We start from the raw sequence: 110,729 nt of genomic DNA, 5'->3' as shown, positions 1-110,729 counted from the left end.
AGGCTGTATGTCGGGGCTGCGGCCTCAAGCTGCGTGGCTCGCCTTCGTGGAAAGGCGGGCTGGCCTATCACCCCGACCCGAAAGGCGAAGTGCATAGCTGCCACTACGGTGGCTGGGTCTGCTCGCGGCGCTGCGACATCAAGGCCTGCGTTGAGCTGGAAGGAACCATGCCCGGGTGTGGCGGCGTGAACAGCTTCGAGCGCCTTTCGCCCTACGCCAAAGAGAGCATCAACCGCCATTGGCCGGAGGCGGCATGAGCGGCTGGATCAAGTGCAGCGACAGGCTGCCGGAAATCAAAGACGACTCTGTCCTGGCCTATGCCGATGGCACATCACCGCACGCCGGTCGTCACGCCTGGCCCGCAGGAGGCATGGACATGGTCCACATCGAAGATTACTTCGGCGATGTCACCGCCGGGCTGGATGAGGCTGGCAACCAGCTCTACACGAAGATGTACCTGAGCAATGGCGTCACCCACTGGCAGCCCCTCCCTTCCCCACCCACCGAGTAACCCACCACCTGGAGGCGACCATGGGCAGGGAGCACGAGCTTTACGCGGATAGCGCCCAGGCCCGCGAAATGGATCGCCGATTCACGGGCGACTCCTCCTGGGTGGATGTCGACTCAAGGCAGGCCAAGGCCAACAACCGCGCCTGGCTACAGATGATCCGCGAGCAGGAAGAACACCACCGCAACCAGATGCGCGGGAAGATCGCCGCGGCGGTTGATCAGATCGGAAACCGACGGGGCTACATGGGCCCAAGGAGGCCGCAGTGAACAAAAAGACCAGGCAGGACGTTGTCGACATCATCGAATCACGGTTCACGGCGATCTGCGCGTCGTTTAGCGACACCCTGCGCGGCGAACTGGAAATGGCGATCGACTTGGCCGGGCTAACTGACGCCATCGGCATGGATCAGCAGCGAAACTACAAGGAGCGCCTGATCAGGATCATTGATCGCAACAGCCAGCAGCTGCTTGAGGCGCTCGGGAGGATTGCATGAACGGTTATCGAAAGCCCGATATCTACACCGACGCCGACTGGGACATGGTTCAGGGATACATGCGCGGTAGTAGCGGCCTGTCGATGGAGCGCGCCACCGCAGCATACAAACACGGCTGGATGAATGGCCGCGATGATCGCGACGGAATGCCGCGCGAGCGTGCGAATGTTCTGATCCGCAGGGCAAACATGATTCCTGGCATCACTCCGATGAGTGAAATCGGTGCAGCGCCATGACCGCCTACCAGCGCGCACGCCGGTTCGCCTTATGGCGCGGCAGCCTGATAACCCTTTCTCTCTGCACCGCCTGGATGCTTGCCAGCGCCTACGCCGACCGCATCACCTCCTGAGGCAACCATGAGCACAACACCCCGCCTGGCCGTCCAGCTTGACTGGATGACGGTCGGCTCGTTCTCACCTGAGCTGTACCAGGGCGACGAGCGCAAAGAGTACGAAGACGAAGCAGCGCGCATTCAGCGCCAGTGGGACAACCAACCGAATTGAGGTAGCCATGAGCGTCTATAAGAAGCTCCAGGAGGCGCGTTGCGAAATGCAGCGCATGACTCTCACCAAGTCTGGCGAGAACAAATTCGCCAAGTACTTCTACTTTGAGTTGGGCGATTTTCTGCCCGCTATCAACGACCTGTTTCGTGAAAAAGGGCTGTGCGGGGTGATCTCGTTCACTGCCGACCTGGCCACGCTTAAGGTTGTCGATGTCGAGGACGGAGCTTTCATCGAATTCACCAGCCCGATGGGGCGAGCCGATCTGAAAGGCTGTCATGAGGTGCAGAACATTGGCGCCGTTGAGACGTACCAGCGCCGATATCTGTACGTAACGGCGCTTGAGATCGTTGAGCACGACGCGCTTGAGCCTGTCACTGGTAGCCAGCCGACTAACGACGTCAGAGCAATTGGTCAACCAGACTGGACTGGATTGATGGCTGACATTGCCCAAGCAAGAACTATGGAAGATCTCAAGCCTGCGTTCGACAAGGCTATCTCTGCCGCCAAGGCCGCAGGAAACAAGAACATGGCCACCAGCTTCACCAAGGCCAAGGACAAGCGAAAAGCTCAACTTTCCCCTCAGGAGCAATCGGCATGAATGCCTTAATTTTCGACGGTGAAACCACTGGCTTCAACGAGCCTCACTTGGTTGAGGCCGCCTGGCTGCAACTTGCAGCTATCCCAGGGCTGCCAGTGGCCGGCGAATTCCTGCAGCGCTATAAGCCGGGCAAGCCGATCGAGCTCGGCGCCCTGGCCACTAGCCACATCCTTGATGAGGAACTGGCAGATTGCCCGGATCACAGCGAGTTCCAGCTGCCTAACGAGATCGAGTACCTGGTCGGACACAACGTCGATTACGACTGGGGTGTCATTGGTCGGCCAGAGATCAAGCGGATCTGCACCGCAGCCCTGAGCCGTCGATTGTGGCCAGACGCCGACTCCCACTCGCAGTCGGCGATGATCTACCTGCACTACCGCAGCGAAGCGCCAGGCCTGTTGCGCAATGCCCACGCCGCCCTGGACGACGTGAAGAACTGCCGCCTTCTGCTGATCAAGATCCTCGACGTCCTGGCTGCCGAGTTGGGCCGCCCGGTGGCCGACTGGGAAGAACTCTGGGCCATCTCCGAAGACGCCCGCATCCCAACCGTAATCGGCTTCGGCAAGCACCGCGGCGCCAAGTTCAGCGACCTGCCAGCCGACTACCGCCGCTGACTGCTCAACCAACCTGACCTTGACCCGTTCGTTCGCAAAGCACTGCAGCGCTAGGAGACACCATGGCCCGCGGAGTAAACAAAGTCATCCTGGTCGGCACCTGCGGCCAGGACCCGGAGGTCCGCTACCTACCCAACGGCAATGCGGTCACCAATCTGAGCCTGGCCACCAGCGAGGCCTGGACCGATAAACAGACCGGCCAGAAGGTCGAAAAGACTGAATGGCACCGCGTTGTGCTGTTCGGGAAGATCGCGGAGATCGCCGGCGAGTACGCCCGCAAGGGCTCGCAGATCTACATCGAAGGCAAGCTGCAGACCCGTGAGTGGGAGAAGGAAGGCATCAAGCGCTACACCACTGAGGTGCACGTCGACATGCGCGGCACGATGCAGCTGCTCGGCAGTAAGCCGCCGGGACAGCAGGCCGGACAGATGCCTGATCGGCAGCCTCGACAACAGCGCCCTGCGCCCCAGCAGAGCCAGCAGCCGGCGCCGCCAGACTTCGACGGCGACATCCCATTCGCCCCTCTTCACCACCTCGCGGGGGCATAGCCATGCACTGCCGCGAATCGATGGACCCTCTGACCGTCATCAAGTACGCCGCGATGATGGCCGCTTGCAGCAGACAGCCATGGGCCGTCTACATGCAGCAGGGCAAGAGGCTGGTGGCCAATCCGTACCGGGGCAAGCAAACAGACCTGGTGGAGGTGTGCCGACCATGAACCGCATCACCGCACGCGTCCGGCACGGCCGGCGCCAGCAACACATCAATCTGCCGCCCAGCGGGATGCATCGTCATTGCAATGGCAAGCGATTAATGATGTCTGCGCCTTTTGTCGCGATATTTATGAGCTTCTCCATGATCGAAGCGGCTTTATCGGCATGCCCAACGTACCCCCAAAGCCGCGATTTTTTCACTACCTGTTCAGCGGAGACGCTAGGGTTTCCTTGCTGCCGGTTCAACTCAAGCAGCAGGTGCAGCACATCTTCTTTAGGTGTATCCACTGGAAGCCCGATGTGCTCATAAAGCGTTACCGGATCTCGCTCGTTGAAGAACTTTTGCACATCAATGAATTGCCCACCATTGACTTCTATATCAATGGTGGAGCCGTGTGAAACTTCAATTGCCGTACCAACATTGATCATCTTTGGATTGTTAATTCTTATTGCCATAGCTTTGCACTCCCATGTGCACTCCGCCGGTCACCCGTAATACCCCATCCCACCCCAAATTGCCACCATGCCGCCACCAGCACGGAGGGCGGCGCATGCATGGAGAAAGCCATGAGCGATACCGAAGCCAGCCCGAGTCTGGCAACCGGCCACCCGATGAGCGCAGACACCTGGACGGACTTCGTTGCCCGCCTCCGCCACCACTGCAACGGCCAGGGCGTGAAGTGGCACCACACGGCCTGCGCGCTGTTCACCGTGCAGCAGAAGCGAATCGACTACGGCTATGAGACCGACTACGCCGAGGGCCTGGTCGTCTGCTTGGAGGACAGGCGCTGGTTCAATCCAGTGGATTACTGGAATGACCTCGACGAGGAAGAACAGCAGGAAATCAATCAGGTCGTTCAGGGTAACCACGAGTGTGATTTCCTCGACCTGGATACGGATGACCAGTGGGAGTTCCTGGCCGAACTCGACGACCATACCGTCGCCGGCTGGAACAAACACTGGGAAATCGTGAACAGCCACTTCACCAAGGAAGCGGCCGAAGCGTTCATTCGCCGCAAACAGCACGACTACCCAGAGCTGCGGGTTTACGTCGAGTCGCAGTACTACGCCTGGGAGTTCGAAGCCATCAAGGCCGCGATCCTCGACGGCACGCTGGTCTACCAGCCAAAGCCAGCAACTGATGACGCTACCGCCGCCTGACCATCCCGCGCTGCCCGCCATCTGCTCAACCCTGGCCTGAAGACTCAGGCCTACGGCAGTACTTCTCATGCTCCTGCTGGGAATAGCAACCCTGGTCGCAGTTTAGATAGTTATCCCAGCTCGTGCCCCAAATTCGGACTCCAGCAACCGCAGTAAGCACAAAGCCCCAAGCCCAGGGCTGAGGGGTCCAGGCAGCCATAACCATGCTTGCAGCGACAATGGCGATACCACCCCACCATCGTTGCCTCTTCGAGAATTTCGAAACCACTGCCCGCTCTCCCTGCAAATAAGCGGCGAAGCATACCACTCGCTTAACTGAGCCACATACGGCGCTGCCCGCCAGCGCCTTCCCCTATTCAACGATAACGCCGACCCGGCGAGGGCGGCGCCTGCCTGCAAGGACCACAACATGACCTGTATGACCTCCCTCGCCCTGCCCTTCGAAAAGGAGCTGGTTGTCGATCTCTTCGCCGGCGGCGGCGGCGCCAGCAGCGGCATCGCTGAGGCGTACCGCGAACCGGATGTGGCGGTAAACCACAACCCAATCGCCCTCGCCGTGCATCGCGCCAACCACCCGCAGACCGAGCACTACGTGGCGGACGTTTTCGAAGTTGACCCTGTGTTGGCTACCAAGGGGCAGCCGGTCGGTATCCTGTGGGCTTCTCCAGACTGCCGCCACCACAGCAAGGCCAAGGGCGGAAAGCCTCGCAACCGCAAGATTCGGGGCCTGGCTTGGGTGATCATTCGCTGGGCGTTCCAGACCAGCCCGCGCCTGATCTTCCTCGAAAACGTGGAGGAGTTCGCCGACTGGGGGCCGCTCGACGGCGAAGGACGGCCGATCAAGGCCGAGAAAGGCAGGACGTTCCAGGCCTTCGTGAACGTGCTAGGCAACGGGATACCCGAGGATCACCCGGACCTGCCGGAGATCTTGGCCGAGATCGGCGACCACGTGCCAAAGGAAGCCCTGGTGCGAGGCTTGCGCTACAACTTCGAGCACCAGGTGCGCGTCGCGGCAGACCAGGGCACGCCAACGATCCGCAAACGGCTGTACGGCATCGCCCGGCGCGATGGCAAGCCCATCGTGTGGCCGGCGCCGACGCATCACAAGAATCCCGGCAAGGGCCAGAAGGCCTGGCGGTCCGCCGCCGAGTGCATTGACTGGGAGTTGCAGGGCCGCACGATCTTCCGCGAAGACGCTCTGGTGGAAAACACCATGAACCGCATCGCCAAGGGCCTGTGGCGACATACCCTAGCCTGCAACGACCCGTTCATTGTCCCGCTGCGCGGCACCTCGAAGTCGCACACCAGCACGCACAGCGTCGCAGATCCGGTTTCCACCATCAGCGGCGGAGGCACCCACCACGCCCTGGTTCAGCCAACAATGGCCGTGGCCGGCTGCCTCACAGAGCACGCCAACGGATCGACGCAGCGAACCTTCGACGCCGAAGAGCCGCTCCGGACACAGGTAGCCCAGGTCAAGGGCGGCCACTTCGCGTTGATCACCGCCAACTTGGTCACGCTGCGCAGCGGCTGCGTAGGTGCGCCAATGGACAATCCGGTCGGCTGCATCACCCAGAGCGGCGGGCACCACGCCATTGCTTCAGCCCACCTCGAGCAGGCAAACGGAGGGTTCTACAAGGGCGATGGCCGCAGCGCGGTCGATCCGTTCTCGACGATCCTGGGCAAGGGCTCCAATCAGCGTCTGGTCACGGCCTACATGGTCAAGTACTACGGCGCGGAGAAGGACGGCATCTCTATGCGAGATCCGGTGCACACCATCCCGTCGAAAGACCGCATGGCCGTAGTAGAGGTGGTGCAACTGCATAGCCACACGCTGACCGACGAGCAGCTGGTCGGCGCCCGAAAGTGCGCAGCCTTCCTCCGCAAGTATCTGCCCCAGCACTTCACCGCAGACGCCGATGTGGTGATGGTTGGCGGCTATGTGATGGCAGACATCACGCTGCGCATGCTCAAGCCGCACGAGCTGAAGCGCGCTCAGGGCTTCCGGGCCGACTACATCATCGACCGCGGGCTGTTCCTCGACGAGGAAACCGGCCAGACATACTGGAAAGCAATTTCAGGCGTCGACCAGGTGAAGCTGCTGGGCAATAGTGTCTGCAAGGACGAAGCCCGGGCGCTGGTGGAAGCCAACGCTTCAGACCTCATCAAGCTCTACCAGCGCCTGGCAGCATGATTACACGCCTTCATGTTGCCTGAGAGAGTTTCACAGGCTCTTCGACATCGGGATGCCAACACCCACTTTATATGCGAGTTTCGATGCGTAAGAACCATCTAAATCGAATCCATACTTCTGGAATAGCGGAACAAGATCTCTATGCGCAGCTGTCAAAAGGATGTTTTCACACTCAAGATCCTGCGCCTTTTCCTCTAAAGCAAGCATGAAGCTATCCATCAGGCCCAAGCCCTTATGCGTCTGATGCTCATAGCGCCGTTTGCGTTCTGGGATAGGCTTGTACGGGTCTTGAAAGTTGACATCAAGCAAGACCAAATCATTTGGATGAGTCCACGCGACAATGACCTCTGCGCACGTAGTGTCCTCGACATCATCAGCGACATCAACCAAAACTGCCAGAATGTCCCGTAGAAATGGCTGCTTAAATTTCTTCTCGATCACCCTATAGAGCAGAGGATTCCCCATATGGCTCCCCATTTGCTGAGGATCAACCTTGTACAGCTGCCTAGTCACGATCTGATGCCAGATTGTCATTCCTAACTGCGATATATCGTCTGGTTTCCGCTCAATCAATCTATCTATTTCCTCAAGACCATATTCATCAACTGAGGCATTAGGAAACCTTCGCTGAACAACGTCAAAATCGAAGAAACCAGCAAGAGACATGAGCACTCCCCATCGTCGAAGTAAAAGTACATCCGCTGCCCTCTCAAGGTAGCACATACCTCCGCCGTATTAGCCAGCCACTCTCCGCAAGAGCACATCTGTACTCCACCCCGCTGTAACCCCTCTCCCCTCTATTCACTGCCGCGAGTGCGGCCGGTTCGTCGATAAGAGCCGCTGGCTGCTCAAGACCTCCGCATGGGCACAGCGCGGCCAACGCCCACTGTGCGCGCCCTGCTTCGACGAATACGATTTCGACTACTAACCCCTCCCCCAACTGCTCAAGCCCGCCGGCGAAATCCTGCAGCTAGTAGTACAAGGCCTGGCACCAACAAGCCAATCGCGGTGTAACCGAAAGCAGCCTGCCCAGATGCTCCGATAGCGGCGAATGCAGCGCCGATCGAAATCAGTGGCGCAGCAACGAAGTAGAACGGTTTGGCTGTCTTGCCCATATCGATCCTCCTGTTTGATCAACCCTTTTAACACATGAGCCCGCCGACATGCGCGGGCATGGAGAGCTATTGCCATGACGAAAGAAGAACTGGCCAGTTTGCCCGAGAAGATCCGGATCGCCACCGAAGCCGGCACGTCTGCCGCAAATGAATGCCAGGACGACGGCGGCAGCGCCAACCTGGACCGGGTTGTCATACCGCTGCGCGGCATGCGCGCCAGCCTGATCAAGGACCTGCCAGGTGATGTTTACCCGGCCAGCACCTACCACCCACGCGGCCTGCACCTATCGGCGCCGTTCGCCGGCATCGGCAACCGTCGGTACGCCGGCGTCCAGGCCATGTACCAGTCACTCAAAGACCAGGGCGTCGACTGCTACGTCTACTACCAGCTCGATTGACCACAAACCTGCCGCCACCGGCGGCGTGGAGAGAACTATGCCCTACGCACTACTCAGAGACTTATCGATCAAGGAGATCGACATCACACATCAGGACTTCGGATGGTGCATCGACAGTGCCGGAGTTCGACATGCTGCACCACGAGTTCACAGCTCACGGGAGGCGGCCATGGCTCAGGGCCGCGCGCTTCTGTGGCACCAGGAACAAGTATTCGCCCAGTCACTGATATTGCACGAACGCAGAAAAGCGAACGTCGCAGATTACTGAGCCGCAACCGGCGGCGTGGAGGCCATCCCATGGAACATGCAAGCGAGTTCCTCGACGAGGAAGAGGTGGTGCGGGTGACCGGCTACCAGCTCCCGAGCAAACAGATCGCGTGGCTGGCCAACAATGGCTGGCAGTACACGCTCACCCGGGCCAGGCGGCCCATTGTCGGCCGGGTATACGCCAGGCTCAAGATGGCAGGCGTCAAGCCAACGGCAACGAATGCCACGGCTGAAACATGGACATTGGACTTATCGCGCGTGGGGTAGAAGGTGCGCCATAGAAAAAAGGAAAACCGTGACCTGCCGGAGCGCATGCTTCGGCGGGCCCGGAAAAGGAAAGGCGGGAAAATTTGGGTTGCGTACTACTACTGCGGTAGGGACGCGGACGGAAGGAGGGTCGAAATCCCTTTGGGGCAGGACCTGGCAGAAGCCAAGCTGGAGTGGGCGCGCCTGGAGCAGAAGGCAAGGCCTAAGGTTATGGCAACGATGGGCGAGCTGTTCGATCGGTATGAGCGGGACATCATCCCGACGAAAGCGCCGCGCACTCAGAAAGACAACAAGTACGAGCTGGAGCGCCTGCGCAATGCGTTCGGTGACGCGCCGATCGAGGCCGTCAGCCCGCCGGTCGTCGCCCAGTACCGCGACGCCCGCACCGCGAAGACTCGGGCAAATCGGGAGATCGCCCTGTTATCGCACGTTTTTACCATGGCCATGGAGTGGGGCTTCGCCGAGCGAAACCCCTGCCTGGCGGTTCGCCGCAACAAAGAGAAGGTCCGCGACTTCTACGCGGCCGACGAGATCTGGGATGCGGTGTACGCCGAAGGCGACCAGGGCCTTAAGGACGCCATGGACCTGGCCTACCTGGCCGGCCAGCGCCCTGCCGACACGCTGAAGTTCAGCACGGTCGACCTCGACGAGGACTACTTGTGGGTCGACCAGAACAAGACCGATAAGAAGTTGCGAATTCGCCGGCACGTGAATGGCGTACTGACCGGCCTGGGCCTGTTCATCGAGGCGCTGCTTGAACGGCGCAAACTGCAGGGCGTGCGCAATTCACGCCTGATCACCAATGACGCGGGCCTGCGCATGAGCTGGGAAATGCTGCGCAACCGCTTCGCAGAAGCGCGGGACAAGGCAGCGAGGAAGCTCGCTACCGATGGCAACGCTGACCTGGCCGCCAAGGTTCGTCAGTTTCAGTTCCGCGACATCCGCCCGAAGGCTGCCTCGGAGATCGAGGATATCAGCCACGCCAGCCGATTGCTGGGGCACTCGAAAGAAGAGATCACCAAGCGGGTTTATCGCCGCGTGGGCGAGGTTGTGAGCCCAACGAAATAGGCAGGGGTTGCGGAACACATACCAAAAGTTGCGGAACACTTTGCATTTCCTGCCCGCAAAGAAAAACCCCGCAGACCTAGATCTGCGGGGTTTCGAATAGTGGAGGCCGAGGTCGGAATCGAACCGGCGTAGACGGATTTGCAATCCGGAGCATAACCACTTTGCTACTCGGCCTCAAAGTCGGAGTCAGCTTTCGCTATCTCCTTGAAACCGCTGAACTTTTTCAAGTCAGCTGCGTTTCGATGGAGGCCATTATGTCGGCATTCGAATCACCTTGCAACCCCCTTGAAGAAAAAAATCTTCAAGGGCTTCAAGGTGTTAGCGCAAGCGACCAAGCTTGCTCCACAGCCCCACCACGGTATTCTCCACCGCGCCGCTGGCCGCCATGCCGATTCGCTCCTGCAGGCTCTTGCGTTCAGCAAAGCGCAGGTGGAACACATTGGCCTCGCGAGCACTGCGGCTCAGGTATTCGTCGCTGGTGCCCAGCTCGTCGACCAACTGGCGGTTCAGCGCGGCGATACCCAGCCACACTTCACCGGTGGCCACTTCGTCGATGTGCAACTGCGGGCGGTAGCGGGCGACGAAGTCCTTGAACAGCTTGTGGGTGATGTCGAGGTCTTCCTGGAACTTCTCCCGGCCCTTGTCGGTGTTCTCGCCGAACACGGTCAGGGTGCGCTTGTACTCGCCCGCGGTGAGCACCTCGAAATCGATGTCGTGCTTTTTCAGCAGGCGGTTGACGTTGGGCATCTGCGCTACCACGCCGATGGAACCGAGCACGGCGAACGGCGCGCTGACGATCTTCTCGCCGATGCAGGCCATCATGTAACCGCCACTGGCGGCGACCTTGTCAATGCAAATGGTCAGCGGGATGCCGGCTTCGCGGATGCGCGCCAGTTGCGAGGCGGCCAGGCCGTAGCTGTGCACCAGGCCACCGCCGCTCTCCAGGCGCAGCACCACCTCGTCACGCGGGGTGGCCAGGGTCAGCAGCGCGGTGATCTCGTTGCGCAGGCTCTCGGTGGCCGAGGCCTTGATGTCGCCGTCGAAATCGAGGACGAACACCCGGCGCTTGTCCTCGGGCTTTTTCTTCTGCTGTTTTTCCGCCTTGGCCTGCTGCTTGCGCACAGCCTTGAGCTGGGCCTTGTCGAGCAGGCCCGACTCCAGGCGCTCGCGCAGTTCCTTGTAGAACTCGTTGAGGCGGGTGACCTGCAGTTGCCCGCCCGGCTTGCGCCGCCCTTTGCCACGCAGGCCGGCGATGGCCGACAGCACCACCAGGATGGCAATCACCAGGGTGGCGGTTTTGGCGAGAAAGCTTGCGTATTCGGCAAGAAACTCCACATTGACTCCTTGATAAACCAGCGCCGCAAGGACGCGAACTGGATGCAAGCATACCGGGGCGCCAGAGCCGCTGCCAGCGGGTGAAAATGCTGGCAACACAGTTCAAACGACCTTTTCAAACGCTTGTATGTTTTTTCGTTGACAGCCTGCCTGGGGCAACCTAACCTCGCAGCAACCTCCAACCGGGCCGGACTTCAACGTGGGCAATCTCTACCTGATCCGACATGGCCAAGCCTCCTTTGGTGCCGCCGACTACGACGTGCTGTCGCCTGTAGGCAAACGTCAGAGCCAGGCGCTGGGTGAACACCTCGCCCAACTGGGCCTGCGCCTGGACCGCTGTGTGGCCGGCACCTTGCGTCGCCAGCAGGACACCGCCCGCCTGGCCCTGGATGCGCTGCATGGCCATGGCAACCCGATCCCGGCCATTGAGACCGATGCGGCTTTCAACGAGTTCGACGCCGATGGCGTGATCCGCGCCCTGCTCCCGCGCCTGCTGCCTGAAGAGCCTGAAGCCCTGCATGTACTGCGCAACGGCGCCCAGCACCGCAGCGAGTTCCAGCGCCTGTTCGCCCTGATGGTGCAGCGCTGGCACGACGGCGACCATGACCACGACGACCGCCTGGAAACCTGGCAGTCCTTCACTGGCCGGGTAGGCGCTGGCCTGGAGCGCCTGCTCGCCAGCGCCGCCAGCGGCGACAACATTGCCCTGTTCACCTCCGGCGGCACCATCGCCGCCCTGCTCCACCTGATTACCGGAATCACGCCGGCTCAGGCGTTCAGCCTGAACTGGCAGATCATCAATACGTCGCTCAGCCACCTGAAGTTCCGTGGCCGCGACGTGACACTGGCTTCCTTCAACAGCCAGGCCCATGTGCAGCTGTTGCGGTTGCCGGAGCTCATCACCTACCGATGAGCCCGGTCTGTTGTGTCCTTGCGGACGCGAAAATCACTTAACAAGGAATACACCATGAGCGATGTAGCTAAAGCCGTCGAGGCGATGAAAGCAAAATTCAACCCGGCAGCGGCCGCCGGCCTGGACCTGGTGTTCGGCTTCAACATCACCGACGAAGACAAGCACTACGCCCTGCTGGTCAAGGACGGCACCTGCGAGATCCAGGAAGGCGAGAACGCCGACGCCAACTGCACCCTGGTAATGGACAGCGAAACCCTCAAGGGCATCGTCAGCGGTGACACCGACGGCATGCAGGCCTTCATGGGCGGCAAGCTGCGCGTCGAAGGCGACATGATGCTGTCGATGAAGCTCAGCGAGCTGTTCCCGGCCTGATTGGCGCGGTAGATCGCCAATGAAAAAGACCGAAGCCTGATGCGCTTCGGTTTTTTTTCGCCCGCGCAAAGCCCGTCCATCAGGGCCATTGATCGGCCGGCAACACCCAGGCCAATAAGCGTCTGGCACGCTTGTACCAGCTTCGACAGGAAATTAGATTAGCCAATAGTCCTTGCTATCGATCATAAGGAAATCGCATGACGCTCACCGACCAGTCCACCCAGGTACGCCCCGGCGAAGAACTCGACGCGGCCGTCATCGATCCTTACCTCAAGGGTCATGTACCTGGCCTGCAGGGCAGCCCGACCATCAGCCAGTTTCCGGGTGGCGCCTCGAACCTGACCTACCTGGTGGCCTACCCGGGCAAGGAACTCGTCCTGCGCCGCCCGCCCTTCGGCCACAAGGCCAAGTCGGCCCACGACATGGGCCGCGAATTCCGTATTCTCAACCAGCTCAATGCCGGTTTCCCCTATTGCCCCAAGGCCTACGTGCACTGCACCGATGAAGCGCTGATCGGCGGCGAGTTCTACGTGATGGAGCGGGTCAACGGCATCATCCTGCGCTCGGACATCCCTGCCGAACTCGATCTGGACGCCGGTCGCACCGAGGCGCTGTGCAAAAGCTTCATCGATCGCCTGGTCGAGCTGCACCAGGTGGACTACCAGGCATGCGGCCTGGCCGACCTGGGCAAACCGGAAGGTTATGTGCAGCGCCAGATCGAAGGCTGGGCCAGCCGCTATGAAAAAGCCCTGACCCCCGACGCGCCGCGCTGGGAACAGGTTATCGCCTGGCTACGCGAGAAGATGCCCACCGACCACCCGCGCCCGGGCATCGTGCATAACGACTACCGCTTCGACAATGTCATCCTCGACAGCACCAACCCGATGCGCATCATCGGTGTATTGGACTGGGAAATGGCCACCATCGGCGACCCGCTGATGGACCTGGGCAACAGCCTGGCCTACTGGATCGAGGCCGGCGACCCGGCGCCGGTGCAACTGATGCGCCGCCAGCCGAGCAACGCCCCCGGCATGCTCACCCGCCAGCAATTCGTCGACTACTACGCCGAGCGGGCGGGCATCCGTATCGACAACTTCGACTTCTATTACTGCTACGGCCTGTTCCGCCTGGCCGGCATCGTCCAGCAGATCTACTACCGCTTCTTCCACGGCCAGACCCAGGACAAGCGCTTCGCCCAGTTCATCCACATGAACAAGCTGCTGGAGCACATGAGCCTGCAACTGATCGGCAAATCCAGCCTGTAACTTCGGCAGACAACAAGGAATACGCGCATGTCCAAGACCCACCTGTTCGACCTCGACGGCAAGATCGCCTTCGTTTCCGGTGCCAGCCGCGGCATCGGCGAAGCCATTGCCCACCTGCTGGCCCAACAGGGCGCCCATGTGATCGTCTCCAGCCGCAAGCTCGACGGCTGCCAGCAGGTGGCCGAGGCCATCATCGCGGCAGGTGGCAAGGCCACTGCGGTGGCCTGCCACATCGGCGAGATGGAGCAGATCCAGCAGGTGTTCGCCGGCATCCGCGAACAGTTCGGGCGCCTGGATATCCTGGTCAACAACGCCGCGACCAACCCGCAGTTCTGCAACGTGCTGGACACCGACCTGGGCGCGTTCCAGAAGACCGTGGATGTGAATATCCGCGGTTACTTCTTCATGTCGGTGGAGGCCGGCAAGCTGATGCGCGAGCACGGCGGCGGCAGCATCATCAACGTGGCCTCGATCAACGGCGTGTCGCCAGGGCTGTTCCAGGGCATCTACTCGGTGACCAAGGCGGCGGTGATCAACATGACCAAGGTCTTCGCCAAGGAGTGCGCGCAGTTCGGTATCCGCTGCAACGCCCTGCTGCCGGGCCTGACCGACACCAAGTTCGCCTCCGCGCTGGTGAAGAACGACAGTATCCGCAACGCCGCCCTGCAGCAGATCCCGCTCAAGCGCGTCGCCGACCCGAGCGAGATGGCCGGCGCGGTGCTGTACCTGGCCAGCGCGGCGTCCAGCTATACCACGGGCACCGCGCTCAATGTCGACGGTGGCTTCCTGTCCTGATTAGCGCCGACCGGGGCTGCTGCGCAGCCCTTTCGCCGGCGAGCCGGCTCCTACAGGGCAGCGTGCGCCTTCGGGAGCGCGCCCTACCCCTTGACCGCCTGCAGCGTATAGCTCAGCGGTAACCGCCAGGGCGCCTCGTTCAGGCGCCACTCGCCGTCATCGCCCAGCGTCATCTGCCCCGGCAATGCCTCCCACGGGATGGACTGGTGCTCCTCCAGGCCAGTGATGCGCATACCCTGCTTGAGCAACGCGGTAATCACCTCGCCCAGGCCGTGGTTCCACTCATGGGTCTCGGTATGGGCCAGGGCCTGGTCGGTGTCGACGTAGGTCTGGTCGCTGACCCACACGGTGGGCGCTTCGCGTTCGAAGTATGGGTATTCCAGCTGCAAACGGTCCTCGTGGTCCTCATTGACCGCCATCAGCATCGGGTGGCCATCGCGCAGGAACAAGCGCCCACCCGGCTTGAGCAAGGCCGCCACGGTACGCGCCCAACGCTCGATGCTGGGCAGCCAGCACAAGGCACCGATACCGGTGTAGACCAGGTCGAAAGAAGCGGCCGGCAGTACCTGCGCCGCCAGGTAGACATCCGCCTCGACATACCCGATGTAGGCACCGCAACGTTGGGCAAGGGTTCGCGCCTGGGCCAGCGACGCCGAGGAGAAGTCCAGGCCGCAGACCTCAGCGCCCAGGCGTGCCAACGACAAGGTGTCGGTGCCGATATGGCACTGCAGATGCACCGCGCGCTGGCCGCGGATATCGCCCAGGCGCGGCAGGTCGAAGCGCACCACTTCGGAAAGGTGCCCAGGGTTGGCCACGAAGCATTCGACTTCATAGTCCTTCGACGCCGCGTGCAGCGGCGCGCGCTCATCCCAACTGGCGCGGTTGAGCTCCTGTGATCGGCTCATGCGATGCTTTCCTTGTCGTGATCAGGTCAGGCGCAACGGTAACCGCCCTTGACGTATACGGCAACCAGCCGCGCGCCCATTACAAGCAGGTAGCCGCCGCTGCCCGACGCTGCAGCGCCACACCGTCGTCGTGCTGCGCGTAGTAGTCCACTCGCGTCCCGGCGGCCTGGGCATAGACATCGACGAACGACTCCGCTTCCCGGGTATACACGGTGAAGCCACCTTGCTTGCGCGCTTCAAGGTAGCCGCTGGCATCGACGCCAAAGGTCTTCTCTTCCTGCCAGCTGAACTGGATGCATTGGGCGACCACATCCGGGGTCTTGTGCGAAGCCAGCTGTGCAGTTGGCGCCCCATTGCGCGCCGCTTCCATGGTCGACGACGCACAGCCCAGCAACAACAGCGCCGCAGTCATCGGCAAAATCGCTCGCATGTTCGATCCTCGAAAAAAAGAAAGCGACTCTAGCACTGGCGCCCATGCTGCGCGCGGCATTTTGCAGCAACGACCACTCATCAGCAGCGCGGCAATTTTTTGCGTGCCAGAGAACCAAATCGATCGAATCCGGTCCTATCAGTTACCCCGTAAACCTTTGCGGATCAAGGACCTATAACCTGATGAAGCGCCTTGCAAGCCTTTCGCTGATCACTGCCGTGCTGCTACTGGGCGGTTGCTACAGCCACCACTACCACGATGACGACGATGGCTGGCGCGACCGTGATCGCGGCCACCGTCATCACCATCGCCACGACCGCGGCGACGATGACGACAACCGTCAATACCGTGACCGTTACTGGCGCTGAAGCGTCTTTGCCCCCTGACTGGCCGCCTACCTGCGGCACCCTACCCTGATGATTCCCCTGAGGTTCCTGAACATGCGTCTGACTTTGCCTTCCCTCGCCCTCGGCCTTCTGCTGTGCCAGGGCGCCTTTGCCGGTGACGGCACTGCTGCCATCGGTGGCGGCCTGGGCGGCGCCCTGGGCAACGTCGTCGGCAAACAGATCGGCGGCAGCACCGGCGCGGCCATCGGCGCCGGCCTGGGTGGCGCGGCCGGTAGCGCCGTCGGCGCACGCAAGGGCAACCGCACCGAAGCCGCGATTGGCGGCGGCCTGGGTTCGGCGGGCGGCTCGCTGATCGGCGGCAAGCTCGGCGGCTCCAACGGCTCGACCATCGGTGCCGGCCTGGGCGGCGCGGCCGGCGGCGCGATCGGCAACCACATGGGCGACAACAACCGCAAGCACAAGCGTCACCGTCACTGAGCAGCAGCGTAACGGCCGTGCCGCGCTCCAAGCAGGAGCCGGCCCTGCCGGCGGCCACCGACGCAGCCGGTGCCATGCTCCGCGGAGCCGGGTTCGCCAGCAAGGCTGGCTCCTACTAGCTCCCCACCTGCAATCAACGGGCAAAACACTGCAGCACGTCAACGACGCATTCGCGTCAAGCTGCCACACTTGGGCCATAACCTTACGTGCCCCGTGTGAAGGAACACCCCCTCCCCATGAACCATGAGCTGCTCTGGGTCCTCGGTCTGCTGGCCGTTGTCGTCTGCCTGTTCATCATCAACCGCCCGCGCATGGATGTGGTCGCCCTGATGGTGATCCTCGCCCTGCCGCTGTCGGGCATCCTCACCGTGGAACAGGCCCTGGCCGGTTTCAGCGACCCCAACGTGGTGCTGATCGCCGCGCTGTTCGTGATCGGCGAAGGGTTGGTGCGCACCGGTATCGCCTACCGCATCGGCGAGTGGATGAGCGAGCGCGCCGGCAACAGCGAGGCACGCCTGCTGGTGCTGCTGATGGTCGCGGTGGCTGGGCTCGGTTCGGTGATGAGCTCCACCGGCGTAGTGGCGATCTTCATCCCGGTGGTGCTGAGCATCGCCGCGCGCCTGCAACTGTCGCCCAGCCGGCTGATGATGCCGCTGAGCTTCGCCGGCCTGATCAGCGGCATGCTCAGCCTGGTGGCCACGCCCCCGAACGTGGTGGTGCACAGCGAGCTGATGCGCCACGGCGAGGCCGGCTTCGGCTTCTTCAGCTTCACCCCCTTCGGCCTGGTGGTGCTGGTGCTTGGCATCGGCTACATGCTGCTGACCCGCCACTGGCTCAACGGCGAGGTGCGCAAGGACGGCCGAGTGGAAAGCCGGCGCACCCTGCTCGACCTGGTCCTGGACTACAAGCTCAATGGCCGCGAACGGCGCCTGCGCATCCGCCCGCATTCACCCTTGATCGGCCATACCCTGGGCGAACTGGAACTGCGCACCCGCCATGGCGCCAATGTGATCGGCATCGAACGCCAGCACAAATTCACCACCCGGGTGATCGCCGCCGATTCCGGCACCCTGCTGCAACAAGGCGACGTGCTGCTGCTCGACCTGTTCGCCAATCGCGACGACCTGCGCAGCCTGTGCCAGGCCATGCTGCTCGAGCCCCTGCACTTCAAGGCGGCCTATTTCATCGACCAGTCCCAGGAACTGGGCATGGCCGAGATTTCCCTGCCACCAGGCTCGCAGTTGATCGGCAGAAGCATCCTGGAGCTGACCTTCCGCACCCGCTACGACCTCAACGTGGTAGGCCTGCGCCGCGACCAAGTGGCCATCGAGGGCCCCTTGGTTGAAGAAAAACTGCGCCTGGGCGACACCTTGCTGGTGGTCGGCCCGTGGAAGGCGGTGCGGCAACTGCAAGGCAAGCCGCGCGACTTCCTGGTGTTGAGCCTGCCGGCGGAGATCGACCAGGTGGCCCCGGCACGTACCCGCGCGCCGTTCGCGCTGCTGAGCCTGGCGGTGATGGTCGGTTTGATGGTCAGCGGCCTGGTGCCCAACGTCATCGCCGCGCTGATCGGTTGCCTGCTGATGGGCGCCGGGCGCTGCATCGACATGAACAGCGCCTACCGCGCCATCCACTGGCAAAGCCTGGTGCTGATCGTCGGCATGCTGCCCTTTGCTTTGGCCCTGCAAAAAACCGGGGGCATCGATATGGCGGTCGGTGCGCTGGTCGGCCTGCTTGGTGGCGCCGGCCCGGGGGTGATTCTCGCCTGCCTGTTTGCCGTCACGGCTGTGATCGGCCTGTTCATCTCCAACACTGCCACCGCCGTGCTGATGGCACCGGTGGCGGTGAGCACCGCGCAACAGTTGGGCATGTCGCCCTACCCGTTCGCCATGACCGTGGCCCTGGCGGCTTCGGCGGCGTTCATGACGCCGGTGTCCTCGCCCGTGAATACCCTGGTGCTGGGGCCGGGGCAGTACCGCTTCGCCGACTTCGTCAAGATCGGCGTGCCTTTCACCGTGCTGGTGATGCTGGTCACGGTGCTGATGGTGCCCTGGGTGTTCGGGTTGTAAACCGGCGCCAAATCTTCGCCGTTCGCGGCGAATTGACATCAAATGCCGACTTGAAACACACTGACATCACATATCCCAGGGGCCTACAAACCAATTCCTGGATTCTGTCTTCGCTTGCCGGTCGAGCCTATGGTGTCTCCAGCCCCGTCGCGCCTGTTGCCTCTGCTGATTCTGTTTGGCTTGACCCTGGGCCTGACCCTGGCCGGCATTCTCGCTCGGCCAATCGAATCGCTCTCGCTGTTCTGGCCGGTCAACGCGGTACTGGCCGGCGTGCTGCTGCGCAACCCGCGCCAGGCCAGCCCCGTCGGTTTCGCCCTGGTGTACCTGGCCATGGTCCTGGCCGACCTGGCCTGTGGCAGCGCCTGGCAGCCGGCCTTGTGGCTCAACCTGTGCAACCTTGGCGCCATCGCCACCATCTGGTACCTGATGGCGCGCCTGCCACGCCTGCACCGCCGCCTGCGCACGCCCCACGGCACCCTGTGCCTGTTCGGCGCCTGCGCCGCCGGCGCCATGGTCGCCGCCACCCTGGCCTGCGTCATGGCCACGCCCTGGTTCGAACAATCCTTGCGCGCCACCTGGCTTGCCTGGTTCAGCGAGCAGTTCTCCACCAGCGTGCTGGTGCTGCCGGTGTTGCTCACCGCGCCCTCGCCTCGCGCCTTGACCCACAGCAGCAGCGATAGCCAGCCGATTCGCCTGGCACCGCTGCTGGTGCTGCTCGGTTCATTGTCGCTGAGCATCGTCTTTGGCGGCCCCGGCGCCATCGCCTTCCCGATTGCCGCATTACTCTGGTGCGCGCTGAGCTACTCGGCGTTCCTGGTCTCGCTGCTGACACTCACCGCCGGCAGCACCCTGATCGTCGCCGTGGCACAGAACCTCATGCATTTCAGCGTGCCACAGAGTGAACCCGGGGTTACCACGCTGATGTCGGCGCGCCTGGGCATCGCCATGCTGGTGCTAGGGCCGCTGGTGCTGGCTTGCGTGAGCAGCGCCAACCGCAGCCTGATGGCGCGCCTGGCGCATCAGGCGACCATCGACCACCTGACCGGCGCCCTCAGCCGCAGTGCCTTCACCCGCCGCGCCAATGCGCTGCTTGACGACCGCCAGCAGCACACCCCGGGCCTACCGCTGACCCTGATGATGCTCGATATCGATCACTTCAAGGCCATCAACGACCGCCATGGCCATGCCGTGGGCGACCAGGTGCTGCGCCAATTCGCCAATACCGTGCAGGACCACTTGCATGAAGGCGAACTGTTCGCCCGCCTGGGGGGCGAGGAGTTCGTCATCGTCGTGCCGGGCCTGGCGCCGGAACAGGCCACGTTCACCGCCGAGCGCCTGCGCCGGGCGATTCAGGACCTGCACGCGACCCATGCCGAACAGCACCTGCCGATCACCGTCAGCATCGGCCTGGCCGGTTGCGCCGCCAATGCCCCGGCGCCCAGCCTGGATCTACTGCTGGCCAGCGCCGACCAGGCGCTGTACCGGGCCAAGGCCCAAGGCCGCAACCGCATCGAGCAGGCCGAGACGCAACGCCAGGTAGTTTGACTCAGCCAGCCAGCAAGTCCCAGCTGAGCTTGGCGATCAGCAAGCACAGCAGGATCAGGAACAACCCCCGCACGAACCCTGCCCCCTTGCGCACCGCCAGCCAGGTGCCGGTCAAGGCGCCGAGGATATTGAACAGCGCCATCGGCAGGGCAATGGCCCAGAGCACGTTGCCAGTCGGAATGAAGAACACCAGCGCGGCCAGGTTGGTGGCGATGTTGACCAGCTTCGCCGACGCCGAGGCGTGCAGGAAGTCCAGGGCGAAGAAGCGGATGAACAGGAAGATCAGGAAGCTGCCGGTACCAGGCCCGAACAAGCCGTCGTAGAAGCCGATGGCGCCACCGATCAGCACCGCCAGGCATTGCTCCTTGCGGCCGATCGCGGTCGGCGCGTGCAAGGTGCCGAAGTCCTTCTTGCAGAAGGTATAGATAGCCATCAGCACGATCAGCACCAGTACCATCGGCCGCATCACGCTGGCCGGCACCAGTGACACCGTGGCCGCGCCGAAGAACGACATGACGAAGGCGCTGAGCGCCGCCGGCACGATCAGCCCCCAGTCCAGCTTGACCTTGCGGATGAACGACCGCGCCGCGAATGTCGTGCCGCATACCGAGGCCAGCTTGTTGCTGCCCAGCAGGGCGGCCGGCTGCGCCGTGGGCAGCACATTGAACAACGCCGGGATCTGGATCAGCCCGCCACCACCCACGGCAGCATCGATCAGGCCAGCGGCGAAGGCGAACAGCGAAAGCAGGGCGATATCCATCATTTCGAACGTCCAAGCGGCAGCAAACAGGCCGTCAGACTAATCAAAGCCGCGCGCTTGTGTTGAAATACCACGTTGCGAAAACTGCAATGAGGATTGACCACCATGGCCCTGGACATGCTGCGCGAAATACAAGCCTTCGTCAGCGTTGCGCACAAGCGCAGCTTCGTCAGCGCAGCCCGCGCCCTGGGCCGCTCGCCCAGCGCGGTAACGCGCGCCGTGCAGGCGCTGGAAGATAACAGCGGGGCCAAGCTGTTCAACCGCAATGCCAGCGCCGTGACCCTGACCGAGGCCGGGGAGCGCCTGCTACCCCATGCCGAGCGCTTGCTGGATGTGCAACGGGACGCCGCCGACGAGCTGGCCGCGCTGACTGGCAGCGCGCAAGGCTGGATCCGCCTGGCGGCCCCCGAGGTGTTGGCCCAGCAGGTACTGCCCGCGGTGCTCGCGGAATTTTCCCGACGCCACCCGCAGGTGACCCTCGACGCGCAGTTCAGCGACCAGACCCTGGACCCATTGCAGGGCAAGTTCGACTTCGTCATCCGTGGGGCATTTCCGCAGTCCAGCGAACTGATTGGCTATCCGCTGTGGCGCTATCGTCGGCACTTGTATGCCAGCCCGCAGTACCTCGAGCATGCCGGCACGCCCCAGGGCCTGGACGAACTGGAGCAGCATGCGCTGATCCTGCACACCGCCCCGCGCATCCTCAAGGCCTGGCATTTCTGCCGCGCGCAACGCATCGTCAGCCTGCGTCCGCAACCTCGCCTGCGCCTGGGCTCGGGCGTGGCCGTGCTGCAAGCCACCCTGGCCGGCGCCGGGATCGCCCGCCTGGCGGACTGGCTAGGAGAGCCCGAAGTAAGCGCCGGACGCCTGGTGCGGGTGTGCCCCGACTACCACCTGACCTCCAGTACCGGCCAGGATCCGCAGATGCATGCCGTGTACCCGGCAGGCGATGTGCCGGCACGGGTGCGCGAGCTGCTACAGGCCCTGCGCGAGGCCCGTCCGTGCTCAGGCTGAAGACCGGCACAGGCCTGCTCACTTTCTGCTCAATCTAACAGAGGCCTTGATAAATCTGGCCTCCAGCGCTTTATCCACAGACCTACCCACGTTTTTTGTGGACAGTTTCTACAAGCCTTGCAGGACTTTTTACAAGCGCAGTAACGCCGCATTGGCCAGCTTCACCAGCTCGATCCATTCGCTTGCGCTGATCACCCCGGAACGCTCCAACTCTTCGGCACGGCGCAATGCCTGGTCATAGTCCTCTTCGTGGAGAATACCCTCGCCGAGAAAACGACCGCGCCACTCCAGCATCGCTGCAGTGCCTTTCTTGCATTCCATAGTGTGTATCAACTCCAAGGCAGGTAATCGGCCCGTGTCTGCGGGCCCTAAAGGGGGGCGGCAGATTACACGAGCGCCTTGCACTTGAGAACGACTTGCAGATACCGCTTGTCTAGACGAGCGCGGCAGAGGCGCGCCGAGGGCGCAGGGAAAGGGTCTAGCCCGCCTTGAGGCCAGACGGGCTGAAGCAGGAAAAAAGGCGGTTCAGCTTGGCGGAATGGTACCCAGCAGGCCGATCATGATTGTCAGCAGCAGAAAACCACCCAGAAACAGCGCGAGCTTGCCCATCGGAACCTCTACAGTGTGATGACGGAACGGCTGCGGGCATAGGCGGCGCAACCGGCCCAGCGCACACCGGTGTGGAAGGCTGGGCCTGGAGCTATTGTCCGCGCCTGGCTGATACGGTTACAGATTCAGATTCTTGCAAAAAAAGCGTATCAGATACGCGACAGGCACTGCTTGCCTCCTCGTTGTGGAGACAGGCTTCGTCTCCCCAAGGCGCTCAGCGTTCAACTCACCCGCTGATACCCGCCCACCACTCCGCGCCGCGACAATACCCACTGCCACAACTGGATATCCCGGGCACGAAACGCCCCCGCGCTCGACAGCAGGTAATAGCGCCACATGCGCCGAAAGCGCTCCCCCAGCTCGGCGGCGAAATACTGCCAATGGCGCTCGAAGTTGTCATGCCAGGCCATCAGCGTGCGGTCATAGTCGGCGCCGAAATTGTGTAGGTCCTCGACCACCAGCAGGCCATCGGCGGCATCGCCGATCTGGCCAATGGAAGGCAAGTCACCATTGGGAAAAATGTACTTGTCGATCCAGCGATCTGGCACGTCGCGCCGACGGTTCTTGCCAATGGTGTGCAGCAGCATCAGCCCATCGTCGTCCAGGCAGCGCGCCGCCACTTCCATGAAGGTGCGGTGGTTCTTGCGCCCGACATGCTCGAACATGCCAACACTGACGATGCGCTCGAAGCGCTCGTCGAGTTCGCGGTAATCCTGCAGGCGAAACGTCAGCGGCAAGCCCTTGTAGCGCTGCTCCGCCCACTGGCACTGCTCGCGGGAGATGGTCACGCCGACGCACTCCACGCCGTAACGTTCGGCGGCAAAACCCATGAAGCTGCCCCAGCCACAGCCGATGTCGAGCACGCGCATGCCCGGGCGCAGGTCGAGCTTGCGGCAGATCAGGTCGAGTTTGTCCTCCTGGGCCTGGGCCAGGGTGTCGGCGTCCTTCCAGTAGCCACAGGTGTAGGCCATGCGCGGATCGAGCATGGCCGCGTAGAAGTCGTTGCCCAGGTCGTAGTGCTGTTCACCCACGGCCCAGGCACGCCGGGCTGTCTGGCGGTTGAGCAGGCGCGCCTGCAGGGCATGGCGCAGCAGCGCCAGCGGGCTGACCTGGTCGGCCACCCCGGCACGCAGCAGGCGAGCGAAGAACGCGTCCAGTTGCTCGCACTCCCAGTCACCGTCCATGTAGGCCTCACCCAACCCCAGGTTGCCCTGGGCCAAGGCGCGCCGGGGAACATCGTCGCTGTGCAGCTGCATGTCCCAGGGTTGCTCGCCGTTGAAATCCAGGCCGGCCTGGGCCAGCAGGGAACGGGCAAAACGGGAACTACGATCAGCCGGCGCGGCCAGCGGCAGGTCGGAAGAAAATTCGGAAGGCATGAGGGATCCTTGATTCTTATAGGGTCGGGCGAGTCAGGCGTCAGGGCTGGCCTGGTGCAGGTGCAGCACCACGGTCAATTCATCGCGCAGCCAGGCAGGCTCCAGCGCGGGCAAGCGCTCCTGGACCTGGCGGGCGACCCAGCGCTGGCCGCGGGCGATGAACTGCATGCGTGCCTGCAGGTCGGGGATGGCCATGGCCTTGGCATGGAATTCACCCATGCCCTGCCCCGGTTCGACGCCAAGGCGCTCCAGACAATGGCGCAGGCGTCGACAACTTTCCGCCTCGCCATGGTGCAGTTGGGCGAAACGTCGAAGCAGCCCAGGGTCGTCGGTCTGACCGGCGCTGTCGAGCATCAGTCGCGCACCGGCGCGCTCGGCGCGCAGCAGCATGCGCAGCCAGTCGATCAGTTCAAGGGAAGGGTTGAAGGTGGACGAGGTGACAGGCGTATCAGGCAACATCGAAAGGCTCCTGAAGCCGCTCTACGGCGCGGCGACAGCAGGAGCTTAGAGCGATGGAGCAATGAAAATAATTGAAATTAAATGGGCGTTGAATGCAACAAAATGAATAGACACCCAGGTTTACGGCAGCCCGATTGCCCACCAACATCCATCCGCTGCGAAGTTACCAGGCCCTACCGCCAAGCCCGCTACACAGTTTTGAATTCAATTTTTTTGAAGTATCCGACGCTGTGCTAGTGTCCGTTGCAAGCCTCTGGGAGAACCGCCGGACATGACCGCTTTCGCCAGCAACACCGCCTTGCTGATCATCGACATGCAAAACGGCATCAACCACCCCCGACTGGGGCCGCGCAACAACCCCGAGGCGGAACTGCGCATGGGCGAATTGCTCACTGCCTGGCGTCACAGCGAGCGCCCGGTGATCCATGTACGGCACATCTCCCGCGATCCCCAGTCGGTGTTCTGGCCCGGCCAATCCGGTTGCGAGTTCCAGCACGCCTTCACGCCGCAGGCCAGCGAAGCGCTGTTCGAAAAGCATGTGCCCGATGCCTTTTGCGACAGCGGCCTTGCGCACTGGCTGCATCAGCGGGCGATCCGCCAACTGGTGATCGTCGGGGTGATCACCAACAACTCGGTGGAATCGACCGCGCGCTCGGCGGGCAACCTGGGGTTCGACACGACGGTGGTGGCGGACGCCTGCTACACCTTCGACCAACGCGACCTGCAAGGGCGGTCATGGCCGGCACAGGATGTCCATGCGCTGGCCTTGAGCAACCTGGCCATGGACTACGCGCGCATCCTCGATAGCGCCGAGGTGCTAACTGGGCTTTGAGTACGCCCAATAACCTGCCCGCCTAAAGCGTCATGACCATCTCATGCCAGGCCATGCCGCCATGCTCGGAGGCCGACGGACGTACATAGGCGTAGCCCATCTTCTCGTACAAGCCGACATGCCTGTCCTTGCACATCAGGTGGATGGTCGCCTTGCCCGCCGCGCGCATCTGTTCGACGAAGCGCGCCATCAGCCGGCTGGCATGGCCGCGCCCCTGAAAGGCCGGGTCCAGCACCACCGACATGATCACCACGTTCGGCGCCAGCGGGTCATGCCCGACCAGTTCCTTGAAGGCTTCGTCCGACATCACCACTTCATGGGCACAGCCACTGTTGATGAAGCCGATCGCCTGGCCCTCGGCCTGCAGGATCAGGAAACCTTGCGGGTATTGGCCGATACGCGTGGCGATCTTCTCCCGGGTGGCGGCCTCGTCACCTTCGTAGGCGCAGGTTTCGATGGCAAAGCAACGGCCCACGTCGTCAAACGTGGCCTGGCGGAACATCAGGGAACTCATGGGGGTACATCCGCATCAGGTGAACAAGGGGCGACATGCTAACGGAAGTCGCGCCTCGCCGTATGCGTGCCGAGTCATTCACGCAACCGTCGTAGGAGCCGGCTTGCCGGCGAACAGCAGCTTGGCCGGCGCCTATGCTGCAGGCCATACCCTGGCCCCTCAGACCGAACGGGTGATGCCGCCATCGACCCGCAGGTTCTGGCCGGTGATGTAGCCGGCGCCCTCGGAGGCCAGGAAGCTGACCGTGGCCGCGATCTCTTCAGCCCTGCCGTAGCGTTCCATGGGAATCCGGCTACGCAACTCGTCTTTCTCCGGCAGGCTGTCGATAAAGCCCGGCAGCACGTTGTTCATACGGATGTTCTCGGCGGCATAGCGATCGGCGAACAGCTTGGTGAACGCCGCCAGCCCGGCACGGAACACCCCCGAGGTCGGGAAGGCCGGATCCGGCTCGAAGGCGGCGAAGGTCGATATATTGATGATCACGCCGCATTTCTGCTGTTGCATGATCGGCGTCACCAGCCGTGTTGGACGCACCACATTGAGGAAATAAACCTCCATGCCGCGATGCCAGTCGTTGTCGCTGAGGTCGAGGATCGGCGCGCGCGGGCCATGCCCCGCGCTGTTGACCAGTACATCCACCCGCCCCCAACGCTGCATCACGCTATCGACCAGACGCTGCAAGTCTTCTACCGACTGGTTGGAACCGGTGATACCGATGCCGCCCAGCTCGGCGGCCAGCGCCTCGCCCTTGCCCGACGAAGACAAAATCGCCACCTTGAAGCCATCCGCGGCCAACCGCCGGGCAGCTTCGGCGCCCATGCCACTGCCACCTGCGGTGATGATTGCCACTTTTTGCGAAGCCATGCGCTGTTCCTTCCAAACGTTGAACAAGTGCCCCCATGAAGCTAGAATCCATCGCGCCGCACCAATCACAAATACTGCCATGAGCCTGCAGGAAAACTACCGGATGAGCGCCCCCAAGCGACGCACCGCCCCCGCTATCGTCAACCACCTGGTGGCCTTCGAGGCCGCCGCCCGCCTGGGCAGCTTTCGCGCGGCCGCCGAAGAGCTGCACGTCACCTCCGGCGCCGTGGCCCAGCAGGTCCGCACCCTCGAAGACAAGCTTGGGCGCCCGCTGTTCGAGCGCCTGCCACGGGGCCTGCGGCCCAACGCGGACGGCGCCGACTACCTCGCGCGCGTGCGCCTGGCGCTGGATATCATCGAGGATGCGACCCGCGAACTGCTGGAGCGCGATACCCCGCGCGACCCGCAGCATATTCTGCTCAGCACCACGCCGGCCTTCGCCAGCCGTTGGTTGATTCCCCGCCTCGAGCAATTGACCCAGGCCCATCCACAGATCGCCCTGATGATCGATGCCTCCGACAGCACCCGCCCGCTCAGCGGCAAGCATGCCGTCGACCTTGCCGTGCGCTGGGGCAGCGCGCCGTTCGAGGCAGGCTACGCCCTGCCCCTGCTGCCGGGCGTGGTGGTGCCGGTATGCACGGCGGCCCTGCGTGCCCGGCAGCCTTGGCGACAACCGGCGCAGCTGGCCGGCCAGCCGTTGATTTCCGACAGCCATAACAACTGGCAGCGCTGGTTCGACCACCACGGGCTGCCCGGCACCCGTGTCAACGGCCCGGTGTTCAGCCAGACCATCCTGGCCTTAGAAGCCGCCGAACGCGGCATGGGAATCGCCCTGGTGCCCCGCCCGCTGGTGGAACACGCGCTGCAGACCGGCACCTTGGTGTTGGCACTCGATGGCCATGAATTGCCTGGCAGGGCGAGTTTTCATCTGCTGGCAGAACGCGCACCTGCGCCAGGGTCGCCTATCGAACAGGTGGTACTTTGGTTGCGGCAGCAGGCGATGGGGTGAGGCGCGCAGAACAGGCGCTGCCAAGTCATTTGCGACATAACGTTTCAACCGCCGTCCCAGGCTAAGCGTGGATGATCGGGCTGGACCGAATCACTCCTGCGCGCTCCAGGCCTAGTCTCTCAAGGCCTGGAGCTGGTTGGGTCGAAGCAGGTCGTAACATTCAAGCCGGGATCTTTGTAGGACCTGTCCGATATTACTGTGGGGCGCTTACCGCCACCTGGGTATAGATGTATGAATAATCAGTATTTGGCAGCGGATTGAACTGATACCGTCGCGTCATCCCTACAACGGCACGGACGCCAAGAGACGCGAGAACGACATGGAAAACTACGATAGCGCCGCACTTGGGCTGCAAAAGCACCTACTGAACTTGCGCCGGGCGCTTGCGCAGACAGAAGCAGCCGGCGACGAGCAACAAGCCCTGGTACTGACCAAACTCATCGCAATGATGGAGCAAGGATTGCAGCAGGCATCAAAGGACTTCAAGCCGCAGACATTGCAGTAACAGCTTTCCCGTACCCCCGCCCAGCGCCCCGAGAAATGACCTGACGCTATCCCAAGGGCATGCCGGTAGATTCGAGCACCTGAAGCGCCACATAAGTACGCAGCTTCACCAGGCACAGTGTGTGGGATGTCCCTTCAGGGCCAAAAAACGTATCAGCCCGTTCACCTGTCAGGTTCTTCTCGAACTTGAATGGCAAGGTGATGGCCCGCTTGATATCCCGTTTGAAGCGCTCGGCATTGTCGTTGATCCAAGCGACCGCCTTGCGCCGCTCCTCGGCGCAGGCCCTGGGCTTGCCCGTTTTGCGCAGCAAGACCGCAGGGTAGATCTCCATATCCTTGGTGTTGTAGCGCATGAAGACATCGCAGAGTTCCTGGCTCTGGCGATTGAGCACCGTCACCCGCAGGTTATGGTCGCCTTTCCTGGCCGCGCAGGCCTTGTCACTCGCGTCGATGGACATTTGCCACGTGGCCTGCCCTTTGATTTCCCCTTGGCCAGTGTCGACTTGGCTCTCGATGAACGAATACCGGGTCTCGTTGACCCTGACCCAGCCAAGCTTGCCGGCAAGCGAGACGCACAGGTAGCGATGCTGGGGCTCCAAATCATAGGTTTTGCCCCCGATCTTCCAGGTCAGCAGTTTCTTGCCGTCCAGCAGATATTGCCCCCGCTTGTCCTGCTTGATCTCGCATTCCCTGGGGTTCGACTGCGGTCGGTCAGCCAGTTTCGAACGCACTTCGGCATCGATGCCGGTCACGCTACGTAGCGCCGCCCGCCGCGCCCGGTCGGCGGCGACTAGCGTGCGCTGGGCGCGCTCTGCCTTCTCGAGCAGTTTTTTATACTCCTCCGACAAGGCCTGGGCCGCTTCGTGGACATCATGCAAAAATTCAGGCGTCAGCAAGGTCGCCTTTCTCTCCATCTTCGCCACCAGCGCCTGGATACCCTTGCTGACCCCCCGCACACGGATACTGGCTTCAAGGTTCTGCGTCGCGCCTCGCCGGGTAAGGTTCTGGCTGCCCAGTGCCACGAAGCGATCCTGGGCGACAATCAACTTGGCATGAAGATCCGGCAGGACGTAGACCGCAATCTGGTTATCCAGGAGCGTCTTGAGCGTGCCGTGGCATGAAGCGCCAGAGGCCAGCACCGGCACGTTGACAAGCGTGTAGACCTTGGCACTTTTCCCCAACCGCGCGATTTCCAACACGGCCTCGCCGGTCAGGTAGGGCGAAAAGATCTTCAGCTCGACCGGGTCGTTTTGCAGCTGCGCTTTCAACAGCGGCACAATATTGCGCGTGAACTTCAATGCTTGGCATCCGTGCTCGAATTTGCGCCGATGATACTACGTTGCCATCAGCTTGTGATTCACTCACACTGCCCGGCTCGCTGCTCAGGGATGACCGCGACACATGCACGCCGCGCCGAGACAGGGCACGGCCGCTGGAGCACGCCCTCAGCCGCTTCACCTGTCGACTACCGCATGTAAGGTTCAAGAATGGAAGCTGCTCTGCCACCGAAGAAAATCTCTGGCCTGATTACCCGCATCATGGGCGGCATCAGCGCCTTGCTGGCCACCATGTGGGGCCTTATCACCTACGTATTCCCCGACCCAACCGTCTTTGGCCTGAGCTTTTTGAACTGGAAGAACCTCATCCTGTTCATGAGCGCCTTCGTGTTCCTGTGCGTGATCTACCTGGGCTGGTACGCCAGCCGCCTCCCGCAGATGCTCAAGGGCGCCATGCTGGTGATCCTCGCCGCCGGCTTGTCGGTGATCTTCTTCGCCTTGGGGGGCGAATACGCCAAACCCAGCTTCGACTTCGCCCGCGATCAACAGAAATTCATCGAGAACGGCGGCGCCAATCTACTAGGCAAACGCCTGGAGGTGGTCGACGGCGTACGCATCGAGCTGCTGGGCTGCGAAAAGATCGGCCGCCAGCCCAACTGCGCGTTCGAACTGACCAACACCCGGCTGGACAGCGAATTCCGCTTCGAATCGCAAACCACGCTGTTCGAGGAAAGCGGCGGCGCCTTGAACGTCGACAAGATGCAGGTCGGCTCGTCCAAGTTCACCTACCGCGATGCGTTCCCGCTGGTGCGCGGCATTCCCACCCGGGTGACCCTGGCCTTCGAACAAGGGCGTGGTGATCTGAAGCAGGCGCCGGCGCTGAAGCTCAGGGTGCGGGTAGGCCGCGAAGAGGATGCGGTGGTGAAGTTCAATGAGGTGGATATCAAGTAACGGCGCAACTGGCGCGTGCCAGTTGCACTGGGCACTTGGAATGCATTTGCGGAAACTTCGGCGTGCCGGGGTTTGCGCGCGAGGTTTTCACTGCGCCAGAAACGCAAAAGCCCCTGAATATTCAGGGGCTTGAAAGTGGCGGAAGCGTAGAGATTCGAACTCTAGGATAGTTGCCCATCGACGGTTTTCAAGACCGTTGCCTTAAACCACTCGGCCACGCTTCCAGCTGGTTTTGCGGCGGCAATAATACCGTAATGAAACACGCTGTCAAACTCTCTGTGTCGTGGGTTGCGGCAGCTCTGGTATGCTTTGCGTCATATGTTCCAATACCGCAGGTCCCAGACCGCGGTCTCACCCCAAAGGAGTGCGCCATGCGCGAACAGGATTACGCCGTCCAACACGGCCAGCAGGTCGAGCAGCAGGAGGTCAGCAAGGTCCTGCGCAACACTTACAGCCTGCTGGCCCTTACCCTCGCCTTCAGCGGCATCATGGCCTTCGTCGCCCAGCAAATGCGCGTCGGCTACCCGAACATCTTCGTGGTGCTTATCGGCTTCTACGGGCTGTTCTTCCTCACCAACAAGCTGCGTGACTCGGCCTGGGGCCTGGTGTCCACCTTCGCCCTCACCGGCTTCATGGGCTTCATCCTTGGCCCTATCCTCAACCGCTACCTGGGCATGGCCGGCGGCGCCGAAGTGGTCAGTTCGGCCTTCGCCATGACCGCCCTGGTGTTCGGTGGCCTGTCGGCCTACGTGCTGATCACCCGCAAGGACATGAGCTTCCTCAGCGGCTTCATCACCGCCGGTTTCTTCGTCCTGCTGGGTGCCGTGGTGGCCAGCTTCTTCTTCCAGATCAGCGGCCTGCAACTGGCGATCAGCGCTGGCTTCGTGCTGTTCTCGTCGGTCTGCATCCTGTTCCAGACCAGCGCCATCATCCATGGCGGCGAGCGCAACTACATCATGGCCACCATCAGCCTGTACGTGTCGATCTACAACCTGTTCGTCAGCCTGCTGCAACTGTTCGGCATCATGGGTCGCGACGACTGATCGCATCGGTAACCATTGCCCCACAAAAAGCCCGCTTCGGCGGGCTTTTTCGTGCCTGTTCGAAAACTGTAGGGCTGGCGATCGATAGCCTGACAAGCATTGACCTAAAAGTCAGCTTATTTGCTGTTTCATCCGCGATTATGTCGCCATCGTGCTTGCCTCTACCCCAATGCCGATTCAGCCCGTAGAATGCGCTCCTTTTTTCTTCCGGGGCAGCATTTCCCATGAGTTCACACGAACACGGCCCAGGCGCGGCGGCGCCTGCCAATGAACTGGTTCTTGGCCTGGAGGACAAGCCGCGCCTGTTGATCGGCTTGCTGGCGGCCTTGCAGCACCTGCTGGCGATCATCGTGCCGATCGTCACCCCAGGCCTGCTGATCTGCCAGGCCCTGGGCGTGTCGGCGCGGGATACCAACCTGATCGTGTCCATGTCGCTGGTGATCTCGGGTATCGCCACCTTCGTGCAGTGCAAGCGCTTCGGGCCGTTCGGCGCCGGGCTGCTGATCGTCCAGGGCACCAGTTTCAACTTCGTTGGCCCGCTGATTGCCGGCGGCGCATTGATGGTCAAGCAAGGCACGCCGGTGGAAAGCGTGATGGCGGCGATCTTCGGCGTTGTGATCGCCGGCTCGTTCGTGGAGATGGGTGTTTCGCGCATCCTGCCCTTCGTCAAACGCCTGATCACCCCACTGGTAACCGGCATCGTCGTGCTGATGATCGGCCTGACCCTGATCAAGGTCGGCCTGATCAGCATGGGTGGCGGCTTCGGCGCCATGGCCAACGGCACCTTCGCCGACGGCGAGAACCTGCTGCTCTCGGGCGTGGTGCTGGCGATCATCGTCATCCTCAACCGCATCCCGGTGGTGTGGATGCGCAGCTGCGCCATCGTCATCGCCCTGGCCGTGGGCTATGCCCTGGCCGGCTACCTCGGCCGCCTGGACTTCACCGGCATGCACCAGGCCGCGCTGTTCCAGGTGCCGACGCCGCTGCACTTCGGCCTGGGCTTCTCCTGGTCATTGTTCATCCCGATGCTGGTGATCTACCTGGTCACCTCGCTGGAAGCCATCGGTGATGTCACCGCCACCAGCAAGGTCTCGCGCCAGCCGGTGGAAGGCCCGGTATGGATGCAGCGGATCAAGGGCGGCGTGCTGGTCAACGGTGCCAACTCGTTGTTGGCGGGCGTGTTCAACACCTTCCCCAGCTCGGTATTCGCCCAGAACAACGGGGTGATCCAACTGACCGGCATTGCCAGCCGCCATATCGGCGTGTGGATTGCCGTGATGCTGATCCTGCTGGGGCTGTTCCCCAGCGTCGCCGGGGTGATCCAGGCAGTGCCGGAGCCGGTGCTGGGTGGCGCGGCCATGGTGATGTTCGGTGCGGTAGCCGCTTCGGGCATCAATATCCTGGCCAGCACCCGCCTCGATCGCCGCGCCTTGCTGATCATCGCCGTGTCGCTGTCCCTGGGATTGGGCGTGGCGCAGGTGCCAGAGTTCCTCGCGCATATGCCTGCGGCTTTGCGCAACGTGCTGGAGTCAGGGGTCGCCACCGGCGGCATCTGCGCCCTGCTGCTCAACTGGTTCCTGCCCGAGGGCAAGGAACAGGCCTGAGCCGCGCCGGCCAGACGCAAAAGCCCGTGCCCACCCGCGCGGGCTTTTTGCTTTATCATGGCCGCATTCCTTTGCACGAGCCTTCCATGAAATTCGCCATCGCGGTTTTTTCCCCGGCCCATGCACCCTCCTCGCGCCGCGCCCTGCGCTTCGCCGAGGCGGCGCTGGCCGGTGGGCATGAAATTGCCCGGCTGTTCTTCTACCAGGACGGGGTGCACAGCGCCTCGGCCAACATCGTCGCGCCCCAGGATGAACTGGATGTGGCCGCGCAGTGGCGCGCGTTCGTCAGCGAGCATCGCCTGGACGCCGTGGTGTGCATCGCCGCGGCCCTGCGCCGGGGCGTGCTGGACGACACCGAAGCCAACCGCTACCAGCGCCCGGCGGTGAACCTGCCGATGCCGTGGGAGCTGTCCGGCCTGGGGCAGTTGCACGAAGCTGCGCAACTGGCCGACCGCCTGGTCTGCTTTGGAGGTGATTGAAATGGCCAAGTCCCTGTTGATCATCAGCCGTCAGGCGCCGTGGAGCGGCCCATCCGCCCGCGAGGCACTGGACATTGCCCTGGCCGGCGGCGCCTTCGACCTGCCGCTGGGCATGCTGTTCCTCGATGATGGCGTGTTCCAGCTAGGCACCGGCCAGCAACCCGACGCCGTGCAACAGAAGAACCTCGGCGCCAACCTGCAGGCATTGCCAATGTTCGGCGTCGAGGACCTGTTTGCCTGCGCCCACAGCCTGGCCCGCCGCGGCTTGGATAGCACAGCGCTGGACCTCCCGGTCGCGGTGCTCGACGACGCCGCGCTGAGCGCGCTGATTGCCCGTTACGACCAGGTGGTGACGCTCTGATGAACACCCTGCATGTAATCGCCCACTCGCCCTTCGGCGACGAGCGCCTGGCCAGTTGCCTGCGCCTGCTGGGCCCGCAAGACGCACTGCTGCTGTGCGGTGACGCCACCTACGCGCTCAAGGCTGGCAGCGCGCCGTCTGTCGCCCTGCAGGCCGCCAATCTCGGCGAGCGCCTGTTCGCCCTCGCTGAAGACCTGAACGCCCGCGGCCTCCACAACACCCCGGCAAAGGCCGTGGACTACCCAGCCTTCGTCGAACTCACCCTGCACTACGACAAGGTCAACAGCTGGCTATGAGCATCCTGACTGTCGGCGAACGCGCCATTGCCTTGGACAAGGACGGCTTCCTGGTCGACTTGCAGGACTGGTCCCACGAGGCCGCCGAAGCCCTGGCGGCGCGCGAGTCCATCACCCTGACGGCGGACCACTGGGAAATCCTCGAACTGCTGCGCCAGTTCTACCAGGAGTACCAGTTGTCGCCAGCGACCCGCCCATTGATCAAGTACACCGCGCTCAAGCTGGGCGCGGACAAAGGCAACAGCCCGCACCTGAACCGCCTGTTCAACGGCACCCCCGCCAAACTGGCCGCCAAGCTGGCGGGCCTGCCCAAGCCGACCAATTGCATATGACCGAGCCTCTGTTGAACCTCGCGCGCCCCTTGACCCTGGAAACCCCGGCCGAGCACCCGTTCGCCGAATTCGTGCGCATCCTTGGCAAGGGCAAGCGCGGCGCCCGTGGCCTGAGCCGCGAGGAGGCCCGCGCGGCCATGACCCTGCTGCTCGAAGGCAAGGTCGAGGACACCCAGCTCGGCGCCTTCCTGATGCTGCTGCGCCACAAAGAGGAAAGCGCCGAGGAGCTGGCTGGTTTCACCGACGCCCTGCGTGCCCACCTCCAGGCACCAGCCATTGCCGTCGACCTCGACTGGCCGAGCTATGCCGGCAAGAAACGCCACCTGCCCTGGTACCTGCTGGCGGCCAAGTGCCTGGCAGCCAATGGTGTGCGCATCCTGATGCACGGCGGCGGTGCCCACACCGCCGGCAGGTTGTATACCGAGCAACTGCTTGAGCTGCTGGCGATCCCGTTGTGCCGCGATTGGGCCACCGTAGGCCAGGCGCTGGATACCCAGCGCCTGGCGTTCTTCCCACTGCAGGACTGGGCCCCACAACTGCAACGCATGATCGACCTGCGCAACATCCTCGGCCTGCGCTCACCCATCCACTCGCTGGCCCGGGTACTCAACCCGCTGGCCGCCCGCTGTGGCCTGCAGAGCATCTTCCACCCCGGCTACCAGGCCGTGCACCGCGAGGCCAGCCGCCTGCTCGGCGACCATGCCCTGGTGATCAAGGGCGACGGCGGTGAGATCGAGATCAACCCAGATGTCATCAGCCATCTCTACGGCGCCTCGGCCGGCGAAACCTGGGACGAAGAGTGGCCCGCCCTCAGCGCCCAACGCCATGTCAAGCCGGCCAGCCTGCAACCGCAGCACCTGCTGGCGGTATGGCGCGGCGATGCCGAGGACAGCTATGGCGAACTGGCCGTGGTCGCAACCATGGCCCTGGCGCTGCGCGGCCTCGGCCAGGATCGCGAACAGGCCTTCGCCCAGGCGCGGGCTTACTGGAGCGCGCGCAACTCATCGATTTGATCGATTGGATAGCGGCATTCTTTGCGCTATTTATTCGAACGCTTTGCTCTAGACTGGGCTCCAACGACAAACACTGTGTTTCGAGGAGCTCGACATGGGCCTTTTGATCGATGGGCGCTGGCATGACCAGTGGTACCAGACCAGCAAGGACGGCGCTTTCCAGCGCGAGAGCGCGCAGCGCCGCAACCCATTGCCCGCCGCCGAGGCCGGCCGCTACCACCTGTATGTTTCGCTGGCCTGCCCCTGGGCCCACCGCACCCTGATCCTGCGGGTCATCAAGGGCCTGGAGCCGCTGATCGACGTGTCGGTGGTCAGCTGGTTGATGGGCGAGCACGGCTGGACCTTCGACCAGCAAGAAGGCTCCAGCGGCGATCACCTCGACGCCCTGCAGTACCTGCACCAGCGCTACACCCAGGACGACCCGCATTACACTGGGCGCGTGACCGTGCCGGTGCTGTGGGACAAGCAGCAAAAGCGCATCGTCAACAACGAGTCGGCCGAGATCATCCGCATCTTCAACACAGCGTTCAACGAACTCACCGGCAACACCCTGGACCTGTACCCAGAGCCACTGCGCGCCACCATCGACGCGCTTAACGAACGCATCTATCCGGCAGTGAACAACGGCGTGTACCGCGCAGGCTTCGCCACCTCGCAAGACGCCTATGAAAAGGCCTTCGATGAGGTATTCAACGAGCTGGATCAGTTGGAAGCGCTACTGCATAACCAACGGTACCTGGCCGGTGAATACCTGACCGAGGCCGATGTGCGGCTGTTTACCACCCTGGTGCGCTTCGATGCGGTGTACCACGGGCACTTCAAGTGCAACCTGCGGCGCCTGGCGGACTATCCGAACCTGTCGAACTGGCTGCGCGAGCTGTACCAGTGGCCGGGCGTGGCGGGCACGGTGAACATGGAGCATATCCAGAAGCACTATTACCTGAGCCACAAGACCATCAATCCGAACGGTATCGTGCCCAAGGGGCCGCTGCAGGACTTTGGCCTGGCGCATGACCGGGAGCGGTTATCGGGCAGAGGGATCTGGCAGGGTTGAGATTGCCGGGGCTGCTTCGCAGCCCCGGCGATTTCAGCTGTTTTGCGCCCCTTCAAACCACGCCAGCTTGTCACGCAACTGCACCACCTCCCCGACGATCACCAAGGTCGGCGCATGCACTTCATGGCGCGCCACCAACTCGGGCAGGTCGGCCAGGGTACCGGTGAACACCCGCTGGTTGCGTGTGGTGCCCTGCTGCACCAGCGCTGCCGGCGTACTGGCGGCTCGCCCATGGCGAATCAGCTCGGCGCAGATGGTCGGCAACCCCACCAGCCCCATGTAGAACACCAAGGTCTGGGCCGGCGCCACCAGGTCATGCCAAGGCAAGTTGCTGGTACCGTCCTTCAGATGGCCAGTGACGAAACGCACCGACTGGGCATAGTCACGGTGGGTCAGGGGAATCCCGCCATAGGCGGAGCAACCGCTGGCCGCGGTGATGCCGGGCACTACCTGGAACGGAATGCCCTGCTCGGCCAGCTCCTCGATCTCCTCGCCACCACGACCGAAGATGAACGGATCGCCACCCTTGAGGCGCAGCACGCGCTTGCCCTGTCGAGCCAGGTCCACCAGCAGGCGGTTGATCTGGTCCTGGGGCACGGCATGGTCGGCGCGGCGCTTGCCAACATAGATACGCTCGGCGTCACGCCGGCACATCTCGATGATGGCCGGGGCCACCAAGCGGTCGTACAGCACCACGTCGGCCTGCTGCATCAGGCGTAGGGCGCGGAAGGTCAGCAGGTCCGGATCGCCCGGGCCGGCACCCACCAGGTACACCTCGCCGCCTTGCTGCACCGGCGCGCCATCGACCATCGCCTGCAACAGGCGCTCGGCCTCGCCGCCCTGCCCGGCCAGCTGACGCTCGGCGATCGGGCCCTGGAACACCTGCTCCCAGAAGCCGCGGCGCTGGTTTACGTCCGGGTACAAGACCTTGACCTTGTCGCGAAAACGCGCAGCCAGCCCGGCCAGCTCGCCGTAAGCCGACGGAATCCAGGCCTCCAGCTTGGCGCGGATCAAGCGCGCCAGCACCGGCGCGTCGCCGCCGCTGGACACCGCCACCACCAGGGGCGAACGGTCGACGATGGCCGGGAAGATCACCGTGCACAAGGCCGGTGCGTCCACCACGTTGACCGGCAGGCTGCGCGCCTGGGCGTGGGCCGAGACCTGGGCATTGAGCCCAGCGTCGTCGGTGGCCGCGATCACCAGGCGGCATCCCTCGAGGTCCGCCGCCTGGTAACCACGCACCAGGACCTCACCGCCGCCCTCACGGGCCAGCGCGGCCAACTGGCCGTCGACGTCCGGCGCCACCACCCGCAGCGCGGCACCGGCATCGGCCAGCAGGCGTGCCTTGCGCAAGGCGATCTCGCCGCCGCCGACGACCAGTACCCGGCCCCCCTGCAGCTTGTGGAACAGCGGCAGGTAATCCATTTAGCGGATGACCTCGACACCACCCATGTAGGGTTTGAGCACGTCCGGCACACGGATCGAGCCGTCGGCCTGCTGGTAGTTTTCCAACACTGCCACCAGGGTACGGCCCACGGCCAGGCCGGAACCGTTGAGGGTGTGCACCAGTTCCGGCTTGCCGGTTTCCGGGTTGCGCCAGCGCGCCTGCATGCGACGCGCCTGGAAGTCGCCGCAGTTGGAGCAGGAACTGATCTCGCGGTATTTGTCCTGGCTCGGCACCCAGACTTCCAGGTCGAACGTCTTCACCGCGCCAAAGCCCATGTCACCGGTGCACAAGGCAAGCACGCGGTATGGCAGTTCCAGCAGTTGCAGCACGCGCTCGGCGTTGGCAGTCATGCCGTCCAACGCTTCCATGGACTTGCTCGGCTCCACCACCTGCACCATCTCGACCTTGTCGAACTGGTGCTGGCGAATCATGCCGCGGGTATCGCGTCCCGACGCACCGGCTTCGCTGCGGAAGCACGGGGAATGGGCGACGAACTTCACTGGCAGTTGCTTGGCGTCGAGGATCTCGCCAGACACCAGGTTGGTCAGCGACACTTCGGAGGTAGGGATCAGGTAGAAATCGGCCTCGCCTTCACGGCTGATCTTGAACAGGTCTTCCTCGAACTTCGGCAGCTGACCGGTGCCCATCAGGGCCGGCGCTTGCACCAGGTAAGGCGTGTAGGCCTCTTCATAGCCATGCTCGCCGGTATGCAGGTTGATCATGAACTGCGCCAGGGCCCGGTGCAGACGGGCAATCGGCCCGCGCAGCACGGCAAAGCGCGCACCCGACATCTTGGCCGCAGCCTCGAAGTCCAAGCCACCGCTGATCTCGCCCAGGGCGACGTGGTCCTTGATCTCGAAGTCGAAGCTGCGCGGCGTGCCCCAGCGGCGCACCTCGACGTTGTCGTCCTCATTGGCGCCGACCGGCACGCTGGCGTCCGGCAGGTTGGGGATGGTCAGCAGGATGGCGTCCAGCTCGGCCTGGATGGCGTCCAGCTCGCTCTTGCCTGCGGCCAGTTCATTGGCCATGCGCTCGACGTCAGCCATCAGTGGAGCGATGTCCTCGCCCTTGGCCTTGGCCTGGCCGATGGACTTGGAACGGGCGTTACGCTCGGCCTGCAGTTGCTCGGTACGGGTCTGCACCGCCTTGCGCCGCTCTTCCAGTGATTCGATGCGCGCGACATCCAGGCTGAAGCCACGGGAGGCCAGGCGATCCGCCACTTCCTGAAGTTGGCCGCGTAACAGTTTGGAATCGAGCATATCGTTCTCTCGTTATAGGTAGGTGTTGGTTCAGAATCGGGTCAGGGCAAGGCCGGCCCAGGTCGCGAGCAGGCCGCCCACCACGCTGATAATGGTATAGCCCAAGGCCAGCGGAAGCTGCCCGCTTTCCATCAGGCGCACGGTATCGAGCGAGAAGGAGGAAAAAGTGGTCAGGCCGCCCAGAAAGCCCACCATCAGCCCGGCGCGCAGTTCGACCGGCGCCAGGGGCTTGTGCAGGAACAGTCCGTACAGCAGGCCGATCAACAGGCAGCCCACCAGGTTGACCGCCAGCGTACCGGCATAGAAGTGCCGTGGCCAGTGGGCGGCGACCCAGTTGGCGGTGGCGAAGCGCAACAAGGTGCCGGCGATGCCACCGGCACTGACCGCAGCGATGAGTACGATCACGGCTTTCTCCGCTGGCGGGGGCTGTTGCGGTCGAGCTCGGCCAGGTGGCGCAGCTTCTCGCCGATCTTCAGTTCCAGGCCTCGCGGCACCGGCTGGTAATACTGGCGCGGCTCGAGCTGGTCAGGGAAATAGTCTTCACCGGCGGCATAGGCGTCAGGTTCATCGTGGGCATAGCGGTACTCGTCGCCATAACCCAGCTGTTTCATCAGCTTGGTCGGCGCGTTACGCAGGTGCAGCGGCACTTCCAGCGAGCCGTGCTCGGCGGCTTCGCGCAGGGCAGTCTTGAAGCCCATGTACACCGCGTTGCTCTTCGGCGCGCAGGCCAGGTAGGTGATGGCCTGGGCCACCGCCAGCTCTCCCTCCGGGCTGCCCAGGCGCTCTTGCACGTCCCACGCCGCCAGGCACAGGCTGAGTGCGCGCGGGTCGGCGTTGCCGATGTCTTCGCTGGCCATGCGCACCACGCGCCGGGCGATGTACAGCGGGTCGCAGCCGCCGTCGAGCATGCGCGCGAACCAGTACAGCGCGCCATCGGGGTTGGAGCCGCGCACCGACTTGTGCAGTGCGGAGATCTGGTCGTAGAACGCCTCGCCGCCCTTGTCGAAACGGCGACGGCTGTCGCCGAGCAGGCTTTGCAGCATCTGCACGTCGATCTCGCTGCCGTCCTCGGCCAGGTCGGAGGCGTTTTCGAGGAAGTTGAGCATGCGCCGGCCGTCGCCGTCGGCGGCGGCCATGAGCATCTTGAAGGCTTCGTCGCCCACCCGCAGGTTGCGCTTGCCCAGGCCCCGCTCCTCGCTGAGCGCGCGGTTGACCAGCTTGCGCAGCGCCGCCTCGTCCAGGCTCTTGAGCACGTAGACACGTGCCCGCGACAGCAGCGCGTTGTTCAGCTCGAACGAGGGGTTTTCGGTGGTGGCGCCGATGAACAGCAACGTGCCGTCCTCCACATAGGGCAGGAAGGCATCCTGTTGCGACTTGTTGAAGCGGTGCACCTCGTCGACGAACAGGATGGTACGCCTGCCGTACTGGCCGGCCTGCTGCTTGGCCACCTCGACCGCCTGGCGAATCTCCTTGACCCCGGCCAGCACCGCCGACACCGTCTCGAAATGCGCATCGCAGAACTGCGCCAGCAACCGCGCCAGGGTGGTCTTACCCACCCCGGGCGGGCCCCAGAAGATCATCGAGTGCAGCGCGCCCTGCTCCAGCGCCTCGCGCAGCGGCTTGCCACGCGCCAGCAGGTGCTCCTGGCCGACGTACTCGTCCAGGTTGGACGGGCGCAGGCGGGCGGCCAGGGGCTGGGCGACAGGTTCGCTACGAAACAGGTCCATCACAGGCTCCGCTTACTCCTTGATGACGTCCGCGCCCTTGGGGATGTCGAACTTGAACTTGCTGTCCGGCACCGCCTGGTTGGCCTTGACGCCATTGAACAGGATGTTGGTGCGCTGGCCGACGCTGTCGATCAGCTGCATGTCATTGATCAACCCCCGGCGGAACGACACGCGCAGCGAGTCGAACAGGGTGTCCTTGGTCTTGGGTTTCAAGGTGAAGTCCATGACCTCGCCCTGCTCCTTGGAGGTGATGTCGAAGCTCTGGCTGATCTTCGAGACATCACCGGACAGCAGCAGCGCCGGGGTCTGGTTCAGGCGCTGGTCGAGCTTCTTGATGGTGGCTTGTTCCAGGTCCGGGTCCCACAGGGTGACATTCTTGCCGTCGGACACCACCACCTGCTCCTGAGGCGCATCGGTGTGCCAGTAGAACAGGCCCGGGCGCTTGACGGTCATCTTGCCATTGGCTTCCTGCAGACTGGTGCCGCTGGCGTCCAGGGTCAGCTGGGAGAAGTTGGCCTCGATGGTCTGCGACTTTTCCAGCAACTGGGTCAGGCGTTGCACGTCCTGTTCGCCGGCCTGGGCCGACAGGCTGGCCGCGGCCAGGGCAGAAACCAACAGCATGCGAATCGCGCGCATGGGAGTCCTCATTGAGCATTGAATAGGCCGGGTGCCACCGTTGGCACCCGGCGAGGTGATCATCAATCGCGCGGGCCGCCCGGGGCAATCACTTCCCGCGAGCCGTTGCTGTTCATCGGCGTGACCACGCCGGCCATCTCCATCGCCTCGATCATCCGCGCGGCGCGGTTGTAGCCAATCTTCAGCTTGCGCTGCACCGCCGAAATCGACGCGCGACGGCTCTCGAGCACGAACTGGACGGCTTCATCATACAAAGCGTCGCTCTCGGAATCCTCGCCATCGCCGCCGCCACCGCCGCCACCATCGAAGCCGCTGCCGGCCTCCTCGACGCCGTTGAGGATGTCGTCGTTGTAGTCCGGCGCGCCACGCAGCTTCCACGCCTCGACCGTACGGTGCACCTCGTCGTCGGAGACGAAGGCGCCATGCACGCGGATCGGCAGGCTGGTGCCCGGCGGCATGTACAGCATGTCACCGTGGCCCAGCAGCTGTTCGGCGCCGCCCTGGTCGATGATGGTCCGCGAGTCGATCTTGCTCGACACCTGGAACGCCATGCGGGTCGGGATGTTGGCCTTGATCAGGCCGGTGATCACGTCCACCGACGGGCGCTGGGTGGCGAGGATCAGGTGGATACCGGCGGCACGGGCCTTCTGCGCGATACGGGCGATCAGCTCTTCGACCTTCTTGCCGACGATCATCATCATGTCGGCGAATTCGTCGACCACCACCACGATGGTCGGCAGGGTCTTGAGCGCCGGTGGCTCGTCGTCCATGCTCTCGCGGCGATACAGCGGGTCGTGGATGACCTCGCCGGCTTCCTGGGCATCCTTGATCTTGCGGTTGAAGCCCGCCAGGTTGCGCACGCCCATGGCCGCCATCAGCTTGTAGCGGCGCTCCATCTCGGCGACGCTCCAGCGCAGGGCGTTGGCGGCGTCCTTCATGTCGGTGACCACCGGGCACAGCAGGTGCGGGATGCCTTCGTAGATCGACAGTTCGAGCATTTTCGGGTCGATCATGATCAGCCGCGCGTCTTCCGGGCCCGACTTGAACAGGATCGACAGGATCATCGCGTTGACGCCCACCGACTTACCGGAACCGGTGGTACCGGCCACCAGCAGGTGCGGCATCTTCGCCAGGTCGGTGATCACCGGCTTGCCGCCGATGTCGTGACCCAGGGCCAGGGTCACTGGTGACTTGTTCTCGTCGAACTGCGGCGACGACAGCACTTCGGAGAAACGCACCATCTGGCGGTTTTCGTTGGGGATCTCGATGCCCACGGTGGTCTTGCCGGGGATGACCTCGACCACCCGCACGCTGGTCACCGCCAGCGAACGCGCCAGGTCCTTGGCCAGGTTGGCGATGCGGCTGACCTTGACCCCGGCCGCCGGCTGGATTTCGTAGCGGGTGATGACCGGGCCCGGGTGGATCGAGTCCACCGAGACTTCGACGCCGAATTCCTTCAGTTTGATTTCCAGCAGGTGGCCGACCGCGGCCAGGGATTCTGGCGAGTACTCGACCTTTTTCTGTTCGGCCGGGTCGAGGATGGAGATAGACGGCAGGGTGCCCTCGACGGCGCTGTCGACGAACAGCGGCGCTTGCTTCTCCTTCATCACCCGCTTGCTCGGCTCCGGGGCCTTGACCGCTGGCGTCGGGATGTTGATCACCGGGGCCGGCTGCTGTTCACGCTGGGCAATGTGCTTGGTCAGCGCCTCGTCGCGCTCGATGATGCGCTCGCGGGCCTTGACCTGCTCGCGCTTGTCCGCGACCACCGGGGCGACCACTTCGTCGACCTGGTCGTCCACTTCGCGCAGTTGCGCCACCAGGCGCTTGCGTTCGTTGCGCGCCTCCCACCAGCGGTTGGCGGCGCTCTGCACCAGCTCGAACAGATCAAGGGTGATCTTGCCGGTGACATCCATCACCTTGAACCAGGACAGGTCGGTGAACACGGTCAGGCCGAACAGGAACAGGGCGATGAACATCAGCGTGCTGCCCTGCACGTTCAGCAGGTTGCGCGCCAGGTCGCCCAGGCTCTCGCCCAGGGCGCCCCCGGCGGAGAACGGCAGGCTCGCCGACGGATGGAAGTGGATATGCGCCAGCGCCGCGCCCGACAGTACCAGGAACACCAAACCGATCAGGCGCCAGGAGAACAGCCAGCCGCTCCACTGCCAGGGCTGGTGGCGCTCACGGAAGATCTGCCAGGTCTTGATCGCCAGCAGCAGCGGGAAGATGTAAGCAAAGTAGCCGAGGACCATGAACAGGATGTCGGCGAAATACGCGCCGGCGCGGCCAGCGGCGTTCTGCACCTGGTCGGCGTTGCTGGTATGGCTGAAGCCCGGGTCGGACGTGTCGTAGGTCAGCAGGGCCATCCACAGGTACAGGCACAGCGCACCGACGGCGATCAGCGCACCTTCCTTGAGTCGGTAGTGCAGCTGCTGCCGCCACAGGGGCACGGGCAAGGGAGCTGGAGTTGCGGTGGATTTCTTCAAAACGCGTCTATTCCTGCGCGTGCTGCGCGTCCAATAGTGATCGGCCGGTCGCTGGCCAATGAACCACTACTTTTAACATTACTGCCCGCCAGCCGCCATGACGGTACGTCATGCGGGGCTCAAGTGGGGGCTGATTTCACATGCCTGCAATTTGAGCATGCATTTTCTTTTGTGACAAAGGCTTATGCTGTGTTTTTGCACAGGTATGACAGCAATTGTGCCAGATGGTGCCGACGGGAGGATGAAAGCGCTGGGAAATTGACAAGTGGGAGGCCAGGCGCCCTGGCCTTGCTGTTGCCTACAGGTTGTGCGGTTACAGAGAGTTCAGAACCCGCCCTTTCCGACCGGTCCGACACCTCGGCAAGGCCGCCCCAGGACGGCGCGGTCTCTGTAGGAGCGGCCTTGTGTCGCGAAAGGGTCGCAAAGCGACCCCGGCAAGCCCAAGTTGAAACGGCTGGGGCTCAGAACGTGTAACGGGTGGTCAGCATGAAATTGCGTGGGTCACCGTAATACCCGCCGTTATAGAAGCCCAGGTTGTTGAAATACCGCTTATCGGTGAGGTTGTTGCCGTTGAGCGATACCGAAAGCTGCTCGCTCACCTGGTAGCGAGCCATGGCATCCAGGGTCAGGTAGCTCGCCTGGGTGTAGCGATCGGTCTGGCCTGGCAACGGGCTGCTGATGTCCTTCCAGATCTTGCTCTGCCAGTTGGCCGCCCCGCCCACGGTGAGCTTGCTCCAGGCACCCGACAGACGATAGGTGCTGGACAGGCGCAACAGGTTCTCCGGCTCGATGGTGGAGATCTTGTCACCCTCGCCATCGCGGGTGATGCGGTGGGTAAAGCCGCCCTGCACATGCCAGTCGGCCGTCAGCTCGCCAGCCAGCTCCAACTCGAAACCGCGGCTCTTGGCGCCCTTGATCGAACGGTAGACGCCACGGTTGCTGGTCGGGTCGGTGCGCACGAACTCCGCCAGGTTGTCCTGGCGCACCTCAAACACCGCAAGGCTGGCATTCAGCCGCCCATCGAAGAACTCACCTTTGAGGCCCAATTCGTAGGCATCGCCCTCCTCCGGCTCGATCATCTTGCCGCTGGCGTCCTGCTGGCTTTCATGGGGCTTGAAGATGCTGGTATAGCTGGCGTAAACCGACCAGCTGGGGTCCAGGTCGTAGACCACCCCGGCATAGGGCACCACCACGCCGTTCTCTTCCAGGCTCTGGGTCTTGCGCCGCTGGCCGCTGGCGGTGTCGAACCGCGAACCGTCCAACTGCCAGTTGGACAGCCGGCCACCGATGATCAGCGCCAAGTCGTCGCTCGGCTTGAAGCGCCCGGTGAGATACGCCGCATCCTCTTGCACGCGGGTATTGACCTTGGCACTGCGCGCGCCCCACTCAGGCTCGGGATAATCGCCCCGCCATTGATAGATGTTGGCTTTGCCGAAACGCATCGGCCAGTGGTCCTCGTGGGTGCGCAGGTCACGGTGCGAGATACCCGCCACCAGCTCGTGCTCGCGCCCCAGCATCTGCAAGGGCCCGCTGGCGTAAAGGTCGTAGGTGCTCTGGTTGGTCTGGTAGTGATAGCGACCCAGCCATACGGTGATACCGTCGCCGGTCAGCGGATCAGGGTAACCATTGGTGGCCGAGCCCAGGCGCATGGGCGAGTCGTTTTCACTGCGCGTGACCGAAGCCTTGAGCGTCCAGTCGTGGGCCAGGCGTTGCTCGAGGGTGAGGAACAGGTTGTCCGCGGTGTTATCCCACTGGCTCCACTTGGCTCCTGGGTTATACGAGCGCGACATGCGAAAGCGATTGCCATTGCTGTCCAACAACGGCGTCGAAGGCCCCCACGAGGTGGCCTCGGGGCGGTTGCTCTGGCGGCTCAGGCCGACGCTGAGCAAGGTGTCGTCGCTCAGGTCGAACTCGACGATACCGTAGAGCACCTGCTTCTTGTCGGCTAGGTTGTCCATGAACGAGTGGCCATCCTCATGGGCCACGACCAAACGCCCGCGTACATTGCCAGCGCCGGTCAACGGCCCGCCGATGTCGAACTCGCCACGGTAGCTGTCCCAGCTGCCGGCGCCCAACGATACATAACCGGACAACGCATGGGTCGGTCGCTTGCGCACCAGGTTGACCGTGGCGGCCGGGCTGCCGAAGCCACTGAGCAGCCCGGTGGCGCCCCTGAGCACCTCGACCCGATCGAAGATGACCATGTCGGTACGGTCAACGCCATTGGAGAAGCGAAAAGCACTGGGAATGCCGTCGACCTGGAAGTTGTCGATCTCGAAGCCACGTACCCGAAAGCTGGTGCGATTGCTGTCGAGCTTGCTCACCGTGACGCCCGGCGTCTTGCCCAGCGCCTTGGCGATGTCGGTCAGGTTCTGGTCGTCCATCTGCTGACGGCTGATCACGCTCACCGACTGCGGCGTCTGCCGGGGCGACAGGGCCATGCGCGTGGCCGTGCGGGTAGCACCGGTCGTGTAGGAGCCGCTGCCCTCGGTGATCTCGCCCAGCGTCGTGGCGGTGATGGCAGTGGCGCCCAGCTCGAATGGCTTGGCCTCATCTGCCCAGGCCAGGCCGGTGCTGGCGGCCAGGCTGCTCGCCAGCATGGCCAATGCCACCGGGTGGCGTTGGCGGACGGTGATGGCATTCCCTGCCGCGTTGGTCGTGCTCGAAAGTGGCGGTTGCTGCACGTTGTACGTTCCCTGCTGATTCAAGAGTGAAGCTAATCACCGACGGTTGTGTGGTTGTGAGGTAGTGCGCCAGTTGGCACGCCCGTTCTGCTGACGGTTGCAGCGCATGCTAGGGTTGTTACGAAGACTTTACAATCGCTAATGATTCGCAATTTACTTTTTAACGCAAAAAACTGTAACACCTCGCCATTCGGCAACCCTGGCATTCACGGCTAGGCTCAAGCCCATGTGATACCGGGCCCCTCTGACGGCACGCGCCGCCATGTCGGAATCACTGTTGCCATGCAACGTCGACATTCAAGGAGGGGCTCATGACAGCTCTGCAGACATTCCTCTTCACGCCGTTTCTCGGCACCAGCACCTGGTTGTGGCTAGTGTTCATCGTCATCGTCGTGGGCTTGCTGGTCCTGGACCTTGGCGTGCTGCACCGCCAGGACCGCGAAATCGAAATGCGCGAGAGCCTGCTGCTGTATGCCGGTTACTTCAGTGTCGGCGTGCTGTTCGGGGTGTGGGTATGGTTCGAGCTGGGCGCACAGCCGGCGCTGGAGTTCTACACCGGGTTCCTGGTCGAACAGTCGCTGTCGATGGACAACGTGTTCGTCATGGCGATGATCTTCAGCTTCTTCGCAATCCCCCGCCGCTACCAGCACCGCGTGCTGTTCTGGGGCATCCTCGGGGTGGTGGTGCTGCGGGCAATCATGATCGGCGTCGGCGCGGCGCTGGTGCAGCACTTTGCCTGGGTGCTATATATCTTCGGCGCCTTCCTGCTGTTCACCGGGGTCAAGATGGCGCTGAGCAAGGACGATAGCCATCCGGACCTGGCCAACAACCCGGTGCTGCGTTTCGTGCGCCGGCACATACGCGTCACCGACCAGCTGCATGGTCGCCACTTCTTCGTGCGCCTGGCCCCACCCGGCACGGACCAAGCTGTCCGTTACGCCACGCCGCTGTTCCTGGCGCTGGTGCTGATCGAGCTGGCCGACCTGGTGTTCGCCGTCGACAGCGTGCCGGCGATTTTCGCCATCACCCAGGACCCATTCATCGTCTACACCTCGAACATCTTCGCCATCCTTGGTCTGCGCTCGCTGTATTTCGCCCTGGCGGCGCTGATGCACCGGTTCGTCTACCTCAAGTACGCGCTGGCCATGGTGTTGATCTTCATCGGCTGCAAGATTTTCTGGCATGGACTGGTGGGCAAGGTGCCGGCGGGGGTGTCACTGGGGGTGACGTTCGGCCTGTTGCTGGGTGGGGTGCTGCTGTCGTTGTTGCGCACCCGGGACAAGAAGTCGAATCACATCGACGCCGATCAAACCTAGCCGGCCAGCTTGGTGGATGGCAACGGCGTTGCCGGTGTTCGCCGGCAAGCCGGCGCTACGCCCTAGGAGCGAGCCCGCTGCATCCAGGCCGCCCCCAGCCCGCTCAGGCAGATGATCGCGATGCCGGCCAGGCTCACCTTGTCCGGTGCCTGGCCGAACACCAGCAGCCCCAGCAACCCGGCAAACACGATCTGGCAGTAGCTGAACGGTGCCAAAAGCGCCGGCGCCGCATGCCGGAATGCCTGGGTCAGCAGCAGGTGCGCGGTCATCCCGCAGCCCCCCAGCGCCAGCATGAATGGCACATCGGACCACTGCGGGGTCTGCCAGAAGAACGGCACCAGTGCCGTCATGACCAAGGTGTTGCACAACCCCGCATAGAAATTGCTGGTGGTCGGCGCGTCATGGACCGCCAGCTTGCGCGTGAGCAACTGGTAGAAACAGAACACCAGCGCCGAGCCGAAGGGGAACAGGATCGCCGGGGTGAACATCGCACCGCCTGGGTGCACCACCACCAGCACGCCGATGAAGCCCATCACCACCAGCAGCCACTGCGCCGTGGTCACCCGCTCCTTGAGCAGCGGCACCGACAGCGCGGTGACCAACACCGGCGTCAGGAAGTTGACCGCGGTCGCCTCGGCCAGCGGCAGGTACTGCAAGCCGGCGGTGAACAGCAAGCTGGTGCCGAGCAGGCTCAAGGCGCGCAAGGTCTGCAGCAACGGCCGCCGGGTGCGTAGCACGGCAAGGCCCGCCTTGGGCAGGAAGATCCCGGCCATCAACAGGGTATGCACCAGGTAACGCGCCCAGACCACCATGATGATCGGGTAGATGCCGCCCAGGAACTTGGACAGCCCGTCATGGCTGGCAAACAGGAACGTCGCCACCACCACCAGGGCGATACCGCGCAGCGGTTGGTTGATTCCGGACAGCGGCGTGCTGGAACTCATGGGCCCCTCGGGCAAGCGCCCAAGCCAGACGCCTGGGCATGCGCGGATTCTAGAAGAGATGCAGCGCGCTGAACATTGCCGACCCGGCTTTTTGTTCCAACCGGTACATTTTCTGCCCCATCGGCGATCACGCCGTCCTTCGGACCACGCCGACGCGCAGCGGGCTTGCCCGGCCAAGCAACGGGCAAGGCCAGGATTGTTCCAGGAGGGCCAGCCCCTACAAGGCCGTGGCGATCTGCTTGAGGCGTTCGCTTGCCGGCGCCGGGCGCCCGTACAGATACCCCTGGAAGTGCGAGCACCCCTCGGCCAGCAACCGTTCCATCTGCTCCGCCGACTCTACCCCCTCGGCCGTAGTCTTGATCATCAGGCTATTGGACAGCTCGGTGATCGCGCGGACGATCGACATCGCCTCGCGGCTTTCACACATGTCGTGGATGAACGATTTGTCGATCTTGATCCGATCGAACGGGAACGAGCGCAAGTAACCAAGCGAGGAATAACCGGTACCGAAGTCGTCGAGCGAAATCGACACGCCCAGATCCTTCAGCGCACGCAGCGTGGCCACGTTCTCTTCGCTGTTGCCCAGCAGTACCGACTCGGTGATCTCCAGCTCCAGCCGGCTGGCTGGCAGGCCTGAATCGGCCAGGGCCAAGGCCACGCTGTGGACCAGGTTGGCATTCTTGAACTGCACCGGCGAGAGATTGACCGACACGGTCTGCGTCGTGCCCCAGCTGGCCGCCTCCTGGCAGGCCAGGTTCAGCGCGCGGGCACCGATCTCGTGGATCAGCCCGGTTTCCTCGGCAATAGGGATGAAGTCCAGCGGCATGATCATCCCCCGCGCCGGGTGCTCCCAGCGCAACAATGCCTCGTAGCCGGTCACGCTGTGGTTTTGCTGGTCGACCACTGGCTGGTAGTGCAGCTGCAACTGCCCCAGGTGCAAGGCCGTGCGCAGGTCGGTCTCGACCAGACGGCGCTGGCGGGCGGCGACATCAAGTTCGACATGGAAGCACTCGTAACGGTTGCGACCATTACGCTTGGCCTCGTACAGCGCCATGTCGGCGTAGCCGAGCAACTGCTCGGCCTGGTCATGATCGTGCGGCGCGATGGCAACCCCAATGCTTATCCCGACACTGAACTGGTGCCCGTCGATTTGGAACGGCGGGCAGATCGCTTCGATCAGACGCTGTGCGGTATTGCATGCGGCATCGCGGGTTTCCAACCCCGACAGCACCACGGCGAACTCGTCGCCGCCCAACCGCGCCAGGGTGTCGTGCTCGCGCAGTTCGCGGCGCAGGCGCTTGCCCAGCGTGCGCAGCAGCTTGTCGCCGAAGGCGTGGCCCTGGGTATCGTTGATGTTCTTGAAATTGTCCAGGTCCAAGCACAGGGTGGCGGTCAAGGTGCCGCTGTGCTCGCCACGCAGCAGCGCCTGCTTGAGGCGCTCGTTGAACAGGGTGCGGTTGGGCAGGCCGGTCAGGGCATCGTGGTGGGCCATGTGATGGATCTGCGCATGGGCCGCCAGTTCCTCGGTGGCATCCTCGGCAACGAACAACACATAGTCACCCTGCCCCTCGCGGTTCTGGCAGCGCATGGCGCGGCTGCGCAGGGTGCGCGGGCCACAGGCGCTAATGACCCGCGTCTCGGCCTGGTAGCCTTTGGCGCTGCGCGCGCCCCGCGCCAGTTGCTGCTCCAGGTAGCGGGCCGCCGCCGGGGCCAGGCACTGCGCCGGTAGCTGGCCGACCATGCTCGCGCCCTGGCCGCCGAACAGGCGCTCGGCCTGCTGGTTGGCCAGCAGGATCTGCTGGCTTTGCAGGTCCTGGACGATGACGCTGGCGGGGATGTTGGCGATCACCGAATCGAGGAACTGCGACAAGCTGGTCATTTCCTGGCTGTACTGTTCGGCGAGCTCCTTGGCCTTGAGCAACTCCAGTTCATTGCGTCGACGCTCGGAAATATCGCGGGTGATCTTGGCAAAGCCGATCACCTGGCCGCTGGCCTCGTCCTTGATCGGCTCGATCACCACGCTGGTCCAGAACTGCGAACCGTCCTTGCGCTGGCGCAGGCCCTCGGCCTGGAAGCGCCCCTCGGCCCGGGCCGTGGCCAGGCTCAGCGCGGGCAACCCGGCGTCACGGTCCTGGGCGGTATAGAACACCGAGAAGTGCTGGCCGACTATCTCCTCGGCGCTGTAGCCCTTGGCCCGCTGCGCGCCGGGGTTCCAGTTGGCGACGATGCCGTCCGGGGTGAGCAGGTAGATGGCGTAGTCCGCCACGCTCTGGATCAACAGCCGGTACATCATGTCGGAACTGGGGGCGAGCGGCATGGGCTTTACCTGACCTGCGGGTGCACAAGATGCTGGCATTATGCCGCGCGACGGACAGGTTTTGTGAAGCCTGTCACATTATTCGCCGCCAAGCGACTCAGTGCAGACGTTGGGTCACCCAGTAGTTGCGCAACTGCGGCTCATCATCCAGGGCGATTTCCCGTACCGGACGCGGCAGGTCAGCCAGCACTGCCTGGCAGAACGCCAAGGCCGGCGCGTCCTCGGCATGGCAACGCAGCAGCCAGTCGTGCGGGCCTTCGCTGAGGAACTGCCGTGCCACCGCCAGCCCCACGCCCAGGCGCCGGTATTTTTTGAGCACGAATAAGTCGGCCAGCTCGAGGGCATCGACCCCCGGCAGCTCGCTACGCTCGACCAGCACGAAGCCGGCGATGAAACCGTCGACCAGGATCAGGTTGGCGCTCCAGTCTGTCGCCTGCCAATAGCGCTGGAAATGGGGCTCGTGAATATAGAAGCGGCCGTCCGCCTCGATGTCCTCCTGCTCCCAATCGGAGGACTCGTAGGCGTAGAACTGGTAGAGGTTACGCACCAGGCCGGCGTGTTCGGGGCCGGTCTGGAGCAGCTCGATGGGCACGGCCATGGATAACGCTCGGCGAAGGAAAGAACCGCGATTCTACCGGGTATCGGCAAGATTGCGTGCCGCGGTGCTCGCCAGCAAGCCGGCTCATACAGCATTAGCGAACCGCCGGCCGCTACGGGACCAACGCGGCCACGGCGTCTATTTCCACCAGCATGCCGTCCAGCGCCAAGCGCGGCACCGGGATCAGCGTGCAGGTCGGGGCCATCCGCCCACCCCAGGCACGCTCGGCTTCGGCCGCCCACTGGCGCAGGCGCGCTTCGGAGTGATCCACCACCAGCAAGGTCAACTTGCATACGTGCTGCAACGTCGCGCCCCGCGACGCCAGGGCGATCTTCAGGTTGGCCAGGGCCTGGCGCGCCTGCTCGTCGAAACGGCTCGACAGCCGTCCTTGCAGGTCTTCGCCACCCTGCCCGGCGATATACAGCAACCGGCTGCCGGCCTGGACCTCGGCGACATGGGAATAGGCGTTGGCGCCAGGGTCGTACAACCCCTGCGGGTTGGACAGGACAAAGGCACTGGACAGGGTCATGGCATCGCTCCATCAAAGGCAAGAGCGGCCGAGTATCAGACCTGGACTTAACTCGAGGTCAAGCCCGATCATTTCTCCTCCAGCACTACCCGGCCCTTGACCGCTCGCGGCCCGCGCCAAGCCCAGAATAGCAGGCCGGGGAACGGCGCGTAGACGACGAACACCACCCACAGCATCTTGCGCTCGGCGCGACGATCGCTGCCAATGATGTGCCAGATGGCCCAGATCTCCAGGAGGATGACCAGCAGCGCGACGACGAACCAGATCGTTCCGATTTCCATGAGTTTCTCCCGTTGGCATGTAGCACGTTGGGTTGCCTGCGTTGCCCAGGGTTCAGTCGGATCTTGTGCCGCACCAGTCGCCTTGGCAAAGTGGGTGACCGCTCTGCCCCGCCTGTCGGAGACCCTGCATGCCTTTTCACCCGACGCTGCTCGCCCAGGCCCGCCATGTGCTGGTGTTCACCGGTGCCGGCGTGTCCGCGGAAAGTGGCATCGCCACCTTTCGCGACAAACTCAGCGGCTTGTGGGAACGCTTCGACCCGGTGCGACTGGCCAGCGCCGAAGGTTTTCGCGCCGACCCGGCGCTGGTCTGGGGCTGGTATGAAATGCGCCGCGCCGGCATCGCCGAGGCCCGGCCCAACCCGGCGCACCGGGCCATTGCCGAACTGGCGACACGGGTGCCGCGGCTGACCCTGGTTACCCAGAACGTCGATGACCTGCATGAGCGCGCCGGCAGCCGCGACGTGCTGCACCTACACGGTCGGCTGGATGCCTTTCGCTGCTTCGATTGCGCCAAACCCGTGCGCAACATGCCGGCGCCGAATGAGAACGCAGGCGAAGGCCGGCGCATCGAGCCCCCACGCTGCGCCTACTGCGCCGGCCCATTGCGTCCCGGCGTGATGTGGTTCGGCGAAGCGTTGCCAGCGCGCACGCTGGAACGAGCCTTCGCCGCCGCCGAGCATTGCGACCTGGTGCTGTCGGTGGGAACCTCCGGCCTGGTGCAACCGGCGGCGTCGATTCCTCGAGTGGCGCTGGCGGCCGGCGCCACCGTGGTGCATGTCAATCCGCAGCCGGCGCTGACCGGACACCCCAGGGAATTCGCCCTCGCCGGAACAGCGGCCGAGGTGTTGCCCGCATTGCTCCAGGCTGCATGGCCCCTCTAGGCGCCAGCTTGCTGGCGAAGCAAGCACCGCAGGCCTGGCACGGCTGCTACCGAAACCGTTCCAGCGCCGCACCCAGCGCCTGCGCGTCACTGAACGCCCGTTGCGCCACCAGCTTGCCGTGGTCCAGGGTCAGCCACTGCACCTGTCCCGCGGCCCCGGCATAGCGGCTGGCTACCCTGCCCTCGCGATCGAGCATCACCCGGTAGGAGTAGTCACGCATCGCCGGCACCGCGAACAGCTTGCTGATCAATGCCGGCATGCGCTGGATATCGGCGACGAACACCGCCTGGCGGGCTTCCAGGTAGCCCTTCGGGCGTTCGGCCAAGGCCGCCTTGACCAAGCGCGCGCCGTCCATGTCACGGGCCACTAGCAGCACGCGGGTTTCCGGGTTCAGGCTGTACGGCTTGTCATACTGGTCGAGCAGGGTCCAGGGCGCCAGCCTATCGCCCGGCTCAAGGGCGTGGGCCAGCAGCGGCAGCAGGCTGAACAACAGGGCGATGGCGTATTTCATGAGGATCCGGACCCCGGTAACGACACAAGACCGCCAGCATAGCCCAAAGCGCCGTCCACCCTGTTGTCTTTCCCTCCCAGCCGACGCACACTCAGCCGCGCCAGCCCGCCAGCGGAGTCCGCCGTGCCCACGCCACGCCAGTTCAGCAAGAAGACCAGCACCAGCAACATGCTGCGGCTCAAGCCCGCCGAGGCTGGCGCGCAGCGCCCCTACCGGGTCGATTTCGTCCTGCTCGAACACTTCTCCATGGCCAGTTTTACCGTGGCCATGGACGTGCTGGTCACCGCCAACCTGCTGCGCGCCGACAGTTTCGCCTACACCCCGCTTTCGCCGAGCGGCGACCGAGTGCTCAGCGACCTGGGCCTGGAACTGATCGCCACCCCGCTGCAACCGCGCATGCTGGCAGAACTGGACATGCTGGTGATCTGCGGCGGCCTGCGCACCCCGTTGAAGTACCCCGGCCTCGACCGCCTGCTGGCCGACTGCGTCGCCCAGGGCATGACCCTAGGCGGGCTGTGGAACGGCGCCTGGTTCCTCGGCCGTGCCGGGGCCCTCGACGACTATGGTTGCAGCGTGCACCCCGAGCAGCGCGCCAGCCTCGCCGAAATCAGCCCGCAGGCGCGCATCACCCCGGCCAGTTTCACCCTCGACCGCGACCGCCTCACCGCCGCCAGCCCCAACGGCGCCATGGAGCTGATGCTTGGCCTGGTGCGCCGCCTGCATGGCGACGCCCTGGCCGAGGGCGTGGAGGAAATCCTCTCGTTCTCCGGCGCGCGCTACCGCCAGGTCGGCCCTGGGGCGAAGAAGTCCATGAGCCTGCACCTGCGCACCATCGTCGAGCTGATGGAGAACAACCTCGAGGAAACCCTCAGCCTCGACCAGCTGGCCGCTTACTCCGGACGCTCCCGGCGGCAGATCGACCGGCTGTTCCAGGCCCAGCTCGGCTCCTCGCCGCGACGCTACTACATGGAGCTGCGCATCACCAAGAGCCGGCGCCTGCTGCAGTATTCGGACCTGTCGGTGATGGAGGTGGCGGTGGCCTGCGGCTTCGTCTCGGTGTCGCACTTCAGCAAGTGCTACGCGGCGTATTTCGGCTATCCGCCATCACGCGAGCAGCGCCTGGGCGAGTGAGCCTCGCACCTGCGTCATTGCGCCACATTGCGCCTACGTCTTTGGTCTTATAAATGCGCTGATACCACTTCGCCTTGCTGATTAGCCCAAAGGGTTTGATATACTGCGCCGCGACCGTAGGGTCATCGGGGCGAACCCTTGGAAAATGCGGCTCGCCCTTGGCCAAGCATGGCCACGAAGCCTGGATTGTTACCGCAGCCCAGCACTTGACGCTCGACTGATGCATCCACCATCACCGCTCGCAGCCTCTCGACTTTCCGCTCATGGCGTCGCCAGGGCGAAGCGCCTACCCTGCGCACCTCGAGACTCGAGTACGCTCAGCACATAGAGAGTTAACCCGCATGCCCACCCGTTCCAAGATCATCTACACCTTCACCGACGAAGCCCCCGCCCTCGCCACCTACTCGCTGCTGCCGATCGTCGAAGCCTTCACCGCTTGCGCCGACATCGCCGTCGAAACCCGCGATATCTCCCTGGCCGGTCGTATCCTCGCGGCCTTCCCGGAGCAACTGGGCAGCGAGAAGCAGGTAGCCGATCACCTGGCGGAACTGGGCCAACTGGCCACCACCCCTGAAGCCAACATCATCAAGCTGCCGAACATTTCCGCATCGGTCCCGCAGTTGAAGGCGGCGATCAAGGAACTTCAGGCCAAGGGCTTCAACATCCCCGACTACGCCGACGAGCCAGCCAGCGCCGAAGAGAAAGAATCCCGCGCCCGCTACGATCGCATCAAGGGCTCGGCGGTAAACCCAGTGCTGCGCGAAGGCAACTCCGACCGCCGCGCGCCACTGTCGGTCAAGAACTACGCCCGCAAGCACCCGCACAAGATGGGCGCCTGGGCCGCCGACTCCAAGTCGCACGTTGCCCACATGACCCAGGGCGACTTCTACGGCAGCGAAAAAGCCGCGCTGATCGAGGCTGACGACAGCCTGCGCATCGAGCTGGTCGGCAAGGATGGTTCCACCACCGTCCTGAAAGAAAAGACCTCGGTAAAAGCCGCCGAAGTCATCGACTGCGCCACCATGAGCCGCAAGGCCCTGAAAGCCTTCATCGCCGAGCAGATCGCCGATGCCAAGGCCAGCGGCGTGCTGCTGTCGGTACACCTGAAAGCCACCATGATGAAGGTTTCCGACCCGATCATGTTCGGCGTGATCGTCGAGGAGTTCTACAACGACGTGCTGGCCAAGCACGCCGCTGCCCTGGCCGAAGTAGGCTTCAACGCCAACAACGGCATTGGCGACCTGTACGCCCGCATCAAGGACCTGCCTGCTGAAAAGCAAGCCGAGATCGAAGCCGACATCCAGGCCCTGTACGCCGTTCGCCCGGCCCTGGCCATGGTCAACTCCGACAAGGGCATCACCAACCTGCACGTGCCGAGCGACGTCATCGTCGACGCCTCGATGCCAGCCATGATTCGTGACTCGGGCAAGATGTGGAACACCGCCGGCGAGCTGCAAGACGCCAAGGCCGTGATCCCGGACCGTTGCTACGCCGGCATCTACCAGGCCACCATCGAAGACTGCAAGGCCAACGGCGCCTTCGACCCGACCACCATGGGCAGCGTGCCGAACGTCGGCCTGATGGCGCAGAAGGCCGAAGAGTACGGCTCCCACGACAAGACCTTCCAGGTCAAGACCGACGGCGTCGTGCGCGTGGTCGACGGCAAGGGCAAGGTCCTGCTGGAGCAGAACGTCGAAGCCGGTGACATCTTCCGCATGTGCCAGACCAAGGACGCGCCGATCCAGGATTGGGTCAAGCTGGCTGTCAACCGCGCCCGCCTGAGCAACACCCCGGCGGTGTTCTGGCTGGACCCGGCGCGCGCCCATGACGGCGTGATGATCGAGAAGGTGCAGACCTACCTGAAGGATCACGACACCGCCGGCCTGGACATCCGCATCCTGGCCCCGGTCGACGCCATCAAGTTCTCCCTGGCGCGCATCCGCGAAGGCAAGGACACTATCTCGGTGACCGGTAACGTGCTGCGCGACTACCTGACCGACCTGTTCCCGATCATGGAGCTGGGCACCAGCGCCAAGATGCTGTCGATCGTGCCGCTGATGAACGGCGGTGGCCTGTTCGAGACCGGCGCCGGCGGTTCGGCACCCAAGCACGTGCAGCAGCTGGTTGAAGAGAACTTCCTGCGTTGGGACTCGCTGGGTGAATTCCTGGCCCTGGCCGCTTCCCTGGAACACCTGGGCAACACCTACGACAACCCGCGCGCCAAGGTCCTGGCCAACACCCTGGACCAGGCCACCGGCAAGTTCCTCGACACCAACAAGTCGCCTTCGCGCAAGGTCGGCGGTATCGACAACCGTGGCAGCCACTTCTACCTGACCCTGTACTGGGCAGAGGCACTGGCCGCGCAGACCGACGACGCCGCCCTGCAGGCGCGCTTCGCGCCGCTGGCCAAGGCCCTGAGCGACAACGAGGCGACCATCGTCGCCGAGCTGGCCGCCGTCCAGGGCAAGCCGGCCGACATCGGTGGCTACTACGCCCCGGATGCCGAGCTGACCGCCAAGGTGATGCGCCCAAGCCAGACCCTTAACAGCGCCATTGCCGCGCTGTAAGGTTCGCTTGAAGTAACAGCACAAACCCCGGCCACGCACCGGGGTTTGTGCTTTCTGAAGCGCAGAAACGGTCCCTTGTAGGAGCGGCCTTGTGCCGCTCCTACAAGGCCCGCGCCAACCATAGGAATCGCATATGACCTGGCAACCCCACATCACCGTCGCCACCATCGTCGAACACGAAGGCAAGTTCCTCTTCGTCGAGGAGTTCAAGGCCGGCCAGCACGTCTTCAACCAGCCCGCCGGCCACCTGGAACCCAACGAGACCCTACCCCAGGCCGCCCTGCGCGAGACCCTCGAGGAAACCGCCTGGGAAGTCGAACTCACCGGGGTGGTCGGCATCTACCTGTACACCGCCCCCAGCAACGGCATCACCTACCAGCGCATCTGCTTCGCCGCCCGCCCGTTGCGCCAGCATGCCGACCTGGCCCTGGACAGCGACATCGTCCGCGCCGTATGGCTGAGCCGCGACGAACTGCTGGCCGAGCCGTCGCGCTGGCGCAGCGAACTGGTGCCACGCTGCCTGGACGACTACCTCAAAGGCCCGCTGCACAGCCTCGAACTGCTGCGCGACTGACGCCAGCCCGCGGGTTTGATAGAATCGGCGTTTTTCCCCTCTGATACACATCGGTAGCCATGACCAGCCCAGCACTCAAAGACCCCGCCAAGACCCGCGTCATCGTCGGCATGTCCGGCGGCGTGGACTCTTCCGTCTCCGCCCTTCTGCTCATGGAGCAGGGCTACCAGGTGGAAGGTCTGTTCATGAAGAACTGGGAAGAGGACGACGGCACCGAATACTGCACCGCCCGCGAAGACCTGGCCGACGCCCAGGCCGTGTGCGACCGCATCGGCATCAAGCTGCACACCGCCAATTTCGCCGCCGAATACTGGGACAACGTGTTCGAGCACTTCCTCGAGGAATACAAGGCCGGGCGCACGCCGAACCCGGACATCCTCTGCAACCGCGAAATCAAGTTCAAGGCGTTCCTCGACTACGCCCTGTCCCTGGGCGCCGACCTGATCGCCACCGGCCACTACGTGCGCCGCCGCGACACTGGCGCGCTCACCGAGCTGCTCAAGGGCCTGGACCCGAACAAGGACCAGAGCTATTTCCTGCACGCCGTGGGCGGTACGGAAATCGCCCGTACCCTGTTCCCGGTCGGCGAGCTGGAGAAGCCCGAGGTCCGTGCCATCGCCGAGAAACATGGCCTGGCCACCGCGAAGAAGAAGGATTCCACCGGCATCTGCTTCATTGGCGAGCGCCGCTTCAGCGACTTCCTCAAGCAGTACCTGCCGGCCCAGCCGGGCAATATCGAAACCACCGACGGTGAAGTCATCGGCCGCCACCATGGCCTGATGTACCACACCATCGGCCAGCGCCAGGGCCTGGGCATCGGCGGCCTGAAGGACGCCAGCGACGAGCCGTGGTACGTGCTGCACAAAGACCTGACCCGTAACGTGCTGGTGGTCGGCCAGGGCAACGAGCACCCGTGGCTGTTCTCCCGCGCCCTGCTGGCCTCGGAGATCTTCTGGGTCAACCCCATCGACCTTTCCAACCCGCGCCGCCTCACGGCCAAGGTACGCTACCGCCAGGGTGACCAGCAGTGCACCCTGGAGCGCACCGGGCATGGCTACCGGGCGGTGTTCGACGAGCCACAGCGCGCCGTCACCCCCGGGCAGTCGGTGGTGTTCTACGACGGTGAAGTGTGCCTGGGCGGCGGCGTGATCGAGACCGCCGAGCCGTGGAGCCCACGCGCATGAGCAACCTGCAGGAGCAGCTGATCGCCCTTGGCGGCGTGTTCCAGGCCGCGGTGCTGGTCGACCGCATCGCCCGCACCGGCCAGGCCAGCGAGGCCAACATCGGCTGCATGCTCGGCAGCCTGCTGGTGGTCGACCCCAAGAACACCCTTGAGGTATTCGGCGGCGACGACCTCAACCTGCGCGACGGCTACCGCGCGCTGGTCGGCGCCCTGGAGCGCGACCCCAGCAGCTTGCAGCGCGAGCCACTGCGCTACGCCCTGTCGATGCTCGGCCTGGAACGCCAGCTGAACAAGCGCGGCGACATGCTCGGCACCATCGGCAACCGCCTGCCACAGATCCAGTCCCAGGCTGAGCATTTCGGCCTGGTTCATGAAAACGTCATCGCTTCCAGCGGAGCCTTGTACCAGGACACCCTGAGCACCCTGCGCCAACGCATCCAGGTGCATGGCGACATGCGCTTCCTGCAGCAGCCGAGCAACGCCTCGAAGATCCGCGCCCTGCTGCTGGCCGGCATCCGCGCCGCGCGCCTGTGGCGCCAGCTGGGCGGGCACCGCTGGCAGCTGGTGTTCAGCCGGCGCAAGCTGCTCACTGAGCTGTACGGCATGACGCGTACCAACGATTGAAACAGCGCCCTGTGTAGGAGCGGCCTTGTGTCGCGAAAGGGCTGCGCAGCAGCCCCGGCAATCATGAGCCAGGCTCGAGACCCTGGGGCCGCGATGCGGCCCTTTCGCGACACAAGGCCGCTCCTACAGGGGATCGCAACATGATTGATAGGCCCGACCTTTGGTCAGCCACCCGACCCCGGCGCGTTTTTCATGTATGATATGCGCCCTTCCAAAAGCCTGACTGTCCGAGAACACCCCATGCAGCTCTCCTCGCTCACTGCGGTTTCCCCTGTAGACGGCCGTTACGCCGGCAAAACCCAGGCCCTGCGCCCCATCTTCAGCGAATTCGGCCTGATCCGTTTCCGCGCCCTGGTCGAAGTACGCTGGCTGCAGCGCCTGGCCGCCCACCCGCAGATCGGCGAAGTGCCGGCGTTTTCCGCCGAAGCCAACGCCCTGCTGGACAGCCTGGCCACCGATTTCAAGCTCGAGCACGCCGAACGCGTCAAAGAGATCGAACGCACCACCAACCACGACGTCAAGGCCATCGAGTACCTGCTCAAGGAGCAGGCCGCGCAGTTGCCTGAGTTGGCCAAGGTCAGCGAGTTCATCCACTTCGCCTGCACCAGCGAGGACATCAACAACCTGTCCCACGCCCTGATGCTGCGCGCCGGCCGTGACGAAGTGCTGCTGCCGCTGATGCGTCAGATCGCCGAAGCGATCCGCACCCTGGCCCACACCCACGCCGCCGTGCCGATGCTGTCGCGCACCCACGGCCAGCCAGCCTCGCCGACCACCCTGGGCAAGGAACTGGCCAACGTCGTCTACCGCCTGGAACGCCAGATCGCGCAAGTGGCCGCCGTGCCACTGCTGGGCAAGATCAACGGCGCCGTGGGCAACTACAACGCCCACCTGTCGGCCTACTCGCAGATCGACTGGGAAGCCAACGCCCGCGCCTTCATCGAGGACGAGCTGGGTCTGCAGTTCAACCCCTACACCACCCAAATCGAGCCGCACGACTACATTGCCGAGCTGTTCGACGCCATCGCCCGCTTCAACACCATCCTCATCGACTTCGACCGCGACGTCTGGGGCTACATCTCGCTGGGCTACTTCAAGCAGAAGACCGTTGCCGGCGAAATCGGCTCCTCGACCATGCCGCACAAGGTCAACCCGATCGACTTCGAGAACTCCGAAGGCAACCTGGGTATCGCCAACGCGCTGTTCCAGCACCTGGCCAGCAAGCTGCCGATCTCGCGCTGGCAGCGTGACCTGACCGACTCCACCGTGCTGCGCAACCTGGGCGTGGGCTTCGCCCACAGCGTCATCGCCTACGAAGCCAGCCTCAAGGGCATCGGCAAGCTGGAAGTCAACGAAGCCCGTATCGCCGCCGACCTGGATGCCTGCTGGGAAGTCCTGGCCGAGCCGATCCAGACCGTGATGCGCCGCTTCAACATCGAGAACCCCTACGAGAAGCTCAAGGAGCTGACCCGTGGCAAGGGCATCACCCCTGAAGCGCTGCTGACCTTCATCGACGGCCTGGACATGCCGGCCGAAGCCAAGGCCGAGCTCAAGCAACTGACCCCGGCGACCTACATCGGCAACGCCGCGGCCCAGGCCAAACGCATCTAAGCTGACCGTCGCGTACAACGCCCGGCCTGGCCGGGCGTTTTTATTCCCGTACGAAAATTACGTTTTTTCAATAGGTTGAACATGAATTCTGATACTCCACTGCAACTGTTGGGCGGCCTCACGGCCCGTGAATTCCTGCGCGACTACTGGCAGAAGAAGCCACTGCTGGTACGTCAGGCCTTCCCTGACTTCGTCAGCCCCATCGACGCCGACGAGCTGGCCGGCCTGGCCCTGGAAGAAGAAGTCGAGTCGCGCCTGGTGCTCGAGCACGGCGAGCGTCCGTGGGAGCTGCGCCGCGGCCCGTTCGCCGAGGACGCCTTCAGCGACCTGCCCGAGCGTGACTGGACCCTGCTGGTACAGGCCGTGGACCAGTTCGTGCCGGAAGTAGCCGAGTTGCTGGAAGAATTCCGCTTCCTGCCCAGCTGGCGCATCGACGACGTGATGATCAGCTACGCCGCGCCCGGCGGCAGCGTCGGCCCGCACTTCGACAACTACGATGTGTTCCTGCTGCAGGGCGATGGTAAGCGCACCTGGAAAGTCGGCCAGATGTGCAATAGCGACAGTGCGCTGATCGACCACGCCGACCTGCGCATCCTCGCTGGTTTCGAGCAAAGCGACGAGTGGACCCTGGAGCCGGGCGACATGCTCTACCTGCCGCCGCGCCTGGCCCACTACGGTATCGCCGAAGACGCCTGCATGACCTACTCGGTCGGCTTCCGCGCACCGAGCGCCGCCGAAGTGCTGACCCACTTCACCGACTTCCTCGGCCAGTTCCTGCCGGATGAAGAGCGCTACAGCGATGCCGACGCCGTGCCTGCGGCCGATCCGCACCAGATCCAGCACGACGCCCTGGATCGCCTCAAGGCGCTGATCGACAAGCACATGAACGACAAGGACCTGCTGCTGACCTGGTTCGGCCAGTTCATGACCGAGCCACGCTACCCAGAGCAGGTGGTCGGCGAGGAAGTCTCCGAGCAGGAACTGCTCGACTACCTCGGCCAAGGGGCCATCCTGATCCGCAACCCGAGCGCGCGCCTGGCCTGGTCGGAGTTCGGCGACGACCTGTTGCTGTTCGCCAGCGGTCGCAGCTGCCCGCTGCCGGGCAAACTGCGCGAGCTGTTGAAGCTGATCTGCTCCGCCGACGCGCTGCACAGCGAAAACCTGGCGCAATGGCTGCAGGACGAAGACGGCCTGATGCTGGTCCAGCAGTTGGTCATGCAAGGCAGCCTGGGGTTCGCCGATGAATAAAATCAGCGTACGCCTGGCCGACTGGCACAAAGACAACGCCGACATCCACCGTATCCGCAGCGCCGTGTTCGTCGCCGAACAGCACGTGCCACCGGAGCTGGAGTTCGACGCCGAAGACCCCAGCGCCGTGCATTTCCTGGCGCTGGAAGGCGACTACCCGATCGGTACCGCCCGCCTGCTGCCCGACGGCACCATCGGCCGGGTCTCTGTGCTCAAGGACTGGCGCGGCCTGAACGTCGGCGATGCGCTGATGCGCGCGGTGATCGTCGAGGCGCAGAACCGCGACCTCAAGCAGCAGATGCTCAGCGCCCAGGTACACGCCACGCCGTTCTACGAGCGCCTGGGTTTCCGCGTGGTCAGCGAGGAGTTCCTCGAGGCCGGCATCCCGCACGTGGACATGGTCCGCGATTCGCGCGAGAGTGCCTGAGCCATCAGGTTGGCCTGCTCTTTGTAGGAGCGGCCTTGTGCCGCGAAAGGGCTGCGTAGCAGCCCCAGGATTTCAGCGTTGGCGCAAAGATCGTCGGGGCCGCTATGCGGCCCTTTCGCGACACGAGGCCGCTCCTACAGAGCTACCCCCTGCCCCTCAGGCAATCACAATCTGCCCATCCCCCACCCCCTGGGCCGAGATCCCCACCAGCGTCACGCTGTCCCCGCCGAACTTCAGCACCAGGTCATCACCCACCTGGCTGGCATGCGCCCGCCAATCCGGCGCCGCCGTGCCGCCGTCAACGCCGATGAACACCAGCCGGTCTTGCCCGGTAAAGTCCAGCACCCGATCCTGGCCGAACGCGCCGTCGAACAGGAAGGTGTCGCGGCCTCCGCCACCACTGAGTACATCGTTGCCCGCACCGCCGACCAATACATCGTTGCCCGCCCCACCCACCAGGCGATCGTCGCCGCCCAGGCCGAACAGCCATTGCCCCTGATTACCGGCCAGCAACTGGTCGCTGCCCTGGCCACCACTGTGCGACAAGGCATAGGGATTGATCTTGCCGCTGTCGAGCAAGCCACCCGGCGTCACCGCATGGCTGACCTCCTTGCTGAAGATCAACAAGCTCGACTCCTTGCTGACCAGGGTTTCGACATTGCGCACCAGGCTGATGCCGCCCTCGGCGTCGCGCACATACAAGGTGCCCTCGCCATCCCGGGCGATGCTCAGGTTGGCCAAGGCATCTTGCAGCTTCAGCGTGTCATGGCCAGCGCCGCCATCGATCAGGTTGAAGCCACCGTCGTCACGGAAGGTGTCGTTGCCGGCCCGACCCTCAAGGTAGTCGTTGCCACGCCCGCCATGGATCAGGTCGTCCTGCTCGGAGCCGATGATGAAAGTGCTGCCCTTGTGCGGCTCGGCATTGCGGTTGAGGTCCTCGACCCAGGTCGAGCCACGGGTCACGTCCGACAGGTTGCTGACCACGATGGTCGAGTCACGGCTGGTCCACTGATAGAAGGCCGAGTTCAAGACCCGGCCCAGGCCATCGGTGTAGGCCGAGGGCAAGTGCGATAGCCAAGTGGCGATATTGCCAATGGAGAACGGCAACAGGTTCCAGGCGTCGGAGGCGTAGTGGTCATTGAAGTTGACGATATTGTTGGTTGCCGAGGCCTTGGCGCCATCGTGCACGCCAAGGGTGCCCCAGGTGGCCGAAGTGCCGTCGAGCACACGGAACACCGGGTCGTTCTCGTAGCCGATATTGAGCACCTTGCTGGCGTCGGCGGCCTGGGTTGGCGAGGCGAAGGCGACGTAGCGCGCATCCTGGTAGAAGCCACCCCAGCGCGAGCCGCTCAGGTCGGCCAGGCTGTTGACTGCCAGGCCGCCGAGGCTGTGACCACTGACGGTGATGTCCGCGCCGCTCAGGCCATTGGCCTTGGCAAAGGCGGCCACATCGGCGAGCAACTGGCCGAATGCGTTACCGGCGTAATCACGGGCATAGCCTGCCGGGCCGATCGCCGCCAGCAGGTCGTTGATGGCGTCACCGATGGTGTCGCCCAGCAGGTTCTCACGCGGGCCGCTGGTGCCGCGAAAAGCGATGCCGATACCGCTGAGCTGGCCGGCGGCATCGTAACGGCCAAGGATCTCCACCTGCGCCGAGGTGTAGCCCGGCGCTTCGCCGTGGAAGGTACCGCGGGCGTCGGTCTTGCCCTGGTAGCCCAGTTGCGCCGCGCTGATCGGCGACCAGCCGGCGGCCTTGACCTGGGCCAGGGCCCTGGCTTCGGAATCCGGGTTCCAGGGGATACCGGGGATCACTCCCTGGCTATCGGTGCCGCCGATCAAGGCCTTGACCAGGGTGGCCGGCAGGCCGAGGCCGAAACCGTGCTTCTGGTAGCCGGCGCTGAAACCGTCGTCGATGCCATGGTAGGCGTAGGTCGCCAAGGCCATGGCGTCCTTGTAGAGCGCGGAAGAGGCAGTGCTGTCGAGCTGTCGATAATCAAATACGGGCATTGGTCTACATCCCTGTTGTTCTTGTAGGAAAGGCACCCCAGCGACTTCGTCCGGTGACACGACTGGCGAGCGAAAGGCAAAGCTGGCACGCGCTCGCCGGCACGTCCAACCCGAAAGGGCGGCTACCCTGCCAAAGTTGCGCACAAAAAACCTGTACATGCATACAGATAAGACTTGCCTGCACGCCCCACCTTGCGCATCCTAGTGCGCAACTTTCACGATGAAGCGTTTGCGGCCATGCGCCTGTTCCTCTGCGAAAAACCCTCCCAGGCAAAAGACATCGCCAAGGTGCTCGGCGCCCAGCGCCGCGGCGACGGCTGCTGGGTCGGCAGCGATGTCTGCGTGACCTGGTGCATCGGCCACCTGCTGGAAACCGCGCCGCCGGACAGCTACGACGAACGCTACAAGCGCTGGAGCCTCGACGACCTGCCGATCATCCCAGAAAAATGGAAGATGACCGTCAAGCCCAAGACCGCCAGCCAGTTCAAGGCGGTCAAGCGCCTGCTGGGCGAGGCCCGCGAACTGGTCATCGCCACCGACGCCGACCGCGAGGGCGAGATGATCGCCCGCGAACTGGTCGAACACTGCCGCTACCGCGGGCCGATCCAGCGTCTGTGGCTGTCGGCGCTGGACGATGCCTCGATCCGCAAGGCCCTCGGGCGCCTGCTGCCCGGCCAGGAGACTTTCAGCCTCTACCATTCGGCCCTGGGTCGCTCGCGGGCCGACTGGCTGATCGGCATGAACATGAGCCGCCTGTTCACCCTGCTCGGTCGCCAGTCCGGCTACCAGGGTGTGTTGCCAGTGGGCCGGGTGCAGACCCCGACACTGCGCCTGGTGGTGGACCGCGACCGCAGTATCGGCGACTTCGTGCCCGTACCGTTCTGGGCCATCGACGTGCAGCTGCAAAGCGCCGGCGCCGTGTTCAACGCACAGTGGCGCGCCCCCGAGGACGCCTGCGACGATCAGGGCCGCTGCCTGAAGCAGGACATGGCGCGCCAAGCCGCCGCCGACATGCAGGCTGCCGGCAGCGCCCGGCTGCTGAAGATCGCCACCGAGCGGGTGCGCGAAGCCGCGCCGCTGCCCTTCGACCTAGGCACCCTGCAGGAGGTGTGCTCGAAGAAGCTCGGCCTCGGCGCCCAGGAGACCCTGGATATCGCCCAGGCCCTGTATGAAACCCACAAGCTCATCACCTACCCGCGCAGCGACAGCGGTTACCTGCCGCTGAGCCAGCATGGCGAGGCGCCCGGCATCCTCGGCGCACTGCAGCGCGCCGACAGCAGCCTCGCCACGCTGCAGCCGCACCTCGACGCCCAGCGCCGCTCACGAGCCTGGAACGACCAGAAGGTCAGCGCCCACCACGGCATCATCCCCACCGCCGCCGCCAGCGACCCGGCACGTCTGCCGCCAAAGTACAGGGCGGTGTACACCTTGATCCGCGCCCGCTACCTGGCGCAGTTCCTGCCCAACCACGAGTACGACCGCACCCAGGCCGAGTTCGACTGCGCCGGCCATGCGTTGCGGGCGGTGGGCAAGCAGATCGTCGAACCGGGCTGGCGCCGGGCATTGCCCGAGGCGCTGACCCCGGCCAAGGGTCGCGAAGCGCCACCGGCCCAAGTGCTGCCGGCGTTGCGCGAAGGCCAGGACTGCTCAGTGCGGGATCTGCAACTGAAGGACCTGTGGACCCAACCCCCCAAGCCTTTCACCGAAGGCGACCTGATCAAGGCGATGAAGAACGTCGCCAAGCTGGTGGACGACCCCAGGCTCAAGCAGAAGCTCAAGGAAACCACCGGCATCGGCACCGAGGCGACGCGCGCCAGCATCATCCAGGGCTTGCTCGACCGTGGCTACCTGGTCAAGAACGGCAAGGCCCTGTCGGCCACGCCTGCCGCCTTCAGCCTGATCGACGCCGTGCCCCGGGCCATCGCCGACCCCGGCACCACGGCGATCTGGGAGCAGGCGCTGGACATGGTGCAAAGCGGGGAAATGAGCCTGGAAGAGTTCGTCGCCCGGCAATCCGCGTGGATGGGCAAGCTGGTGCAACGTTGTAGCGGCATGCGCCTGACCATCAGTGGGCCGGCGGCAGGCAAGGCGACAGCGCCGTGGAAGAAGAAGCGCAAGAGCGCGGCCAAGGGCACGGCCGCAGGAGGCAAAGCCAGACAGACCCGCCGCAAGGCGGCGCCCTAACGCCCGCGATGGCGTCTCCGACTGGCGCTATGAAAAACCTCTGCTATTTTTTCATGAAAATAATCAGAAAAAATTTCACGAGGCCCCGGCATGTTCAAGCAATCCGCCCAACACGTCGCCAGCTACTATGCCCGCACCTACCCCGCCATCATCCCCTTGCGCCCCACCCTGCAGGGCGCCCACGACACCGACATCCTCATCGTCGGTGCCGGCTTCAGCGGCCTGCATACGGCCCTGCGCCTGACTTTGGCCGGCCAGCGCGTGACCCTGCTGGAAGCCAGTCGGGTGGCCTGGGCCGCCTCGGGCCGCAACGGTGGCCAGGCACTGCTGGGCTGGTCGTGCGACCTGCCCCCACTGGAGCGAGCCCTGGGCCTGGAGCGCAGCCGGCGCCTTTGGGACAGCATGTGCTGGGCCGCCCGCGAGCTGCGCGAGCTGCCCCAGCGCCATGGCTTCGACGTCGATTATCGCCTGGGCAGTCTGTGGACTGCCGTATTGCGGCGCCGTGTAAAACTGCTGGAAGACGCCCGGCGTGAAGCACAGGAGAAGTTCGACTACGACTGCCTGCGCCTGATCGGCCGCGAGGAACTGCCCCAGTGGATCGACAGCCCCCGCTACCAGGCCGCGCTTTACGATCCCAATGGCGCCCACCTCAACCCGCTGAAGCTGGCCCAGGGCCTGGCCGCCGTGATCGAAGCGCATGGCGGGCGGATCTACGAGCAGAGCCAGGTGATCGATTACCAGGAACACGCCGACGGCTTCGCAGCCCGAACCGATCAGGGCGTGGTGCGCAGTCGTGTCATGGTGCTGGCCTGCAACGCCTATATCGACCGCCTCGACCGCACGCTCTCGCGTCGCCTGCTGCCGGTGGGGTCCTACCAAGTGGCCACGGCGCCGCTGGACGCCGACTTCGCCGCCTCGCTGCTGCCACGCAACAGCTGCGTGATCGACAACCAGTTCGTCCCCGACTATTTCCGCCTGACACCCGACCACCGTCTGCTGTTCGGCGGTGGCTGCACGTACCTCGGTGGCATTCCCAAGGACGTCGCCAGCGCCACCCGGCCGTACTTGGAGCGGGTGTTCCCACAGCTGCGAGGGGTCGCCATCGAGCATGCCTGGGGCGGCCACATCGATTGCAGCATCCAGCGCACGCCGGATATCGGGCGCCAGGGTCAGCGTTACTGGCTGCAGGGCTTTTCCGGCCATGGCGTACTGCCGACCCTGGCCGGTGCACGCGCGGTCAGCGACGCGATTCTCGGTGACGACGACCTGCTGAAGTTGTACCAGGGCATCGACAACGGTCGCTTCCCGGGCGGTGACCTGCTGGCAGCGCCGCTGGAGGCGGCAGCCAAGGCCTGGTACAGGATGCGCGACCATGTCTGACGATATCCAAGCCCTCGCCCGCCAGGTACGCGACCTGCGCAAGCATCGGGGGTTGACCCTCGACGAGCTGGCAACTCGCGTCAACCGCTCGCTGGGTTTTCTCTCCCAGGTCGAGCGCGGCCTGTCGCGGCCCACGGTGGCCGACCTAACCGCCATCAGCGAAGCGCTGCGCGTACCTACCACCTATTTCTATCAGGCCGTGCCGCCCCGCGAGATCGGCTGGGTGACACGCCCCGATGAGCGACGCACCCTGTACTACGCCGCCGGGGTTACCGACGTGTTGGTCTCGCCGACCCTCAATGGCCGCTTCGCCATGCTCGAAAGCCACCTGGCACCCGGTGCCAGCAGTGGCGAGGGGCACCTGGACGACAGCTCGGAACAAGGCGGTTTCGTCCTTGAGGGCGAACTGACCCTGTGGCTCGAGGGCCGCGACGACGCCGTCACCCTCAATCCCAACGACAGCTTCCAGCTGCCACCCCACAGCCAGTTCCGCTACGCCAACCTGACCGCCCGAACGACCCGGGTTCTCTGGGTCTTCCGTTGAGAGCATGCCAATGACAAGTACAACAGGCTTCCCCGATCTGCTCAGCGAAGTGCGCGCCTTCCGCGCCCGACACCCCGACGTGCGCTACGTCGACCTGATCAGCCTGGACATCCCCGGGCATTTCTACGGCAAGCGCTACCCCATCGACATGCTGGAAAAAGTCGCTGCCGGCAGCCCGCTCAAGCTGCCGCAGAACTGCGTGCTGCTCGGCGCCCAGGGCGGTCTGTTCCCGATTGGCGACTACTGCTTCAACGATGGCGACCCCGATGCCTTCAGGCGTCTGGTGCCCGGCACGCTCAAACTGGTGAACTGGGAGCGCGAACCGCTGGGGCAGATGCTGATCACCTCGGATGGCACCGCCGCGCCCATCGAGTTCGAACCACGGGAAGTCCTCGCCCGCGTGCTGCGGCGCCTCGAGCGACGCGGCATGCGCCCGGTGGTGGCGTTCGAGCTGGAGTTCTATCTGTTCGACCGCGCGCTCAAGGACGGACTGCCGCAGTTCCCCCACGACCCGTTCAGCGATGACGCCGACGACCAGCCGAACATGCACATCGAACGCCTGTCGCGGTTCTCCGACGTGCTGCGCGAGATGGTCGAGAGCGCCAACCAGCAGGGTATCGACGCCAATGTCATCACCGCCGAACTGGGCCCGGGCCAGTTCGAGATCAACTTCGGCCATTGCGACGATGGCCTGCGCGCCGCCGACTGGGCGGCGCTGTTCTGCCGCAGTACCCGCGGCGTGGCGCTCAAGCACGGCTTGCGTGCCTCATTCATGAGCAAGCCGTACCTGCAGGCGCCGGGCAGTGGCATGCACGTGCATGTCAGCCTCTATGACGCAGCCGGCAACAACCTGCTGGCCGTCGACGGCCAGCGCCCGCTGCGTCATGCCGTGGCTGGCTGCCTGGCACTGCTGCCGCACTGCATGCCGGTGTTCGCCGCCAACCACAACGCGTTTCGCCGCTATGGCGCCATGGTCAATGCCGCCAGCCGGGCCAGCTGGGGCTTCGAGGACCGCGACGCGTGCATCCGCATCCCCGAGTCGGACCCGCGCAACCTGAGGATCGAGCACCGCCTGGCAGGTGCGGACGCCAACCCGTACCTGGTGCTGGCGGCGATTCTCTGTGGCATGGAGCATGGCCTCGAGGCAGGCCAGGAACCGATCGCGCCGTTGAACGAAAACCGTGGCAGCGGCATCGATTTCCCCACGGACATGCTTGGCGCGGTGGCAGCCATGCGCGGGCACCCGGCGGTGAACGAAGGATTGGGAGAGGAATTCGTGATGGTGTACTGCGAGAACAAGCGCCAGGACCATCTGGCGTTCCTGCAGGAGGTCAGTGCGCGGGAGTACCGCTGGTTCCTCTGACCGAACGCACGCGGCGTGGGTATGGGTTGCCTGGCGATAGAGCCTGTGCTGGCAACCCAGACCCACTGAGGATTACCATGGCGTTCCCTGCGTGCGACCTTTTGTCGCCCCCTGCCGTTAAGCTCCTATCCCATGCCCTTCGAACTCACCGTAGAACCGCTCACCCTGCTGATCCTCGCCCTGGTGGCCTTCGTCGCGGGCTTCATCGATGCCATCGCCGGCGGCGGCGGCCTGCTGACCACGCCGGCGCTGCTCACCGCGGGCATGCCGCCGCATCTGGTACTGGGCACCAACAAGCTCAGCTCCACCTTCGGCTCGGCCACTGCCGGTTTCACTTATTACCGGCGCAAGCTGTTCCATCCGGCCCAGTGGCGCCCGGCGCTATTGGCCACCCTGGTGGGCGCGCTGCTCGGCGCGGTGATCGCCCACTACATGCCTGCCGAGTGGCTGAACAAGATGCTGCCGGTGATCGTCTTCGCCTGCGGGGTTTACCTGCTGTTCGGTGGCACGCCCAAGGCGCCGTTGGATGCCGAGGCGCCGATCAGCAAGAAATGGCAGTTCCCCCAGGGTTTCACCTTGGGCTTCTACGACGGCGTCGCCGGGCCTGGCACGGGTGCGTTCTGGACCGTCAGCACCCTGTTGCTGTATCCCATCGACCTGGTTCGAGCCAGTGGCGTGGCGCGCAGCATGAACTTCGTCAGCAATATTGCGGCGCTGACGGTGTTTGTCATTTCCGGGCAGGTGGATTACATCGTCGGGCTGTGCATGGGGCTTTCGGTCATGGTCGGGGCGTTTTTCGGGGCGCGGACGGCGATCAGCGGGGGGAGCAAGTTTATTCGGCCGGTGTTTATTGCGGTGGTGTTGGCGTTGACGGTGCGGTTGGTTTGGCAGCATTGGGTTGGGTGATGGGGCTGGATCTGGATCTGCGGTGATTGTTTTGATTCTGTATGCGCATTCATTTGCGATGTCGACGCACATTCACCTTTCCGCCCTTACGGCGGCCCACTTTTGTCTTGGCAAAAGTGGGCAAAACCGTTCGGCTCCGTTCATCCGGCCCCTACGCTACGCTCCGGGGTTCCCTCGCTCCGTTCTTGCTCCCGTGGGTACCGCGCTGTAGGGCCCATCCTGGGCCCCAGCGCTCGACGGCCATCCATGGCCGTCGCCCCACTACGCAAGAACTCCACTCGGCCTCCTGAAGTCGCAATTGGCGGCGCCTGGACTATCGCGTGCTTAGAAGCAAAATCAAGAGCAGATCAAGAGCAGATCAAGAGCAGATCAAGAGCAGATCAAGAGCAGATCAAGAGCGGAGATTTTTGGTTTTTTAGTTGTTTGTTTCAACAGTGTCGTGGTGTAAGCCCACTTCCACGCTTGGCCACTTTATCGGTTTGGCGTGGGAGCGGGCTGTAAGCGTCTGGCCAAGTCACCTTCAAACCCCCAGCACTAAGGGAGATGGTGTTCGCGTATTTTCAGGTGGACGCGATCGCCCTCAATGGCTTCAAGAAATAAACTACGCGCTCGGTCTCTGTGAAGCCCAAGGCCTGATGCATGGCGTGGCTTCCTTGGTTATCCAGTAGTGCATCCGAAGCCAATTCGGTGCAGTCCATTTCTTCGGCCCACTGCTGAATTTCCGCCACGAGTTGCCGCGCTATGCCTTGGCTCCGGCTAGCGGGGTGGACGTAAAGGCCTTCGAGAAAAGCCACGGGCGATGAGTTGGTTCCGTTGACATAGTCCACCCGGATCGACGCCTCGGCAAACCCTAGCGCATCGCCGTGTTCATCAACGAAAAGAAGTACCACATAGCGTTCTGGAGCGCTCAGTATTACTCGTTTGTCATGCTCATTTTTCGAGGAGGAGTCAGGCCACAGAGCAACACGCAGGGGGAGCCAACCATCATGGTCGAGCATGGTGCAGCGTTTTATCATTGAGGGAATACTCGAAGGGATAACTGACGAAGATCATAGGCCATCTTCGGCCAAGCTTGGTAAGGTCAGCTTGTTTTCGGGAGGGGCGGCTATATTCAAGTTCATCGGTAAGCATACGTGCAGACCGCTTTGCACGACTAAGCCGGACGCCATCTATGCGGCAGCAGCGCTGCAATCTCACTCGCCCGCTGCGTAGGTAGGCGCGTCAGCACATCCTTCAGATAGGCATACGGATCATGCCCATTTATGCGTGCCGATTGGATCAGGCGCATGATTGCAGCCGCCCGCTTGCCACTGCGCAGCGACCCAGCAAACAGCCAGTTTGAGCGGCCAAGTGCCCATGGCCGTATCTGGTTTTCAACTTGGTTGTTGTCGATTGGCACAGCCCCATCGTCCAGGTAGCGCGTCAGTGCCACCCAGCGTTTCAGGCTGTAATCGAGGGCTTTGGCCGTGGCTGATCCATTGGGCACCAAGTCTCGCTGAGCCAACATCCAGTCATGCAGTGTTTTGACGATCGGCACCGCCATTTCCTGGCGTAGTCGCCAGCGGTCTTCATCGCTCATTTCCCGCGTTTTGCGTTCGACCTCGTACAAGCCGCTGATCGAGTGCAGCGCTTGTTCGGCCAGCTGACTTTTGTTCGCCACGTGCAGATCGAAAAACTTGCGACGGGCGTGGCCCAGACGTAGGCCCGGTGGGTTTTCTTTTCGCCTGGCGCAAGCATTTGAACCGGTGTTTCGTCGGCGTGAATCACGCCCTGGTTCAGCACCGCTTCACGCAGTGCATCGACTAACGGTTGAAGTCTCACGCCAGTTTGTCCGACCCATTGGGCCAAGGTCGAACGAGCAATTGCCAGTCCGGCGCGACCAAAGATTTTCTCCTGTCGGTACAGCGGCAAGTGACCGGAAAACTTAGCCACCATCACGTGGGCCAGTAAGCCTGCGGTCGGGATACCTTTATCGATAACCTGCTCCGGCACCGGCGCCTGGATCAGTGTTTCGCACTGACGGCAGGCCCATTTGCCACGCACATGTTGCTCGACGGTAAACACGCCCGGCGTGTAATCCAGCTTTTCGCTGACGTCTTCGCCGATGCGTTGAAGTTGGCAGCCACAGGCGCACTGGGTGTTTTCAGGTTCGTGACGAATTACCGTGCGTGGAAACTGCGGCGGCAATGGCGCACGTTTCGGCGATTGCCGTGGTTCGGCCTGTGACGAAGCGGGGAGAAGCTGTTTCAGCTCGGCCTCGATAGCCTCAAGATCGGTATCGAGCAGGTCATCCAGCAAGCTGCTTTGCGCCGGGCTGATTTGCTCGCTGCGCTTGGCAAACTTGTGGCGTTTGAGCAGGGCGATTTCGAACTTGAACTGTTCGATGAGGATTTCATCGTTCTGGATCTTCTTGCTCATCGCCTCGACCTGGGACTGCAACTGCAACGCCTGTGCCGCCAAGGCACGAAACTGTTCCGGGGTCATCTGGTCGAGGTTGAGTGAGAAAGTCATGCCGCCGATTGTGCCAGAGCAGGCGCAGGACGACGATAAGTAGACCGGCCAAATGGCCGGCGTTTAAAGCACGGTAATCACAGCGCCTGCACCAACGCGCTGCCACGGCAGGCCCAGTACCAACGCCTGGAGTTGCTCGCTGTCGAGTTCGACCTCGCAGCCATGGCGAATGCCGGGCCAGTGGAACTTGCCTTGGTTCAGTCGCCGCGCGGCAAGCCAGACGCCCACGCCGTCGTGCACCAGCACTTCATCCGGTTAGTCCGACGATTGGCGAATAGATAAGCGCATTGCGGCTTCGCCGCACCAAACACCGCGATCACTCGGGCTAAAGCGGTTTCGGTACCGGCGCGCATGTCCATCGGCTCGATGGCCAGCCAGATGGCATCGATGCGGATCATTGAGCGACAGCCCGAATAAATTGCGCGCAGCCCTCGGGATCCGAGGTTGGCCATTTAACCGTGATCACTTGCCCGGCCATGGGCAACTCGATGATCACTGACGCTTCGACTGGCCGTTTAGGTGCGGCTTTTAGCGGGACGAATGCCGGCAGCGAAGGTGTTGCGGACTGGTCTCGATAGAGCGGCAGCCATTTACGGATGACATTGGCGTTGATGCCGTGGCTGATGGCAACGCCGGACACAGTTGCGCCAGGTTGCAAACATTCCTGAACGACCTGAGCTTTGAATGGTTTCGTATAAGAGCTTCGTTGGCGCATGGAAATCCTGGCGATAAGGGTGATCGCGTCCGCTTAAAATACGCGGACACCATCGCCCTTAATGCTGGAGTTCGGAAGGTGAGTTCGCTGTACGCTTACAGCGGGCTTGCCCCGCGATGCGATCCAGAGTTCCCACACATTCAACTAGCGACTAGCTGCGCCAGTACAGGCGCCGCCCGTAACTTCGCGACTTCAGGAGGCCGAACGGAGGTCTTGCGGAGGGAGGTGACGGGCATGGATGCCCGTCAAGCGCTGCGCCCCAGGATGGGGCGTTCAGCGCGGTCCTCCCGGGAGCAAGGCCGGAGTGAGGGAACCCGGAGCGAAGCGGAGGGCCGGATGAATGGAGCGAGCATTTTTTGGTTCCTTTTTGATGCTTCAAAAAGGGACCCGCCGTAAGGGCGGAAAGGTGAATAAGCGTCACCATCACAAATGAATGCGCATACAACTTCCAAAACCAACCAACCCAACTAAAACCAGAAACCAGAAACCAGAAACCAGAAACCAGAAACCAGAAACCAGAAACCAGAAACCAGATATCAGGCAGGCAAAACCGGTTCAGGCATCCCCAACCGCCGCGCCACATACAAATCAATCAAATACCGCGCAATCGACCGCCCCGCCGGCAAAGGCGGCAACTCATGCACATTGAACCACTGCGCATCCTCGATCTCATCCGCCTGCATGACAATCTCCCCTCCCGCGTACTCGGCATGAAATCCGAGCATCATCGAATGCGGAAACGGCCAGCACTGGCTGCCAACGTACTGGATGTTCTTCACCTCGACCGCCACCTCCTCACGCACCTCGCGCACCAGACAGTCCTCGGCCGACTCCCCCGGCTCGGCGAACCCGGCCAGGGTGCTGTAGACCCCGGTGACAAAGCGTGGCGAACGGGCCAAAAGCACCTCGTCGCCGCGAGTAATCAACACGATCATGCTCGGCGAAATCCGCGGATAGCTGCGCAAATCGCACGGCTGGCAGTACATCGCCCGCTCCCAGTGGATCTGCGTCATCGGCTGGCCACAGCTGCCGCAGAACCGGTGCTCGCGAGCCCAGGTACCGATCTGCGCAGCGTAACCGAGCACCTTGTACGTATCGAAGTCCCCCTCGAGCATGAACCGCCGCAGCCCCCGCCAGCCGCAACCCGACACTTCGCTGGCCCTGCGCAGCTCCAGCAGGAACACCGGCTCGCCGTCCAGATGACCGATGCCATGCTCGCACAACACGTCCAGGTCCTGGCGCTTGAGCCAGTCACGGGGGAACAGCGCGCCGTTGGCGTCCATCAGGAACCCGTCCGGGCTGCGGGCGACGGCCAGCCCCCCGATGGTCTGCGGGTCGAGTACTGCAGTTGTCCAGCGTGCTGACATGGTTCGGGTTCCTAGATGGCGCCCGCCACTGTCAGTCAGTCGGCGAACGTCGGTTGCTGTTTGCTCATGTGGGCGGCCATGGCCACGCGCAGGTCTTCGGACTGCAGCATGGCGGCGTTCCAGGTGGCGATGTACTCCAGGCCATCGTCGATGCGATGGTCGCGCATGTAGCTGATCATCTCCTTGGTGCCGGCCACGGCGATCGGTGATTTTGCGGCAATCTCGCGGGCAATGGCAAAGACCCCGTCGAGCAGCGCCGCCTGGTCATCATAGACGCGGTTGACCAGGCCGATACGCAGCGCTTCCTGGGCATCGACCATACGGCCGGTGTAGGCCAGCTCCCGCATGATGCCGTCACCGATGATACGCGGCAAACGTTGCAGGGTGCCGACATCGGCGGCCATGCCCATGTCGATCTCCTTGATCGAGAACTGCGCGTCGCTGGCGCAGTAGCGCATGTCGCAGGCCGAGACCAGGTCGATGGCGCCACCGATGCAGTAGCCCTGGATCGCCGCCAGCACTGGCTTGCGGCAGTTGTCCACGGCGTTGAACGAACCCTGCAGGCGCAAGATGGTGCGGCGCATCACCCGGGCGTTGCGGCCGACATCCTTGCCCAGCTGCTGGGCCAACGCGGCCAGCATCATCAGGTCGATACCGGAGGAGAAATGCTTGCCGGCGCCGCTGAGTACCACCACCCGCACCGCGTCAGTGTCGTCGATCCACTGGAAGATCTGGACCAGCTCCTCCCAGAAGGCGGCGTTCATCGCGTTGATCTTTTCCGGGCGATTGATCTGCACGTGGGCGATGTTGTCGGTCAGTTCGACCTTGAACGCGGTGTATTCGGTCACGGACGGCACTCCTGTGGGGAAAGGATTCACAACGCCGGATCTTAGCGCACCCGCAAGGCGGTGCATGTGCCAAAAGCCGGACTGGACAACTTGCACCCTGACGCACGATCCGGCACCGTGCGGCACTGCTGAATCAAAAGGATACAAATTCATGTCCCGTTCCCTGACCGGTGCCCTCGCCCACAGCTTCCTGGGCCAGTCGCCGCGTTGGTACAAGGCCGTCATCTGCCTGTTCCTGCTCCTCAACCCGTTGCTCTTGGCGACCCTCGGCCCAGTGGTCACCGGCTGGGTGCTGGTGATCCAGTTCATCTTCACCCTGGGCATGGCGCTCAAGTGCTACCCCTTGATGCCCGGCGGCTTGCTACTGGTCGAGGCGCTGGCGCTGCGCATGACCACGCCCGAGGCCCTGTACGAAGAATTGCAGCACAACTTCCCGGTCATCCTGCTGCTGATGTTCATGGTCGCCGGCATCCACTTCATGAAGGAGCTGCTGCTGTACCTGTTCTCGCGGATTCTGCTCGGTGTGCGTTCCAAGGCCCTGCTGAGCCTGCTGTTCTGCGTGCTCTCGGCGTTTCTCTCGGCGTTCCTCGACGCCCTGACCGTAACCGCGGTGATCATCAGCGCGGCAGTAGGTTTCTATGCCGTGTACCACCGCGTCGCCTCCGGCGGCAATCCACGCGAAGACAGTGCGCTGGACAGCGACCAGCACATCCCACAGTTGCACCGTGAGGACCTCGAGCAGTTCCGCGCCTTCCTGCGCAGCCTGCTGATGCACGGCGCGGTGGGTACCGCACTGGGCGGCGTCTGTACCTTGGTGGGCGAGCCACAGAACCTGCTGATCGGCCATGAGATGGGCTGGCATTTCGCCGAGTTCTTCCACCAGGTGGCCCCAGTGTCGATGCCGGTCCTGGCCGCAGGCCTGGTCACCTGTGTGGTGCTGGAAAAGCTGCGCCTGTTCGGCTACGGCACGCTGATGCCCGAACCGGTGCGCCAGGTGCTGGCCGCCTACGCCGCCGAGGACGATGCCGCGCGCACCCAGGCCCAACGCGTGGCCCTGGTGGTGCAGGGATTGGCCGCGCTGATCCTGATCGTCTGCCTGGGCCTGCATATCGCCGAGGTCGGGCTGATCGGCCTGCTGGTGATAGTGCTGATCACAGCCTTCACCGGCATCACCGACGAACACCGCCTGGGACGTGCGTTCCAGGACGCCATGCCGTTCACCGCGTTGCTGGTGGTGTTCTTCGCGGTGGTCGCGGTGATCCACCAGCAGCAGCTGTTCAGCCCACTGATTGCCTGGGTGCTGGCACTACCCAGCGAGCAACAGCCGGGCATGCTGTACCTGGCCAACGGCCTGCTGTCGGCGATCAGCGACAACGTGTTCGTCGCCACCATCTACATCACTGAGGTCAAGCAGGCGTTCCTCAATGGCGCCATGAGCCGCGAGCACTTCGAGACCCTGGCAGTGGCGATCAATACCGGCACCAACCTGCCGAGCGTGGCCACGCCCAATGGCCAGGCGGCGTTCCTGTTCCTGCTGACCTCGGCGATCGCGCCGTTGATTCGCCTGTCGTATGGCCGCATGGTGTGGATGGCGTTGCCCTATACCGTGGTCATGGGTGGCCTGGGTTGGTGGGCAGTGACTTACTGGCTGTAGCGCTCGCCCTAGGTCTGCCAACACCGGCATTCACCCTGTCGCCTGGTTCGCCAGCAAGGCAGGCGCCTACGGGGCCAGCCGGTCCCGCTCGAACCGCGCCATGCCGACGAATGCCGGTAACCAGGCCTCCCGCCGAACCACCCAGAGCTCGTAGGTTGGCCTGAAACGGTTCGGCTCATCCAGCGCGCCAAGGTGCACCTCCACTTCACCGTCACTGCGGGCGAACACCGACGACCCGCAACGCGGGCAAAAATGCCTGCCCGCATAGGCCGTCGCCTCGCCGGTGACCTGCACGGCATCCGCGGCGAACATCGCTGAAGCGCCGAACAACGCACCGTGGTGCTTGCGACAATCCAGGCAGTGGCACAGCCCTACACGCCGTGGTTCGCCGCGTGCTTCTATGCGCAATTGGCCGCACAGGCAGCCTCCTGTCACTTTGTCCATCGTCCACCTCCTCCGTCGATCGCTGCAACGGTTGAACCCGCGCTATCGTTCAAGGTTCCTGTCGATTGCTGCCAGCGCCATTCGACTACCCAGCACATCCACTCCAGGAGCACGCGCCATGCGCACACTCACCGTTGCCGCCTTCGTCACCCTGGACGGCATCATGCAGGCCCCCGGTGGCCCGCAGGAAGACACCAGCGGCGGCTTCGCCCACGGCGGCTGGCTGCCACCTTATGCCGACGAGGTCTTCGGCCAAGCCATGCAGGCCTTGTTCAGCCAGCCTTTCGCCCTGCTATTGGGGCGGCGTACCTACGACATCTTTGCTGGCTACTGGCCACGGGTCGGGGCCAACTCGGACAACCGGCCAATGGCCGACCTGTTCAATAGCGTGGACAAACATGTCGCCACTCACCATCCCGAATCGCTGGATTGGCAGAACAGCCATGCCCTCGGCATGGACGTGCCTACGGCGGTGCGCTCGCTCAAGCAACAGCCAGGCCCGGCCTTGCTGACCCAGGGCAGTGGCGAATTGGTGCGTCAATTGCTGGCCGCCGGGCTGGTGGACGAACTACGCTTGCTGGTCCACCCGTTGCTGCTCGGGCACGGCAAGCGCCTGTTCGGCGATGACGCCCAACCGGCGGCGTTTACCCTGGTGGAGTCGGTCGCCTCGCCCAGCGGCGTGTTGATCGCCCGCTACCAACGCAGCGGCGCGGTACGCACCGGCACGTTCGAAGCGGCCTAGGGTGGTGTTAGCGCCAATACAGCACGCACGGCATGCGGGGCTTGGCCTGGGGATTGAATAGCCTCAAGCGATTGCGCAGCGCCCACCTTGAACGCCGCTGCGTTCTACCGCCATTGCGGCTATGTCGGTGACACAGGCTCGGTGTATCACTCGCCCTTCGGGCTCGAATTGCCGTGCGTGGTCATGCGCAAGGTCATGGGCCAGGCCTGGCCAGGGGTATAACATCGGGATCCCAGCCACGGAGATCCACTCATGCTGCCAACCGCCCCAACCCTGCACAGCGCCCGACGCACCCGGTTGCAAGTCTTGCGCGGCCGGGTCGGCCTGGGCCTGGTGGCGGGCTTGTCGGTACTCGCCGGCATGACCGACGCCATCGGCCTGCTGGCGCTGGGTGATTTCGTCTCATTCATGAGTGGCAACACCACGCGCCTGGCGGTGGCGATCAGCCAGGCCGACCTGGCGCTGATGGCCCGCCTGGCCCTGGCGATCCTCAGTTTCGTGCTCGGCAATGCCTTGGGCGTACTGCTGGCCCGGCGCTTTCGCCGCCGCGCCGCGCCGTTGCTGCTGGTGGTCGCCACCTTGTTGGCCGGTGCCGCGGCCTGGCCGTCGGGCCTATCGTTGCCGGCGCTGGTCGCGGCGACCCTGGCCATGGGCATGCTCAATGCCGTGGTCGAGCAGGTCAACGGCCTGCCCATCGGACTGACCTACGTCACCGGCGCGCTATCGCGCTTCGGCCGCGGCCTGGGGCGTTGGCTGCTGGGCGAGCGGCGACATGGCTGGCGGGTCCAGCTGGTACCTTGGACCGGAATGCTGCTGGGCGCCGCGCTAGGCGCGTGGCTGCAGCAACGGCTGGGCTTGCTGGCGCTGTCGGCCAGTAGCGCCGTGGCCTGCCTGCTGGCGTTGGTGACGCTGTTCATACCACGGGCCTGGCAATTGGGGTACATGCCGCGCTGAGGGCCGGGCTTGCAATTACCTCAATAGTCACTATCGAGAACAGCAATTTCCAATGACTCGACGCGGGCAATAACCTGGCTTCACCGACTCACCCCGCCCGCGGAAGCACCTCGATGAACTCCACCTACCGCCTGCTGCTCGCCACCCTGACCGCCGTCGGCATCGCCGTGCTCGGCGGTTGTGCCAACCACCCTGAACTGCGCCCCTACAGCGCCGAGGAAAGCCGTCAGCTGCAACTCGAGGCCCTGCAACGCCAGGGGCTGAGCCAAGAAGCATACGAACAGCGTCGCCTCGCCGTGCTGCGCGAAGGCCAGGGCCAAGCAGTCACGCAAGCCACTGTCAGCCCAGCCGCTACGCGCAGTTGAATCCGCCCGGCGTAGGCTTGGGCGCGACCACCTGCGCCACCCAGCCCCTCAAAGATGCTCACACAGAAAGTCGATGAACAACCTCGTCCGGTACGGCACATGGCTGCTGTTCGGATACACCACGCTTACCGGCTGTGCCGGCAGGCTGTAGTCCGGTAACACCCGCTGCAATGTGCCACAGCGCAGATCCTGCTCGACCAGCCAGGCGGGTAACACCGCCACTCCCAGCGACGCACAGGCCAATGCACGGATCGCATGGGATACATTGGACTGGTGCGCAGCCCGCCCACTGACACTTGCTGGCCCCGCTGCCGACTGCATGGTCCAGGTAGTCGGGTTCTGCAGGTTGCTATTGGCGATCCAGGGCACCTGTGCCAAGTCCGCGGGGCGCTCGACGGCATGCCGAGCCAGGAAAGCAGGCGTCGCCACCAACAGGATGTCGTACTCGGTCAGTTTGCGACTGCGCAAACTCGAATCGACCAAGGTGCCGAGACGCACCACCAGGTCCAACCGCTCGGCCACCAGGTCGCTCAACGCCGAATCGATGCTGTAGCTGATCGACAGCGCCGGGTAACGCGCCGCGAAGAGCGGAATCAGCGGCAAGACGAACCGCTCGCCGTACTCCCCGGTGGTACTGATGCGCAAGCTTCCCGACACACCATTATGGCGCTGCATGACGCTGTCGAAGGCCCCTTCGACATCACCGACGATCACCTTGAAGTCGTCATAGAAACCTTGCCCGATTTCGGTTGGCGCGATGGCCCGCGTGGTGCGCAGCAACAGGGTCACGCCCAGCACCTGCTCCAGCGCCTTGACGTGCTGGCTGGCCATGGCCTTGCTGATACCGAGAAAATCCGCCGCCTTGGTGAACGAGGCGAAGTCGACCACCGCCAGAAAGGTTTGCACCCGATTGAGCTGGGTGTGGAGGGCCGTGCGCAGCATTGTTCAGTTCCATCAAACAGAGTTTCAAGGGTAGCGACATCGACAGGGGCAGTCCACGCACCTAGGCTTTGCGCTGGAAAACAGCCCAGGACCGAGACTGCCAATGACTTACCGCTACCGTGTGGCCACGGTATTCCTGCTGGGCTTTTTCATCGACTGCATCAACATGTTCATGCCCGCTATCGCACTGCCGACGATTACTGGCCAGTTCGCCGTCGCCAGCGCCGCCAGCGCCTGGGTCGGCAACGCCTATATGCTCGGGCTGACCCTGGTGATCCCGCTGAGCACCTGGCTGTCGGCGCGCTGGGGGCCGCGCCGCGTCCTGGCGGCGTCGATGCTCGCATTCGCCTTGAGCGCCTGGGGTTGTGGCCAAGCCTCGAGCTTTGCGGCGCTGATCGCCTGGCGTCTGGCCCAGGGCATGGCCGGCGGTTTGCTGATCCCAGTGGGCCAGGCACTGACGTTCAACCTGTTCCAGGGGCCGCAGCGCGCCCGTGTCTCGACCCTGGTGATGGCCGTGGCCCTGCTCGCCCCGGCGCTGTCGCCCAGCATTGGGGGCCTGATCGTCGATCGCTACAGCTGGCCATGGGTCTTCCATGCCAACCTGCCCTTCGCCTTGCTGACCGCCGCGCTGGCCTGGGCCTGGATTGCCGAGGCACCGGGCAACAGGCAACCGCGCCCCGACTTCAAAGGCCTGTTGTTGGTCAGTGGTGCCCTCGCCTGCCTGTTATCGGGCATGTCGCTGTACGGTGCCGGCCACGGCTCCCTTGTGCTCCTGGCGAGCCTCGCCGCAGGGTTGGCGTGCGCCCTGCTGTATCGTGCCCACTACCGGCACGCCGGCCACGGCATCGTCGAACTGACACTGCTCGCCAGCGCCCGCCTGCGCGTCGCGATGCTGGTCTACCACGCCATCCCCGGGGTCTTCACCGGGGTCAACCTGTTGAACATCTTCTACCTGCAACAGGTGCTGCACTTGAGTGCCCAGGCTACCGGCCTGTACATGATCCTCTATGCGGCAGGCGCGTTCATCGCAATGCTGGCGGTCGGGCGCCTGTACAACCGCGTCGGCGCCCGCCGCCTGTTGTTGCTCGGCATGCTCGTGCACAGCCTGGGTATCGCCCTGCTGGCACGGGTCGACAGCGCAGCGCACAACCCCCTGTTGATCGCCGCCTACGGCCTGATGGGCTTGGGCGGAGGCATGGGGGCCAACGCCGCGCAAACCACTGCACTACTGGATTTCAACGGCGAACGCATGCAACAGGCCAGCGTGCTGTGGAACCTCAACCGGCAGATGGCCTTCAGCCTCGGCGCCACCTTGCTGCTGATGTTGTTCAACCTATGGCCTGAGGGCACCGACGCGCCCCAGGCCTATCACTTGACCTTCGCCCTGGCGGCATTGCTCGGGCTGGTTCCGATAATGCGCCTGCGCGCCCTGCCCCTGGAGCCCCCCTGCCATGCCCGATAACGCCATTGCCCGCGCCGAGCGCAGCATTCATCACGTCCATGAGCTGATCCACCTGATGTTCACCCGCCCGCCTGGGCAAACCCAGGCCGTGCTGGGCGGGCTGATGGCGGTGTTCGCCGAGGATTTCAGCATGGTCGGTACGGCGGGCAAGGTGCTGGAACGCCCGCAGGTCGAGCAATTGTTCAGGACCGCGGCCGGCACCCGGGCGGGGCTTGCGATCAGCGTCGACCAGGTGCGCGTGGTATGGCAGGCCGGCGCGCATGTGGCGGTGCGCTACCAGGAAACTCATCGCTGGAATGGGCAGCAGACCCAACGTTGGTCGCTGGCCATCGTCGAATGCACGGCCACCGGGGTGATCTGGCGCTGCCTGCATGAAACACCACAGGCCGAGCCCACGGCTGCCACGACAACCAAGCACGACGGTATACTCCCCGGCCCTTGAACCTGGCCCGGGAACCTGCCATGCACCAAGTCCTGCTCATCGTCGACGTGCAGTCCACCTTCAGCCCCTCCGAGAAGCTGGTCGATGGTATCCGCGTCCTCTCGGCCCACATCCCCACCCTCGCCTCGATCGAGCTGCATGACGAGCAGGTCACTCCGTTCCAGCGCCAGCTCGGCTGGCACCCGGCCCGTGAGGACGTGGCCCTGGTCGAGGCCGACAAGGTGTTCGTCAAGCACGGCTACGGCCAGAGCGCCGAGACCCTCGCCTACATCAAGGGCCTGGGTGTCGAGCGCGTGCTGGTGTGCGGGCTGCAGACCGAAACCTGCGTACTGGCCGCAGGCTTCGCCCTGTTCGACGCCGGCCTGTGCCCAACCCTGGTCACCGACCTGACCATGGGCTCGTCGCTGGACCGCTCCGGCCAGCTAGGCATCGACCTGTGGAAGCACCACTTCGGCAAGGTCACCACCGCCGCCGAGGTCCTGGCCGAGCTCAAGGGCTGACCCGGTAGATGCGCCAGGCGCAATGGCACAGAACAGATTGCCCCGAAACAAATGAAGAAGCGGCCTTGCGCCGCGCGGGCGGCGCTCGATCTCATAGGCGCTGCATGGTTTACGGCAGGCATCTGGCGGTACTCACGCAAGCAAAAACCCTCGCAGCCAAGGCCCCTGCAAGCGACGAGCCTGAAGACGATGCAGTTTTTTTCGCTTCATTGCCCCGCCCCCCCTTCCGTTGCGCGGCAAAACGCAGGAGAGTAACCGGGTATTCCCGCAAAGAAACGGAGATTCGCCTTGACTACCGATCGCCTGAGCCTGCTCCAGTTCGAGCACCTCAGCCTGAGACCCGCCGCCGCCAGCCAGTTCGCCCTCTCGTTGACGGCGCTCGAACAGCTGTCACTCCCCGAACGCTACGCCGTCCGCGCCGCCCACTACCTGGGCGACATGGCCGAAGCGGAAAACCGCCAGCAGTTGGCTGTGGCCAAGGAGCAAAGCATCGGCTTCAGCCAAGGCCTACTGACGGCCGCCGTCATCGAGAACACCCTGGCGAAAAAGCTGGACGAGGTCTTCGACGACGCCTTCACCCGCGCCCAGGCGCAGTTGCCGCAATAACGGTATTCGCACGAAGGGCCGCAAAAGCGGCCCCTCGTGGTTTACGCTGAAGCCTGCCGTTACAGCCCTGCCGCCTTCGCTCGCGCGGCATGCAGTTTCTTGTAGCTCTCTACCAGGCGCAGGTGGCGATCCAGCCCGTCGAGCTTCATGCTGGTCGGCGTCAGGCCGTGGAAGCGCACGCTGCCCTCCACCGAGCCGAGCACCGCGTCCATCCGCTCGTTGCCGAACATACGGCGGAAATTGACCTCGTAGTCGGCCATTTCCAGCTCATCGTCCAACACCACTTCCAGCACCACGTTCAGCGCCTGGTAGAACAGCCCGCGCTCGACGGTGTTGTCGTTGAACTGCAGGAACATCTCCACCAGCTCCTTGGCCTCGTCGAAGCGCTGCAACGCCAGGTGCACCAGCAGCTTCAGCTCGAGGATGGTCAATTGGCCCCACACCGTGTTGTCGTCGAATTCGACGCCGATCAGCGTGGTGATGGTGGTGTAGTCGTCCACCTCGGCGTTGTCCAGGCGCTTGAGCAGCAGCTTCAGCGAGCGGTTGTCGAGGCTGTGCAGGTTGAGAATGTCGGCACGGAACCCCAGGGCGCGGTTGGTGTTGTCCCAGATCAGGTCTTCGACCGGGTAGATCTCCGAATAGCCCGGCACCAGGATGCGGCAGGCGGTGGCACCGAGGTCGTCGTAGACCGCCATGTACACCTCCTTGCCCAGCGTCTCGAGGATGCCGAACAAGGTCTGGGCCTCCTGCGCGTTGGAGTCCTCGCCGTGGCCGGAGAAGTCCCACTCGACGAACTCGAAATCGGCCTTGGCGCTGAAGAAGCGCCACGACACCACGCCGCTGGAGTCGATGAAGTGCTCGACGAAGTTGTTCGGCTCGGTCAGCGCGTGGCTTTCGAAGGTTGGCTGCGGCAGGTCGTTCAGGCCCTCGAAGCTGCGGCCCTGGAGCAGCTCGGTGAGGCTGCGCTCCAGCGCCACCTCGAAGCTCGGATGGGCGCCGAACGAGGCGAACACGCCACCGGTGCGCGGGTTCATCAGGGTCACGCACATCACTGGGAACTCACCGCCCAGCGAGGCGTCCTTGACCAACACCGGGAAGCCCTGCTCCTCCAGCCCCTGGATGCCGGCGACAATGCCCGGATACTTGGCCAGCACCGCCTGCGGCACGTCAGGCAGGCACAGCTCGCCTTCGAGGATCTCGCGCTTGACCGCTCGCTCGAAGATTTCCGACAGGCACTGCACCTGGGCCTCGGGCAAGGTGTTGCCGGCGCTCATGCCGTTGCTCAGGTACAGGTTCTCGATCAGGTTGGACGGGAAGTACACCGTCTGGCCGTCGGACTGGCGCACGAATGGCAGCGAGCAGATACCCCGCTCCTTGTTGCCCGAGTTGGTGTCGTACAGGTGCGAGCCGCGCAGCTCACCGTCCGGGTTGAAGATTTCCAGGCAGTATTCGTCGAGGATCTCGGCCGGCAGCGCATCCTTGGGCCCAGGCTTGAACCACTGCTCGCTCGGGTAGTGCACGAACGGCGCATTGGCGATGTCCTCGCCCCAGAACTGGTCGTTGTAGAAGAAGTTGCAGTTCAGCCGCTCGATGAACTCACCCAGCGCCGAGGCCAGCGCCGCCTCCTTGGTGGCGCCCTTGCCGTTGGTGAAGCACATCGGCGACTGCGCGTCGCGCACATGCAATGACCACACGTTGGGCACGATGTTGCGCCACGAGGCGATCTCGATCTTCATCCCCAGGTTGGCCAGCAGCGCCGACATATTGGCGATGGTCTGCTCCAGCGGCAGGTCCTTGCCGGGGATATAGGTAGCGCTATCGGACACCGGCATCAGCAGCGCCTGGGCGTCGGCGTCGAGGTTGGCGACCTGCTCGATGACGAACTCAGGGCCGGTCTGCACCACTTTTTTCACCGTGCAGCGGTCGATGGAGCGCAGGATGCCCTGACGGTCCTTCTCGGAAATGTCCTCGGGCAGCTCGACCTGGATCTTGAAGATCTGGTTGTAGCGGTTCTCGGGGTCGACGATGTTGTTCTGCGACAGGCGGATATTGTCGGTGGGGATGTCACGGGTCTGGCAGTACAACTTGACGAAATACGCCGCGCACAGTGCCGACGAGGCCAGGAAGTAGTCGAACGGCCCCGGGGCCGAGCCGTCGCCCTTGTAGCGGATCGGCTGGTCGGCGATCACCGTGAAGTCGTCGAACTTGGCCTCCAGACGGAGGTTGTCGAGAAAATTGACCTTGATTTCCATGCGCGGGGTACCAGAAAGCGGGCGGGACGGATAAATGGCCGGCATTATCCGGGATTTTTAGCGGAAAGTGTTGCAGCCAGGCTGATAGCCGTTCAGTGAGGGGTTTCATGACGGCGGTGCCGGGCACCCAGCAGCAGCAGGGCAAATGCCACACTACCGATCAGCGGCCACCCCAATAGAATCAGTTCATGCTGCTCGAGCCTGGGCAACCAGCCCAGGAACACCAGGTTTGCCGCAGTGCCGCACGCCAGACCAAGCCAGGCAGAACGCGCCCACGCCGGTGCTTGGGTACTGCGCAGAAAATGCCGGTAAAGCCGACCTCCGGCCCTGAGGCCGAGCAAGCCCATGGCCACCACGACAACCGCGCCCAAACGGGCAAGGTGATACTCCCAAGGATCATCAAGCTTCTCGAAGGACATGGCCGGGATGATGATCATGGCCGCCAGGCAGGCGTACCCAGCCAGTAGCATGACGGGGAGCACCACCACCAGCCCCAGGGCCCAAAGCAGCATTTTTCTCAGTAGCGAAGGGGTGTCGTTCACTGCAACCGTCCTTGTCATCTGCAAATGGCCCGCGCCGCATCATTGCGGGCGCGGCGCAAACTATCATTGTCCAACGTCTACAAGCTATCGCGGTAGGCGCCTACAGTGCGATTGATCGCAAAAGTGCATCAGTCCATGCAAAAACAACGATTATCCTCAGCCGCACTTTCACCCAGAATCTCCAGTTACAAGCACTTACAAATAAGTTTAAAAACGCTGGAGAACCCCATGCAGCAGCCTGCGCCCTGTGGCCAGTCGAAGGCCGCCCAGGTCTTTCGAGTCACGTCCGGAAACTTCCTCGAACAGTTCGATTTCTTCCTGTTCGGCTTCTATGCCACTTATATTGCCGCCGCCTTCTTCCCTGCCAGCAACGAGTTCGCCGCGCTGATGATGACCTTCGCCGTATTCGGCGCAGGTTTCCTGATGCGACCGCTCGGCGCCGTGCTGCTGGGCGCCTATATCGACAATATCGGCCGGCGCAAGGGCCTGATCGTCACCCTGGGGATCATGGCCAGCGGCACCCTGCTGATCGTGCTGGTGCCCGGCTATGCCAGCATCGGCCTGTGGGCCCCCGCGCTGGTGCTGCTCGGGCGCTTGCTGCAAGGCTTTTCCGCCGGGGCCGAACTCGGTGGTGTGTCGGTGTACCTGGCCGAAATGGCCAGCCCCGGGCACAAGGGCTTCTACGCCAGCTGGCAGTCGGCCAGCCAGCAGGTGGCCATCGTCGTCGCCGCCGCCCTGGGCTTTGCCCTGAACCAATGGCTGGCGCCGGCACAGCTGGCGGACTGGGGCTGGCGCGTGCCGTTCGGCGTTGGCTGCATGATCATCCCGGTAATCTTCCTGCTGCGGCGCAACCTGGCCGAAACCGAGGAATTCGCCGCGCGCCAGCATCGCCCGGACATGCAGGCCGTGCTGCGCACCCTGCTGGACAACGCCGGCGTGGTGCTGCTGGGCATGCTGATGGTGGCTATGACCACCACCGCCTTCTACATGATCACCGTGTACGCGCCCACCTTCGGCAAGACCGTGCTGCAACTGAGCACCAGCGATGCGCTGATGGTGACCCTGCTGGTGGCGGTGTCGAACTTCATCTGGCTGCCCATCGGCGGCACCCTGAGCGACCGCTTCGGACGCAAGCCGCTGCTGCTGGCCATGTCGCTGCTGACCCTGCTGACGGCCTACCCGGCCCTGGAATTCCTGGCTCAGGCGCCGAGCTTCGGGCACATGCTCGAAGTGCTGCTGTGGTTCTCCTGCCTCTATGGGCTGTACAACGGCGCGATGATCCCGGCGCTGACCGAAATCATGCCGGTGCAGGTGCGGGTGGCGGGCTTCTCCCTGGCCTACAGCCTGGCCACCGCGTTGTTTGGTGGTTTCACCCCGGCGATCTCGACCTGGCTGATTCACCTCAGCGGCGACAAGGCCGCGCCAGCCTACTGGATGATGGTCGCCGCCTGCTGCGCGTTCGCCGCCACGCTGGTGCTGTACCGCCGCCTGGCCAGTCGCGCTGCGACCGTGCCGGCCTGAGGCGCGACGATGAAGCCATTGAAGATACTCCTGGCACTCGCCTTGGTCGTCAGCACGCCGGGGAGCCTCGCCCTGGCCGCCGACTTGACGGTGATGACCTCGGGCGGGTTTACCGCCGCCTACAACCGTCTCGGCCCGCAGTTCACCGCCGCCAGCGGCAACACCCTGACCACCGTGCTCGGCCCGTCCATGGGCAAGGCGCCGCAAGCGATCCCCAATCGCCTGCAACGCGGCGAACCCGCCGACGTGGTGATCATGGTCGGCTACGCCCTGGATGAGCTGATCCGCCAGGGCAAGGTCGCTGCCGACTCGCGGGTGGAGCTGGCCGATTCACGGATCGGCCTGGTGGTGCGGGCCGGCGAACCCAAGCCAGACATCAGCACCACGGCCGCCTTGAAGAAGACCTTGCTGGCCGCCCGCTCGGTGGCCTACTCGGACAGCGCCAGCGGGGTCTATGTCGAGCGGCAGCTGTTCGACAAGCTCGGCATCCAGGCGCAACTGGCCCCGCGCGGCACGATGATCGAGCGCATCCCCGTGGCCTCGGTGGTCGCCAAGGGCGATTACCAGGTGGGCTTGCAGCAGGTAGCCGAACTGCTGCCGGTGCCCGGTGTGACCTTCGCCGGCAAGCTGCCCGAAGACGTGCAGTCGGTGACCCGTTTCGCCGCTGGCATCCCGACCGCTGCGCAGCACCCCGCCGAGGCGCGGCAACTGCTCGACTACCTGGCCTCGCCCCAGGTGCAAGGTACCGTGCAGGCCACCGGCCTGGATTCAGTGCCCCGCTAAAGTGCCCGGCAACTGCCGGATCAAGCGCTCGAACTCGAGCGCCGCGGGCGTCAAGGTGCGCCCACGGCGCTTGAGCACGCCCATCTGCCGGGTCACCTGCGGCTCCACCAAGGCCACCTGGGCGAGGATCGGATGGGTGCCCACCGGCATGGCGATCGACGGCACGGCGGCGATCCCCAGCCCTGCCTCGATCAGGCCCAGCAGGGTGGTCACATGCTGCGCCTCGCAGATGCTTTGTTTCTCCAACGGCATGCCGGCCAGGGCGCGGTCCAGCACAAGGCGGTTGCCCGAGGCCTTGCCCAAGGTGATGTAGTCGTGGCTATAGGCCTCGGCCCAGGTGACCACCGCCTGCCGCGCCAGCGGGTGGTCCTGGCGGCAGGCGATGACATAGCGCTCCTCCAGCAAAGGGCTGAACTCGATCTCTGGCGCCAGGTTGCCGGTGAAACTGACGCCAAAATCCGCCTCGCCCGAGGCCACTGCGGCGCTGACCTCGTTGGCCGAGGCGTCGAGCAGGCTGATCCGCACCTTGGGGTACTGGCCATGAAACGCGCGGATCGCGTGGGGCATGAAGTAGTAGGCCGCAGATGGCACGCAAGCGATGGTCAAGGTGCCGGTGCGCAGCGCGCCACCGTCGCCGACGCTGAGCAAGGCCAGGTCGAGGTCATCGAGCAGGCGTTCGACCTGGGGCAGGAAGGCCCGGCCGACATTGGTCAGCGCGACCTTGCGCGTGGTGCGTTCGAGCAGCTTCACCCCCAGGGCGGTTTCGAGCTTGTCGATGCGTCGGCTCAGGGCCGACTGGGTGATGCGCACGCTTTCGGCGGCGCGGCGGAAGCTGCCTTGCTCGACGACGGCGCGGAAGGCCTTGAGGTCGTTCAGGTCGAAATTGATACTCACCCTGGGGCTCCACGGGTTTGATCGAAGGTGTGCATCAATGGTATTGGCAATTGGTTCGCCACAACAGATGCCACGCCTATCAGACCGAGCGCCGCCCTCACGGCGAACACCCTGCGCCCATCAGCCCGCTACCCTCCCCGCCGAGCATTCTTCTTCACCACCGCCTTCAACCGCACCGCTGCCCGCTGCACCGTGGCCATCTTCTCCGGGCGCTTCATTCCCCGCCACTTGCGAATCTCCTCGCGGGTACGCCCACAACTCACACACAGCTCGCTGTTGAGCTGGCAGAGGGAAACGCAGGGGTTGTCGATATCTTTGGCCATGGGCAGCTCCAGTCAGGGACACGCAGGATACTGCAATCGCGGTCACTTGGCCGCAGAACGGGCGCGCCAGCGCCCCTCACCCCCAAGCCACCCACCCTTCTGCCAACCCGGCTGAACGAAACCCTTGCCACGGCGGTCGCAACAGCAGTGCCACCGGCAAGAAAACCGCCCATGCCCTTACGTTGCGCAGCCCTCGCCGCCCTGATCTGCCTGCCCGGCTTCGCCGCCGCCGAAGCGCCACTGCGTGTTGAACATCTACAGCGCTGCGCCGACCTGCTGCAAAGCCGCACAGCTGCGCCGCAGCGCCATGAGCATCGGCGACAAGCACGATTTCGAAGCCATGGACGCCGAGGACTTGACCGCGCCGATCCTGCCCTCGGAGCGTGGTTACCAACTGCACGACAGCGCCGTGGGGCGTTCGGCGCGGCTGGACATGCGCCAGGCGCTGGACCTGGCGCTACAGAGCCGCGAGCGGGTGCGCTGAACCGGTCACTCCAGCTGTTGCCGCGTGCGCCGGGCCGTTTCGTAGTGATAGTCGAAACAGGCGGCGAACAGGAACCCGTTTTCCCCGCGACAGGCCTTGAGGTAGTCGCGCCCCTGGGTACGTTCATAGATGGCCTTGCCCACCGCCGTGGCCAGGAACGCGATCACCTGGTCGCCAAAGATATCGTTGTGGCTGCTGATGAACGACTTCGAGGTGTAGATGAAGTTGACCGGCTCGTTGCTGTAGCACGGCATGCGTTGCACCTGCGGCCCGCCATTGTTGCCATCGGGCGTGCAATAGCTGGTCAGCTGCCAGTCGCCGAACTTGGTGTCTTCCAGGGTCTTGGCCGCAGCGGTCGCCTGCGCCGGCTCGATATCGCGGATCCGCGCCGTGTGAAACAGGCTGTAGTTGCCGAGCGCCGTGGTGTCCAGCGCTTCCTCGCGCAGGACGAACGGCATGCCGCGGTAACGGCGCTGAAGATCCACCTGGCTCCAGCTCAGGTTGACCCCCAGCCATTGCCCCGGCGGGAAGAACCAATGGGTGGCGCTGTCGTTTTCCGAGCTGATCACGTACAGCAAGGGCTGGGCCTGCGCGCCGGAAACACCGACCTTCAGGCTGTTCTCCTTGAGCAGCAGCCCCTGGTCGGCCTCGATGGCCGGGTTGAGCATGATCACCGCGTCACCGAAGGCCCGTACCTTGTTGCCCAGCTGCTGGTTATGCAGGCGTTCGAGCAACTGGTCGTGCAAGGCGCTGAGGGTGATGGCACCGCCGAAGCTGTGACCGACGATCACCAGGTAGTTCCTGTCCTTGCGGTCGATCTGCTCCAGCTGGGTAAGCAGGTCGGTCACCCCGCCTCGGCCCACTTCCTCGGCTACCGCCTTGCGGTCCCAATAGGTCAGGTTCTCGCTGCCCAGGCCGTGCATCGACAGGCCGCGCCAACCGACGTAGATGCCGACCAGCTTGCGCTTGCCCAGCACACCGGACTGCGCCAGGTTGGCCAGCGCCTTGGTGAAGCTGACGACGTTGGCATCCTGCGGGGCGGCGTTGTGCTTCCAGCCGTGGATGAAGACCACCATGGCCAGGTCGCCTTCGGCGGAGTAACCCTTGAGGCGCTCGAGCAATTGCTGGGTGCGCTCAGGGAAGAAATCGTTGCCACGCTCGCTGTACTCGACGAAACCGATCTCGTAGCGCGGCTTGGTATGCAGTTCGTAATAGCTGTGGCTGCACGACACCAGCGTGTCACAGGTCACCACCTGATCGTCACGCAGGGGTTTGTTCAGGGCGCAGGCTGCCAACAGGCAGGCGCAAAGCATCAGCAGGATCTTCATGGTCGTATTCACCAGGTCAAGGTCACGCCGACGCGTGCTGCAGGTGCAGTCACGCGGCCAGAAGCAACGACTTGAGCATCACGGTGGACGGACCGGGAAGCGCATCACCGGGGCAAAGGTGGCGGGTGCGCGAGTAGGTATCGGCATGATGAACCCCACGGGGGTGACAGGCCCTTGATTCCGTTTAGACGCCAGGCAGATAGATGTCAAAGGGCCACGTCAGTCGTTTGCGACTATCCGCTCAACGGGCATACTGACTGCCCCTTCAGGAGCCCTGCCATGCAGCTCAAGTTCAGCCACGTGGATGTACTGGTCGCCCAACTCGAAACCGCCTGCGCCTACTACCAGCAGATGCTCGGTGCCGAGATTTCCACCACCCAGGTCTGGGAACGTCGCGGCCTGCAGGTGCGCTACGCGGTGGCGCGCCTGGGCCAGGAGCGCTTCATGCTGGTCCAGCCGCTGGCCGGCAACCTCAAGACCCTGCTCGACCAGCACGGCGAGGGCATGATCTACCGCCACTGCTATTCGACCCCGGACATCGAGCTGGCCTACGACCAACTGCTGGCTGCCGGCGTGCAGCCTGAGGACGAGAACGGCCGGCCCCTGGCCCGCGCCGACCTGCAATCGCCGGCTGGCGCGCGCATCCTCTGGCTGCCCAAGCGCTTCGGGCATTTTTCCATCGAGATCCTCGAGCAGCAGTCCATCGAGCGCTTTATCGAGGACGTGTTCGCCAGCCCGACCTAGTCGCCTTTGCCTTTCGGCACACGACAAGACCAATGGGATTGGTGATACTGCACGCCGCCATCCCCCCCCGAAAAGGATTTCGCCAATGAAGCGACTGCTCGCTTTGACCCTGCTCACCCTGGCCATAAGCGGCTGCGACAAGGCCGAACAGGCCACTGCGCTCACCGGCCAATGCGCCAAGGACACTGATTGCAAGGGTGAACGAATCTGCGAAAGCGGTCAGTGCGTCAACCCGCAGCCCCAGCAAGCACTCCTGAGCAAACCTGCCGCCATCCAATTGGCACCCGCGGCGCCGAGCGTGACCTATGTGCCATTGCCCGTCAGCGATGCCGGTGCCGGGCCGTTCACCTTGCAGCAAATGGGCATGGGCAGCGCATTGAACTACCCGTCCCGTGCCGGGGTGATCAACCTCATGGAGGCCATCGTCGAAGAGGCTGAATACACGGGGTACGTCACCATCGAAAAAGCCTACGCATTCGGCCCCTCCCGCTATGTGCTGGTGATATCCACCGGCGAGGGCGGTAATGCCTGCCCCGCCTCCACCTACGTATTCAGCTTCGATAGCAATGCTGAACAGGTCGATGGCAAGCAGCAGGTGGACGGCTGCTCGGAAATGGTCGAGAGCCTGGCCGAAGGCAACACCCTGACGATCAAGAAAGAGGGCTCGGCGAGCGTGGTGTACAACGGCCAGGTGAAGTGACAGTGCCAGGACATTCGCTCAAGGCCTGTGCGTTGCGCGGAGCACGGATGAAACTGCACGCACTGTGCTGGCCCCTGCTGGTGCTCGGCACCCTTGCCCAGGCCCAGGTGCCCAGGGAGGGCGTCGAGTTCTCCCACAAGGATTGGGACCTGGTATGCCTCAGGACCGGTACCTGCGTGGCCATGGGCTATTCACCCGGCGACAGCCTCGACGGCATCAGCCTGGCGCTCAATCGCGAAGCTGGCCCGCGCACGTCCTTCACCGGCAACCTGCTGTTCGCCGATCTGGCCGGCGACCCACCGACCACCCCGGTCAGCCTGGTACTGGACGATGAGCTGGTCGCCTCGGCGAAGGAACATGGCCCCCGCGATTTCATGCTCGACGAGTACGCCAGCCGACGCCTGGTCAACGCCCTGGCGGGCAATACCAGGATCCGCTTCGTCGATGCACTCGGACACGCCTGGCCCTTGTCCGGCGCTGGCGCAACCGCCGTGCTGCTGAAGATGGACGAACTGCAGGAACGCCTCGGCACCCCTACCGCCGCGGTCAGGCGCGGTGACGAGGACGAAGACCTGGTGCCTGGGCCCGAACGAGCCTCACCGCCGATCAGCCATCCACCACTGCTCGACACCCGCGTCGAAGATGCTCGCCTGGCCGACGACCCGTCGCTGCGCCAAGCCTTGGCCGCCGCTGTGGCGCCCCACCAGCCCTGCCCCGCCTTGCACGCCGAGCCTTTGCTGATCGAGCGGCTGGATGAACACCGGCTGCTGGTCAGCACGCAATGCGCGGCCAACAGCTACAACACCGCGACCGGGTTCTGGGTCGCCGAGGACCGGCCGCCCTACTTGGCCAGCCTGGTGACCGAAGCCGGCACCCGCTTCGACCGCGCGCGGGCCACCATTGGCTCCTGGCAGATGCAGAGCCCGCGCGGCGACTGCATGAAGCGGGCGTTCTGGACCTGGGACGGCACGCGCTTCGTGCTGACTTACCGTGCCAGCTATGTACGCTGCCGGGGTTTCAGGGACGGCGCCTGGAGCGTGCCCAGCTATGTGAATTGACCGGCAAGGCCAGCGCCAACAGCTCCAAGGCCTGGACGAGTTCGATGCCACCCGCCAGGAAGTCATCAGCGGCACCACCCGCGAATACCGCGGCGTGCAGAGTGGCGCATTGCGCGTGCACGCGCTGGAAAAGGCGGTGGCGTCCAACGAACGCTCGTTGCTGTCGGCACGCAAGGGTTTCACCCTTGGCGGCACCAGCACCAACTCGGATGGGTGGCCGTGGGTGTTCAACGAAAGCGCCATGGCACCCGATCTGACCAGCGCTGCAAGCACTAGCACCTGGCCCTGCGATCACTCCCCCGACTTCATTTAAACCCCATCAATATATATACACTCAACGCAGTAATACCAAAGATTTCACTATTTTAACCGCCCCCATCAAACACAATAAAAAACTTATCTATGCTGATTCCTTGCTCGCTGGACGATTTGTTCTATCCGCCTACAAAACATAAGGAAATCACCATGAAAAACATAGACTTGCCACAAGGCCTTGTAAACTTTTCCACGTAACACCTGCAACTTATTCGTTTTAAAGCAGGTTTGAATGAAACCGTACTACCTGGCGTCGAAGCCATTGGACCTGGCTATAACCCATTCATCAGTTATGCCAGTGTCAACAGCGGCGCGGTGCAATTGTTCGACTGGGCCACGGCCAAGAAACGCGAAGTGCCTTTCAAAGCCGGCTACTTCGTACCCGAGATCGTCGACGTGCAACAGAACGACAGCGCAACCTACACCAACGTCAGCGGCAACACGATCAGCGAGTACCAGCGCAGTCTGGCTACCAGCGTCGCCATCGAAGGCCGTTACAACTTCTTCAGTGGCTCGCTGTCCACGGATTTCGACAGTAATTCACTGCGCAACGCGGAAAGCGAGTTCACTCGCATTCAGCAATCGATCAACCTCTGGTCGTTGCGCTTGCCTTCGGTGAAGTCATTGCGCGAACTGATGCTGCCACACATGCGCCAACAACTAGATGAATTGAACGTCAACGACCCGAAGGCCATAAGCCGCTATTTCGATAGAGTTGGCAGCCATTTCCTTACCGGCATCGTAATGGGTGGACGGGCCATCCTCGCCTCCTCGACCAACAAGCTCAGGGTCAAGCGTGACTACTCGGTGTCGGTGGTCGCCAAGGCGAGCTACGAAGGGCTTACCGGCCAGTTGAGCGCAGAAGCCAAAGCCAAGTATGGCGAGTCGATCAGCAGCTTCACTCAGTACTCCAATACCCACCAGGAAGTGCGCGGCGGCGACGGTGCCAAGGCACATGGGGTGTTCAGCGGCAAAAAAGAAGACTTCCAGGCCTGGGTAGACAGTGTGAGCGCCTAGCCGGACTTCGTCGATTTCGTCCCCACCATCCCCATGCAGGAAATCTGGACCCTGTGCAGCAGCGAGGCGCAGGCCGAGGCCATGCGCAAGCATTACGATGACGTCTGGGCGCCGGCGCAATCGGAAAAGTACCGGGTCAAGGCTAACTACATCGACCAACTGGTGGTCATCACCGGCGGTAGTTCAACCATCGAACCACCGGTCGGCTACAGCAAGATCGAGTACGACCTCAATGCCGGTGCCAGCGGTGACTTCATCTACTTGTGCTATCACGAACAAACCTGGCAGGCCGACAGGCCTAAAGATGCTGTGACGGATATCAGGATCATTTTCAACAAGGAGCCTACCCCACCTGGCTATACCAAGCTGCCCCAGGACCTGAACAAGGGCGCGGGCGGTGATGATGTATTCCTCTGCTACAAGACCGAGGCTTACAACACCGACACCGCAATCAACAAGGTCACGGTCATCGGCGGCAACAATGCGGATATCAACGCTCCCTATGGTTATCTGAAGGTCCCCGGTGACCTCAACAGAGGTGCTGGCGGCAACTTCATCTATGCCTGTACCTTCGTAGGCAAGTAGTAACTGCTGCGCCCAATGAGTGGAGGCAAGCCCGCCACTCATTGGGCCGCTCATCGCCCAGCAGCAACGCGATTCCCAACGGATGCTCGAGTCTGTAATCATGGCGCTTTGTGCGAGCCGCACGACAAAAGCGCCGGTCCTGTTGGAACCGGCGCCATTGCCTCTCGATGAGCCGCTGATGGATCGACCCTACTACACCCGCCACCTGCTGATCGGCTGCCTCTACCTCGGCGTGGTAAGCCTTGCCTGGATACTCAGTGGCGACACCTTCTACCGCTCAGCCTGGCTGGTGCTCTTCATGCTGTGCAGTACCCTGCTCTATCCTTGCGCCAGGTACCTGGTGCAGACCAGTGCCGAGCGCTTGACCCGCCCAGGGTTCTGGCGCCGGGGCTACTTCATCGAGGATGTGAACAGCCCGGGCCTCCATGCCCTGTTCTCCTTCCTGTGCATGCTGTTCGCCATCCCGCTGGGTGCTGCCTACCTGCTGTTCAGGTTGGCACGCAGACACTGAAGCCCAGCGTTTAGAGGGCCATGATGAAATCGTTGAGCTTGCCCACTCGCTCATCCGTCACCCAGGCGCTGACAACCGCCATCAGCAAGGCGAAGCCCAGCACGCCCAGCGTCGCACCGGTCATCATGCTAAAGACCACGGCCACCGCAGCGGTTGCCGCCTTGCCCGCGAGAATGGTCTCGGCCTTGACGAAGAACGGCGACCAGTTGCCGGTCTGCGTGGCCTTTTTCGCCTCGGTGGCCAGGTCGACATAGTCCATGACGGTGCCGACCGAACCGAAGGCCTTGCTGAAACGCGCCAGGTCCTTGGCCATCATGTCCTTGTCCAGGGCCGCCAGCGCATTGGCGATGGCCTGGCGGTCCTTGACACTGAACTTCTTGTCGAGGATGCCTTTGTACTGGTCGAAAGCCTTGAGTGCCTGCTGGGCATTGCGAATACGTTTGCCCTGCGCCTTGCCGGCCAGCTCCTTGGCCGCCGCCGAGGCCTTTTCACCGTACTTGGCGGTCACCTCCTTGTAGAAGTCCGCGGTGAACTTGATGGCGTCCTTGATCTGGTCGGCGTCGGCCGCCCGCTCGGCCAGGCCAGCAAAGGCCGCTGCCGTCTCGTTCAGTTGGCGTGCCGACTCTTGCTTGAGCAGCGCATCGTGATAGCTCACCCACTTGAGGCCCAGTGAAGTGTTGTTCTGCAGGTAGACCAACTCCTTCAGCGCTTCCAGTTCAGGCTTGCTCAGCGGCGCCTTGATTTTCGGGTTGTTGGCCGAAAAGGTAATGGTGAGGCCGCCGCTGCTCAAAGGCGGTGGTGCCACGATAGGCCCGACGGCAGCCAGGTTGGAGGCCGCCAGACGCTGCATGAGCCCCATGTAGTGATTCAGCGCCTGGGCCGTCGACATCTTCGCCACCGCGCCTGCGCTCTTCACCACTTCGTTCTGCAGGAACTCCGGCAATTGCTGGAAGTGGATATCACGCTCCTGGGTGATGAGCGCCAGACGCTCGTCCTGTTGCGCAGTGCTCGGCACGGCCTGTGCCTCGAGCCGGTCACGTTGCTGGGCCAGGCCTGCGAGCTTGCCCGCCACTACAGCAACCGCCAACGACAGCGCCTTTGCCTCCAGAGCTGCCTTGTAGACATCGTCGTACAAGGTCCAGAGCTTCATCAGGCTGTCTGGGTTGGCTTTCCCAGAGTTGAGAAACTCGTACATCATCTTGCGCGGCAGTACATCCATGAGAAAGTACGGGCTTTGCCCATGCATGCCATACATCGTGGGGACGATCGTGACGTATTGGGCCTGCTTCGCCGTAATCATCGCTACGGCCGCTTTCTGTTCTGCGGCTGCCACCTGCACCGGCGACAACTTCTGGCCGGCCTTGGCAGCCACTTTCTTCTGCTCCAGCTCACGCTCGGTGTCACGGGTGAGGGTTTTGAAGCGAGCGGTGTAATCGGCGTCGATCTGTTTCTGGTTCCAGATCTGTTCGTTCATGAATTCGGACATGACGTTGGGCCCACCAATCTCACGATGGGGGTTACCCGGGCCTTCGCCTCGATGTGGTCCTTCCTGCAAGCCCCAACCACCACTGCTGTTGAGGTAGCCACCGCCGCCGCCCGGCCCATAGGTCTGTTGACGGTCTGGGGTGATCACCAGGGGTTGAAGCTCAACGCTGCGTACGGGAGTGAGTCCATTTTGTGCCATCTGTGAATCTCCTTCGAAAACTGTAAAGCGCGCTGGCGCGATGCATAACACTGGGCATTCCAAGCAACCAAATCCACCAGCGCATGCATATTATATGCATAAATATGCATTGAATCAATGCGATTGTGCATTTTTAATGCGGCTAGCCCTGCTTGCTCACCGGCCCTGGCCAACCCCGTGGCGATTCGGCAAGATCCCAAGCCCCTCCCGAACAATCCCGCAGGCTCGCCATGGACAGCACGCCAACACTAAGGACCGAGCGCCTGGTCCTCACCCCACTGCAACTGGATGACGCCCCGAGCATCCAGCGGCTGTTCCCGCATTGGGAGGTGGTACGCTACCTCGACAGCCATGTGCCCTGGCCCTACCCCGACGATGGCGCCTTGCAGTTCGTGCGTGATATCGCCCTGCCGGCGATCGCCCGGGGCGAGGCCTGGCACTGGGTGATCCGCCTGGCGGATGAGTCCGACCAGGCCATTGGCTGCGTGTCGCTACATGACCAGCCCGATAACCATCGCGGCTTCTGGCTCTCGCCACCCTGGCAAGGCCAGGGCTACATGAGCGAAGCCTGCGCCGCGGTCAACCGTTTCTGGTTCCAGACCCTGGGCCGGCCGACGATGCGCGTGCCCAAGGCCGCCGACAACCTCGCCTCTCGGCGTATCTCGGCCCGTGAAGGCATGCGTTTGCTGCGGGTCCAGGACGGCCATTTCGTCAGCGGTCCGATCCGCCAGGAAACCTGGGAGCTGACCCGGGACACCTGGCTGCATCAGCAGCGGGTGGTCCTTGAAGCCACCTTGGTTGGCCTGGAACAGGCGTTGCTGAACCAGAAGATCCGTAGCGATGCGGCAGCACTGCAACGGCTGCTGGCTGACGACTTCCTGGAGTTCGGCGCCAGCGGCCGGGTCTGGCGCAAGATGGAGGTGATCGACGCCTTGCTGCATGAAACCTTCACCCCCCGCGCCTTGCATGATTGCCAGGTGCGCCTGCTGGCCGACGAGGTGGCGCAGGTGACCTATACCTGCGTGGGACAGACGCCGACGCTGCGCAGCTCGATCTGGCGCAGGAGCGACGACGGCTGGCAGATGGTCTTTCACCAAGGCACGCCGACCAGAGCAGGACGAGCAACGACGTAAGAGCAGGCTGTGCCGGCGAACACCGGCACAGCCGGTGCCATCCATTGCGGCGCCTGCTTCGCCAGCACGGTTGGCTCCTACGGGGCTTAGAACGACGGCCATGGGGCGGGGCGCCTGTGCCCAGGCGACAGGCTTCGAACTTTTTCCACGGGCGCGGTCTATTTATCCGTCCATCGACCCACTGTCCCGCAGAGGCTGCCCCCGTTCATGACTACCCTTTCCCCGCGCACGCTGTTCTTCGGCTTGTTCGCCCTCGTGGCAGCGGGCTCGGCAGCGGCAGCACCGCTTACCTTCGTCCAAGAGCCCGCAGCCACCACCCGTGCCGCCAGCCCCTGGCCGGACCTTGCCGAGATGACCGCACAGCCCGCCACTACCTTGCTTGCCCACGACGACCGCTATCGGCACGACGAGCGCTATCGGCACGACGAGCGCTGGCACGACCGTCGCGACGACTGGCGTCGCGAACAGTGGCGGCGCGAGCAATGGCGCCGCGAACAGCACCGTCGCGAGCTAGAGCGCCAGCGCTACTGGGAGCGCCACCACGAGCGGGCCATGCACCATCGCTACCAACAAGACTACCGCTACTATCGCCGTTGAGCCCATGTACAATCCCCGCTCCCACATGACCGTGGGCAGAGGACGCACATGAACCGCCGCAAGAAAATCAACCAGTTGTTGAAAGCCCACGCCAAGAAGGCGAGCGCCAAGCTCGCCCCGAAAAAACCCAGGTACATCTGCAAGGCCGAGCGCGAGCGCCTGGCCGCCGAAGCCGACCTGTCCGGCGAAAGCTGAACTTCGCCCCCCGTTAGGCTCTGCTGACCTTCGCCTCAAGACTTTTCATACAGAGCCTAGTGCCACCAGGCTGCCTCTGTGTATGCTGGCCACGCGCCGCATATCGCAACCTGCGGCCCTGTACCCAGCCGGCAAGGACGCCCGCCGCCGTTCGCGAATACGCCCTCTGCGCCGGACTTTCTGCCCTATGCCCCTAGACCTGCAAGCGCTTTATCCCAAGTTGATCCAGCTGATGCTGGACACCGTGTTCGTGGTCGACCGGGACAACACCATCGTGTTCGTCAGCAATGCCTGCGAGGCCTTGCTTGGCTACCGTGCCGACGAGCTGATCGGCACGCCGATCACCCACTACATGCACCCCGACGACCTCGAAGCGACCCGTGCCTCGATCATCCGGGTGATGAACGGCCATGCCCACTTCGATTTTCGCAACCGCTACCTGCGCAAGGATGGCGGCATCGTGCATATCCTCTGGGCGGCCTTCTGGTCGGACGAACTCGGCGCGCGGATCGGCGTGGCGCGCAACATCACGGCGCTCACCCAGGCCGAGGAGGAGCTGCGCTTTCTCGCCCATCACGACCCCTTGACCAAGCTGTGCAACCGCGCGCTGTTCAATACCCGGCTGGCCTCGGCGCTAGCTGAGGCGCAGCGCCAGCAGCGGCCACTGGCGCTGCTGTTTCTCGACGTCAACGATTTCAAGGCCATCAACGATGTGCATGGCCATGCGGCGGGCGACCGGGTGCTGTGCACCCTCGCCGAGCGTCTGAAGGCTTGCGTGGGGCCGCGCGACACCGTGGCGCGCATGGGCGGCGACGAATTTACCGTGCTGTTGGCCGACACCGCGGCGGCGGGTGCGCTGGCCGAGACGCTGGCGCGGATCCTCGCCACCATGGCCGAGCCGCTGGGCGCTGATTGCAATGGGATCGCCATGCCCAACTGCAGCATCGGCGTGGCCTGTTATCCCGAGGATGGTAGCGATGCCGATACGCTGCTCAGCCATGCTGATGACCAGATGTACCGGCAAAAGAAACGCCGCTATGGCACAGGCTGATCATCAAGGCGCGGTCAGAATCACCACATAATTACCCTGGGCCAGCGGTTGTCCCTTGATATCGACCAACCGATACAGCTCACCCTGCGCATCAGCCCGAATGGCCTGCACCTCCTGCGCCTGGCGATCCACGCGCCGGACATCGACCTGGCTGCGCTGCGCCAGCGAAGGGCAGTCCGCCACCCGCACCCCCATGGCCCCTGCCTCTCCCCGGCAGGAGGACTCGACGATGCTGCCGGTGAACTGCAGCACGCCCGAGCCGATAGCCGTGGCTGCCTGCGCTTGCGCCGCCCACCCCAGGCAAGCCACTACACACGCTGCAAATGCCTTGATGCCCATCGTTTTTCTCCCTGGTGAACCCCTATACTCCCAGCCTATCCGATAAGCGGTACTAGACACGTCGGATGATGTGATACCCATCACAAAGCGAACAACGAAAGCCCCTCACCTGAGCCTCCTGGGCGCAAATGGCTTTAAGGATCGTCTGATATCGTCCTGCCATCCCCCCACCTAAAGTCGCCCGATGCGACTGAAAACCTACCTGCAACAGATCAACCCACTGCTCTCCAACCCTGAAGCGGCGCGCCACCTGCTTCGGTTGTTGGCGTTGGTGCTATCGGCGGGCATCCTCGGCGGCGCCTACAGCTTCCTGCTGCTCAGCTTCAATACCGACATCTCCAAGCGCCGCGGCTACATGAGCAGCGCGATCGCCGAGGCGCACACCTTCTTCACCAACCGTGAAGCGCTGTTGGAAAGCCTGAGCCTCTCGGCCATTGCCCGCACCACGCCGGGCAGCCTGCCGATGGCGAAGGTGCCCAGCGAGGAAGTGCACTTGCTGCTGGGCGACACGCCGGGCAAGCAATGGAGCCTGTGGCTGACCCAACGCATGTGCGACTACCTGCGCGCCAAGCAGGTCAACCTGCTGTACGTCGGCGCCGGCCCCCAGGGCCAGGCACGCTGGCTGTACAGCACCATCGCCCACGCCCACACCCCCTCCGCCACACTGCTGCGGCGCTTGCAGGCCGAACAGGCGCGCCTGCCCGCCACGGTCGAGGAACTGTGGCTGGCCGACCAGGACGAGCAGCACACACACCTGTACATCTTCCAACGCCTCGACCAGCGCGACCCGGACTCCGGCTGGCTGGGGCTGGAGATCGACAGCCGCGAAGTCTCGCCCACCCTGGACGATGCGACATCAGGCAAGTTCATGATGTACAACGCCGATGGCATGCTGGTGTTCAGCAACAGCTCCGACCCTGGGCTGAGCCAGTTGCTGCTCGCCCATCAGGGCAGTGACTTCTTCGGTTTCGTCGGCCAAGGGCTGCTGCCGGAGTACCTGGTCATCAACAAGCCGTTGATGTCGTCGGACTGGCAACTGGTGTATGCCATCGACCTGCTCGCCATCCTCTCCGGACTCTGGCTGCAGATTGTCGGCGCCCTGCTGTTCTGCCTGCTCAGTATCGGCCTGATGCTGTTGTTGATGCGCCGCTTCGAACAGCGGTTCATCAGCCCGACGGTGCAACGCATCCGCGCATTGGTCGAAAGCGAGCTGTTCAATCGCGACGTGATCGAGACCGCGCCGGTGGCGCTGTGCGTCCTGCGTCGCAGCGACGGCCAGGTGGTGCTGGAAAATCACCTGGCCCAGCAGTGGCTGGGAGAAGCCCGGGTTTCGCGCAGCGCGGCCTGGATCGAACAGGCGTTCGCCGAACCCTGTGTCGCCTGCGGCGATGACTTCGAAACCCGTGAAGGCCGACACCTCTACCTGAGCTGCGCGCCGACCCGCTACAAGGGCGAGGACGTGGTGCTTTGCGTGTTCAGCGATATCAGCGCGCGCAAGCAGATCGAGGCGGCGCTGGAGGATGCCCGGCGCGCCGCCGACAGCGCCAACGAGGCCAAGACCCAGTTCCTGGCCACCATGAGCCACGAGATCCGCACGCCGCTGCACGGGGTGCTCGGCACCCTGGAGCTGCTGTCCCGCACGACCCTCGATGGGCAGCAACGTGATTACCTGCAAGCCATCGAAGGCTCGTCGGCGACGCTGCTGCAACTGATTTGCGATGTGCTCGACGTGTCGAAGATCGAAGCCGGCCAACTGGCCCTCGAGCGCAGCGAGTTCAGCGTCGCGGAGCTGGCCATGGAGGTGGTGCAAAGCTACAGCGCAGCGGCAAGGAACAAAGGCCTGCAACTCTATGGTTGCCTGGATCCGCACTTGCCCGAGCGGCTGATCGGCGACGTCAACCGGATCCGCCAGATCCTCAATAACCTGCTGAGCAACGCCGTGAAGTTCACCGATTGCGGCCGCGTGGTGCTGCGCGCCAGGTTGCTCAACCGCGAGGGCGAGCGCTCCTCGGTGCTGTGGCAGGTGGCAGACACCGGCAAGGGCATTGCCGAGCAGGACCACGCGAACATCTTCGACCCCTTCTACCAAAGCGAAGGCCATACCCAGCTGGTGTCCGGCACCGGCCTGGGCCTGGCCATCTGCCAGCGCCTGACGCAGTTGATGAACGGCCAGTTGCGCCTGGTCAGCGAGCTGGGCCTGGGCAGCAGCTTCAGTCTGACCCTGCCGCTGGAAGTCACCTCAGCCGCCAGCGCTCCTGCCCTTGCGCCCTTCAACCTGCTGGCCGAGCGCATCCATGTGGTCTCGCCCATTCACGAGCTGGCCGAGACCTTCGTCGGCTGGCTGTGCCGCTGGGGCGCACGGGCCCAGGTGGGCATGCCGCCCAGCGCTGGCCCGGCAACCTGCGAACTGTTGCTCGAACTGCACCCGGGCAGCCTCGAACAGCCACTGGTGGCCGAATGGCTTGGCCCACGCATCATGGCCAGTGCCTTCGGCAGCTGGGAGGCCCGTGAAGACTCGCGCCAATGGCAGGTGAACCTCACCGACCTCGGCGCACTGCATCACGCGGTCAGCCAGGCCCAGGGCCTGCACCGCGCACGCGGCGAAACCCTGATGCACGCAGACACACCGGAGCCGCTCGGGCTGCACGTGCTGGTCGCCGAGGACAACGTCATCAACCAGTTGATCCTGCGCGACCAGCTCAAGGAACTCGGCTGCAGCGTGACCCTGGCCGGCGATGGCGAGCAGGCCCTGCATGCCTGGCAGCACGAGCGCTTCGACCTGGTGCTCAGCGACATCAACATGCCCGGCATGAACGGCTACGCCCTGGCCCGCGCCCTGCGCCAGCAAGGCTGCGCCCTGCCCATCATCGGCGCCACCGCCAATGCCCTGCGCGGCGAGGAAGAGCTGTGCCTGGCCGCCGGCATGGACCGCTGCCTGATCAAACCTTTCAACCTGCAAGCCCTGTTCAACTGCCTGGCCCCGTATCGAGGTAGCCGTCTTGAAGCCCTTTAACATCCTCATCGTCGAAGACCACCCATTCCAGCACATGTACCTGCAACACCTGTTCAGTGAACTGGGCAGCTTTCATCTGGAAGCCGCGCGGGATGGCCAGGAAGCCCTGGAACGCTTGCGCCTGCGCGACTTCGACCTGGTCCTGACCGACCTGCTGATGCCGGGCATGGATGGCGTGCAGTTCATCCAGCACCTCACCAGCCTGCGTCACAAGCCGGGCCTGGCGATCATGAGCGCCGCCTCGCGGCGCATGCTAATGGCCGCCAGCCTGGTGGCCAAGAACCTGGGCGTGGATGTGCTCGGGCTGATTTCCAAGCCGGTCGAGCCCGCGGCCCTGCGCAGTCTGATCGACCAGTTGCAGTTGCGCCGCCAGGCCACCACGCAAAGCACCCCGGCCGCCCTTGAGTTTGACCGCCAGGCCCTGGTCGACGCCCTGAACAACCGCGCCTTCCAGGCCTGGTTCCAACCCAAGAAGTCCTTGCACAACGGCCGCATCGTCGCCGCCGAGGCCTTGGTGCGCTGGATGCATCCGGAACAAGGCGTGCTGTTGCCGGGCACCTTCCTGCCGACCCTCAACGCCTTCGGTCTGGAAGAGCGCCTGTTGTGGGCAATGCTCAAGCAGGCCATGGACGCCCAGGCGCGTTGGCGCGAGCAGGGCTATGACATCCCGGTGTCGATCAACCTGCCGACCCACCTGCTCAACAGCCATGACCTGGCCGACCGTTTGCTGGCCTTCGTCCTGCACCACCAGGGGGTGCCCGCCAAGCTGTGCTTCGAGCTGATGGAGTGCTCGATCCCCGAAGACCTGAGCAACTTCTACGCCGGCGCCTGTCGCTTGCGGATGAAAGGTTTCGGCCTGTCCCAGGATGACTTCGGCAAGGGCTACAGCTCTTATATGAGCCTGGTCTCGACGCCTTTCACCGAGCTCAAGATCGACCGCGCGCTGGTGCAACGCTGCGATGAGAGCGAAAGCCTGGCCTCGGCCCTGGCCAGTATCGTCGCCCTGGGCCGCAAGCTTGGCCTCACCGTGGTCGCCGAAGGGGTCGAGACGCCCCAGGAGCTGGAAATGCTGCGCAAGGTCGACTGCAACCAGGTACAAGGGTTTCTGATCTCCCACGCCGTGTCGGTCGATCAATTCCAGCACCTGCTGCACAGCGATGGCCCGCCCGCGGCCTATTAATTTGCATTACCCCTGTGAAGGCCGAACTTCGGAGGTAATATCCATTTGATATCGACGCCTCCCAGGCCTTCCGGATTCCGCTGCCCCCAATGAAACAGTACAACGCCCTGCTGGAAAACCTTGCCCGCAGCTCTCTGCGCCTGAACAAAGGCATGACCGCGCTGCTGGGGCTGGCCGTGCTGCTGCTGGCTTTCAGCGTCTGGTCGATCCAGCGCCTGATCGACGAGCACAATGACACGGTGAACATTCACTTTGCCCGCCTGATGGAGAACATCCGCGAGCAGGAGTACTTCTTGAAGGCATTGGTGCGGCAAAGCGTCGAAGGCGAACTGCTCGAGCGGCACCGCCCCCTGGATGCATCACTGACACCCATGGTCGCGGAAGGCCCGGAAATCTTCGAAGGCCAGGCGTTCTCGTTCACCCTGCCATTCAGCGTCAAACTCGACCGCGAGCGCGTCGAGAGCAGCCAAATGCCGCGCATCTTCAGCCAGGGCGCGAACCTCGCCGCCTTCTACAGCAGCTTCTGGTCGGCCGCCCACTACCGCTCGCCCCAGGTGATCCTGTTCTCGCCAGGGATGCACTACGATATCGCCGTGCCCGCCGCCGGCCGTGGTCGTGGCCAGACGGTCAGTGGCAACGAACCCTTCATGACAGTAATCGGCCAGGTGGCCGCGCGCCTGCCTACAGAAGCCGCCTGGGCGCAGGAGGACGCGGTCCTTTGGCGCAGCTACGTCGCCCATCCCGATCAGGCCTCACCGGCACGGGTACTGGCGTTCGCCAGTATTGTCCAGGACCCGGCGCGGGCCAGCGCTGGACGATTCCAGGTGGCGTCGTTGGTCGATCTGGCTCAGATCAACGATTTCGAACGCATCATGGCCTGGACCGTGTATGACCGTTTCACCCTGGTCGCCCCCTCCGGCAGCGTCCTGATCGGCGACCCCGTGCCGCTGGCCGACTTGCAAGAGGGCCTGAACTTCAAGGCCAACGGCCTGGTGTTCCGTCTGCACGAACAGGCCAACGGCGGTTGGAGCGCGGTCTACACCGTGACCTACCAGCACTTCTTCCGCTATGCGTTCTGGTCGCTGGCCAGCCTCGCCGTCACCTTCCTGGTGATCTTCGGCCTGGGCCGGGTGGCCATCCGCTGGTACCAGCAGCGGGTCATCTTGCCGGCCCGCGCGGCCCACGAAACCATCGCCGAGAGCGAGGCCTTCAGCCGGGTGGTCATCGATACCGCCCCAACCGGGCTGTGCGTGGTACGTGACGCCGACCATGCCGTGCTCCTGGAGAACCAATGTGCCCAGCAGTGGCACGGGAGCGGCGAGCTGATCAAGACGCTTGCGCCGCAGTTGAACAACAGCCGCAGCGGCGAGCATCACGTGCAGATCGACGGGCGTCACCTCAAGGTCGGTTTCGTCTCGACCCGTTATCACGGCGAGGATGTCAAGCTGCTCGCCTTGAGCGATGTCACCCGCCATGTCGAGGACGCCCAGGCACTGGAAGACGCACGCCGCGCCGCCGACGCCGCCAACCAGGCCAAGACCCTGTTCCTGGCGACCATGAGCCATGAAATCCGTACCCCGCTGTACGGCGTGCTGGGTACCCTCGAACTGCTCGGCCTGACCCCGCTGGATAGTCGCCAGCAGGGCTACCTGCACACCATCCAGCGTTCCTCGGCGACCCTGTTCCAGCTGATCAGCGATGTGCTCGACGTGTCCAAGATCGAGTCCGGGCAAATGGCCCTGGAGCCCGTGGCATTCTGCCCGCTGGACATGCTCGAGGACACCCTGCGCACCTATCGCGCCTTTGCCGAGCGCAAGGGCTTGCTGCTGTATGCCTGCACCGATGCACAGCTGCCGGCGCATGTGGTCGGCGACCCGATACGCATCCGGCAGATCCTCAACAACCTGCTGAGCAACGCCATCAAGTTCACCGACACTGGCCGGGTGGTGCTGCGCACCCGCGTGCTGGCGATCGACGCCACCCAGGTCAGCCTGGAATGGCAGGTGACCGACAGCGGCATCGGGATCTCCGAGCTGCAACAAGCTCGGCTCTTCGAGCTGTTCTACCAGGTCATGGATGCCACCAGCGAGGGCGGCGCGGGCCTGGGCCTGCCGATTTGCAACTGGCTGGCGCAGATGATGGGCGGGCAGATCAAGGTGGTCAGCGAGCCAGGGTTGGGCAGCAGCTTTTCACTCAAGGTCAGCTTGCCGCTGGCTGAAGGCGCACTGGGCGACTGTCCGCAACTGGCGCCCGAGCCGAGCCCGGTGTATGTCCGCGCACCGATACCGGAGCTGGCCCAGCATTGCGTCGACTGGCTGCAGCGCCTGGGCATCGCCGCGACCCTGACGATCCCGGCGCAGGAGCAAGACAACGCCCAGGCCCTGCGGGTGGACCTGCTCGATTGCCCGGACGCCGAACCCTGGCAAGGCACGCGCATCTGCGCCAGCAGCGACGGCCCCGTGCCCGCAGCCTGGGTCGAGGGGCGCTGGCGAGTGGACATGCACGATGTACGCGCCATCGCCCGGGCCATTGCCCGGGTCCGCCAGGGCGGCGTGGCAGATGACCAGCAGGCGGTACGACAACAGCGTGCCGCCCTGCGTTTGCATATCCTCGTGGCCGAGGACAACCCGATCAACCAGGCGATCCTCCAGGAGCAGCTCGAAGCGCTGGGCTGCACCACGGTGCTCGCGGCCAATGGCGAGCAAGCCCTGCAGCGCTGGCAGCCCGGCCTGTTCGACGCGGTGCTGACCGATGTGAACATGCCGCTGCTGAACGGCTATGAACTGGCCAGGACGCTACGCCAGCACGATGCCCAGTTGCCGATCATCGGCGTCACCGCCAACGCACTGCGCGAGGAGGGCCA

General features: G+C 63.7%; 113 protein-coding genes, 2 tRNA genes and 5 pseudogenes (2 of these 120 running past the window's edge). 76 read left to right on the top strand and 44 right to left on the bottom strand.

What is annotated here, in order from left to right:
• From ACODS5_RS03860 to ssb, 9 genes are all read left to right on the top strand, one after another.
• Positions 1 to 257: the 3' portion of a hypothetical protein gene (locus ACODS5_RS03860; protein ID WP_489107952.1), read on the top strand. Its footprint begins 22 nt before the window's first position; only the last 257 of its 279 coding nucleotides appear in the window; its start codon lies off the left edge, out of view; the stop codon is at positions 255 to 257.
• Positions 254 to 511 carry a DUF551 domain-containing protein gene (locus tag ACODS5_RS03855; protein WP_489107951.1) on the top strand — a complete coding sequence of 86 codons (258 nt, stop codon included), beginning with the start codon at positions 254 to 256 and terminating at the stop codon, positions 509 to 511. Before ACODS5_RS03860 ends, ACODS5_RS03855 begins: the two co-directional genes overlap by 4 nt.
• Positions 512 to 531: 20 nt before the next feature.
• A complete protein-coding gene (locus ACODS5_RS03850; protein WP_489107950.1) occupies positions 532 to 777 on the top strand; it encodes a hypothetical protein in 246 nt (81 codons plus the stop codon).
• Positions 774 to 1,004 carry a hypothetical protein gene (locus ACODS5_RS03845; RefSeq protein WP_489107949.1) on the top strand — a complete coding sequence of 77 codons (231 nt, stop codon included), beginning with the start codon at positions 774 to 776 and terminating at the stop codon, positions 1,002 to 1,004. The genes ACODS5_RS03850 and ACODS5_RS03845 overlap by 4 nt, the downstream gene beginning before the upstream one ends.
• Positions 1,001 to 1,240, top strand: a complete 240-nt coding sequence (locus ACODS5_RS03840) for a hypothetical protein (RefSeq protein WP_489107948.1) — start codon at positions 1,001 to 1,003, stop codon at positions 1,238 to 1,240. The genes ACODS5_RS03845 and ACODS5_RS03840 overlap by 4 nt, the downstream gene beginning before the upstream one ends.
• Before the next feature lie 120 nt (positions 1,241 to 1,360).
• Positions 1,361 to 1,507 (top strand): hypothetical protein, encoded by a 147-nt coding sequence (locus tag ACODS5_RS03835; RefSeq protein WP_489107947.1) that lies wholly within the window; start codon positions 1,361 to 1,363, stop codon positions 1,505 to 1,507.
• Between the two features lie 7 nt (positions 1,508 to 1,514).
• Positions 1,515 to 2,105 carry an ERF family protein gene (locus ACODS5_RS03830; protein ID WP_489107946.1) on the top strand — a complete coding sequence of 197 codons (591 nt, stop codon included), beginning with the start codon at positions 1,515 to 1,517 and terminating at the stop codon, positions 2,103 to 2,105.
• The gene (locus ACODS5_RS03825) at positions 2,102 to 2,719 is read left to right on the top strand and encodes a 3'-5' exonuclease (protein ID WP_489107945.1); all 618 of its coding nucleotides are present in this window, start codon (positions 2,102 to 2,104) and stop codon (positions 2,717 to 2,719) included. Before ACODS5_RS03830 ends, ACODS5_RS03825 begins: the two co-directional genes overlap by 4 nt.
• Positions 2,720 to 2,781: 62 nt before the next feature.
• Entirely contained in the window at positions 2,782 to 3,267 is a 486-nt protein-coding gene (gene ssb, locus ACODS5_RS03820) for a single-stranded DNA-binding protein (RefSeq protein ID WP_489107944.1), read from the top strand.
• 243 nt (positions 3,268 to 3,510) lie between these two features.
• Here the strand turns inward: ssb and ACODS5_RS03815 are convergent, their stop codons facing one another.
• On the bottom strand, positions 3,511 to 3,888 hold the full coding sequence (locus ACODS5_RS03815) for a hypothetical protein (protein WP_489107943.1): 378 nt from the start codon (positions 3,886 to 3,888) through the stop codon (positions 3,511 to 3,513).
• Between the two features lie 111 nt (positions 3,889 to 3,999).
• On the opposite strand from ACODS5_RS03815, the gene ACODS5_RS03810 reads away from it, so the two are divergent.
• Positions 4,000 to 4,593, top strand: coding sequence for a hypothetical protein (locus tag ACODS5_RS03810; RefSeq protein WP_489107942.1), 594 nt, complete (start codon positions 4,000 to 4,002; stop codon positions 4,591 to 4,593).
• A 409-nt stretch (positions 4,594 to 5,002) separates the two neighbouring features.
• A complete protein-coding gene (locus ACODS5_RS03805) occupies positions 5,003 to 6,787 on the top strand; it encodes a DNA cytosine methyltransferase (protein WP_489107941.1) in 1,785 nt (594 codons plus the stop codon).
• A gap of 30 nt (positions 6,788 to 6,817) precedes the next feature.
• Here the strand turns inward: ACODS5_RS03805 and ACODS5_RS03800 are convergent, their stop codons facing one another.
• Complete coding sequence (locus ACODS5_RS03800; protein WP_489107940.1) at positions 6,818 to 7,453, bottom strand: hypothetical protein; 636 nt, start codon at positions 7,451 to 7,453, stop codon at positions 6,818 to 6,820.
• A 278-nt stretch (positions 7,454 to 7,731) separates the two neighbouring features.
• Positions 7,732 to 7,902 carry a hypothetical protein gene (locus ACODS5_RS03795; RefSeq protein ID WP_167659500.1) on the bottom strand — a complete coding sequence of 57 codons (171 nt, stop codon included), beginning with the start codon at positions 7,900 to 7,902 and terminating at the stop codon, positions 7,732 to 7,734.
• Between the two features lie 74 nt (positions 7,903 to 7,976).
• Here ACODS5_RS03795 and ACODS5_RS03790 point away from each other — a divergent pair, with 74 nt between their 5' ends.
• The 3 genes from ACODS5_RS03790 (at position 7,977) to ACODS5_RS03780 (ending at position 9,902) form a co-directional block, all read left to right on the top strand.
• Positions 7,977 to 8,300: a hypothetical protein gene (locus ACODS5_RS03790; protein WP_134692819.1), complete on the top strand. Its 324-nt coding sequence runs from the start codon at positions 7,977 to 7,979 to the stop codon at positions 8,298 to 8,300.
• A 297-nt stretch (positions 8,301 to 8,597) separates the two neighbouring features.
• Positions 8,598 to 8,834, top strand: a complete 237-nt coding sequence (locus ACODS5_RS03785; protein WP_054903680.1) for a DUF4224 domain-containing protein — start codon at positions 8,598 to 8,600, stop codon at positions 8,832 to 8,834.
• A gap of 3 nt (positions 8,835 to 8,837) precedes the next feature.
• Positions 8,838 to 9,902 (top strand): site-specific integrase, encoded by a 1,065-nt coding sequence (locus ACODS5_RS03780; protein ID WP_489107939.1) that lies wholly within the window; start codon positions 8,838 to 8,840, stop codon positions 9,900 to 9,902.
• 100 nt (positions 9,903 to 10,002) lie between these two features.
• On the opposite strand, the gene ACODS5_RS03775 is transcribed toward ACODS5_RS03780, so the two are convergent.
• Both ACODS5_RS03775 and sohB read right to left on the bottom strand, forming a co-directional pair.
• Positions 10,003 to 10,076, bottom strand: a tRNA-Cys gene (locus ACODS5_RS03775).
• 144 nt (positions 10,077 to 10,220) lie between these two features.
• A complete protein-coding gene (gene sohB, locus ACODS5_RS03770; protein ID WP_134692816.1) occupies positions 10,221 to 11,237 on the bottom strand; it encodes a protease SohB in 1,017 nt (338 codons plus the stop codon).
• A 199-nt stretch (positions 11,238 to 11,436) separates the two neighbouring features.
• Between sohB and ACODS5_RS03765 the strand changes: the two genes are divergently transcribed.
• From ACODS5_RS03765 to ACODS5_RS03750, 4 genes are all read left to right on the top strand, one after another.
• Positions 11,437 to 12,150: a histidine phosphatase family protein gene (locus ACODS5_RS03765; protein ID WP_489107938.1), complete on the top strand. Its 714-nt coding sequence runs from the start codon at positions 11,437 to 11,439 to the stop codon at positions 12,148 to 12,150.
• A 54-nt stretch (positions 12,151 to 12,204) separates the two neighbouring features.
• Entirely contained in the window at positions 12,205 to 12,522 is a 318-nt protein-coding gene (locus tag ACODS5_RS03760; protein WP_023630010.1) for an SCP2 sterol-binding domain-containing protein, read from the top strand.
• A gap of 197 nt (positions 12,523 to 12,719) precedes the next feature.
• Positions 12,720 to 13,787, top strand: a complete 1,068-nt coding sequence (locus ACODS5_RS03755) for a phosphotransferase family protein (RefSeq protein WP_489107937.1) — start codon at positions 12,720 to 12,722, stop codon at positions 13,785 to 13,787.
• A gap of 27 nt (positions 13,788 to 13,814) precedes the next feature.
• A complete protein-coding gene (locus tag ACODS5_RS03750) occupies positions 13,815 to 14,582 on the top strand; it encodes an SDR family oxidoreductase (RefSeq protein WP_134692813.1) in 768 nt (255 codons plus the stop codon).
• A gap of 83 nt (positions 14,583 to 14,665) precedes the next feature.
• On the opposite strand, the gene ACODS5_RS03745 is transcribed toward ACODS5_RS03750, so the two are convergent.
• Together ACODS5_RS03745 and ACODS5_RS03740 are read right to left on the bottom strand one after the other, a co-directional pair.
• Positions 14,666 to 15,487 carry a class I SAM-dependent methyltransferase gene (locus tag ACODS5_RS03745; RefSeq protein WP_489107936.1) on the bottom strand — a complete coding sequence of 274 codons (822 nt, stop codon included), beginning with the start codon at positions 15,485 to 15,487 and terminating at the stop codon, positions 14,666 to 14,668.
• Between the two features lie 79 nt (positions 15,488 to 15,566).
• Positions 15,567 to 15,917: a hypothetical protein gene (locus tag ACODS5_RS03740; protein WP_134692811.1), complete on the bottom strand. Its 351-nt coding sequence runs from the start codon at positions 15,915 to 15,917 to the stop codon at positions 15,567 to 15,569.
• Between the two features lie 182 nt (positions 15,918 to 16,099).
• Between ACODS5_RS03740 and ACODS5_RS03735 the strand changes: the two genes are divergently transcribed.
• The 4 genes from ACODS5_RS03735 (at position 16,100) to ACODS5_RS03720 (ending at position 20,352) form a co-directional block, all read left to right on the top strand.
• Positions 16,100 to 16,285 (top strand): hypothetical protein, encoded by a 186-nt coding sequence (locus ACODS5_RS03735; protein WP_134692810.1) that lies wholly within the window; start codon positions 16,100 to 16,102, stop codon positions 16,283 to 16,285.
• 72 nt (positions 16,286 to 16,357) lie between these two features.
• Positions 16,358 to 16,741, top strand: a complete 384-nt coding sequence (locus ACODS5_RS03730) for a glycine zipper domain-containing protein (RefSeq protein WP_134692809.1) — start codon at positions 16,358 to 16,360, stop codon at positions 16,739 to 16,741.
• A gap of 236 nt (positions 16,742 to 16,977) precedes the next feature.
• Positions 16,978 to 18,807 carry an SLC13 family permease gene (locus ACODS5_RS03725; protein WP_489107935.1) on the top strand — a complete coding sequence of 610 codons (1,830 nt, stop codon included), beginning with the start codon at positions 16,978 to 16,980 and terminating at the stop codon, positions 18,805 to 18,807.
• Between the two features lie 114 nt (positions 18,808 to 18,921).
• Positions 18,922 to 20,352 (top strand): GGDEF domain-containing protein, encoded by a 1,431-nt coding sequence (locus tag ACODS5_RS03720; RefSeq protein ID WP_489107934.1) that lies wholly within the window; start codon positions 18,922 to 18,924, stop codon positions 20,350 to 20,352.
• 1 nt (position 20,353) lies between these two features.
• Here ACODS5_RS03720 and ACODS5_RS03715 read toward each other — a convergent pair whose 3' ends face one another.
• Entirely contained in the window at positions 20,354 to 21,115 is a 762-nt protein-coding gene (locus ACODS5_RS03715) for a sulfite exporter TauE/SafE family protein (protein WP_134692806.1), read from the bottom strand.
• A 102-nt stretch (positions 21,116 to 21,217) separates the two neighbouring features.
• Here ACODS5_RS03715 and ACODS5_RS03710 point away from each other — a divergent pair, with 102 nt between their 5' ends.
• Positions 21,218 to 22,126, top strand: coding sequence for a LysR family transcriptional regulator (locus ACODS5_RS03710; RefSeq protein ID WP_489107933.1), 909 nt, complete (start codon positions 21,218 to 21,220; stop codon positions 22,124 to 22,126).
• Between the two features lie 129 nt (positions 22,127 to 22,255).
• Here ACODS5_RS03710 and ACODS5_RS03705 read toward each other — a convergent pair whose 3' ends face one another.
• From ACODS5_RS03705 to ACODS5_RS03695, 3 genes are all read right to left on the bottom strand, one after another.
• Positions 22,256 to 22,447: a hypothetical protein gene (locus ACODS5_RS03705; RefSeq protein ID WP_134692804.1), complete on the bottom strand. Its 192-nt coding sequence runs from the start codon at positions 22,445 to 22,447 to the stop codon at positions 22,256 to 22,258.
• A gap of 509 nt (positions 22,448 to 22,956) precedes the next feature.
• A complete protein-coding gene (gene cfa, locus ACODS5_RS03700) occupies positions 22,957 to 24,111 on the bottom strand; it encodes a cyclopropane fatty acyl phospholipid synthase (RefSeq protein WP_489107932.1) in 1,155 nt (384 codons plus the stop codon).
• Between the two features lie 33 nt (positions 24,112 to 24,144).
• Entirely contained in the window at positions 24,145 to 24,570 is a 426-nt protein-coding gene (locus tag ACODS5_RS03695) for a DUF6306 domain-containing protein (RefSeq protein ID WP_134692802.1), read from the bottom strand.
• 271 nt (positions 24,571 to 24,841) lie between these two features.
• Between ACODS5_RS03695 and ACODS5_RS03690 the strand changes: the two genes are divergently transcribed.
• Positions 24,842 to 25,402 (top strand): cysteine hydrolase family protein, encoded by a 561-nt coding sequence (locus ACODS5_RS03690; protein WP_489107931.1) that lies wholly within the window; start codon positions 24,842 to 24,844, stop codon positions 25,400 to 25,402.
• Between the two features lie 22 nt (positions 25,403 to 25,424).
• On the opposite strand, the gene ACODS5_RS03685 is transcribed toward ACODS5_RS03690, so the two are convergent.
• Positions 25,425 to 25,916, bottom strand: coding sequence for a GNAT family N-acetyltransferase (locus ACODS5_RS03685; RefSeq protein WP_489107930.1), 492 nt, complete (start codon positions 25,914 to 25,916; stop codon positions 25,425 to 25,427).
• A gap of 159 nt (positions 25,917 to 26,075) precedes the next feature.
• Positions 26,076 to 26,780, bottom strand: a complete 705-nt coding sequence (locus ACODS5_RS03680; protein WP_489107929.1) for an SDR family oxidoreductase — start codon at positions 26,778 to 26,780, stop codon at positions 26,076 to 26,078.
• 79 nt (positions 26,781 to 26,859) lie between these two features.
• On the opposite strand from ACODS5_RS03680, the gene ACODS5_RS03675 reads away from it, so the two are divergent.
• Positions 26,860 to 27,789, top strand: coding sequence for a LysR substrate-binding domain-containing protein (locus ACODS5_RS03675; protein WP_489107928.1), 930 nt, complete (start codon positions 26,860 to 26,862; stop codon positions 27,787 to 27,789).
• A gap of 319 nt (positions 27,790 to 28,108) precedes the next feature.
• Positions 28,109 to 28,294: a hypothetical protein gene (locus ACODS5_RS03670; protein WP_134692797.1), complete on the top strand. Its 186-nt coding sequence runs from the start codon at positions 28,109 to 28,111 to the stop codon at positions 28,292 to 28,294.
• Between the two features lie 46 nt (positions 28,295 to 28,340).
• Here the strand turns inward: ACODS5_RS03670 and ACODS5_RS03665 are convergent, their stop codons facing one another.
• On the bottom strand, positions 28,341 to 29,591 hold the full coding sequence (locus ACODS5_RS03665; RefSeq protein WP_489107927.1) for a phospholipase D-like domain-containing protein: 1,251 nt from the start codon (positions 29,589 to 29,591) through the stop codon (positions 28,341 to 28,343).
• Between the two features lie 189 nt (positions 29,592 to 29,780).
• Between ACODS5_RS03665 and ACODS5_RS03660 the strand changes: the two genes are divergently transcribed.
• Positions 29,781 to 30,521 (top strand): hypothetical protein, encoded by a 741-nt coding sequence (locus tag ACODS5_RS03660; RefSeq protein ID WP_256660296.1) that lies wholly within the window; start codon positions 29,781 to 29,783, stop codon positions 30,519 to 30,521.
• Positions 30,522 to 30,657: 136 nt separating this feature from the next.
• On the opposite strand, the gene ACODS5_RS03655 is transcribed toward ACODS5_RS03660, so the two are convergent.
• Positions 30,658 to 30,745 (bottom strand) — tRNA-Ser (locus ACODS5_RS03655).
• Positions 30,746 to 30,892: 147 nt separating this feature from the next.
• Here ACODS5_RS03655 and ACODS5_RS03650 point away from each other — a divergent pair.
• The 8 genes from ACODS5_RS03650 to ACODS5_RS03615 all read left to right on the top strand — a co-directional run bounded on the left by ACODS5_RS03650 (position 30,893) and on the right by ACODS5_RS03615 (position 36,703).
• Positions 30,893 to 31,564, top strand: coding sequence for a Bax inhibitor-1/YccA family protein (locus ACODS5_RS03650; protein WP_028692373.1), 672 nt, complete (start codon positions 30,893 to 30,895; stop codon positions 31,562 to 31,564).
• 224 nt (positions 31,565 to 31,788) lie between these two features.
• Positions 31,789 to 33,168, top strand: a complete 1,380-nt coding sequence (locus ACODS5_RS03645) for a nucleobase:cation symporter-2 family protein (RefSeq protein WP_134692794.1) — start codon at positions 31,789 to 31,791, stop codon at positions 33,166 to 33,168.
• A gap of 86 nt (positions 33,169 to 33,254) precedes the next feature.
• Positions 33,255 to 33,647: a sulfurtransferase complex subunit TusD gene (gene tusD, locus ACODS5_RS03640; RefSeq protein ID WP_134692793.1), complete on the top strand. Its 393-nt coding sequence runs from the start codon at positions 33,255 to 33,257 to the stop codon at positions 33,645 to 33,647.
• Position 33,648: 1 nt separating this feature from the next.
• Positions 33,649 to 34,008, top strand: a complete 360-nt coding sequence (tusC, locus tag ACODS5_RS03635) for a sulfurtransferase complex subunit TusC (protein WP_134692792.1) — start codon at positions 33,649 to 33,651, stop codon at positions 34,006 to 34,008.
• Positions 34,008 to 34,304, top strand: a complete 297-nt coding sequence (gene tusB, locus ACODS5_RS03630) for a sulfurtransferase complex subunit TusB (RefSeq protein WP_134692791.1) — start codon at positions 34,008 to 34,010, stop codon at positions 34,302 to 34,304. Before tusC ends, tusB begins: the two co-directional genes overlap by 1 nt.
• Positions 34,301 to 34,636, top strand: a complete 336-nt coding sequence (locus ACODS5_RS03625) for a TusE/DsrC/DsvC family sulfur relay protein (RefSeq protein WP_134692790.1) — start codon at positions 34,301 to 34,303, stop codon at positions 34,634 to 34,636. Before tusB ends, ACODS5_RS03625 begins: the two co-directional genes overlap by 4 nt.
• Positions 34,633 to 35,649: a glycosyl transferase family protein gene (locus ACODS5_RS03620; RefSeq protein ID WP_134692789.1), complete on the top strand. Its 1,017-nt coding sequence runs from the start codon at positions 34,633 to 34,635 to the stop codon at positions 35,647 to 35,649. The genes ACODS5_RS03625 and ACODS5_RS03620 overlap by 4 nt, the downstream gene beginning before the upstream one ends.
• 94 nt (positions 35,650 to 35,743) lie before the next feature.
• Complete coding sequence (locus ACODS5_RS03615; RefSeq protein ID WP_489107926.1) at positions 35,744 to 36,703, top strand: glutathione S-transferase family protein; 960 nt, start codon at positions 35,744 to 35,746, stop codon at positions 36,701 to 36,703.
• Positions 36,704 to 36,736: 33 nt separating this feature from the next.
• On the opposite strand, the gene cysG is transcribed toward ACODS5_RS03615, so the two are convergent.
• From cysG to ACODS5_RS03580, 7 genes are all read right to left on the bottom strand, one after another.
• Positions 36,737 to 38,128: a siroheme synthase CysG gene (gene cysG, locus ACODS5_RS03610; protein WP_134692787.1), complete on the bottom strand. Its 1,392-nt coding sequence runs from the start codon at positions 38,126 to 38,128 to the stop codon at positions 36,737 to 36,739.
• On the bottom strand, positions 38,129 to 39,409 hold the full coding sequence (gene serS, locus ACODS5_RS03605) for a serine--tRNA ligase (protein WP_134692786.1): 1,281 nt from the start codon (positions 39,407 to 39,409) through the stop codon (positions 38,129 to 38,131). It abuts the gene before it with no gap.
• Between the two features lie 30 nt (positions 39,410 to 39,439).
• Complete coding sequence (gene crcB / locus ACODS5_RS03600) at positions 39,440 to 39,814, bottom strand: fluoride efflux transporter CrcB (protein ID WP_134692785.1); 375 nt, start codon at positions 39,812 to 39,814, stop codon at positions 39,440 to 39,442.
• Positions 39,811 to 41,136 carry a replication-associated recombination protein A gene (locus tag ACODS5_RS03595; RefSeq protein WP_134692784.1) on the bottom strand — a complete coding sequence of 442 codons (1,326 nt, stop codon included), beginning with the start codon at positions 41,134 to 41,136 and terminating at the stop codon, positions 39,811 to 39,813. The genes crcB and ACODS5_RS03595 overlap by 4 nt, the downstream gene beginning before the upstream one ends.
• Positions 41,137 to 41,148: 12 nt before the next feature.
• Positions 41,149 to 41,772: an outer membrane lipoprotein periplasmic chaperone LolA gene (gene lolA, locus ACODS5_RS03590; RefSeq protein WP_134692783.1), complete on the bottom strand. Its 624-nt coding sequence runs from the start codon at positions 41,770 to 41,772 to the stop codon at positions 41,149 to 41,151.
• A 62-nt stretch (positions 41,773 to 41,834) separates the two neighbouring features.
• A complete protein-coding gene (ftsK, locus tag ACODS5_RS03585) occupies positions 41,835 to 44,255 on the bottom strand; it encodes a DNA translocase FtsK (protein ID WP_134692782.1) in 2,421 nt (806 codons plus the stop codon).
• Positions 44,256 to 44,716: 461 nt separating this feature from the next.
• Positions 44,717 to 46,939, bottom strand: a complete 2,223-nt coding sequence (locus ACODS5_RS03580) for a TonB-dependent siderophore receptor (RefSeq protein WP_489107925.1) — start codon at positions 46,937 to 46,939, stop codon at positions 44,717 to 44,719.
• Between the two features lie 311 nt (positions 46,940 to 47,250).
• Between ACODS5_RS03580 and ACODS5_RS03575 the strand changes: the two genes are divergently transcribed.
• Positions 47,251 to 48,255 carry a TerC family protein gene (locus ACODS5_RS03575; RefSeq protein ID WP_134692781.1) on the top strand — a complete coding sequence of 335 codons (1,005 nt, stop codon included), beginning with the start codon at positions 47,251 to 47,253 and terminating at the stop codon, positions 48,253 to 48,255.
• Positions 48,256 to 48,317: 62 nt separating this feature from the next.
• Here ACODS5_RS03575 and ACODS5_RS03570 read toward each other — a convergent pair whose 3' ends face one another.
• The 5 genes from ACODS5_RS03570 to ACODS5_RS03550 all read right to left on the bottom strand — a co-directional run bounded on the left by ACODS5_RS03570 (position 48,318) and on the right by ACODS5_RS03550 (position 52,924).
• Positions 48,318 to 49,199 carry a DMT family transporter gene (locus ACODS5_RS03570; RefSeq protein WP_489107924.1) on the bottom strand — a complete coding sequence of 294 codons (882 nt, stop codon included), beginning with the start codon at positions 49,197 to 49,199 and terminating at the stop codon, positions 48,318 to 48,320.
• Positions 49,200 to 49,416: 217 nt separating this feature from the next.
• Positions 49,417 to 51,516 (bottom strand): sensor domain-containing protein, encoded by a 2,100-nt coding sequence (locus ACODS5_RS03565; protein WP_134692779.1) that lies wholly within the window; start codon positions 51,514 to 51,516, stop codon positions 49,417 to 49,419.
• A 97-nt stretch (positions 51,517 to 51,613) separates the two neighbouring features.
• On the bottom strand, positions 51,614 to 52,114 hold the full coding sequence (locus ACODS5_RS03560) for a GNAT family N-acetyltransferase (protein ID WP_134692778.1): 501 nt from the start codon (positions 52,112 to 52,114) through the stop codon (positions 51,614 to 51,616).
• 112 nt (positions 52,115 to 52,226) lie between these two features.
• The gene (locus ACODS5_RS03555) at positions 52,227 to 52,643 is read right to left on the bottom strand and encodes a RidA family protein (RefSeq protein WP_134692777.1); all 417 of its coding nucleotides are present in this window, start codon (positions 52,641 to 52,643) and stop codon (positions 52,227 to 52,229) included.
• Positions 52,644 to 52,711: 68 nt separating this feature from the next.
• Entirely contained in the window at positions 52,712 to 52,924 is a 213-nt protein-coding gene (locus ACODS5_RS03550; RefSeq protein WP_489107923.1) for a PLDc N-terminal domain-containing protein, read from the bottom strand.
• Between the two features lie 128 nt (positions 52,925 to 53,052).
• Between ACODS5_RS03550 and ACODS5_RS03545 the strand changes: the two genes are divergently transcribed.
• Positions 53,053 to 53,805 (top strand): SIR2 family NAD-dependent protein deacylase, encoded by a 753-nt coding sequence (locus tag ACODS5_RS03545; RefSeq protein ID WP_489107922.1) that lies wholly within the window; start codon positions 53,053 to 53,055, stop codon positions 53,803 to 53,805.
• A 46-nt stretch (positions 53,806 to 53,851) separates the two neighbouring features.
• On the opposite strand, the gene ACODS5_RS03540 is transcribed toward ACODS5_RS03545, so the two are convergent.
• Complete coding sequence (locus tag ACODS5_RS03540) at positions 53,852 to 54,316, bottom strand: FAD/FMN-containing dehydrogenase (protein ID WP_489107921.1); 465 nt, start codon at positions 54,314 to 54,316, stop codon at positions 53,852 to 53,854.
• Between the two features lie 123 nt (positions 54,317 to 54,439).
• On the opposite strand from ACODS5_RS03540, the gene ACODS5_RS03535 reads away from it, so the two are divergent.
• From ACODS5_RS03535 to ACODS5_RS03500, 8 genes are all read left to right on the top strand, one after another.
• The gene (locus tag ACODS5_RS03535; protein ID WP_489107920.1) at positions 54,440 to 55,447 is read left to right on the top strand and encodes a GlxA family transcriptional regulator; all 1,008 of its coding nucleotides are present in this window, start codon (positions 54,440 to 54,442) and stop codon (positions 55,445 to 55,447) included.
• A gap of 341 nt (positions 55,448 to 55,788) precedes the next feature.
• Entirely contained in the window at positions 55,789 to 58,014 is a 2,226-nt protein-coding gene (locus ACODS5_RS03530) for an NADP-dependent isocitrate dehydrogenase (RefSeq protein WP_134692772.1), read from the top strand.
• A 133-nt stretch (positions 58,015 to 58,147) separates the two neighbouring features.
• Positions 58,148 to 58,588: an NUDIX hydrolase gene (locus tag ACODS5_RS03525; RefSeq protein ID WP_134692771.1), complete on the top strand. Its 441-nt coding sequence runs from the start codon at positions 58,148 to 58,150 to the stop codon at positions 58,586 to 58,588.
• Between the two features lie 59 nt (positions 58,589 to 58,647).
• Positions 58,648 to 59,772: a tRNA 2-thiouridine(34) synthase MnmA gene (gene mnmA, locus ACODS5_RS03520; protein WP_134692770.1), complete on the top strand. Its 1,125-nt coding sequence runs from the start codon at positions 58,648 to 58,650 to the stop codon at positions 59,770 to 59,772.
• Complete coding sequence (gene hflD / locus ACODS5_RS03515) at positions 59,769 to 60,395, top strand: high frequency lysogenization protein HflD (RefSeq protein WP_489107919.1); 627 nt, start codon at positions 59,769 to 59,771, stop codon at positions 60,393 to 60,395. Before mnmA ends, hflD begins: the two co-directional genes overlap by 4 nt.
• A 240-nt stretch (positions 60,396 to 60,635) precedes the next feature.
• The gene (gene purB / locus ACODS5_RS03510; protein WP_134692768.1) at positions 60,636 to 62,006 is read left to right on the top strand and encodes an adenylosuccinate lyase; all 1,371 of its coding nucleotides are present in this window, start codon (positions 60,636 to 60,638) and stop codon (positions 62,004 to 62,006) included.
• Between the two features lie 81 nt (positions 62,007 to 62,087).
• Positions 62,088 to 63,254, top strand: a complete 1,167-nt coding sequence (locus tag ACODS5_RS03505) for a ribosomal protein uL16 3-hydroxylase (RefSeq protein WP_489107918.1) — start codon at positions 62,088 to 62,090, stop codon at positions 63,252 to 63,254.
• A complete protein-coding gene (locus ACODS5_RS03500; RefSeq protein ID WP_134692766.1) occupies positions 63,247 to 63,681 on the top strand; it encodes a GNAT family N-acetyltransferase in 435 nt (144 codons plus the stop codon). Before ACODS5_RS03505 ends, ACODS5_RS03500 begins: the two co-directional genes overlap by 8 nt.
• Positions 63,682 to 63,837: 156 nt before the next feature.
• Here the strand turns inward: ACODS5_RS03500 and ACODS5_RS03495 are convergent, their stop codons facing one another.
• The gene (locus tag ACODS5_RS03495) at positions 63,838 to 65,688 is read right to left on the bottom strand and encodes a polyurethane esterase (protein WP_489107917.1); all 1,851 of its coding nucleotides are present in this window, start codon (positions 65,686 to 65,688) and stop codon (positions 63,838 to 63,840) included.
• Between the two features lie 237 nt (positions 65,689 to 65,925).
• Here ACODS5_RS03495 and ACODS5_RS03490 point away from each other — a divergent pair, with 237 nt between their 5' ends.
• From ACODS5_RS03490 to ACODS5_RS03470, 5 genes are all read left to right on the top strand, one after another.
• Entirely contained in the window at positions 65,926 to 67,872 is a 1,947-nt protein-coding gene (locus tag ACODS5_RS03490; protein ID WP_489107916.1) for a DNA topoisomerase III, read from the top strand.
• A 90-nt stretch (positions 67,873 to 67,962) separates the two neighbouring features.
• The gene (locus tag ACODS5_RS03485) at positions 67,963 to 69,252 is read left to right on the top strand and encodes an NAD(P)/FAD-dependent oxidoreductase (protein WP_489107915.1); all 1,290 of its coding nucleotides are present in this window, start codon (positions 67,963 to 67,965) and stop codon (positions 69,250 to 69,252) included.
• Positions 69,245 to 69,796, top strand: coding sequence for a helix-turn-helix domain-containing protein (locus ACODS5_RS03480; RefSeq protein ID WP_489107914.1), 552 nt, complete (start codon positions 69,245 to 69,247; stop codon positions 69,794 to 69,796). The genes ACODS5_RS03485 and ACODS5_RS03480 overlap by 8 nt, the downstream gene beginning before the upstream one ends.
• A gap of 10 nt (positions 69,797 to 69,806) precedes the next feature.
• On the top strand, positions 69,807 to 71,159 hold the full coding sequence (locus ACODS5_RS03475; RefSeq protein WP_134692256.1) for a glutamine synthetase family protein: 1,353 nt from the start codon (positions 69,807 to 69,809) through the stop codon (positions 71,157 to 71,159).
• A 132-nt stretch (positions 71,160 to 71,291) separates the two neighbouring features.
• Entirely contained in the window at positions 71,292 to 72,065 is a 774-nt protein-coding gene (locus ACODS5_RS03470) for a TSUP family transporter (RefSeq protein ID WP_134692254.1), read from the top strand.
• Positions 72,066 to 72,625: 560 nt separating this feature from the next.
• Here the strand turns inward: ACODS5_RS03470 and aac(6') are convergent.
• The 6 genes and pseudogenes from aac(6') to ACODS5_RS03440 all read right to left on the bottom strand — a co-directional run bounded on the left by aac(6') (position 72,626) and on the right by ACODS5_RS03440 (position 77,506).
• Positions 72,626 to 73,081 (bottom strand): aminoglycoside 6'-N-acetyltransferase, encoded by a 456-nt coding sequence (gene aac(6'), locus ACODS5_RS03465; RefSeq protein WP_134692252.1) that lies wholly within the window; start codon positions 73,079 to 73,081, stop codon positions 72,626 to 72,628.
• A 137-nt stretch (positions 73,082 to 73,218) separates the two neighbouring features.
• Positions 73,219 to 74,576 (bottom strand): annotated as a pseudogene (gene tnpC / locus ACODS5_RS03460) (IS66 family transposase).
• Between the two features lie 63 nt (positions 74,577 to 74,639).
• A pseudogene (tnpB, locus tag ACODS5_RS03455) lies at positions 74,640 to 74,929 on the bottom strand (IS66 family insertion sequence element accessory protein TnpB).
• Between the two features lie 41 nt (positions 74,930 to 74,970).
• The gene (tnpA, locus tag ACODS5_RS03450; protein WP_489107913.1) at positions 74,971 to 75,291 is read right to left on the bottom strand and encodes an IS66-like element accessory protein TnpA; all 321 of its coding nucleotides are present in this window, start codon (positions 75,289 to 75,291) and stop codon (positions 74,971 to 74,973) included.
• Between the two features lie 536 nt (positions 75,292 to 75,827).
• Positions 75,828 to 76,658, bottom strand: coding sequence for an NAD(+) diphosphatase (nudC, locus tag ACODS5_RS03445; RefSeq protein WP_489107912.1), 831 nt, complete (start codon positions 76,656 to 76,658; stop codon positions 75,828 to 75,830).
• Between the two features lie 35 nt (positions 76,659 to 76,693).
• Positions 76,694 to 77,506: a crotonase/enoyl-CoA hydratase family protein gene (locus tag ACODS5_RS03440; protein ID WP_023630716.1), complete on the bottom strand. Its 813-nt coding sequence runs from the start codon at positions 77,504 to 77,506 to the stop codon at positions 76,694 to 76,696.
• A 151-nt stretch (positions 77,507 to 77,657) separates the two neighbouring features.
• Between ACODS5_RS03440 and nhaB the strand changes: the two genes are divergently transcribed.
• Entirely contained in the window at positions 77,658 to 79,160 is a 1,503-nt protein-coding gene (nhaB, locus tag ACODS5_RS03435; protein ID WP_489107911.1) for a sodium/proton antiporter NhaB, read from the top strand.
• Between the two features lie 66 nt (positions 79,161 to 79,226).
• Here the strand turns inward: nhaB and ACODS5_RS03430 are convergent, their stop codons facing one another.
• Entirely contained in the window at positions 79,227 to 79,604 is a 378-nt protein-coding gene (locus ACODS5_RS03430) for a GFA family protein (RefSeq protein ID WP_134692239.1), read from the bottom strand.
• 118 nt (positions 79,605 to 79,722) lie between these two features.
• On the opposite strand from ACODS5_RS03430, the gene ACODS5_RS03425 reads away from it, so the two are divergent.
• The 3 genes from ACODS5_RS03425 to ACODS5_RS03415 all read left to right on the top strand — a co-directional run bounded on the left by ACODS5_RS03425 (position 79,723) and on the right by ACODS5_RS03415 (position 81,665).
• Positions 79,723 to 80,346: a dihydrofolate reductase family protein gene (locus ACODS5_RS03425; protein WP_489107910.1), complete on the top strand. Its 624-nt coding sequence runs from the start codon at positions 79,723 to 79,725 to the stop codon at positions 80,344 to 80,346.
• 252 nt (positions 80,347 to 80,598) lie between these two features.
• Complete coding sequence (locus ACODS5_RS03420; protein ID WP_134692235.1) at positions 80,599 to 81,300, top strand: YoaK family protein; 702 nt, start codon at positions 80,599 to 80,601, stop codon at positions 81,298 to 81,300.
• A gap of 113 nt (positions 81,301 to 81,413) precedes the next feature.
• Positions 81,414 to 81,665 (top strand): hypothetical protein, encoded by a 252-nt coding sequence (locus ACODS5_RS03415; RefSeq protein ID WP_489107909.1) that lies wholly within the window; start codon positions 81,414 to 81,416, stop codon positions 81,663 to 81,665.
• Positions 81,666 to 81,713: 48 nt separating this feature from the next.
• Here the strand turns inward: ACODS5_RS03415 and ACODS5_RS03410 are convergent, their stop codons facing one another.
• Entirely contained in the window at positions 81,714 to 82,607 is an 894-nt protein-coding gene (locus ACODS5_RS03410) for a LysR family transcriptional regulator (RefSeq protein ID WP_489107908.1), read from the bottom strand.
• 103 nt (positions 82,608 to 82,710) lie between these two features.
• Between ACODS5_RS03410 and ACODS5_RS03405 the strand changes: the two genes are divergently transcribed.
• From ACODS5_RS03405 to ACODS5_RS03390, 4 genes are all read left to right on the top strand, one after another.
• The gene (locus ACODS5_RS03405; protein WP_489107907.1) at positions 82,711 to 84,069 is read left to right on the top strand and encodes an MFS transporter; all 1,359 of its coding nucleotides are present in this window, start codon (positions 82,711 to 82,713) and stop codon (positions 84,067 to 84,069) included.
• On the top strand, positions 84,059 to 84,511 hold the full coding sequence (locus tag ACODS5_RS03400) for a DUF4440 domain-containing protein (protein ID WP_489107906.1): 453 nt from the start codon (positions 84,059 to 84,061) through the stop codon (positions 84,509 to 84,511). Before ACODS5_RS03405 ends, ACODS5_RS03400 begins: the two co-directional genes overlap by 11 nt.
• A 20-nt stretch (positions 84,512 to 84,531) precedes the next feature.
• A complete protein-coding gene (locus tag ACODS5_RS03395) occupies positions 84,532 to 85,011 on the top strand; it encodes an isochorismatase family protein (protein ID WP_217848416.1) in 480 nt (159 codons plus the stop codon).
• Between the two features lie 288 nt (positions 85,012 to 85,299).
• Positions 85,300 to 85,617, top strand: coding sequence for a hypothetical protein (locus ACODS5_RS03390; protein ID WP_489107905.1), 318 nt, complete (start codon positions 85,300 to 85,302; stop codon positions 85,615 to 85,617).
• Positions 85,618 to 85,676: 59 nt separating this feature from the next.
• Here ACODS5_RS03390 and ACODS5_RS03385 read toward each other — a convergent pair whose 3' ends face one another.
• A complete protein-coding gene (locus tag ACODS5_RS03385) occupies positions 85,677 to 87,869 on the bottom strand; it encodes an OsmC domain/YcaO domain-containing protein (protein WP_489107904.1) in 2,193 nt (730 codons plus the stop codon).
• A gap of 92 nt (positions 87,870 to 87,961) precedes the next feature.
• On the bottom strand, positions 87,962 to 88,411 hold the full coding sequence (locus ACODS5_RS03380; protein ID WP_134692220.1) for a hypothetical protein: 450 nt from the start codon (positions 88,409 to 88,411) through the stop codon (positions 87,962 to 87,964).
• A 228-nt stretch (positions 88,412 to 88,639) separates the two neighbouring features.
• Between ACODS5_RS03380 and ACODS5_RS03375 the strand changes: the two genes are divergently transcribed.
• Together ACODS5_RS03375 and ACODS5_RS03370 are read left to right on the top strand one after the other, a co-directional pair.
• Complete coding sequence (locus ACODS5_RS03375) at positions 88,640 to 89,932, top strand: MFS transporter (protein ID WP_134692218.1); 1,293 nt, start codon at positions 88,640 to 88,642, stop codon at positions 89,930 to 89,932.
• A 9-nt stretch (positions 89,933 to 89,941) separates the two neighbouring features.
• Positions 89,942 to 90,715, top strand: coding sequence for a substrate-binding domain-containing protein (locus ACODS5_RS03370; RefSeq protein ID WP_134692216.1), 774 nt, complete (start codon positions 89,942 to 89,944; stop codon positions 90,713 to 90,715).
• Here the strand turns inward: ACODS5_RS03370 and ACODS5_RS03365 are convergent.
• Together ACODS5_RS03365 and ACODS5_RS03360 are read right to left on the bottom strand one after the other, a co-directional pair.
• Positions 90,701 to 91,609: a LysR family transcriptional regulator gene (locus ACODS5_RS03365; protein WP_134692214.1), complete on the bottom strand. Its 909-nt coding sequence runs from the start codon at positions 91,607 to 91,609 to the stop codon at positions 90,701 to 90,703. The genes ACODS5_RS03370 and ACODS5_RS03365 overlap by 15 nt on opposite strands.
• Positions 91,610 to 91,737: 128 nt before the next feature.
• Complete coding sequence (locus tag ACODS5_RS03360; protein ID WP_134692212.1) at positions 91,738 to 91,932, bottom strand: DUF1289 domain-containing protein; 195 nt, start codon at positions 91,930 to 91,932, stop codon at positions 91,738 to 91,740.
• A gap of 292 nt (positions 91,933 to 92,224) precedes the next feature.
• Here ACODS5_RS03360 and ACODS5_RS03355 point away from each other — a divergent pair.
• A pseudogene (locus ACODS5_RS03355) lies at positions 92,225 to 92,416 on the top strand (peptidase S8 and S53 subtilisin kexin sedolisin); the annotation flags it as partial.
• 5 nt (positions 92,417 to 92,421) lie between these two features.
• Here ACODS5_RS03355 and ACODS5_RS03350 read toward each other — a convergent pair.
• Positions 92,422 to 93,744 carry an alpha/beta fold hydrolase gene (locus tag ACODS5_RS03350; RefSeq protein ID WP_489107903.1) on the bottom strand — a complete coding sequence of 441 codons (1,323 nt, stop codon included), beginning with the start codon at positions 93,742 to 93,744 and terminating at the stop codon, positions 92,422 to 92,424.
• Between the two features lie 279 nt (positions 93,745 to 94,023).
• Between ACODS5_RS03350 and ACODS5_RS03345 the strand changes: the two genes are divergently transcribed.
• The 7 genes and pseudogenes from ACODS5_RS03345 to ACODS5_RS03315 all read left to right on the top strand — a co-directional run bounded on the left by ACODS5_RS03345 (position 94,024) and on the right by ACODS5_RS03315 (position 98,674).
• Positions 94,024 to 94,488: a VOC family protein gene (locus ACODS5_RS03345; RefSeq protein ID WP_489107902.1), complete on the top strand. Its 465-nt coding sequence runs from the start codon at positions 94,024 to 94,026 to the stop codon at positions 94,486 to 94,488.
• An 85-nt stretch (positions 94,489 to 94,573) separates the two neighbouring features.
• Positions 94,574 to 95,188: a hypothetical protein gene (locus ACODS5_RS03340; RefSeq protein WP_134692207.1), complete on the top strand. Its 615-nt coding sequence runs from the start codon at positions 94,574 to 94,576 to the stop codon at positions 95,186 to 95,188.
• A gap of 47 nt (positions 95,189 to 95,235) precedes the next feature.
• Positions 95,236 to 96,246, top strand: coding sequence for a DUF1176 domain-containing protein (locus tag ACODS5_RS03335; RefSeq protein WP_489107901.1), 1,011 nt, complete (start codon positions 95,236 to 95,238; stop codon positions 96,244 to 96,246).
• Positions 96,243 to 96,457, top strand: a pseudogene (locus ACODS5_RS03330) (TolC family outer membrane protein); the annotation flags it as partial. The gene ACODS5_RS03335 and the pseudogene ACODS5_RS03330, both read left to right, overlap by 4 nt.
• 332 nt (positions 96,458 to 96,789) lie before the next feature.
• A complete protein-coding gene (locus ACODS5_RS03325; RefSeq protein WP_489107900.1) occupies positions 96,790 to 97,578 on the top strand; it encodes an MAC/perforin domain-containing protein in 789 nt (262 codons plus the stop codon).
• 33 nt (positions 97,579 to 97,611) lie between these two features.
• Positions 97,612 to 98,163, top strand: a complete 552-nt coding sequence (locus ACODS5_RS03320) for an MVB12 family protein (RefSeq protein WP_489107899.1) — start codon at positions 97,612 to 97,614, stop codon at positions 98,161 to 98,163.
• Between the two features lie 178 nt (positions 98,164 to 98,341).
• A complete protein-coding gene (locus ACODS5_RS03315; RefSeq protein WP_134692201.1) occupies positions 98,342 to 98,674 on the top strand; it encodes a colicin E1 family microcin immunity protein in 333 nt (110 codons plus the stop codon).
• Positions 98,675 to 98,684: 10 nt separating this feature from the next.
• Here the strand turns inward: ACODS5_RS03315 and ACODS5_RS03310 are convergent, their stop codons facing one another.
• Entirely contained in the window at positions 98,685 to 100,358 is a 1,674-nt protein-coding gene (locus ACODS5_RS03310) for a colicin-like pore-forming protein (protein ID WP_134692199.1), read from the bottom strand.
• A 230-nt stretch (positions 100,359 to 100,588) separates the two neighbouring features.
• Here ACODS5_RS03310 and ACODS5_RS03305 point away from each other — a divergent pair.
• The 5 genes and pseudogenes from ACODS5_RS03305 to ACODS5_RS03285 all read left to right on the top strand — a co-directional run.
• Positions 100,589 to 101,122, top strand: a pseudogene (locus ACODS5_RS03305) (GNAT family N-acetyltransferase); the annotation flags it as partial.
• Between the two features lie 12 nt (positions 101,123 to 101,134).
• Positions 101,135 to 101,491: a nuclear transport factor 2 family protein gene (locus ACODS5_RS03300; protein WP_489108022.1), complete on the top strand. Its 357-nt coding sequence runs from the start codon at positions 101,135 to 101,137 to the stop codon at positions 101,489 to 101,491.
• A 207-nt stretch (positions 101,492 to 101,698) separates the two neighbouring features.
• Positions 101,699 to 102,088 (top strand): hypothetical protein, encoded by a 390-nt coding sequence (locus tag ACODS5_RS03295; protein ID WP_489107898.1) that lies wholly within the window; start codon positions 101,699 to 101,701, stop codon positions 102,086 to 102,088.
• 48 nt (positions 102,089 to 102,136) lie between these two features.
• Positions 102,137 to 102,283, top strand: coding sequence for a DUF2986 domain-containing protein (locus ACODS5_RS03290; protein ID WP_489107897.1), 147 nt, complete (start codon positions 102,137 to 102,139; stop codon positions 102,281 to 102,283).
• Between the two features lie 187 nt (positions 102,284 to 102,470).
• Positions 102,471 to 103,334 carry a GGDEF domain-containing protein gene (locus tag ACODS5_RS03285; protein ID WP_134692191.1) on the top strand — a complete coding sequence of 288 codons (864 nt, stop codon included), beginning with the start codon at positions 102,471 to 102,473 and terminating at the stop codon, positions 103,332 to 103,334.
• Between the two features lie 3 nt (positions 103,335 to 103,337).
• Here ACODS5_RS03285 and ACODS5_RS03280 read toward each other — a convergent pair whose 3' ends face one another.
• Positions 103,338 to 103,673: a hypothetical protein gene (locus ACODS5_RS03280; protein ID WP_134692189.1), complete on the bottom strand. Its 336-nt coding sequence runs from the start codon at positions 103,671 to 103,673 to the stop codon at positions 103,338 to 103,340.
• A 184-nt stretch (positions 103,674 to 103,857) separates the two neighbouring features.
• Here ACODS5_RS03280 and ACODS5_RS03275 point away from each other — a divergent pair, with 184 nt between their 5' ends.
• From ACODS5_RS03275 to ACODS5_RS03265, 3 genes are all read left to right on the top strand, one after another.
• The gene (locus tag ACODS5_RS03275; protein ID WP_489107896.1) at positions 103,858 to 106,686 is read left to right on the top strand and encodes an ATP-binding protein; all 2,829 of its coding nucleotides are present in this window, start codon (positions 103,858 to 103,860) and stop codon (positions 106,684 to 106,686) included.
• Positions 106,673 to 107,866 (top strand): response regulator cyclic di-GMP phosphodiesterase PvrR, encoded by a 1,194-nt coding sequence (gene pvrR / locus ACODS5_RS03270; RefSeq protein WP_489107895.1) that lies wholly within the window; start codon positions 106,673 to 106,675, stop codon positions 107,864 to 107,866. The genes ACODS5_RS03275 and pvrR overlap by 14 nt, the downstream gene beginning before the upstream one ends.
• Before the next feature lie 89 nt (positions 107,867 to 107,955).
• A protein-coding gene (locus ACODS5_RS03265) for a hybrid sensor histidine kinase/response regulator (RefSeq protein WP_489107894.1) crosses the window boundary here: on the top strand, positions 107,956 to 110,729 show its 5' portion. 433 nt of this gene lie beyond the right edge of the window; the window shows 2,774 of its 3,207 coding nt (coding positions 1–2,774); the start codon lies at positions 107,956 to 107,958; the stop codon falls past the right edge of the window.

This window comes from Pseudomonas sp. FG47, from assembly GCF_057809115.1.
Note: the sequence above shows the minus strand (reverse complement) of the source record. Positions and strands in the feature narration are given on the sequence as shown.

Bases quoted from the DNA above. Each gene is read 5' to 3' on its own strand.
- ACODS5_RS03855 (WP_489107951.1), top strand. From the start codon at position 254: ATGAGCGGCTGGATCAAGTGCAGCGACAGGCTGCCGGAAATCAAAGAC.
- ACODS5_RS03850 (WP_489107950.1), top strand. From the start codon at position 532: ATGGGCAGGGAGCACGAGCTTTACGCGGATAGCGCCCAGGCCCGCGAA.
- ACODS5_RS03840 (WP_489107948.1), top strand. From the start codon at position 1,001: ATGAACGGTTATCGAAAGCCCGATATCTACACCGACGCCGACTGGGAC.
- ACODS5_RS03835 (WP_489107947.1), top strand. From the start codon at position 1,361: ATGAGCACAACACCCCGCCTGGCCGTCCAGCTTGACTGGATGACGGTC.
- ACODS5_RS03830 (WP_489107946.1), top strand. From the start codon at position 1,515: ATGAGCGTCTATAAGAAGCTCCAGGAGGCGCGTTGCGAAATGCAGCGC.
- ACODS5_RS03825 (WP_489107945.1), top strand. From the start codon at position 2,102: ATGAATGCCTTAATTTTCGACGGTGAAACCACTGGCTTCAACGAGCCT.
- ssb (WP_489107944.1), top strand. From the start codon at position 2,782: ATGGCCCGCGGAGTAAACAAAGTCATCCTGGTCGGCACCTGCGGCCAG.
- ACODS5_RS03815 (WP_489107943.1), bottom strand. From the start codon at position 3,888: ATGGCAATAAGAATTAACAATCCAAAGATGATCAATGTTGGTACGGCA.
- ACODS5_RS03810 (WP_489107942.1), top strand. From the start codon at position 4,000: ATGAGCGATACCGAAGCCAGCCCGAGTCTGGCAACCGGCCACCCGATG.
- ACODS5_RS03805 (WP_489107941.1), top strand. From the start codon at position 5,003: ATGACCTGTATGACCTCCCTCGCCCTGCCCTTCGAAAAGGAGCTGGTT.
- ACODS5_RS03800 (WP_489107940.1), bottom strand. From the start codon at position 7,453: ATGTCTCTTGCTGGTTTCTTCGATTTTGACGTTGTTCAGCGAAGGTTT.
- ACODS5_RS03795 (WP_167659500.1), bottom strand. From the start codon at position 7,902: ATGGGCAAGACAGCCAAACCGTTCTACTTCGTTGCTGCGCCACTGATT.
- ACODS5_RS03790 (WP_134692819.1), top strand. From the start codon at position 7,977: ATGACGAAAGAAGAACTGGCCAGTTTGCCCGAGAAGATCCGGATCGCC.
- ACODS5_RS03785 (WP_054903680.1), top strand. From the start codon at position 8,598: ATGGAACATGCAAGCGAGTTCCTCGACGAGGAAGAGGTGGTGCGGGTG.
- ACODS5_RS03760 (WP_023630010.1), top strand. From the start codon at position 12,205: ATGAGCGATGTAGCTAAAGCCGTCGAGGCGATGAAAGCAAAATTCAAC.
- ACODS5_RS03755 (WP_489107937.1), top strand. From the start codon at position 12,720: ATGACGCTCACCGACCAGTCCACCCAGGTACGCCCCGGCGAAGAACTC.
- ACODS5_RS03750 (WP_134692813.1), top strand. From the start codon at position 13,815: ATGTCCAAGACCCACCTGTTCGACCTCGACGGCAAGATCGCCTTCGTT.
- ACODS5_RS03745 (WP_489107936.1), bottom strand. From the start codon at position 15,487: ATGAGCCGATCACAGGAGCTCAACCGCGCCAGTTGGGATGAGCGCGCG.
- ACODS5_RS03740 (WP_134692811.1), bottom strand. From the start codon at position 15,917: ATGCGAGCGATTTTGCCGATGACTGCGGCGCTGTTGTTGCTGGGCTGT.
- ACODS5_RS03735 (WP_134692810.1), top strand. From the start codon at position 16,100: ATGAAGCGCCTTGCAAGCCTTTCGCTGATCACTGCCGTGCTGCTACTG.
- ACODS5_RS03730 (WP_134692809.1), top strand. From the start codon at position 16,358: ATGCGTCTGACTTTGCCTTCCCTCGCCCTCGGCCTTCTGCTGTGCCAG.
- ACODS5_RS03725 (WP_489107935.1), top strand. From the start codon at position 16,978: ATGAACCATGAGCTGCTCTGGGTCCTCGGTCTGCTGGCCGTTGTCGTC.
- ACODS5_RS03715 (WP_134692806.1), bottom strand. From the start codon at position 21,115: ATGATGGATATCGCCCTGCTTTCGCTGTTCGCCTTCGCCGCTGGCCTG.
- ACODS5_RS03710 (WP_489107933.1), top strand. From the start codon at position 21,218: ATGGCCCTGGACATGCTGCGCGAAATACAAGCCTTCGTCAGCGTTGCG.
- ACODS5_RS03705 (WP_134692804.1), bottom strand. From the start codon at position 22,447: ATGGAATGCAAGAAAGGCACTGCAGCGATGCTGGAGTGGCGCGGTCGT.
- cfa (WP_489107932.1), bottom strand. From the start codon at position 24,111: ATGCCTTCCGAATTTTCTTCCGACCTGCCGCTGGCCGCGCCGGCTGAT.
- ACODS5_RS03695 (WP_134692802.1), bottom strand. From the start codon at position 24,570: ATGTTGCCTGATACGCCTGTCACCTCGTCCACCTTCAACCCTTCCCTT.
- ACODS5_RS03690 (WP_489107931.1), top strand. From the start codon at position 24,842: ATGACCGCTTTCGCCAGCAACACCGCCTTGCTGATCATCGACATGCAA.
- ACODS5_RS03685 (WP_489107930.1), bottom strand. From the start codon at position 25,916: ATGAGTTCCCTGATGTTCCGCCAGGCCACGTTTGACGACGTGGGCCGT.
- ACODS5_RS03680 (WP_489107929.1), bottom strand. From the start codon at position 26,780: ATGGCTTCGCAAAAAGTGGCAATCATCACCGCAGGTGGCAGTGGCATG.
- ACODS5_RS03675 (WP_489107928.1), top strand. From the start codon at position 26,860: ATGAGCCTGCAGGAAAACTACCGGATGAGCGCCCCCAAGCGACGCACC.
- ACODS5_RS03670 (WP_134692797.1), top strand. From the start codon at position 28,109: ATGGAAAACTACGATAGCGCCGCACTTGGGCTGCAAAAGCACCTACTG.
- ACODS5_RS03660 (WP_256660296.1), top strand. From the start codon at position 29,781: ATGGAAGCTGCTCTGCCACCGAAGAAAATCTCTGGCCTGATTACCCGC.
- ACODS5_RS03650 (WP_028692373.1), top strand. From the start codon at position 30,893: ATGCGCGAACAGGATTACGCCGTCCAACACGGCCAGCAGGTCGAGCAG.
- ACODS5_RS03645 (WP_134692794.1), top strand. From the start codon at position 31,789: ATGAGTTCACACGAACACGGCCCAGGCGCGGCGGCGCCTGCCAATGAA.
- tusD (WP_134692793.1), top strand. From the start codon at position 33,255: ATGAAATTCGCCATCGCGGTTTTTTCCCCGGCCCATGCACCCTCCTCG.
- tusC (WP_134692792.1), top strand. From the start codon at position 33,649: ATGGCCAAGTCCCTGTTGATCATCAGCCGTCAGGCGCCGTGGAGCGGC.
- tusB (WP_134692791.1), top strand. From the start codon at position 34,008: ATGAACACCCTGCATGTAATCGCCCACTCGCCCTTCGGCGACGAGCGC.
- ACODS5_RS03625 (WP_134692790.1), top strand. From the start codon at position 34,301: ATGAGCATCCTGACTGTCGGCGAACGCGCCATTGCCTTGGACAAGGAC.
- ACODS5_RS03620 (WP_134692789.1), top strand. From the start codon at position 34,633: ATGACCGAGCCTCTGTTGAACCTCGCGCGCCCCTTGACCCTGGAAACC.
- ACODS5_RS03615 (WP_489107926.1), top strand. From the start codon at position 35,744: ATGGGCCTTTTGATCGATGGGCGCTGGCATGACCAGTGGTACCAGACC.
- cysG (WP_134692787.1), bottom strand. From the start codon at position 38,128: ATGGATTACCTGCCGCTGTTCCACAAGCTGCAGGGGGGCCGGGTACTG.
- serS (WP_134692786.1), bottom strand. From the start codon at position 39,409: ATGCTCGATTCCAAACTGTTACGCGGCCAACTTCAGGAAGTGGCGGAT.
- ACODS5_RS03595 (WP_134692784.1), bottom strand. From the start codon at position 41,136: ATGGACCTGTTTCGTAGCGAACCTGTCGCCCAGCCCCTGGCCGCCCGC.
- lolA (WP_134692783.1), bottom strand. From the start codon at position 41,772: ATGCGCGCGATTCGCATGCTGTTGGTTTCTGCCCTGGCCGCGGCCAGC.
- ACODS5_RS03575 (WP_134692781.1), top strand. From the start codon at position 47,251: ATGACAGCTCTGCAGACATTCCTCTTCACGCCGTTTCTCGGCACCAGC.
- ACODS5_RS03570 (WP_489107924.1), bottom strand. From the start codon at position 49,199: ATGAGTTCCAGCACGCCGCTGTCCGGAATCAACCAACCGCTGCGCGGT.
- ACODS5_RS03565 (WP_134692779.1), bottom strand. From the start codon at position 51,516: ATGCCGCTCGCCCCCAGTTCCGACATGATGTACCGGCTGTTGATCCAG.
- ACODS5_RS03560 (WP_134692778.1), bottom strand. From the start codon at position 52,114: ATGGCCGTGCCCATCGAGCTGCTCCAGACCGGCCCCGAACACGCCGGC.
- ACODS5_RS03555 (WP_134692777.1), bottom strand. From the start codon at position 52,643: ATGACCCTGTCCAGTGCCTTTGTCCTGTCCAACCCGCAGGGGTTGTAC.
- ACODS5_RS03550 (WP_489107923.1), bottom strand. From the start codon at position 52,924: ATGGAAATCGGAACGATCTGGTTCGTCGTCGCGCTGCTGGTCATCCTC.
- ACODS5_RS03545 (WP_489107922.1), top strand. From the start codon at position 53,053: ATGCCTTTTCACCCGACGCTGCTCGCCCAGGCCCGCCATGTGCTGGTG.
- ACODS5_RS03540 (WP_489107921.1), bottom strand. From the start codon at position 54,316: ATGAAATACGCCATCGCCCTGTTGTTCAGCCTGCTGCCGCTGCTGGCC.
- ACODS5_RS03530 (WP_134692772.1), top strand. From the start codon at position 55,789: ATGCCCACCCGTTCCAAGATCATCTACACCTTCACCGACGAAGCCCCC.
- ACODS5_RS03525 (WP_134692771.1), top strand. From the start codon at position 58,148: ATGACCTGGCAACCCCACATCACCGTCGCCACCATCGTCGAACACGAA.
- mnmA (WP_134692770.1), top strand. From the start codon at position 58,648: ATGACCAGCCCAGCACTCAAAGACCCCGCCAAGACCCGCGTCATCGTC.
- hflD (WP_489107919.1), top strand. From the start codon at position 59,769: ATGAGCAACCTGCAGGAGCAGCTGATCGCCCTTGGCGGCGTGTTCCAG.
- purB (WP_134692768.1), top strand. From the start codon at position 60,636: ATGCAGCTCTCCTCGCTCACTGCGGTTTCCCCTGTAGACGGCCGTTAC.
- ACODS5_RS03505 (WP_489107918.1), top strand. From the start codon at position 62,088: ATGAATTCTGATACTCCACTGCAACTGTTGGGCGGCCTCACGGCCCGT.
- ACODS5_RS03500 (WP_134692766.1), top strand. From the start codon at position 63,247: ATGAATAAAATCAGCGTACGCCTGGCCGACTGGCACAAAGACAACGCC.
- ACODS5_RS03495 (WP_489107917.1), bottom strand. From the start codon at position 65,688: ATGCCCGTATTTGATTATCGACAGCTCGACAGCACTGCCTCTTCCGCG.
- ACODS5_RS03490 (WP_489107916.1), top strand. From the start codon at position 65,926: ATGCGCCTGTTCCTCTGCGAAAAACCCTCCCAGGCAAAAGACATCGCC.
- ACODS5_RS03485 (WP_489107915.1), top strand. From the start codon at position 67,963: ATGTTCAAGCAATCCGCCCAACACGTCGCCAGCTACTATGCCCGCACC.
- ACODS5_RS03480 (WP_489107914.1), top strand. From the start codon at position 69,245: ATGTCTGACGATATCCAAGCCCTCGCCCGCCAGGTACGCGACCTGCGC.
- ACODS5_RS03475 (WP_134692256.1), top strand. From the start codon at position 69,807: ATGACAAGTACAACAGGCTTCCCCGATCTGCTCAGCGAAGTGCGCGCC.
- ACODS5_RS03470 (WP_134692254.1), top strand. From the start codon at position 71,292: ATGCCCTTCGAACTCACCGTAGAACCGCTCACCCTGCTGATCCTCGCC.
- tnpA (WP_489107913.1), bottom strand. From the start codon at position 75,291: ATGCGCCAACGAAGCTCTTATACGAAACCATTCAAAGCTCAGGTCGTT.
- nudC (WP_489107912.1), bottom strand. From the start codon at position 76,658: ATGTCAGCACGCTGGACAACTGCAGTACTCGACCCGCAGACCATCGGG.
- nhaB (WP_489107911.1), top strand. From the start codon at position 77,658: ATGTCCCGTTCCCTGACCGGTGCCCTCGCCCACAGCTTCCTGGGCCAG.
- ACODS5_RS03430 (WP_134692239.1), bottom strand. From the start codon at position 79,604: ATGGACAAAGTGACAGGAGGCTGCCTGTGCGGCCAATTGCGCATAGAA.
- ACODS5_RS03425 (WP_489107910.1), top strand. From the start codon at position 79,723: ATGCGCACACTCACCGTTGCCGCCTTCGTCACCCTGGACGGCATCATG.
- ACODS5_RS03420 (WP_134692235.1), top strand. From the start codon at position 80,599: ATGCTGCCAACCGCCCCAACCCTGCACAGCGCCCGACGCACCCGGTTG.
- ACODS5_RS03415 (WP_489107909.1), top strand. From the start codon at position 81,414: ATGAACTCCACCTACCGCCTGCTGCTCGCCACCCTGACCGCCGTCGGC.
- ACODS5_RS03410 (WP_489107908.1), bottom strand. From the start codon at position 82,607: ATGCTGCGCACGGCCCTCCACACCCAGCTCAATCGGGTGCAAACCTTT.
- ACODS5_RS03405 (WP_489107907.1), top strand. From the start codon at position 82,711: ATGACTTACCGCTACCGTGTGGCCACGGTATTCCTGCTGGGCTTTTTC.
- ACODS5_RS03400 (WP_489107906.1), top strand. From the start codon at position 84,059: ATGCCCGATAACGCCATTGCCCGCGCCGAGCGCAGCATTCATCACGTC.
- ACODS5_RS03395 (WP_217848416.1), top strand. From the start codon at position 84,532: ATGCACCAAGTCCTGCTCATCGTCGACGTGCAGTCCACCTTCAGCCCC.
- ACODS5_RS03385 (WP_489107904.1), bottom strand. From the start codon at position 87,869: ATGGAAATCAAGGTCAATTTTCTCGACAACCTCCGTCTGGAGGCCAAG.
- ACODS5_RS03375 (WP_134692218.1), top strand. From the start codon at position 88,640: ATGCAGCAGCCTGCGCCCTGTGGCCAGTCGAAGGCCGCCCAGGTCTTT.
- ACODS5_RS03370 (WP_134692216.1), top strand. From the start codon at position 89,942: ATGAAGCCATTGAAGATACTCCTGGCACTCGCCTTGGTCGTCAGCACG.
- ACODS5_RS03360 (WP_134692212.1), bottom strand. From the start codon at position 91,932: ATGGCCAAAGATATCGACAACCCCTGCGTTTCCCTCTGCCAGCTCAAC.
- ACODS5_RS03350 (WP_489107903.1), bottom strand. From the start codon at position 93,744: ATGAAGATCCTGCTGATGCTTTGCGCCTGCCTGTTGGCAGCCTGCGCC.
- ACODS5_RS03345 (WP_489107902.1), top strand. From the start codon at position 94,024: ATGCAGCTCAAGTTCAGCCACGTGGATGTACTGGTCGCCCAACTCGAA.
- ACODS5_RS03340 (WP_134692207.1), top strand. From the start codon at position 94,574: ATGAAGCGACTGCTCGCTTTGACCCTGCTCACCCTGGCCATAAGCGGC.
- ACODS5_RS03335 (WP_489107901.1), top strand. From the start codon at position 95,236: ATGAAACTGCACGCACTGTGCTGGCCCCTGCTGGTGCTCGGCACCCTT.
- ACODS5_RS03320 (WP_489107899.1), top strand. From the start codon at position 97,612: ATGCAGGAAATCTGGACCCTGTGCAGCAGCGAGGCGCAGGCCGAGGCC.
- ACODS5_RS03315 (WP_134692201.1), top strand. From the start codon at position 98,342: ATGGATCGACCCTACTACACCCGCCACCTGCTGATCGGCTGCCTCTAC.
- ACODS5_RS03310 (WP_134692199.1), bottom strand. From the start codon at position 100,358: ATGGCACAAAATGGACTCACTCCCGTACGCAGCGTTGAGCTTCAACCC.
- ACODS5_RS03295 (WP_489107898.1), top strand. From the start codon at position 101,699: ATGACTACCCTTTCCCCGCGCACGCTGTTCTTCGGCTTGTTCGCCCTC.
- ACODS5_RS03290 (WP_489107897.1), top strand. From the start codon at position 102,137: ATGAACCGCCGCAAGAAAATCAACCAGTTGTTGAAAGCCCACGCCAAG.
- ACODS5_RS03285 (WP_134692191.1), top strand. From the start codon at position 102,471: ATGCCCCTAGACCTGCAAGCGCTTTATCCCAAGTTGATCCAGCTGATG.
- ACODS5_RS03280 (WP_134692189.1), bottom strand. From the start codon at position 103,673: ATGGGCATCAAGGCATTTGCAGCGTGTGTAGTGGCTTGCCTGGGGTGG.
- ACODS5_RS03275 (WP_489107896.1), top strand. From the start codon at position 103,858: ATGCGACTGAAAACCTACCTGCAACAGATCAACCCACTGCTCTCCAAC.